111 protein-coding genes, 1 other RNA gene and 2 riboswitches (2 of these 114 cut by a window edge) are annotated in these 112,397 nt (G+C 69.8%); of the genes, 49 read left to right on the top strand and 63 right to left on the bottom strand.

Annotated elements, in window-relative coordinates; all coding sequences use genetic code 11:
- The 3 genes from uvrC to leuB all read left to right on the top strand — a co-directional run.
- Positions 1–1,892: the 3' portion of an excinuclease ABC subunit UvrC gene (uvrC, locus tag BM145_RS14100; RefSeq protein ID WP_093334293.1), read on the top strand. 28 nt of this gene lie to the left of the window's left edge; 1,892 of the gene's 1,920 nt are visible here — the last part of the coding sequence; its start codon lies beyond the left edge, outside the window; its stop codon occupies positions 1,890–1,892.
- Between the two features lie 165 nt (positions 1,893–2,057).
- The gene (gene recO / locus BM145_RS14095) at positions 2,058–2,786 is read left to right on the top strand and encodes a DNA repair protein RecO (RefSeq protein ID WP_093334325.1); all 729 of its coding nucleotides are present in this window, start codon (positions 2,058–2,060) and stop codon (positions 2,784–2,786) included.
- Between the two features lie 28 nt (positions 2,787–2,814).
- Complete coding sequence (gene leuB / locus BM145_RS14090) at positions 2,815–3,861, top strand: 3-isopropylmalate dehydrogenase (protein WP_093334292.1); 1,047 nt, start codon at positions 2,815–2,817, stop codon at positions 3,859–3,861.
- 103 nt (positions 3,862–3,964) lie between these two features.
- On the opposite strand, the gene BM145_RS14085 is transcribed toward leuB, so the two are convergent.
- Complete coding sequence (locus BM145_RS14085) at positions 3,965–5,194, bottom strand: phospholipid carrier-dependent glycosyltransferase (protein WP_425441100.1); 1,230 nt, start codon at positions 5,192–5,194, stop codon at positions 3,965–3,967.
- Between the two features lie 66 nt (positions 5,195–5,260).
- Between BM145_RS14085 and BM145_RS14080 the strand changes: the two genes are divergently transcribed.
- The 3 genes from BM145_RS14080 to BM145_RS14070 all read left to right on the top strand — a co-directional run bounded on the left by BM145_RS14080 (position 5,261) and on the right by BM145_RS14070 (position 7,794).
- Positions 5,261–6,469: a trans-sulfuration enzyme family protein gene (locus BM145_RS14080; protein ID WP_093334291.1), complete on the top strand. Its 1,209-nt coding sequence runs from the start codon at positions 5,261–5,263 to the stop codon at positions 6,467–6,469.
- Between the two features lie 10 nt (positions 6,470–6,479).
- Complete coding sequence (gene apaG, locus BM145_RS14075; protein WP_093334290.1) at positions 6,480–6,878, top strand: Co2+/Mg2+ efflux protein ApaG; 399 nt, start codon at positions 6,480–6,482, stop codon at positions 6,876–6,878.
- A gap of 127 nt (positions 6,879–7,005) precedes the next feature.
- Positions 7,006–7,794 carry a LysR family transcriptional regulator gene (locus BM145_RS14070; RefSeq protein ID WP_093334289.1) on the top strand — a complete coding sequence of 263 codons (789 nt, stop codon included), beginning with the start codon at positions 7,006–7,008 and terminating at the stop codon, positions 7,792–7,794.
- Between the two features lie 10 nt (positions 7,795–7,804).
- Here BM145_RS14070 and BM145_RS14065 read toward each other — a convergent pair whose 3' ends face one another.
- Entirely contained in the window at positions 7,805–8,659 is an 855-nt protein-coding gene (locus BM145_RS14065) for an ABC transporter permease (protein WP_093334288.1), read from the bottom strand.
- 62 nt (positions 8,660–8,721) lie between these two features.
- On the opposite strand from BM145_RS14065, the gene BM145_RS14060 reads away from it, so the two are divergent.
- Entirely contained in the window at positions 8,722–9,369 is a 648-nt protein-coding gene (locus tag BM145_RS14060) for a GcrA family cell cycle regulator (RefSeq protein ID WP_093334287.1), read from the top strand.
- A gap of 412 nt (positions 9,370–9,781) precedes the next feature.
- Here BM145_RS14060 and BM145_RS14055 read toward each other — a convergent pair whose 3' ends face one another.
- Positions 9,782–10,702 (bottom strand): outer membrane protein, encoded by a 921-nt coding sequence (locus tag BM145_RS14055; protein ID WP_093334286.1) that lies wholly within the window; start codon positions 10,700–10,702, stop codon positions 9,782–9,784.
- A 170-nt stretch (positions 10,703–10,872) separates the two neighbouring features.
- On the opposite strand from BM145_RS14055, the gene parE reads away from it, so the two are divergent.
- The 6 genes from parE to queE all read left to right on the top strand — a co-directional run bounded on the left by parE (position 10,873) and on the right by queE (position 17,901).
- On the top strand, positions 10,873–12,852 hold the full coding sequence (gene parE, locus BM145_RS14050; RefSeq protein WP_093334285.1) for a DNA topoisomerase IV subunit B: 1,980 nt from the start codon (positions 10,873–10,875) through the stop codon (positions 12,850–12,852).
- Positions 12,853–12,934: 82 nt separating this feature from the next.
- Positions 12,935–14,125: an aspartate aminotransferase family protein gene (locus tag BM145_RS14045; RefSeq protein WP_093334284.1), complete on the top strand. Its 1,191-nt coding sequence runs from the start codon at positions 12,935–12,937 to the stop codon at positions 14,123–14,125.
- A 148-nt stretch (positions 14,126–14,273) separates the two neighbouring features.
- Positions 14,274–15,191, top strand: a complete 918-nt coding sequence (gene argF, locus BM145_RS14040) for an ornithine carbamoyltransferase (protein ID WP_093334283.1) — start codon at positions 14,274–14,276, stop codon at positions 15,189–15,191.
- Positions 15,192–15,337: 146 nt separating this feature from the next.
- Complete coding sequence (hslO, locus tag BM145_RS14035) at positions 15,338–16,252, top strand: Hsp33 family molecular chaperone HslO (protein ID WP_093334282.1); 915 nt, start codon at positions 15,338–15,340, stop codon at positions 16,250–16,252.
- Between the two features lie 333 nt (positions 16,253–16,585).
- A complete protein-coding gene (gene queC, locus BM145_RS14030; protein WP_093334281.1) occupies positions 16,586–17,272 on the top strand; it encodes a 7-cyano-7-deazaguanine synthase QueC in 687 nt (228 codons plus the stop codon).
- A complete protein-coding gene (gene queE / locus BM145_RS14025) occupies positions 17,269–17,901 on the top strand; it encodes a 7-carboxy-7-deazaguanine synthase (protein WP_093334280.1) in 633 nt (210 codons plus the stop codon). The genes queC and queE overlap by 4 nt, the downstream gene beginning before the upstream one ends.
- 579 nt (positions 17,902–18,480) lie before the next feature.
- On the opposite strand, the gene BM145_RS14020 is transcribed toward queE, so the two are convergent.
- From BM145_RS14020 to lipB, 3 genes are all read right to left on the bottom strand, one after another.
- Positions 18,481–19,227 carry a hypothetical protein gene (locus BM145_RS14020; RefSeq protein WP_245739356.1) on the bottom strand — a complete coding sequence of 249 codons (747 nt, stop codon included), beginning with the start codon at positions 19,225–19,227 and terminating at the stop codon, positions 18,481–18,483.
- A 234-nt stretch (positions 19,228–19,461) separates the two neighbouring features.
- Entirely contained in the window at positions 19,462–19,728 is a 267-nt protein-coding gene (locus tag BM145_RS14015; RefSeq protein WP_093334279.1) for a hypothetical protein, read from the bottom strand.
- A 93-nt stretch (positions 19,729–19,821) separates the two neighbouring features.
- A complete protein-coding gene (gene lipB / locus BM145_RS14010) occupies positions 19,822–20,493 on the bottom strand; it encodes a lipoyl(octanoyl) transferase LipB (RefSeq protein WP_245739354.1) in 672 nt (223 codons plus the stop codon).
- A gap of 75 nt (positions 20,494–20,568) precedes the next feature.
- On the opposite strand from lipB, the gene BM145_RS14005 reads away from it, so the two are divergent.
- Positions 20,569–21,375 (top strand): hypothetical protein, encoded by an 807-nt coding sequence (locus BM145_RS14005; RefSeq protein WP_093334277.1) that lies wholly within the window; start codon positions 20,569–20,571, stop codon positions 21,373–21,375.
- Here the strand turns inward: BM145_RS14005 and BM145_RS14000 are convergent.
- Positions 21,339–21,956, bottom strand: a complete 618-nt coding sequence (locus tag BM145_RS14000; protein WP_093334276.1) for a GNAT family N-acetyltransferase — start codon at positions 21,954–21,956, stop codon at positions 21,339–21,341. The two genes, BM145_RS14005 and BM145_RS14000, sit on opposite strands and share 37 nt — an antisense overlap.
- A 4-nt stretch (positions 21,957–21,960) precedes the next feature.
- A complete protein-coding gene (hemF, locus tag BM145_RS13995) occupies positions 21,961–22,803 on the bottom strand; it encodes an oxygen-dependent coproporphyrinogen oxidase (protein ID WP_093334275.1) in 843 nt (280 codons plus the stop codon).
- Positions 22,804–22,917: 114 nt separating this feature from the next.
- Here hemF and BM145_RS13990 point away from each other — a divergent pair, with 114 nt between their 5' ends.
- Positions 22,918–23,646 (top strand): hypothetical protein, encoded by a 729-nt coding sequence (locus BM145_RS13990; protein WP_093334274.1) that lies wholly within the window; start codon positions 22,918–22,920, stop codon positions 23,644–23,646.
- A gap of 94 nt (positions 23,647–23,740) precedes the next feature.
- Here the strand turns inward: BM145_RS13990 and BM145_RS13985 are convergent, their stop codons facing one another.
- The gene (locus BM145_RS13985; RefSeq protein WP_093334273.1) at positions 23,741–24,181 is read right to left on the bottom strand and encodes a tRNA (cytidine(34)-2'-O)-methyltransferase; all 441 of its coding nucleotides are present in this window, start codon (positions 24,179–24,181) and stop codon (positions 23,741–23,743) included.
- Positions 24,182–24,341: 160 nt separating this feature from the next.
- Here BM145_RS13985 and petA point away from each other — a divergent pair, with 160 nt between their 5' ends.
- The 4 genes from petA (at position 24,342) to BM145_RS13965 (ending at position 27,991) form a co-directional block, all read left to right on the top strand.
- On the top strand, positions 24,342–24,926 hold the full coding sequence (gene petA, locus BM145_RS13980) for a ubiquinol-cytochrome c reductase iron-sulfur subunit (protein WP_093334272.1): 585 nt from the start codon (positions 24,342–24,344) through the stop codon (positions 24,924–24,926).
- Between the two features lie 10 nt (positions 24,927–24,936).
- On the top strand, positions 24,937–26,220 hold the full coding sequence (locus tag BM145_RS13975; protein ID WP_093334271.1) for a cytochrome b: 1,284 nt from the start codon (positions 24,937–24,939) through the stop codon (positions 26,218–26,220).
- 30 nt (positions 26,221–26,250) lie between these two features.
- A complete protein-coding gene (locus BM145_RS13970) occupies positions 26,251–27,093 on the top strand; it encodes a cytochrome c1 (RefSeq protein ID WP_093334270.1) in 843 nt (280 codons plus the stop codon).
- Positions 27,094–27,313: 220 nt separating this feature from the next.
- Positions 27,314–27,991: a hypothetical protein gene (locus BM145_RS13965; RefSeq protein ID WP_093334269.1), complete on the top strand. Its 678-nt coding sequence runs from the start codon at positions 27,314–27,316 to the stop codon at positions 27,989–27,991.
- Here BM145_RS13965 and BM145_RS13960 read toward each other — a convergent pair whose 3' ends face one another.
- The 10 genes from BM145_RS13960 to BM145_RS13915 form a co-directional block, all read right to left on the bottom strand.
- Positions 27,992–28,438: a MaoC family dehydratase gene (locus tag BM145_RS13960; protein WP_177200221.1), complete on the bottom strand. Its 447-nt coding sequence runs from the start codon at positions 28,436–28,438 to the stop codon at positions 27,992–27,994.
- A complete protein-coding gene (locus tag BM145_RS13955; RefSeq protein ID WP_093334267.1) occupies positions 28,435–29,733 on the bottom strand; it encodes an alkaline phosphatase family protein in 1,299 nt (432 codons plus the stop codon). The genes BM145_RS13960 and BM145_RS13955 overlap by 4 nt, the downstream gene beginning before the upstream one ends.
- 56 nt (positions 29,734–29,789) lie before the next feature.
- Positions 29,790–31,271: a hypothetical protein gene (locus tag BM145_RS13950; RefSeq protein ID WP_093334266.1), complete on the bottom strand. Its 1,482-nt coding sequence runs from the start codon at positions 31,269–31,271 to the stop codon at positions 29,790–29,792.
- A 55-nt stretch (positions 31,272–31,326) separates the two neighbouring features.
- Positions 31,327–31,617, bottom strand: a complete 291-nt coding sequence (locus BM145_RS13945) for a hypothetical protein (RefSeq protein WP_093334265.1) — start codon at positions 31,615–31,617, stop codon at positions 31,327–31,329.
- A gap of 52 nt (positions 31,618–31,669) precedes the next feature.
- The gene (locus BM145_RS13940) at positions 31,670–32,146 is read right to left on the bottom strand and encodes a hypothetical protein (protein ID WP_143090193.1); all 477 of its coding nucleotides are present in this window, start codon (positions 32,144–32,146) and stop codon (positions 31,670–31,672) included.
- A gap of 61 nt (positions 32,147–32,207) precedes the next feature.
- On the bottom strand, positions 32,208–32,909 hold the full coding sequence (locus BM145_RS13935) for an HAD family hydrolase (RefSeq protein WP_093334263.1): 702 nt from the start codon (positions 32,907–32,909) through the stop codon (positions 32,208–32,210).
- 104 nt (positions 32,910–33,013) lie between these two features.
- Positions 33,014–34,114 carry a redox-regulated ATPase YchF gene (gene ychF / locus BM145_RS13930; protein WP_093334262.1) on the bottom strand — a complete coding sequence of 367 codons (1,101 nt, stop codon included), beginning with the start codon at positions 34,112–34,114 and terminating at the stop codon, positions 33,014–33,016.
- Positions 34,115–34,198: 84 nt separating this feature from the next.
- The gene (locus BM145_RS13925; protein ID WP_093334261.1) at positions 34,199–34,810 is read right to left on the bottom strand and encodes a TIGR02466 family protein; all 612 of its coding nucleotides are present in this window, start codon (positions 34,808–34,810) and stop codon (positions 34,199–34,201) included.
- A 61-nt stretch (positions 34,811–34,871) separates the two neighbouring features.
- Complete coding sequence (locus BM145_RS13920; RefSeq protein WP_093334260.1) at positions 34,872–35,240, bottom strand: hypothetical protein; 369 nt, start codon at positions 35,238–35,240, stop codon at positions 34,872–34,874.
- Between the two features lie 124 nt (positions 35,241–35,364).
- Entirely contained in the window at positions 35,365–36,123 is a 759-nt protein-coding gene (locus BM145_RS13915) for a PEPxxWA-CTERM sorting domain-containing protein (protein ID WP_245739353.1), read from the bottom strand.
- A gap of 199 nt (positions 36,124–36,322) precedes the next feature.
- On the opposite strand from BM145_RS13915, the gene BM145_RS13910 reads away from it, so the two are divergent.
- Positions 36,323–37,312, top strand: a complete 990-nt coding sequence (locus BM145_RS13910; RefSeq protein ID WP_177200220.1) for an AraC family transcriptional regulator — start codon at positions 36,323–36,325, stop codon at positions 37,310–37,312.
- 125 nt (positions 37,313–37,437) lie between these two features.
- On the opposite strand, the gene BM145_RS13905 is transcribed toward BM145_RS13910, so the two are convergent.
- The 4 genes from BM145_RS13905 to BM145_RS13890 all read right to left on the bottom strand — a co-directional run bounded on the left by BM145_RS13905 (position 37,438) and on the right by BM145_RS13890 (position 40,335).
- A complete protein-coding gene (locus BM145_RS13905; protein ID WP_093334322.1) occupies positions 37,438–37,626 on the bottom strand; it encodes a hypothetical protein in 189 nt (62 codons plus the stop codon).
- 195 nt (positions 37,627–37,821) lie between these two features.
- Entirely contained in the window at positions 37,822–38,388 is a 567-nt protein-coding gene (gene pth / locus BM145_RS13900; protein ID WP_093334258.1) for an aminoacyl-tRNA hydrolase, read from the bottom strand.
- A 179-nt stretch (positions 38,389–38,567) separates the two neighbouring features.
- Entirely contained in the window at positions 38,568–39,227 is a 660-nt protein-coding gene (locus BM145_RS13895) for a 50S ribosomal protein L25/general stress protein Ctc (RefSeq protein ID WP_093334257.1), read from the bottom strand.
- Between the two features lie 193 nt (positions 39,228–39,420).
- The gene (locus BM145_RS13890; RefSeq protein ID WP_093334256.1) at positions 39,421–40,335 is read right to left on the bottom strand and encodes a TraB/GumN family protein; all 915 of its coding nucleotides are present in this window, start codon (positions 40,333–40,335) and stop codon (positions 39,421–39,423) included.
- A gap of 70 nt (positions 40,336–40,405) precedes the next feature.
- On the opposite strand from BM145_RS13890, the gene BM145_RS13885 reads away from it, so the two are divergent.
- From BM145_RS13885 to ppdK, 3 genes are all read left to right on the top strand, one after another.
- Positions 40,406–41,272 (top strand): glycine--tRNA ligase subunit alpha, encoded by an 867-nt coding sequence (locus BM145_RS13885; RefSeq protein WP_177200219.1) that lies wholly within the window; start codon positions 40,406–40,408, stop codon positions 41,270–41,272.
- 283 nt (positions 41,273–41,555) lie between these two features.
- Entirely contained in the window at positions 41,556–43,805 is a 2,250-nt protein-coding gene (glyS, locus tag BM145_RS13875; RefSeq protein ID WP_093334254.1) for a glycine--tRNA ligase subunit beta, read from the top strand.
- A gap of 91 nt (positions 43,806–43,896) precedes the next feature.
- Entirely contained in the window at positions 43,897–46,578 is a 2,682-nt protein-coding gene (gene ppdK / locus BM145_RS13870; RefSeq protein ID WP_245739352.1) for a pyruvate, phosphate dikinase, read from the top strand.
- Positions 46,579–46,709: 131 nt separating this feature from the next.
- Here the strand turns inward: ppdK and BM145_RS13865 are convergent, their stop codons facing one another.
- From BM145_RS13865 to BM145_RS13830, 8 genes are all read right to left on the bottom strand, one after another.
- On the bottom strand, positions 46,710–47,039 hold the full coding sequence (locus tag BM145_RS13865) for a hypothetical protein (RefSeq protein WP_093334253.1): 330 nt from the start codon (positions 47,037–47,039) through the stop codon (positions 46,710–46,712).
- 86 nt (positions 47,040–47,125) lie between these two features.
- Positions 47,126–48,121: a type II secretion system F family protein gene (locus BM145_RS13860; RefSeq protein WP_177200218.1), complete on the bottom strand. Its 996-nt coding sequence runs from the start codon at positions 48,119–48,121 to the stop codon at positions 47,126–47,128.
- 12 nt (positions 48,122–48,133) lie between these two features.
- Positions 48,134–49,099: a type II secretion system F family protein gene (locus tag BM145_RS13855; RefSeq protein WP_093334251.1), complete on the bottom strand. Its 966-nt coding sequence runs from the start codon at positions 49,097–49,099 to the stop codon at positions 48,134–48,136.
- A 4-nt stretch (positions 49,100–49,103) separates the two neighbouring features.
- Positions 49,104–50,372, bottom strand: coding sequence for a CpaE/TadZ family protein (locus BM145_RS13850; protein WP_093334250.1), 1,269 nt, complete (start codon positions 50,370–50,372; stop codon positions 49,104–49,106).
- Position 50,373: 1 nt separating this feature from the next.
- On the bottom strand, positions 50,374–51,024 hold the full coding sequence (locus BM145_RS13845) for a CpaD family pilus assembly protein (protein ID WP_093334249.1): 651 nt from the start codon (positions 51,022–51,024) through the stop codon (positions 50,374–50,376).
- 34 nt (positions 51,025–51,058) lie between these two features.
- The gene (locus BM145_RS13840) at positions 51,059–52,684 is read right to left on the bottom strand and encodes a type II and III secretion system protein family protein (protein WP_093334248.1); all 1,626 of its coding nucleotides are present in this window, start codon (positions 52,682–52,684) and stop codon (positions 51,059–51,061) included.
- Position 52,685: 1 nt separating this feature from the next.
- A complete protein-coding gene (gene cpaB / locus BM145_RS13835) occupies positions 52,686–53,705 on the bottom strand; it encodes a Flp pilus assembly protein CpaB (protein WP_093334247.1) in 1,020 nt (339 codons plus the stop codon).
- A 49-nt stretch (positions 53,706–53,754) separates the two neighbouring features.
- Positions 53,755–54,222, bottom strand: a complete 468-nt coding sequence (locus BM145_RS13830) for an A24 family peptidase (RefSeq protein ID WP_093334319.1) — start codon at positions 54,220–54,222, stop codon at positions 53,755–53,757.
- A gap of 49 nt (positions 54,223–54,271) precedes the next feature.
- Between BM145_RS13830 and BM145_RS13825 the strand changes: the two genes are divergently transcribed.
- The 3 genes from BM145_RS13825 (at position 54,272) to BM145_RS13815 (ending at position 57,411) form a co-directional block, all read left to right on the top strand.
- Entirely contained in the window at positions 54,272–55,186 is a 915-nt protein-coding gene (locus tag BM145_RS13825; RefSeq protein ID WP_093334246.1) for an alpha/beta fold hydrolase, read from the top strand.
- A 10-nt stretch (positions 55,187–55,196) separates the two neighbouring features.
- A complete protein-coding gene (locus BM145_RS13820; RefSeq protein WP_093334245.1) occupies positions 55,197–56,261 on the top strand; it encodes an NAD(P)/FAD-dependent oxidoreductase in 1,065 nt (354 codons plus the stop codon).
- Positions 56,262–56,334: 73 nt separating this feature from the next.
- Positions 56,335–57,411, top strand: coding sequence for a YihY/virulence factor BrkB family protein (locus BM145_RS13815; RefSeq protein WP_093334244.1), 1,077 nt, complete (start codon positions 56,335–56,337; stop codon positions 57,409–57,411).
- Between the two features lie 190 nt (positions 57,412–57,601).
- Here the strand turns inward: BM145_RS13815 and rnhA are convergent, their stop codons facing one another.
- From rnhA to ispH, 3 genes are read right to left on the bottom strand one after another with little or no spacing between them, the layout of a single operon-like run.
- Positions 57,602–58,042 carry a ribonuclease HI gene (gene rnhA / locus BM145_RS13810; protein WP_093334243.1) on the bottom strand — a complete coding sequence of 147 codons (441 nt, stop codon included), beginning with the start codon at positions 58,040–58,042 and terminating at the stop codon, positions 57,602–57,604.
- Positions 58,039–58,986, bottom strand: coding sequence for a homoserine kinase (thrB, locus tag BM145_RS13805; RefSeq protein ID WP_093334242.1), 948 nt, complete (start codon positions 58,984–58,986; stop codon positions 58,039–58,041). Before thrB ends, rnhA begins: the two co-directional genes overlap by 4 nt.
- A gap of 10 nt (positions 58,987–58,996) precedes the next feature.
- Positions 58,997–59,968 (bottom strand): 4-hydroxy-3-methylbut-2-enyl diphosphate reductase, encoded by a 972-nt coding sequence (gene ispH / locus BM145_RS13800; RefSeq protein ID WP_093334318.1) that lies wholly within the window; start codon positions 59,966–59,968, stop codon positions 58,997–58,999.
- Between the two features lie 87 nt (positions 59,969–60,055).
- Here ispH and BM145_RS13795 point away from each other — a divergent pair, with 87 nt between their 5' ends.
- The 5 genes from BM145_RS13795 (at position 60,056) to gcvPB (ending at position 65,856) form a co-directional block, all read left to right on the top strand.
- Positions 60,056–60,691, top strand: a complete 636-nt coding sequence (locus BM145_RS13795) for a hypothetical protein (RefSeq protein ID WP_245739351.1) — start codon at positions 60,056–60,058, stop codon at positions 60,689–60,691.
- 137 nt (positions 60,692–60,828) lie between these two features.
- Positions 60,829–60,918: riboswitch (glycine riboswitch) on the top strand.
- A gap of 1 nt (position 60,919) precedes the next feature.
- Positions 60,920–61,025, top strand: a riboswitch (glycine riboswitch).
- Between the two features lie 99 nt (positions 61,026–61,124).
- Entirely contained in the window at positions 61,125–62,267 is a 1,143-nt protein-coding gene (gene gcvT, locus BM145_RS13790) for a glycine cleavage system aminomethyltransferase GcvT (RefSeq protein ID WP_093334316.1), read from the top strand.
- Positions 62,264–62,635, top strand: coding sequence for a glycine cleavage system protein GcvH (gcvH, locus tag BM145_RS13785; RefSeq protein WP_093334315.1), 372 nt, complete (start codon positions 62,264–62,266; stop codon positions 62,633–62,635). The genes gcvT and gcvH overlap by 4 nt, the downstream gene beginning before the upstream one ends.
- Positions 62,636–62,780: 145 nt before the next feature.
- Positions 62,781–64,139: an aminomethyl-transferring glycine dehydrogenase subunit GcvPA gene (gene gcvPA, locus BM145_RS13780; protein WP_093334241.1), complete on the top strand. Its 1,359-nt coding sequence runs from the start codon at positions 62,781–62,783 to the stop codon at positions 64,137–64,139.
- Between the two features lie 118 nt (positions 64,140–64,257).
- Positions 64,258–65,856: an aminomethyl-transferring glycine dehydrogenase subunit GcvPB gene (gene gcvPB / locus BM145_RS13775; RefSeq protein WP_093334240.1), complete on the top strand. Its 1,599-nt coding sequence runs from the start codon at positions 64,258–64,260 to the stop codon at positions 65,854–65,856.
- Positions 65,857–65,859: 3 nt separating this feature from the next.
- On the opposite strand, the gene BM145_RS13770 is transcribed toward gcvPB, so the two are convergent.
- Genes BM145_RS13770 through BM145_RS13760 form a run of 3 tightly spaced genes read right to left on the bottom strand, consistent with a single transcriptional unit; the run spans position 65,860 to position 68,698 of the window.
- The gene (locus tag BM145_RS13770) at positions 65,860–66,213 is read right to left on the bottom strand and encodes a hypothetical protein (RefSeq protein ID WP_143090192.1); all 354 of its coding nucleotides are present in this window, start codon (positions 66,211–66,213) and stop codon (positions 65,860–65,862) included.
- Positions 66,210–66,968 (bottom strand): FRG domain-containing protein, encoded by a 759-nt coding sequence (locus BM145_RS13765; protein WP_093334238.1) that lies wholly within the window; start codon positions 66,966–66,968, stop codon positions 66,210–66,212. Before BM145_RS13765 ends, BM145_RS13770 begins: the two co-directional genes overlap by 4 nt.
- A complete protein-coding gene (locus tag BM145_RS13760) occupies positions 66,968–68,698 on the bottom strand; it encodes a DUF885 domain-containing protein (RefSeq protein ID WP_093334237.1) in 1,731 nt (576 codons plus the stop codon). Before BM145_RS13760 ends, BM145_RS13765 begins: the two co-directional genes overlap by 1 nt.
- A gap of 120 nt (positions 68,699–68,818) precedes the next feature.
- On the opposite strand from BM145_RS13760, the gene BM145_RS13755 reads away from it, so the two are divergent.
- Entirely contained in the window at positions 68,819–69,118 is a 300-nt protein-coding gene (locus BM145_RS13755; protein WP_093334236.1) for a hypothetical protein, read from the top strand.
- Between the two features lie 97 nt (positions 69,119–69,215).
- A complete protein-coding gene (locus BM145_RS13750; RefSeq protein WP_093334235.1) occupies positions 69,216–71,033 on the top strand; it encodes a DUF885 domain-containing protein in 1,818 nt (605 codons plus the stop codon).
- Positions 71,034–71,148: 115 nt separating this feature from the next.
- On the opposite strand, the gene BM145_RS13745 is transcribed toward BM145_RS13750, so the two are convergent.
- On the bottom strand, positions 71,149–72,039 hold the full coding sequence (locus BM145_RS13745) for a prephenate dehydratase (protein WP_093334234.1): 891 nt from the start codon (positions 72,037–72,039) through the stop codon (positions 71,149–71,151).
- 98 nt (positions 72,040–72,137) lie between these two features.
- Here BM145_RS13745 and BM145_RS13740 point away from each other — a divergent pair, with 98 nt between their 5' ends.
- Positions 72,138–72,845 carry a c-type cytochrome gene (locus BM145_RS13740; protein WP_093334233.1) on the top strand — a complete coding sequence of 236 codons (708 nt, stop codon included), beginning with the start codon at positions 72,138–72,140 and terminating at the stop codon, positions 72,843–72,845.
- A 141-nt stretch (positions 72,846–72,986) separates the two neighbouring features.
- Here BM145_RS13740 and BM145_RS13735 read toward each other — a convergent pair whose 3' ends face one another.
- Entirely contained in the window at positions 72,987–73,862 is an 876-nt protein-coding gene (locus BM145_RS13735; RefSeq protein ID WP_093334232.1) for an LOG family protein, read from the bottom strand.
- A gap of 32 nt (positions 73,863–73,894) precedes the next feature.
- Positions 73,895–74,542 carry an extensin family protein gene (locus BM145_RS13730; protein WP_093334314.1) on the bottom strand — a complete coding sequence of 216 codons (648 nt, stop codon included), beginning with the start codon at positions 74,540–74,542 and terminating at the stop codon, positions 73,895–73,897.
- Positions 74,543–75,065: 523 nt separating this feature from the next.
- Between BM145_RS13730 and BM145_RS13725 the strand changes: the two genes are divergently transcribed.
- The 5 genes from BM145_RS13725 (at position 75,066) to BM145_RS13705 (ending at position 81,581) form a co-directional block, all read left to right on the top strand.
- Positions 75,066–76,217: a phosphoserine transaminase gene (locus BM145_RS13725; protein WP_093334231.1), complete on the top strand. Its 1,152-nt coding sequence runs from the start codon at positions 75,066–75,068 to the stop codon at positions 76,215–76,217.
- A 123-nt stretch (positions 76,218–76,340) separates the two neighbouring features.
- Positions 76,341–77,918 (top strand): phosphoglycerate dehydrogenase, encoded by a 1,578-nt coding sequence (serA, locus tag BM145_RS13720; RefSeq protein WP_093334230.1) that lies wholly within the window; start codon positions 76,341–76,343, stop codon positions 77,916–77,918.
- A 95-nt stretch (positions 77,919–78,013) separates the two neighbouring features.
- Positions 78,014–78,223, top strand: coding sequence for a hypothetical protein (locus BM145_RS13715; protein ID WP_093334229.1), 210 nt, complete (start codon positions 78,014–78,016; stop codon positions 78,221–78,223).
- A gap of 65 nt (positions 78,224–78,288) precedes the next feature.
- Entirely contained in the window at positions 78,289–79,338 is a 1,050-nt protein-coding gene (locus tag BM145_RS13710) for a hypothetical protein (protein ID WP_093334228.1), read from the top strand.
- Between the two features lie 47 nt (positions 79,339–79,385).
- On the top strand, positions 79,386–81,581 hold the full coding sequence (locus BM145_RS13705; RefSeq protein ID WP_093334227.1) for a sensor domain-containing diguanylate cyclase: 2,196 nt from the start codon (positions 79,386–79,388) through the stop codon (positions 81,579–81,581).
- A gap of 23 nt (positions 81,582–81,604) precedes the next feature.
- Here the strand turns inward: BM145_RS13705 and BM145_RS13700 are convergent, their stop codons facing one another.
- Positions 81,605–83,416, bottom strand: coding sequence for a glycoside hydrolase family 15 protein (locus BM145_RS13700; protein WP_093334226.1), 1,812 nt, complete (start codon positions 83,414–83,416; stop codon positions 81,605–81,607).
- A 92-nt stretch (positions 83,417–83,508) separates the two neighbouring features.
- Between BM145_RS13700 and BM145_RS13695 the strand changes: the two genes are divergently transcribed.
- Together BM145_RS13695 and BM145_RS13690 are read left to right on the top strand one after the other, a co-directional pair.
- The gene (locus BM145_RS13695; RefSeq protein ID WP_093334225.1) at positions 83,509–84,642 is read left to right on the top strand and encodes a Gfo/Idh/MocA family protein; all 1,134 of its coding nucleotides are present in this window, start codon (positions 83,509–83,511) and stop codon (positions 84,640–84,642) included.
- Positions 84,643–84,653: 11 nt separating this feature from the next.
- Positions 84,654–85,457 carry an SDR family NAD(P)-dependent oxidoreductase gene (locus BM145_RS13690; RefSeq protein WP_093334224.1) on the top strand — a complete coding sequence of 268 codons (804 nt, stop codon included), beginning with the start codon at positions 84,654–84,656 and terminating at the stop codon, positions 85,455–85,457.
- Positions 85,458–85,856: 399 nt separating this feature from the next.
- Here BM145_RS13690 and BM145_RS13685 read toward each other — a convergent pair whose 3' ends face one another.
- Together BM145_RS13685 and BM145_RS13680 are read right to left on the bottom strand one after the other, a co-directional pair.
- Positions 85,857–86,537: a dTMP kinase gene (locus BM145_RS13685; protein ID WP_245739350.1), complete on the bottom strand. Its 681-nt coding sequence runs from the start codon at positions 86,535–86,537 to the stop codon at positions 85,857–85,859.
- The gene (locus BM145_RS13680; RefSeq protein WP_093334223.1) at positions 86,534–86,824 is read right to left on the bottom strand and encodes a chorismate mutase; all 291 of its coding nucleotides are present in this window, start codon (positions 86,822–86,824) and stop codon (positions 86,534–86,536) included. Before BM145_RS13680 ends, BM145_RS13685 begins: the two co-directional genes overlap by 4 nt.
- Positions 86,825–86,927: 103 nt before the next feature.
- On the opposite strand from BM145_RS13680, the gene BM145_RS13675 reads away from it, so the two are divergent.
- From BM145_RS13675 to BM145_RS13665, 3 genes are all read left to right on the top strand, one after another.
- Positions 86,928–87,938: a polyprenyl synthetase family protein gene (locus BM145_RS13675; RefSeq protein ID WP_093334222.1), complete on the top strand. Its 1,011-nt coding sequence runs from the start codon at positions 86,928–86,930 to the stop codon at positions 87,936–87,938.
- A gap of 400 nt (positions 87,939–88,338) precedes the next feature.
- Positions 88,339–90,789: an ATP-dependent helicase HrpB gene (gene hrpB, locus BM145_RS13670; RefSeq protein WP_093334221.1), complete on the top strand. Its 2,451-nt coding sequence runs from the start codon at positions 88,339–88,341 to the stop codon at positions 90,787–90,789.
- A 9-nt stretch (positions 90,790–90,798) separates the two neighbouring features.
- Positions 90,799–91,080: an ETC complex I subunit gene (locus tag BM145_RS13665; protein WP_093334220.1), complete on the top strand. Its 282-nt coding sequence runs from the start codon at positions 90,799–90,801 to the stop codon at positions 91,078–91,080.
- 173 nt (positions 91,081–91,253) lie between these two features.
- Here the strand turns inward: BM145_RS13665 and BM145_RS13660 are convergent, their stop codons facing one another.
- The 4 genes from BM145_RS13660 to BM145_RS13645 are packed head-to-tail and all read right to left on the bottom strand — an operon-like array spanning position 91,254 to position 93,859.
- A complete protein-coding gene (locus tag BM145_RS13660; RefSeq protein ID WP_093334219.1) occupies positions 91,254–91,748 on the bottom strand; it encodes an NUDIX hydrolase in 495 nt (164 codons plus the stop codon).
- Positions 91,745–92,404, bottom strand: coding sequence for a TPM domain-containing protein (locus tag BM145_RS13655; RefSeq protein WP_093334218.1), 660 nt, complete (start codon positions 92,402–92,404; stop codon positions 91,745–91,747). Before BM145_RS13655 ends, BM145_RS13660 begins: the two co-directional genes overlap by 4 nt.
- Positions 92,404–93,276, bottom strand: a complete 873-nt coding sequence (locus BM145_RS13650; RefSeq protein ID WP_093334217.1) for a TPM domain-containing protein — start codon at positions 93,274–93,276, stop codon at positions 92,404–92,406. The genes BM145_RS13655 and BM145_RS13650 overlap by 1 nt, the downstream gene beginning before the upstream one ends.
- A 1-nt stretch (position 93,277) precedes the next feature.
- Entirely contained in the window at positions 93,278–93,859 is a 582-nt protein-coding gene (locus BM145_RS13645) for a LemA family protein (protein ID WP_093334216.1), read from the bottom strand.
- Positions 93,860–93,962: 103 nt separating this feature from the next.
- Here BM145_RS13645 and mscL point away from each other — a divergent pair, with 103 nt between their 5' ends.
- Positions 93,963–94,442, top strand: coding sequence for a large conductance mechanosensitive channel protein MscL (mscL, locus tag BM145_RS13640; protein WP_093334215.1), 480 nt, complete (start codon positions 93,963–93,965; stop codon positions 94,440–94,442).
- 161 nt (positions 94,443–94,603) lie between these two features.
- On the opposite strand, the gene BM145_RS13635 is transcribed toward mscL, so the two are convergent.
- Positions 94,604–95,035, bottom strand: a complete 432-nt coding sequence (locus BM145_RS13635) for an RrF2 family transcriptional regulator (RefSeq protein ID WP_093334214.1) — start codon at positions 95,033–95,035, stop codon at positions 94,604–94,606.
- A gap of 36 nt (positions 95,036–95,071) precedes the next feature.
- On the opposite strand from BM145_RS13635, the gene ssrA reads away from it, so the two are divergent.
- Positions 95,072–95,416: a transfer-messenger RNA gene (gene ssrA / locus BM145_RS13630) on the top strand.
- 112 nt (positions 95,417–95,528) lie between these two features.
- On the opposite strand, the gene BM145_RS13625 is transcribed toward ssrA, so the two are convergent.
- The 10 genes from BM145_RS13625 to BM145_RS13580 all read right to left on the bottom strand — a co-directional run bounded on the left by BM145_RS13625 (position 95,529) and on the right by BM145_RS13580 (position 106,233).
- A complete protein-coding gene (locus BM145_RS13625) occupies positions 95,529–97,022 on the bottom strand; it encodes a Fic family protein (RefSeq protein WP_093334213.1) in 1,494 nt (497 codons plus the stop codon).
- A gap of 122 nt (positions 97,023–97,144) precedes the next feature.
- Entirely contained in the window at positions 97,145–99,505 is a 2,361-nt protein-coding gene (pnp, locus tag BM145_RS13620) for a polyribonucleotide nucleotidyltransferase (RefSeq protein ID WP_093334212.1), read from the bottom strand.
- Positions 99,506–99,665: 160 nt separating this feature from the next.
- The gene (gene rpsO, locus BM145_RS13615) at positions 99,666–99,935 is read right to left on the bottom strand and encodes a 30S ribosomal protein S15 (protein ID WP_093334211.1); all 270 of its coding nucleotides are present in this window, start codon (positions 99,933–99,935) and stop codon (positions 99,666–99,668) included.
- On the bottom strand, positions 99,932–100,951 hold the full coding sequence (gene truB / locus BM145_RS13610; RefSeq protein ID WP_093334210.1) for a tRNA pseudouridine(55) synthase TruB: 1,020 nt from the start codon (positions 100,949–100,951) through the stop codon (positions 99,932–99,934). Before truB ends, rpsO begins: the two co-directional genes overlap by 4 nt.
- On the bottom strand, positions 100,951–101,526 hold the full coding sequence (locus tag BM145_RS13605) for a thymidine kinase (RefSeq protein WP_093334209.1): 576 nt from the start codon (positions 101,524–101,526) through the stop codon (positions 100,951–100,953). The genes truB and BM145_RS13605 overlap by 1 nt, the downstream gene beginning before the upstream one ends.
- On the bottom strand, positions 101,526–101,918 hold the full coding sequence (locus tag BM145_RS13600) for a type II toxin-antitoxin system VapC family toxin (RefSeq protein WP_093334208.1): 393 nt from the start codon (positions 101,916–101,918) through the stop codon (positions 101,526–101,528). The genes BM145_RS13605 and BM145_RS13600 overlap by 1 nt, the downstream gene beginning before the upstream one ends.
- On the bottom strand, positions 101,915–102,187 hold the full coding sequence (locus BM145_RS13595; protein ID WP_093334207.1) for an AbrB/MazE/SpoVT family DNA-binding domain-containing protein: 273 nt from the start codon (positions 102,185–102,187) through the stop codon (positions 101,915–101,917). Before BM145_RS13595 ends, BM145_RS13600 begins: the two co-directional genes overlap by 4 nt.
- A gap of 21 nt (positions 102,188–102,208) precedes the next feature.
- Positions 102,209–102,595: a 30S ribosome-binding factor RbfA gene (rbfA, locus tag BM145_RS13590; protein ID WP_093334206.1), complete on the bottom strand. Its 387-nt coding sequence runs from the start codon at positions 102,593–102,595 to the stop codon at positions 102,209–102,211.
- Between the two features lie 111 nt (positions 102,596–102,706).
- Complete coding sequence (infB, locus tag BM145_RS13585) at positions 102,707–105,529, bottom strand: translation initiation factor IF-2 (protein ID WP_093334205.1); 2,823 nt, start codon at positions 105,527–105,529, stop codon at positions 102,707–102,709.
- On the bottom strand, positions 105,526–106,233 hold the full coding sequence (locus tag BM145_RS13580) for a DUF448 domain-containing protein (protein ID WP_093334204.1): 708 nt from the start codon (positions 106,231–106,233) through the stop codon (positions 105,526–105,528). The genes infB and BM145_RS13580 overlap by 4 nt, the downstream gene beginning before the upstream one ends.
- Before the next feature lie 139 nt (positions 106,234–106,372).
- Between BM145_RS13580 and BM145_RS13575 the strand changes: the two genes are divergently transcribed.
- Entirely contained in the window at positions 106,373–106,690 is a 318-nt protein-coding gene (locus BM145_RS13575) for a GIY-YIG nuclease family protein (protein WP_093334203.1), read from the top strand.
- A gap of 79 nt (positions 106,691–106,769) precedes the next feature.
- Here the strand turns inward: BM145_RS13575 and BM145_RS13570 are convergent, their stop codons facing one another.
- The 3 genes from BM145_RS13570 to rimP are packed head-to-tail and all read right to left on the bottom strand — an operon-like array spanning position 106,770 to position 109,218.
- Positions 106,770–107,003: a tautomerase family protein gene (locus BM145_RS13570; RefSeq protein ID WP_093334202.1), complete on the bottom strand. Its 234-nt coding sequence runs from the start codon at positions 107,001–107,003 to the stop codon at positions 106,770–106,772.
- A complete protein-coding gene (nusA, locus tag BM145_RS13565; protein ID WP_093334201.1) occupies positions 107,003–108,652 on the bottom strand; it encodes a transcription termination factor NusA in 1,650 nt (549 codons plus the stop codon). The genes BM145_RS13570 and nusA overlap by 1 nt, the downstream gene beginning before the upstream one ends.
- Positions 108,652–109,218 (bottom strand): ribosome maturation protein RimP, encoded by a 567-nt coding sequence (rimP, locus tag BM145_RS13560; protein ID WP_093334200.1) that lies wholly within the window; start codon positions 109,216–109,218, stop codon positions 108,652–108,654. The genes nusA and rimP overlap by 1 nt, the downstream gene beginning before the upstream one ends.
- 201 nt (positions 109,219–109,419) lie before the next feature.
- Between rimP and BM145_RS13555 the strand changes: the two genes are divergently transcribed.
- Together BM145_RS13555 and BM145_RS13550 are read left to right on the top strand one after the other, a co-directional pair.
- Positions 109,420–110,577 (top strand): PQQ-dependent sugar dehydrogenase, encoded by a 1,158-nt coding sequence (locus tag BM145_RS13555; RefSeq protein WP_093334199.1) that lies wholly within the window; start codon positions 109,420–109,422, stop codon positions 110,575–110,577.
- Positions 110,574–111,809: a PQQ-dependent sugar dehydrogenase gene (locus tag BM145_RS13550; protein ID WP_245739349.1), complete on the top strand. Its 1,236-nt coding sequence runs from the start codon at positions 110,574–110,576 to the stop codon at positions 111,807–111,809. Before BM145_RS13555 ends, BM145_RS13550 begins: the two co-directional genes overlap by 4 nt.
- Positions 111,810–111,938: 129 nt before the next feature.
- Here the strand turns inward: BM145_RS13550 and BM145_RS13545 are convergent, their stop codons facing one another.
- Complete coding sequence (locus BM145_RS13545) at positions 111,939–112,349, bottom strand: PaaI family thioesterase (RefSeq protein WP_093334198.1); 411 nt, start codon at positions 112,347–112,349, stop codon at positions 111,939–111,941.
- Positions 112,346–112,397, bottom strand: the 3' portion of a protein-coding gene (locus BM145_RS13540; protein ID WP_093334197.1) for a PaaI family thioesterase. It continues 371 nt past the right edge of the window; 52 of the gene's 423 nt are visible here — the last part of the coding sequence; the start codon falls outside the window, past its right edge; it ends in the stop codon at positions 112,346–112,348. The genes BM145_RS13545 and BM145_RS13540 overlap by 4 nt, the downstream gene beginning before the upstream one ends.

Genomic DNA, 112,397 nt, shown 5'->3' with positions numbered 1-112,397 from the left:
ACGAGGAAAAGAACACCTTCACGATCCGCGGGTCGGAGACGCCGGACCTGGATGCCGGCGTCGCCGCGATCCGCAACGTGCTGAAGACGCTGCCGCAGCGCTCCGGCGTGTACCGGATGCACGATGCCAAGGGCGACATCCTGTACTGCGGCAAGGCGCGCTCGCTGAAGCAGCGCGTCGCCAACTACACGCAGATCAAGCAGCTGCCCAAGCGGCTCCAGCGGATGGTGTCGCAGACGCGGTCGATGACGATCGTCACGACGAACAATGAGGCGGAGGCGCTGCTGCTGGAGGCGCAGCTCATCAAGCGCTACCGCCCCGCCTACAACGTGCTGCTGCGCGACGATAAGAGTTTCCCGTTCATCCTGCTGCGTTCCGACACCGATTTCCCGCGCGTGCAGAAGCATCGCGGCGCACGCCGGGCGGTCGGCAATTACTACGGCCCCTTCGCCAGCGCCGGCAGCGTCAACAACACGCTGAACGCGCTCCAGAAACTGTTCCTGCTCCGCTCGTGCACCGACGGCTTCTTCAAGACGCGCGACCGGCCGTGCCTGCTCTACCAGATCAAGCGCTGCTCGGCGCCGTGCGTCGGGCGCATCGACAAGGACGGCTATGCCGAGCTGGTCGGCGACGCGCGCGATTTCCTGGCGGGCAAGTCGACCAAGGTGCAGGCGAAGCTCGGCGCGCAGATGCAGGCGGCGGCCGAGAACATGGATTTCGAACTGGCCGCGCTGCTCCGCGACCGGTTGAAGGCGCTGACCTTCGTGCAGGGCACGCAGGCGATCAACGCGGAAGGGGTGGGCGACGCCGACGTGTTCGCGCTCGCCTGCAAGGACGGACTGATCGGCATCCAGGCGTTCTTCATCCGCGGCGGCCAGAACTGGGGCCATCGCAGCTTCTTCCCCACGCACACTGCCGACGTGCCCGAGGACGAGGTGATGACGAGCTTCCTCACCCAATTCTACGAGGAGGTGCCGCCCGCGCGCCAGATCCTGCTCGACCGCGAACTGCCCGAAGGCGAGCTGCTCGGCCAGGCGCTGGGCGACGCGGCGGGCTACAAGGTGGTGCTGTCGATCCCGCAGCGCGGCGACCGCCGCCGGCTGATGGACCAAGCGAAGCGCAACGCGATCGAGGCGCTGGAACGCCGCCTCGCCGAATCGACCACGCAGGCCAAGTTGCTGCGCGAGGTGGCGGAACTGTTCGACCTGGCCGAGCCGCCGAACCGGATCGAGGTGTACGACAACAGCCACATCCAGGGCACCAACGCGGTCGGCGCGATGGTGGTCGCGGGGCCGGAGGGGTTCCGCAAGGGCCAGTATCGCAAGTGGAACATCAAGGGGAACGAGGCGCAAACCGACAGCGACGTCGGCATGATGCGCGAGGTCTTCCGCCGCCGCTTCGCCCGCCAGCTGGAGGAGGCGCCCGACCGCGACGCCGACACCTGGCCCGACCTGGTGCTGATTGACGGCGGCAAGCCGCAGCTGGGTGCGGCCAAGGCGGTGCTGGAGGATCTGGGCATCGAGGACGTGTGCCTGGTCGGCGTCGCCAAAGGCGCGTTCCACGGCCGCGAGGGACGCGAGGTGTTCCACCTGCCGGACGGTCAGGAGCGGATGCTGCCGCAGAACTCGCCGGTGCTGTTCTACCTCCAGCGGCTGCGCGACGAGGTCCACCGATTCGTCATCGGCGCGCACCGGGAGAAGCGCGCCAAGGCGATCGGCGCGTCGCCGCTCGACGAGGTGCCCGGCATCGGCCCGGCGCGCAAGAAGGCGCTGCTGATGCACTTCGGCACCGGCCGCGCGGTCCGCAACGCCAGCCTGGACGATCTGAAAAAGGCGCCCGGCGTGTCGGCCGGCGTGGCGCAGCAGGTGTACGACTTCTACCACGCACGGTGATCGGGTGGGCCGAGGCTCATTCCACCCGTTCGTGCTGAGCGAAGTCGAAGCACGGGCCGCAGGCGGCGCGCTCGTAACCGGCCCTTCGACGTCGCTCAGGGCGAACGGAGGGGATATGTGACGCTCCAGCTTGCGACACCCTCCACCATCCCCGACATGGTGGCGATGCACATCGTCGCCGACGCCATCGTCCTCGCGGCCCGCGCGCACGGCGAGCACGGCGTCGTCGCCCGCGCGCTGACCCGCGATCACGGCGTGCAGCCCGGCTACGTCCGGGGCGGTCGCTCGCGCCAGTTGCGGCCCGTGCTGCTGCCCGGCAACGGCGTGCGCGCGGAATGGCGCGCGCGGACGGCGGAGCAGCTGCCCGCGCTGACCGTCGAACTCGTCCACAGCCGTGCCGCGATCCACGGCGAGCCGCTCGCCGCCGCCGCGATCGAGTGGGTCACCGCGCTGGTCGCTTCCGCCTTGCCCGAGGCGCAAGGCTATCCGCGCCTCTTCGACGGGCTCGGCGCGATGCTCGACGCGATCGAGGCGGCACCCGCCGCGCGTGGCTGGGCGCCGGCGCTGGTCCGCTTCGAGCTGCTGGTGCTGGCCGAGATGGGCTTCGGGCTCGACCTGTCCGGCTGCGTCGCGGGTGGCGACGACGAGCTCGCCTTCGTCAGCCCGAAGAGCGGCGGCGCGGTGAGCCGCGCGGGCGCCGCCGGGTACGAGCGGCAGTTGCTGCGCCTGCCGCCGTTCCTGCTCGGCGAACCGGTGTCGGGCGGCGCGGAACTGGTCGACGGATTGCGGCTGACCGGGCATTTCCTCGCCCGCGACGTGCTGGTCGACCGGCGGGTGGAACCGCTCGCCGCGCGCGATCGGCTGGTCGACCGGCTGAAGAGGGCGGTTGCCTGAGCGCGCCGGCGACGGCAGAGGCTCGGGCATGGCTCTTATCGCACTCCTCGCCGGCGACGGCATCGGTCCCGAAGTCACCGCCGCCGCGTGCACCGTGCTGGGCGCGCTCGCGCTCGACCTGCGGTTCGAGGAGGCGCCGGTCGGCGGCGCTGCGTACCGCGTCGCCGGCCACCCGCTGCCGCCCGAGACGCTGGCGCTGGCCGAGCGGGCGGACGCGGTGCTGTTCGGCGCGGTCGGCGATCCCGCCTTCGACGCGCTGGAGCGGACGATGCGGCCCGAACAGGCGATCCTGGGCCTGCGCAAGGAGCTGGGCCTGTTCGCCAATCTGCGTCCGGCGCGGATGTTCGCCGGGCTGGAGGACGCCTCCGCGCTCCGCCCCGAGATCGCGGGCCGCATCGACCTGATGATCGTGCGAGAGCTGACCGGCGACGTCTATTTCGGCGACAAGGGCCGCGGCCTGACCCGCACCGGCCTGCGCGAGGGGCATGACCTGATGCGCTACGACGAGGTGGAGGTGGCGCGGATCGCGCGCACCGGGTTCGAGATCGCGCGCACCCGCTCGCGCCGGCTCACCTCGGTGGACAAGGCCAACGTGCTGGAAACCTCGCAATTGTGGCGCGAAGTGGTGAACGAGGTCGCGCGCGACTTCCGCGACGTGACGCTCTCGCACATGTACTGCGACAACGCCGCGATGCAGCTGGTGCGCGATCCCGGCCAGTTCGACGTGATCGTCACTGGCAACCTGTTCGGCGACATCCTGTCCGACCAGGCGTCGATGTGCGTCGGCTCGATCGGGCTGTTGCCCTCCGCCTCGCTCGACTCGGAGGGGAAGGGGCTGTTCGAGCCGATCCACGGCTCCGCCCCCGACATTGCGGGGCAGGGCAAGGCGAACCCGTGCGCGGCGATCCTGTCGGCGGCGATGATGCTGCGGACCTCGCTCAGGATGCCCGAACCCGCCGGTCGGATCGAGGCGGCGGTGGCCGCGGCGATCGCCGGCGGCGCGCGCACGGCCGACCTGGGTGGGACGCTGTCGACCGGCGCGATGACCGACGCGGTGCTGGCGGCGCTTGGCTGATCGGGCTGTCCGTCATGCCGGGCTCGTCCCGGCATCCAGGGTTGCCCACGGCGACGCTGCTCGGCTCTGGACCCCGGGACAAGCCCGGGGTGACGGCAAGCGTCTATGCCCAGCTATCCAGCCACATCCACCGCTGGAACGCCCCCGGTCGTGACAGCGGCGCGGCGGACAGGATCGGGTAGAAGTGGATGAACAGCGTCGCGGCCAGCACCAGAAACATCTCGTCCCAGTAGCGCAACCGCTCGCGCAAGACTTCGAATGCCACCGCGATGGCGATGCCGAGCCAGATGCTCGATAGATAATAATAATAGAAGAAGCCGAGCGACTTGGGGATCGCCGCCCAGATGGCTAGGCTCGCGATCCACAGCGCCGCCGCGCATCCGGCCGCGACGCTGCGGGTGCGGAGCCACGCCACCGCGCACGCCACCACCGCGACCAGCCCGCCCCACATCACCGCCGGATTGCCGAGCAGCAGGATGCCGCGCTGCGCTCCGTCGACGGGCTCGTACAGATACCAGATCGGGCGCAGCTCCAGCGGCCAGGTCCACCAGCTCGACTGATAGGTGTGGGCGGGCAGCACCTGCACCTGGCGGGCGTACATCTCCGCCTGGAACGGGATCAGCGTAGCCAGTGTCAGCGGCTCGCGCGCATAGAAGAAGGCGGGCAGGAAGGTGAGAGCGTAGGCGAGCACGCTGACTCCGCCCAGCACCGCCAGCGCCGCGATCGGCCGCATCCCTCGCCATCGCCCCGGCCGGCGCAACGCCAGGAACGCCAGCCCGGCAAAGGCCACGTACGGCGCGGCGGTCCACTTGCACGCGGTGGCGAGGCCGAGCAGCACCGCCCCCGCGGTCCAGCGCCGCCACGCCGCGCCGCCGCTCGCCCGCATCGCCCACAACAGGCACGCCGTCCCTGCGACGACGAACGCGGCCATGAAGCCGTCCAGCATCGCGATCCGCGCCAAGACGAACACCGTGAAGTTGAGGAGCACGCACAGCGCCCCCACCAGCGCCGGCCGCGTTCGCCCAAGTCCGAGCCACAGGATCGCGTAGGTGCCGACCACCACCGTCGTGCCCGCCAGCGTCGAGCACGCACGCCAGCCGAGCGGCCCGTCGCCGAACAGCGCGATGCCGGCGGCGATCAGCGCCTTGCCGAGCAGCGGATGTTCCGTATTGGCGGGCCCGCCCAGCGCCAGCAGCGCGCGCGCGGCGGGGACGTAGTGGACCTCGTCGAACACCAGGATCGACGGCGTCGTCAGCCGCCAGGCGAACAGTAGCTCCGCCATCAGGCCGAGCAGCAGGGCGGGGGCGAGCGGGCGGCGGAGGAAAGTCGGCACGCGCCGGACTGTTCCCGCTGCCGCCCTCGCTTGCAAGGGCGCAAGGGGACGGGCAAAGCGGCGGGCATGAAGCGCAGGACAGGCCAGGACCGCTCGATCACGTCGACGTGGAAGCCCGCGACGCAGGCGATCCGCGGCGGCACCGCCCGATCGGAATGGGGGGAGACGTCGGAAGCGTTGTTCCTCACCTCCGGCTACGCCTATGACTGCGCGGGCGACGCGGCGGCGCGGTTCGCGGGCGAGCAGCAGGGCATGACCTACTCGCGCCTCCAGAATCCGACGGTGGAGATGCTGGAACAGCGGATCGCCTTGCTGGAGGGCGCGGAGGCGTGCCGCACCACGGCGTCGGGCATGGCGGCGATGACGGCGGCGCTGCTCTGCCAGTTGCAGGCGGGCGACCATCTGGTCGGCGGGCGCGCCGCCTTCGGCTCGTGCCGCTGGCTCACCGATACGCTGCTGCCCAAGTTCGGTATCGCCACCACCGTGGTCGACGCGCGCGATCCGCAGGCGTTCGTCGACGCGGTACGGCCCGAGACCAAGGTGTTCTTCTTCGAGACACCCGCCAACCCGACGATGGACGTCGTCGACCTCCAGGCGGTGTGCGACATCGCGCGCGAGCGGGGGATCACCACCGTCGTCGACAACGCCTTCGCCACCCCCGCGCTGCAACGGCCGATGGAGTTCGGTGCCGACGTGGTCGCCTATTCCGCCACCAAGATGATGGACGGGCAGGGGCGCGTGCTGGCCGGCGCGATCTGCGGCACGCAGGACTGGATCGACAACACGCTGCTCCCCTTCACCCGCAACACCGGGCCGACGCTGTCGGCGTTCAACGCCTGGGTGGTGCTGAAGGGGCTGGAGACGCTCGACCTGCGCATCCGCCGCCAGTCGGAGAATTCGGTGCGCGTCGGCACTTTCCTCCAGGGCCGCGTGGCGCGCGTGAACCATCCGGGGCTCGCCAGCCATCCGCAGCACGACCTCGCCATGCGCCAGATGGACGCCGCCGGCCCGATCTTCTCGCTGGAAGTGGACGGCGGCCGTGCCCAAGCGCACGCTCTGCTCGACGCGCTGGAGCTGGTCGACATCTCCAACAACATCGGCGATTCGCGCTCGCTGATGACGCATCCCGCCTCCACCACCCACGCCGGCGTGTCGGAGGAGACGCGCGCCGAGATGGGGATTGGCGAGGGGATGCTGCGCCTCAACGTCGGGCTGGAGGATGCCGACGACGTGATCGCCGACCTCGACCAGGCGCTTCGGCGCGCGGGCCTGTGAGGATGCGGCTGTGAAGGCGCTGTTCCCGCACGCGGCGACGACCGGCGGGATCACCGTGCGCGTCTCGGTCAGCTACCTGCCCGAACAGTCGGAGCCCGATCGCGGTCGCTGGTTCTGGGCCTATCACATCCGCATCGAGAACGAGGGCGCGACCCCGGTCCAGCTGCTGACCCGCCACTGGATCATCACCGACGGCCGCGGCGCCCGCCACTCGGTCGAGGGCGAGGGCGTGGTCGGCGAGCAACCGATGATCGAGCCGGGCGCCAGCTTCGACTACGTCTCCGGCTGCCCGCTCGCGACGCCGACCGGCGCGATGCAGGGCACGTACCGGATGGTGGGCGAGGACGGCCGCAGCTTCGACGTGGCCGTCCCCCGTTTTTCGCTGACCGCGCCGGCGGTGACGCAGTGAGGAGCGCCGCCTCGCCACGCTCCGTCATGCCGGGCTCGTCCCGACATCCAGGGTTAGGCGCGGTGTCGCTGCTTGGCTCTGGATGCCGGGACGAGCCCGGCATGACGACGGTGAGGAGCATGTGCCAATGAAGCGCACGCACCTCCCCCTCAACGGCCTGCGCGTGCTCGACGCCGCGGCGCGCCACCTGTCGTTCACCCGCGCCGCCGACGAGCTGGCGGTCACCCCCGCCGCGGTCGGCCAGCAGATCAGGGCGCTGGAGGACACGCTGGGCGTGGTCCTGTTCCGCCGCACGACCCGCGGGCTGGAGCTGACGCCGGAGGCGGAGGCGGGGCTCGGCCCCTTGCGCGACGGCTTCCTCCAGTTCGAGGAGGCGGTCCGCGCCATGCAGGCGGGCCAGTCGTCCAAGTCGCTGACCATCGCCGCCCCGCGCGACCTGACCGACAAATGGCTGCTGCCGCGCCTCGCCGCGCTCGCCGCGGAGGATGCCGACCTGCGCTTCGTGCTGCTGCCGACCGAGGACGGGATCGATTTCACCCAGGCCAATCTCGACCTGGCGATCCGCTGGGGCGAGGGGCCGGGCGAGCACGAGGGCGAGGCGATCGAATCGGACGGGCTGGTGCTGGTCGCCGCGCCTGGCATCGCCACCGTTGCCATGATCGCCTGGACCGGCGGTCCGGTGGAGGACGGCGCGGCGATGCGCGTCGCCGACGCCGGCCTGGCGATCGACGCCGCACTGGCGGGGCTGGGCCGGGCGCTGGTGCCGGCACTGCTCGCCCAGCGCGACCTCGCCGCCGAGCGCCTCGTGGCGCTGGGCGAGCCCAGCCCGTCGCGCCTCGGCTATTGGCTGGTCGCGCCGACGCCGCAATGGCGGCAGAAGAAGGTCCGCGATCTGGTCGACCGGCTCGCCGGCTGATCCCGCCGGGTCAGTTCTTCAGCCGCCAGCCCCGCCGCAGCAGCACGTAGCAGGCGACGCCCAGCGCCACGTCGATCGCCAGCACCACCGCCGAGCCGAAGCCGATCGGCGAGTCCGCCACCCCCAGGAATCCGTAGCGGAAGCCGGAGATGATGTAGAAGAACGGGTTGGCGTGGCTGATCGCGCGGAACACGGGGGCGAGGTTGTCGACCGAGTAGAAGGTGCCCGACAGCAGCGCGAGCGGCGTCACCACGAAGTTGGTCACCGCGGCGGCGTGGTCGAACTTCTCCGCCCAGATTGAGGTGAGCACGCCCAGGAACGCCAGGAACAGCGTGCCGAGCAGCCCGAACCACAGGATGGCGAGTGGCGCGTGCGGCGTCACGTGCACGCCCGGATAGAGCGCCATCGCCAGCCACACGACGAAGCCGACCAGGATCGCCCGCGTCACCGCGCCGCCGACCAGGCCCGCCAGCAGCTCGGTGGTCGACAGCGGCGGCTGGAGATAGTCGACGATCGTCCCCTGGATCTTGCCGACCAGCAGCGAGAAGCTGGCATTGGCGAAGGCCGGGCCCATCATTCCCTGGCTGATGATGAGGCCGGGCGCGATGAAGTCGGCAAAGGCCACCACCTCGCCGCCGACCATGACTGGCCGCCGCGCGCCCGTTGCGACGGTGAACACCACCAGGAACAGCAGGGTGGTGATCGCCGGCGCCCACACCGTCTGGAGCTGCACCTTGAAGAACCGGCGCACCTCCTTCACATAGAGCGTGCGCAGGCCGCCCCAGTTGATGTTCCGGATGACGGGCACGCCGGGGGCGTTCCTCACCCTAGACGCTGTTTGGCCGATGGGGGGCAGGCTGTTCATGGTTCGGCGGGCTACCCGCTGGCGCGCCTGCCCGCAACCGGCACCAAGATTAAGGAAGACGCATGTCCTGGACCGACGAGCGGATCGAGACGCTCAAGACGATGTGGGAGGCCGGGCAGACCGCCAGCCAGATCGCCGACGCGCTCGGCGACGGGGTCAGCCGCAACGCGGTGATCGGCAAGGCGCACCGCCTGGGCCTCCAGGCGCGGCCCTCGCCGGTCCGCTCCAGCGAGGCGCCGGCCGAGCAGGAGGCCCCCTCGCTACAGGCCGCCGAACCGGAGCCGGTGGTGGCCGAGCCCGAGCCGGAGCCGGTTGTCGAGGAGGAGGAGGCCGCGCCGCCCGCGCCAGCTCCCGCATCGGAGCCGCGGCCGGAGATGGTGCTGCGCTCGGTCGGTCCCGGCGGTTTCGTCCGCCAGTCGCCCGGCGAGCAGCAACCGCCCGCCACCCCCGCACCGCCACGCCGGCTGGTGCCGGCCAAGCCGTCGGCCGAGATCGCGGGCAAGACCAGCCTGCTCGACCTCAACGACCGGATCTGCAAGTGGCCGCTCGGTCATCCGGGCGAGCCGGACTTCCATTTCTGCGGCGAGAAGGTGAATCCGGGTTTCCCCTACTGCGTCAATCACTGCGGCCACGCCTATCAGGCGCAGCTGCCGCGGCGCGATCGCCGGCCGCCCCCGCCGATGCCGTTCGGCGGCCCGCGGGTGCGCTGACCGGCAAGACGGGCAGCACCCACGGGCCGCCGGCCGACGCGGCCACGGCCGCGTTCGACGTCATGGGATTCACTCCCATGACGGGCCCACCGCATCGTGCCCGCCCCGAATCCGGGTCGAGGTTCGCGACATCCGCTCCTCTCCCGTCATGCCGGGCTCGTCCCGGCATGACGGCAGGACTGTCGTAGAGGTCAGACCCCGGCGCGGGTGGGTGAGGTGATCGGTCCCGATGCACCGCCAGGCCGCCCGAATAAGAAAAGGCCCGCCGGTCACCTGACCGGCGGGCCTTTTTTCTCGGGCACGGGCCGCGGCGAAGCCGCGTCCTTGACGTCGAACGGGTCGGCAGGGCCGACCCGCCGGCCGATCTTGGGCGAGTCCTGCGTCAGCTACGCTGCAGCAGGCCGCCCTTCGATCAGAACCGGAACCCGGCCGTCACGCGCATCGAGTGCCAGCGGAACATGTCGTCGCTGCGACGGAAGGTCGTGCCTGTCGTGTTGGGGGCCAGGACGAACGGGTTGTTCAACGGCGCGCTGCCGCGCGTCACGTCGATGCGGTAATCGTCGTCCTGATACTGGTGGTACATATACTCCAGGCCGATCGAGAAGTTCTTGCCGATCTTCTGCTCGATACCGCCACCGCCGGTGATGCCCCACTGCTGGCGATCGCCGCGACCGGCAAAGGCGTTGACGAGGTTGCCCGTCTGGAACGAACGGTCGATCTTGGCGTAACCGGGGCCGAACGCACCGTAGAACAGCGTCGTGTCCACCGCGAAGCCGATGCGGCCGCGGATCGAGGCTTCCCAGTCGACGGTACGGTTCATCGTGTAGAAGGCGGGCGTGGTGCTGAACGCGGTCACGCTGTCGCGGATCTCGGGCTTGCCGAACTCGCCGACGACGCCGAACACGATGTTGCCCTGCTGCGAGTCGATGCCGAGACGACCGTAATATTCGATGCCGTCCTTGTCCTTGCGGCAACCGCGACCGCCGATGGCGGGCGAGATGTTGCCGGTCGCGCGGCCGTTGCAGAAGCCGGGCGAGAAGGCGTTGGCGCCGGTGTTCGCCAGGGTCACGGTGTCGCCGAAGCGGCCGTCCAAGTTGCGATCGAACAGGATTGACGAGCCCGCATCGTTGGGCTGCGCGGCGAAGCCGAACGAACCGCCGGCGTAGATGCCCGCGAACGGCGCGTCCGCCGTCGTCTCGGCCATCGTGGTGCTGGTGTCGGCGGTGGTGGCCATGGGCGCGTCGGCGGGGGCCGAGTAGGTGCCGTCCTGCGCGAGGACGGGCGTCGCGACGAGGGTGGCGCCGGCCAAGGCGGCCGCGATGATTGAACGCATTGATATACTCCCGGTGGTGATGATCGGCTCAGGAACGGTAATCCTCGCCCGAAATATCCGGACCTCGTCCGATTGGGACTGATCCGTGTTAAATCGGCAACACTGGCGCGGGCGCCGGCGTTGCCACTCCGTTCCTTGCGTGGCCGGGCTGCTAGCCTATAGTCGTGCTTATGTCCAAGGATCTGTTCGCGGCGCCGCCGGCGTCGTCCACCGCCTACGACGCCTCGTCGATCGAGGTGCTGGAGGGCTTGGAGCCGGTGCGCCGCCGGCCCGGCATGTACGTCGGCGGCACCGACGAGCGCGCGCTCCACCACCTCGCCGCCGAGGTGCTCGACAATGCGATGGACGAGGCGGTGGCGGGTCACGCGACGCGGATCGAGGTGACGCTGGAGCCGGGCAACCGCCTGACCATCACCGACAACGGCCGCGGCATCCCGGTCGATCCGCATCCCAAATTCCCGGACAAGTCGGCGCTGGAGGTGATCCTGTCGACGCTCCACTCGGGCGGCAAGTTCTCCGGCAAGGCCTACGCCACCTCGGGCGGCCTGCACGGCGTCGGCGTGTCGGTGGTCAACGCCTTGTCGTCGGACACGGTGGTGGAGGTCGCGCGCGACCGCCAGCTCTTCCGCCAGTGTTTCGCCAAGGGGCAGACGCTGGGGCCGCTGGAGAGCGTCGGCGCCGCGCCCAATCGCCGCGGCACCTCGATCGCCTTCACGCCTGACGCGGAGATCTTCGGGCCGGAACTCGGCTTCAAGCCCGCCCGGCTCCACCGCCTGGCCCGCTCCAAGGCGTATCTGTTCGCCGGCGTGGAGATCCGCTGGCGCTGCGATCCCTCTCTCGTGGAGGGCGACACGCCTGCGGACGCGGTGTTCCAGTTCCCCGGCGGCCTCTCCGATCACCTGCGCGAGCAGGTGGGCTCCCGCGAGTGCGCCACCGCCGACTTCTTCGCCGGCAGCCAGGACTTTCCGAACGAGCAGGGCCGCGTCGAATGGGCGGTCGCCTGGCCCCTGTGGAGCGACGGCAGCTACAGCTGGTACTGCAACACCATCCCCACACCCGACGGCGGCACGCACGAGCAGGGCTTGCGCCAGGCACTGGTCCGTAGCTTGCGCCAGTTCGCCGACCTGGTCGGCAACAAGCGCGCCAAGGAGCTGACCGCCGACGACGTGATGGTCGGGTCGGAGCTGATGCTGTCCGTCTTCATCCGCGATCCGCAGTTTCAGAGCCAGACCAAGGACCGCCTCACCAGCCCGGAGGCGGCGGGCCTGGTGGAGCGCGCGATACGCGACCATTTCGACCATTGGCTCGGCCACAACATGGACCGCGGCAAGGCGCTGCTCGGCTACGTGCTGGAGCGGATGGACGATCGCCTGCGCCGCAAGCAGGAGCGCGAGATCAAGCGCAAGACCGCCACCTCCGCGCGCAAGCTCCGCCTGCCCGGCAAGCTCACCGACTGTTCCGCCGACGATCCCGCGGGCACCGAGCTGTTCATCGTCGAGGGCGATTCGGCCGGCGGCAGCGCCAAGCAGGCGCGCGACCGCAAGACGCAGGCGATCCTGCCGATCCGCGGCAAGATCCTCAACGTCGCCTCCGCCACCGCGGTGAAGATCGGCGCCAACCAGGAGATCGCCGACCTGGCGCTCGCCCTCGGCTGCGGCACCCGCAAGGAGTGCAACCCCGACGCGCTCCGTTACGAACGCGTCGTCATCATGACCGACGCCGACGTCGACGGCGCGCACATCGCGACGCTGCTGATGACCTTCTTCTTCCAGGAGATGCCCGACCTGGTTCGCCGCGGCCATCTCTATCTGGCGCAACCGCCGCTCTATCGGCTGACCAGCGGCGCCAGGTCGCTCTACGCCCGCGACGACGCCCACCGCGCCGAGCTGGAGCGCACGGCGTTCAAGGGCAAGAAGGTCGAGGTCGCCCGCTTCAAGGGCCTGGGCGAGATGAACCCCCAGCAGCTGCGCGAGACGACGATGGACCCCGGCACCCGCTCGATGATCCGCATCACCCTGCCGCAGGAATATGAGGAGCGCGCCGGCGTGAAGGACCTGGTCGACCGCCTGATGGGCAACAACCCCGCCCACCGCTTCGCCTTTATCCAGGAAAACGCCGCACGGATGGACGAGGAGGCGTTGGACGCGTGAGTGTTGCTCCGGTCGCCGGGTGCCCGTAGAAGGCGGGAGGGCGGCCGGCGGGCCGCCCTTTTCCGTTGAAGGAGTAGCTCCCGTGACCATCACCCCGCTCATGCCCGTCTATCCGCGTTGCGGCGTGCGGCCGGTGCGAGGGGAGGGGGTGTATCTCTACGGCGAGGACGGGACGCAGTATCTCGATTTCGCCGCGGGCATCGCGGTCAACGCGCTGGGGCATGGCCACCCGGCGCTGACCAAGGCCATCGCCGATCAGGCGGCGACGCTGATGCACGTGTCGAACCTCTACGGCTCCCCGCAGGGCGAGGCGCTGGCGCAGCGGCTGGTCGACCTCACCTTCGCCGATACGGTGTTCTTCACCAACTCGGGCGCCGAGGCGGTGGAGTGCGCGATCAAGACCGCGCGCCGCTATCACCATGCCAACGGCAACCCGGAGCGGCACACGCTCATCACCTTCAAGAACGCTTTCCACGGCCGCACCCTGGGCGCGATCTCGGCGACCGACCAGGCCAAGATGCGCGACGGGTTCGAGCCGCTGCTGCCCGGCTTCGCCTACGCGCAGTTCAACGATCTGGAAGGCGCGCTGGCGCTGATCGACGCGAACACCGCCGGCTTCCTGGTCGAGCCGATCCAGGGCGAGGGCGGCCTCGCCACCGCCACGCCCGAGTTCCTGCAAGGCTTGCGCAAGGCGTGCGACGAGCACGGCCTGCTGCTGGTGCTCGACGAGGTGCAGGCGGGCTACGGCCGCACCGGCAAGTTCTTCGCGCACGAGCATTACGGCATCGTGCCGGACGTCATGGCGGTCGCGAAGGGCATCGGCGGCGGCTTCCCGCTCGGCGCGTGCCTCGCGACCGAGGAAGCGGCCAAGGGCATGGTGATCGGCACCCACGGGTCGACCTATGGCGGCAACCCGCTGGCGATGGCGGCGGGGCAGGCGGTGCTCGACGTGATTCAGGGTGAGGGGTTCCTCGATCACGTGACCACGATGGGCGATCGGCTGCGCGCGTCGCTCGAACAGATGATCCCCAACCACGACCACCTGTTCCAGGAAGTCCGCGGCAAGGGGCTGATGCTCGGGCTGAAGCTGAAGACCGACAGCCGCCGCTTCGTCGCCTTCCTGCGCGACGAGCACCAGTTGCTGACCGTGTCGGCCGGCGACAACGTCGTGCGCGTGCTGCCGCCGCTGGTGATCGACGAGAGCCACGTCGCCGAGTTCACGCAGAAACTGTCCGATGCCGCCCGCGTCTACGTGCCGGCGAGCGACGATTGACGACGTAAGATCCTCCCCGTTCACGGGGAGGGGACCATGCGAAGCATGGTGGAGGGGGATCGCCGCGGACGGTGTACCCGGTGGATAACCCCCACCACCACCGGCTTCGCCGACGGTCCCCCTCCCCTTGCAGGGGAGGACTGAGACGATGCGCCATTTCCTAAACCTCACCGACGCCGGGGCACACGGGATCGCCGCGATGCTCGCCGACGCGCACGACCGCAAGGCCGCTCGCGCCGGCTTCCCCAAGGGTCGCGCCGACGCCGATGCGCCGCTCGCGGGCCACGCGCTGGCGATGGTGTTCGAGAAGAACTCCACCCGCACCCGCGTGTCGTTCGACATGGCGATCCGCCAGCTCGGCGGCTCCTCGATCGTGCTCGACGCCGGCACGATGCAGCTCGGCCGCGGCGAGAGCGTCGCGGATACCGCGCGCATCCTATCGGGCTATGCCGACGCGATCATGATCCGCACCGACGATCACGCCAAGCTGGAGGAAATGGCGCATCACGCCACCGTCCCCGTCATCAACGGCCTAACCGACGCCTCGCACCCGTGCCAGATCATGGCCGACCTGCTCACAATCGTGGAGGCCGGCAAGGCGCTGCCCGGCCTCAAGGTCGCGTGGCTGGGCGACGGCAACAACGTCCTCGCCTCGATCGTCGAGGCCGCGGGGCTGATGCACTTCGACGTCGTCGCCGCCTGCCCGCCGGGGTTCGCGCCGGAGGAAGAGGCGATCGTCGCCGCCTCCGGTCGCGCCCGCGTCGTCGCCGACCCGCGCGAGGCGGCGGAGGGCGCCGACATCGTCGTCACCGACACCTGGATCTCGATGGGGCAGGCCCATGCCGACGCGAAGCTCGCCGCGCTCGGCCCCTATCAGGTGACCCCCGACCTGATGGCGCTGGCCAAGCCCGACGCCAAGTTCCTCCACTGCCTGCCCGCGCACCGCGGCGAGGAAGTGACGGCGGACGTGATCGACGGACCGCAGTCGCTGATCTGGGCGGAGGCGGAGAACCGGCTGCACGCGCAGAAGAGCGTGCTGCGCTGGTGTTTCGGCCAGATCGGTTAGCGCGCAGCCGACACGGGGGTGATGGTTGATCGGAACCACCCCCACCACCACATCCGTCCCGTCGGCACCGGCCGGCATCTCCCTCGATGGACCGCACCCTCGCGGCACGAGATCCCGGCCGTCGCCGGGGTGACGGACAGGATTCGATGAACGACACCATCCCCGACCTAGACCGCGCGCTCGGCTTCACCATCCCCGCGCGCCACGCCCGCGGCCGCGTCGTGCGGCTCGGCGCGGCGCTGGAGAGCGTGCTCGCCGCCCACAGTTACCCGCCCGCGATCGAGGCGCTGCTCGCCGAGGCGCTGACCCTCGCCGCGCTGGTCGGCTCGACCCTGAAGGACGAGGGCGGCCAGCTGACCATGCAGACGCGGACGGAAGCGGGCGTGATCCGCCTCCTCGTCTGCGACTATCGCGGTGGCGAGGTGCGCGGCTATATCGAGTACGACGCCGACCGCCTCGCCGAGATGCCGGAGCAGCCGTCGTTGTTCGCGCTGTTCGGCCAGGGGTATCTGGCGATCACTTTCGACCTCGCCACCTCCGGCGAGCGCTACCAGGGCATCGTCCCGCTCGACGGCGACACGCTGGCGCAGGCGGTGGAGAGCTATTTCGTCCAGTCGGAGCAGATCCCCTCGCTGGTCCGCTTCGGCATGCGCCGCGGTGCCGACGGGCGGCTCGCCGCGGGCGGCCTCCTCCTCCAGCACCTGCCCGAGGGCGAGGTCGGGCGCGAGCGGCTGCACACCCGGCTCGACCATCCCGAATGGGAGCACGTCGCCGCGCTGGGGCAAACCACCGGCGCCGACGAGCTCGCCGACCCGGCCTTGCCGCTGGAGACCCTGGTCTGGCGGCTGTTCAACGAGGAGGACGAGGTGCGCGTCCTCGCCTCGACGCCGATGTCGCGCGGCTGCCGCTGCACGCCCGAGCATATCCTGTCGGTGCTGTCGAAGTTCCCCGTCGAGGAACGCCGCGAGATGGCGGACGAGGCCGGCATCATCTCGGTCGACTGCGCCTTCTGCGCGACCAAGTTCCCGGTCGGTGCGGAGGATCTGGTGCCGGTGCGGTAGCTATTGCCGCTGTCCTGTCCTTTAAAAACAACGTCACCCCGGCCTCGTGCCGGGGTCCAGGATCAAGCAGCGCCGCACTCCGCAACTCTGGATGCCGGGACGAGCCCGGCATGACGAGCGAGGCTGGCGAGCATTGGCGCCAAACCGCCCGCACGGACGAAGCGTTGTATCGCGCCAACACCCGCCTCGTTAACCGGCTCTTCACCCCTCCCTGCCACAAGGATCGGGACAGCAGGCTCCGGCATGCTCTCTCCCTCGATAAAGCCTTACGGGGCCGCGACACTGTTGCGGCCCTTTCTTTTTGCGTCGGACAGGCGTAGCGCGCGCCGGATCATGACAGATCAACCTCTTGCGGTCGCGCTCGTCTCGGGCGGCCTCGACTCGATGGTGTCCGCCGCCTCCGCCGTCGAGGCGGGATATCGCCTGCTCGCCTTGTCGGTCGACTACAACCAGCGCCACCGGATCGAGCTCGCCGCCGCCGCGCGTGTCGCGGAGACGCTCGGCGCCGAGCGTCACATCGTCCTGCCGCTCGACCTGTCGGCGTTCGGCGGATCGGCGCTGACCGCCGATATCGCCGTGCCCAAGGACGGGGTGCAGCCCGGCATTCCCGTCACCTACGTGCCCGCGCGCAACACCATCTTCCTGTCGCTCGCGCTCGGCTGGGCGGAGGCGGCGGGCGCGCGCGACCTCTATATCGGCGTCAACGCGCTCGATTATTCCGGCTATCCCGATTGCCGGCCCGAGTTCGTCGCCGGCTTCGAGCATCTGGCCGAACTCGCCACCAAGGCGGGCGCGGAGGGCGAGCGGTTCCGCATCCGCGCGCCGCTCCAGCACATGACCAAGGCCGACATCGTCCGCGAGGGCACGCGCCTCGGCCTCGATCTCGGCATCAGCTGGTCCTGCTACGATCCGGTGATGCAGGGCGACGACGCGCTGCACTGCGGCGCCTGCGACAGCTGCCGTCTGCGCGCGCTGGGCTTCGAGGAAGCGGGCATCGCCGACCCGACCCGATACGCGTGACCTACGCCGTCAAGGAGATGTTCCTGACCCTGCAGGGGGAGGGGGTGAACGCCGGCGCGCGCGCGGTGTTCGTGCGCTTCGCCGGCTGCAACCTGTGGTCGGGGCGCGAGCAGGATCGCGCCACCGCGGTGTGCCGCTTCTGCGATACCGATTTCGTCGGCACCGACGGCCTGGGCGGCGGCAAGTTCGCCGACGCGGCGGCGCTGGTCGCGGCGGTGGAGGGTTTCTGGGGCGAGGGGCGGGACCGCCGCTTCGTCGTGCTGACTGGCGGCGAGCCGATGCTCCAGGTCGACGACGCGCTGGTCGACGAACTCCACGCCGCCGGCTTCCGCATCGCGATCGAGAGCAACGGCACGCTGCCTGTCCATCCGCTGATCGACTGGGTGTGCATCAGCCCCAAGGCGGGCAGCGACGTCGTCCAGCGCCGGGGCGACGAGCTGAAGCTGGTCTGGCCGCAAGTGGGGATCGACCCGGTCGCGCTGGAAGGCTGGAACTTCACCCATCACCTCCTCCAGCCGCTCGACGACGCGCGCGCCGACGCCAACCGCGAGGCCTGCGTCGCCACCGTCCTGGAACGCCCGCGCTGGCGGCTGTCGCTCCAGACGCACAAGCTGCTCGGGCTGAGGTAACGCTTCCTGCCCGCCGCCCCATGGCTTGAGCGGGAGGGGGATAACGAGCGATTGACCGACCACCGTTCGCCCTGAGCGACGTCGAAGGGCAGGCCACGAGCGAGCCGGTCCTAACCCGTGCCTCAACTTCGCCCAGCACGAACGGGTCTGGGTGATGCCATCCCGTTCTACAGCATGATGACATCAGTTTAACCCGTTCGTGCTGAACGAAGTCGAAGCACAGGCCCGAGGCAATGCGCTGGTAACCTGCCCTTCGACTTCGCTCAGGGCGAACGGTAGTGGATCAATCCATCGTCAACCGACTCTTGAGGGTCCAGATCACGATGCTGGGGCCTTCGACTGCGCTCAGGCCGAACGGAAGGCATTCGGGCACGACGCACCAACAGGCCCTCCGTCACCCCGGACCTGATCCGGGGTCCATGGTTCCGCGAGCACACGGACGGCGGCTCCTGCGGTGAGATGGACCCCGGATCAAGTCCGGGGTGACGAAGGGGGGGACCTGTTTGCCCCAGGCTCCCACATCGCCTGCGCCCCGAATGCCGGAACGAGCCCGGCATCGCGAAGGAAAGGCGCCGCTCCTTACTGCGCCGACGCGACCTTCGCCGTCACCGCCGCGGCGGCCGGTGCCGGGATCAGCGCGACCGGCGGCCAGTTGGGCGTGCCGCACTTCTTGATCTGCCACTCGCCCTTCTTGTTCCAGCAGATCGGGTCCATCCGCGGCACATTGGCGTTCTCGTAGGTCAGGCCGCGCGGCGCGAACCGCTCGTCCCCGTACGGCTTCAGGCTGTTGCGCAGCTCGCGCATCCGCGTGCTCGCGAGCGTCGCCAGGCTGCCGCGCGGCTGGAACAGCGCGTCGCGGCCGATCGCGTTGGCGGTCTGGCAGAAGCCGAACTGCGACACCACCGTCGCGAAGCTGGAATAGGTGCGCGTGCCGAACTGGTCGAGCGCGTTCTGCGCCTCGCGCGGCGTCTTGTTGGTGCGCTTGAAATACTTGCCCAGCGTGTCCCACGCCTTCTTCAACTCGTCGCGATGATCGAGCAGGATGGCGTTGTAGTTGCCGACCGTCAGCAGCGTCGGCTCGAACTGGCATTGCAGCGCCGCGACGTTGAGCGCGGAGCGCAGCGTCCACACCAGGCCCGCCTGCATTTCCTCCGGCGTCGCGCCGGGCAGCGGCTGGGTGATCCCCGGCTCGTCGCCGCGCACCGCCTCGCCGGCATAGCTGTGGCTCTGGTAATAGAATTGCGCGGCGGCGGGCGTCGCCGTCGCCCCGGCGGCCAACGCCGCCGCCACTGTCGCCAGCGCCCCTGCGCGAACCCGACCCCTCATCACCCTTGCACTCCCAACACCCTGCTTGTGCGCGGGAATCTACCGCATTTCGGCGATCGCGACAGCAGGAATTAACCGTGATCGCCGGTCAGTCGTGGCGCCGACGCGATCAACCGCCGGTCGCAGCCGGAACGATCCCGTCCGTCGCACGTGGCGATGCACCAGGCCCGCAACGACAAAGGGCCGCCCGGTCGCCCGGACGGCCCTTCGCATGGTGAATTCCCGTAAGGGGAATTACATCATGTTGTTGGTCATGGTCATGTCGTTCGACATCATGGTGTCGTTCGCCATCATGGTGTCGTTGGCCATCATGCCACCGTTCATGCTGCCGTCGACGGCGGTCATGTTGTCGGTCATGGTGTCCATGCCCTCGGTGGTGTTCATGTCGGTGACCATGGTGTTGTCGGTCGTGGTCTCGGTCTTCGGACCGCAGGCCGACACGGCCAGCGCGGCGCCGGCGATCATCGAGCCGGTCAGAACCTTGGAAAAGATCGAACGCATGTGGAAGCTCCCTAGATAGAGGATTTGGCGGGCTATCGATCGCCCTTTTAAGCCCAAATCGACGTGGACGTGTAAACGCTAACCCGCGCGCCCTCAAGTCTCGTTTTGCGACGGGCAAGAAAGAGTTTGCAGGAACGCCGGCGCGCACGACGCCAGCGCCTCGTCGAACGTCGCCATGTCCGTCGGCCTTCCCAGCGCGGCGAGGCTGGTGACCGGGTGGTCGGGCAGCCCGCACGGCACGATGCCGCCGAAATGCGACAGGTCCGGCGCGACGTTGACGGAGAAGCCGTGCAGCGTCACCCAGCGCCGCACCCGCACCCCGATCGCGCCCACCTTGGCCTCGCGACCGGCCGCGTCCAGCGTCCAGATGCCGACCCGCCCCGGCGCCCGGAACGCCTCTACACCGAGGCGGCCGAGCGCGGCGATCACCCATCCCTCCACCGCGTGGACGAAGCAGCGCACGTCGCGCCCGCGCGCGTTGAGGTCGAGCACCAGATAGCCGACCCGCTGCCCCGGACCGTGATAGGTGTATTTGCCGCCGCGCCCGGCCGACACGACCGGGAAGCGCGGATCGACCAGGTCGGCAGGGTCGGCGCTGGTCCCCGCGGTGTAGACCGGCGGATGCTCCAGCAGCCAGATCAGCTCGTGCGCGTGCGACCCCGCCACCGCCGCCGCGCGCGCCTCCATCTCGGCCAGCGCCGCCGGATAGGGGGTCAGGCCGGGCGAGACGCGCCACTCGGGCGGGGGAAGAAGCGGCGATGTCACCCGCGGCATCTGGCCGCGCGCGCCCGCTCATGCAAGATAGCGCCCGGCAAGGGTCGACAACGGGGAACGACGGACATGGTGAGCGTGGGACAGGTGTGGGACCGCACGGTGGACGTGCTGCGCGGGCGGACGGCGATCATCGCGCCGATCGCGGCGCTGGCGATCTTCCTGCCCAGCGTCGTCAACGCCGCGCTCGCCAGCTACGGCCCGCGCGCCGTACCCGCTGCCGGCTTGCTGGTCCTGGCGGTGGCGCTCGCCGTGGTCGTCGCCACCGTGTGGGGAACGCTGGCGATCATCGCCGTCGCCACCGACCCCGCGACCACCCGCGCCGACGCGCAGGCGCAGGCCAGCGCGCGCGTGCTGCCCGCGATCGGCATCGTCGTGGCATTGGGCGTGGCGCTGTCGCTCGCCTTCGTGCCGATCTTCGTGGCGCTGGTCCGGGGCGGCGTGAACGTCACCCTGCCCAGCACGGCGGTCAAGCTGTCCGGCGGCGCGGCGACGTTCGTGACGCTGTACACGCTGGTGCTGATCGTCGCGGGTCTGTGGCTGTCGGCGCGGCTGATGCTGCTCAACCCCGTGATCCTGAACGAGCGGCTCGGCCTGCGCTCGGTGCTGCGCTCGGTGGAGCTGACGCGCGGGCTCACCTGGCGGCTGATCGGCGTGCTGGTCCTGTTCGCCCTGGTCGTGCTGGTGCCGACGCTGGCGGCGCGATCGGTGGTCGGCCTCGTCGTGCGGCTGCTGCTCGGCGCGGACGGCATCCCCACCGCCGCGTTCCTGGCGGGCGTCGCCGCCGCGGCGGTCAGCACCGTCTTCTCGGCCGTCGCCGCGGTGTTCCAGGCGCAGCTCTACGTCGCGGCGCGCGCCGCCCGCGATCCGCTCTGATCCAGCAGCGGCACCTGCGGCGCGGCGTCGCGCGGCAGGATGCCGGCGATCCGCGGGTCGGCGAAGGTCTCGATCGTCCGCCCGGTCGCGACGAAGCCGTGCCGCCGGTAGAAGCCGAGCGCCGCCGGATGGTCGAGCGTGCAGGTGTTGACGTCGACCCGCGCCACCCCCGGCCGCCACGCCCGCGCCAGCGTCTCCGCCATCATCCACCCGCCGATCCCACGCCCCGCCAGCTCCGGCACCAGCCCGAAATAGGCGAGCGTGCACGCCACACCGCCCCGGAAATCCAACTCCACCATCCCCACTTCCACGCCCGCGCGGTCGACCGCGGCATGGACCTCGACCAGCGGATCGCCGACGATCGCCGTCAGCCCCGCATCGTCGAGCACCAGTCGCGAGAACCACAGCCACGGCCCGCCGACGCGCGCGAACAGCGCCCGGTAGCGCGCCGGCGACGGCGCCGCCCACCGCTCCAGCCTGAGCGGCGAGGGGGGCAGGGGCCTCGGTCGCGGCCGCTCGTACAGGGAGAGCGAGGTCACCACCGTCGCCAACTGCCCCGGCTCGACCGGGATCAGGGCCACCCGATCACTCCCACGTGGCGACCGGCGGCAGGCTCATCAGGATCGCGTCGATGTTGCCGCCCGTCTTCAGGCCGAACAGCGTGCCCCGGTCGTACACCAGGTTGAACTCGGCATAGCGTCCGCGCCACGCCCGCATCGCCGCCACGTCGGCCTCGGTGAAGCCATCGTCCATCCGCCGCCGCACGATCGCCGGATAGATGGCCAGGAACGCTTCTCCCACGTCGCGCACGAAGGCGAAGTCCGCGTCGAACCCGCCCTCCAGATGATCGAAGAAGATGCCGCCGGCGCCGCGATGCACCTGCCGGTGCGGGATGTAGAAATACTCGTCCGCCCATTCCTTGAAGCGGGGGTAATAGGTCGCGTCGTGCGCGTCGCACGCCGCCTTCATCGCGGCGTGGAAGTCGGCCGTATCGCCCTCCACCGGCAGCGGTGGGTTGAGATCGGCGCCGCCGCCGAACCATTGCGTCGTGGTGCGCAGGAAGCGGCAGTTCATGTGCACCGCGGGCGCGTGCGGGTTGGCCATGTGCGCGACCAGGCTGATGCCAGTGGCGAAGAAGCGCGGATCGTCCCCCGCCCCGCGAATCGACCGCGCGAAATCCCCCTCGAACGTGCCGCCGACGGTGGAGACGTTGACGCCCACCTTCTCGAACACGCGCCCCTTCATCACGCCGCGCACGCCGCCGCCGCCGGGCTCGCCGGACGGATCGACGCGGTCCCACGGCGCATAGGTGAACGCCGCATCCGACCCCGCCTCGCGCTCGATCGCCTCGAAGCTCGTGCAGATGCGCGTGCGGAGCGCTTCGAACCACGCGCGGGCGGCGGCTTGCTGGTCATCCATCTCGATCATCGCGCCGCTCTAGCAAGCAACGGCGCAACGGGGGAGGGCGAAGCGGCGCCGGCGAAACTTGCCGGCCGAGCGGCGCGTTCCGTAGCGTCCCTCTCGCGGTTCCAGGAGTTGCTCATGATCGACGTTCGCCTGCCGGTTTCGCTCGGCGCCGTGGCGTTGCTCGCCGCCTGCACTTCCCCGCCGCAGGGCAACGATGCCGCTGCCGCGGCATCCCCTCGGCCGTCGTCGGGATCGACGAACCCGGTCGTCGAGAAGGCCTCGTTGTCGCCGAAACCGGTCGCCGGCTTTCCCGACATCTCGATTCCCGAGGTCGGCGGGATCGATGCCGCCGCCGCCTCCCGGATCAATGCCGCGCTCGCCACCGTCCGCGATCAGGCCGCCGTGTCCGCCAGGGAGTGCAGTCAGATCGCCGAGGGCAGACCCTTCTCGTACGGATATGCGGCGCAGCCGACCTATAACGACAAGGGCGTCCTCAGCCTGCGGATCACCGGCGAGGCCGGTTGCGGCGGCGCACGCGGCACCATGCTGACGGCCGCGCATACCTTTGATCTTTCGTCGGGCGCGGAGATCGACGTGGTCGAGGCGAGCGGCCGTACCCCCGCCGCCCTCGCCACGCTGGCCGCGCAGGAATATGAGGGTGGGGCCGACTGCAAGACCTTCGTGGCCGGCGATGGCGCGACGCTCGCCTCCGCCTTCGTCACGCCGCGCGGTGTCGGCGTGAACTATTCGGTGGATGCCGGTGCGGCCGAAGGTTGCACCGCCGAACCCGGCCTCGCCTCTTGGACGGCGCTGGCGACCGGCGGCAAGCTGAAGGAGCCGCTCGCGACTCTCGCCCGATCCTGACGCGGGACCATCCGCACCGGGGCCTATCGACGAACGTCTGCTGACGGGCGAACGCGGGTTCCGCGGCAAAGGACCGAGAGCCGCGCGGCGTCCATCACGTCCTCACCTGCCGCAGCGCCTCCGCCAGCGCAATCCCGCCCGTCACCGCCACGTTGAGCGAGCGCATGCCCGGCTGCATCGGGATTACCACGCGCACGTCGGCGCGCGCGTGGACATGGGCCGGCACGCCCGCGCCCTCCGCGCCGAGCAGCAATACGTCCTCGGCGCGGAAGGCGGTATCCCATAGCGGTACGGCGCCCGTGGTGGTCAGCAGCACGATCCGGCCCGAGACCTGCGCCTCGAACGCCGCCCAGTCGCGGTGGCGGGTGACGACGGCACGTTCGGCATAGTCCATCCCCGCCCGCGCCATCGCCCGATCGCCGAAGGGAAAGCCCAGCGGTTCGATCAGGTCGAGCCCCGCGCCCAAGCAGGCGGCGGTGCGGATCAGCGTGCCGACGTTGCCGGCGATGTCGGGTTGGTGGAGGGCGAGGCGCATGACACCCGGTAACGCAGGTCTGCGCCGGCCCAAAATGCTGTTGGCAAAGCGCGCCCGCGGCGGCTAGGAGGCCGAGAGGGGTTGCCGTGTGGACGGCCACGAGCCCCAATGGGCTCGCGTCACGTCGGGCCCGTGACCAGGATCAAGGGCCCGCACGCGAATGGCGATTGTCAACGACCAGCTTCCTCCCGGTGAAGACCCGGCCCTGCTGACCGAAGAGGTGCATGACCCGCGCCGTCGCGACTTCATCAACATCGCCGCCGTGTCCTTCGCGGGCGTCGGCGCGGTCGCGATCGTGCTGCCGCTCATCAATCAGATGAATCCCTCGGCCGACGTACTGGCGCAGTCGACCACCGAGCTCGATGTGTCCAAGATCGCGCCCGGCCAGGCGATCAAGTCTTCCTTCCGCAAGCAGCCGCTGTTCGTGCGCAACCTGACGCCGGCCGAGATCGCGGAGGCGAACGCCGTTCCCCTCAGCGAGCTGCGTGACCCGCAGACGCTGGCCGAGCGGACCAAGGCGGGCAAGGAGAACTGGCTCATCACGCTGGGCGTCTGCACCCATCTCGGCTGCGTGCCGCTGGGCGCGGGCGAGGGCGAGAACAAGGGGCCGTTCGGCGGCTATTTCTGTCCGTGCCACGGGTCGGCGTACGATACCGCGGCGCGCATCCGCCAGGGACCGGCGCCGACCAACCTCCAGGTGCCCGAATACGCTTTCACCAACGACACGACCGTGCTGGTCGGCTGAGGACGAACCCATGAGCTTTCCCTGGGCCAAGCAGTACGAGCCGAAGCAGCCGCTGATGCGCTGGCTCGATGAGAAGCTGCCGTTGCCGCGTCTCGTCTACAACGCGGTCGGCGCGGGCTATCCGGTGCCGCGCAACCTCAATTATTTCTGGAATTTCGGCGTCCTCGCCGGGCTCGCGCTGACGTTGCAGATCGTCACCGGCATCGTGCTGGCGATGCATTACGCCGCCAATGCCGGCGTTGCGTTCGAATCGGTCGAGCAGATCATGCGCGACGTCAACGCGGGCTGGTTCCTGCGCTACGCGCACGCCAACGGCGCGTCGATGTTCCTGCTGGTCGTCTACATCCACATCGCCCGCGGCCTTTATTACGGGTCGTACAAGGCGCCGCGCGAGATGGTGTGGCTCTTGGGCGTCGTCATCTTCCTGCTGATGATGGCCACCGCCTTCATGGGCTACGTCCTGCCCTGGGGTCAGATGAGCTTCTGGGGGGCGCAGGTCATCACCGGCTTCTTCTCGGCCATTCCGCTGGTCGGTGAGAGCATCCGCATCTGGCTGCTCGGCGGCTACGCGCCGGACAATGCCGCGCTCAACCGCTTCTTCTCGCTCCACTATCTGCTGCCGTTCGTGACGGCGGGCGTCATCATCCTGCACATCTGGGCGTTGCACATCCCCGGCTCGAACAACCCGACCGGCGTCGACGTGAAGGGCGAGCAGGACACGGTGCCGTTCCATCCCTATTACACTGCTAAGGACGGCTTCGGCGTCGGCGTGTTCATGCTGGTATTCGCGGCGCTGATCTTCTTCTCGCCCAACCTGCTCGGCCACCCGGACAATTATATCGAGGCGAACCCGCTCTCCACGCCCGCGCACATCGTGCCGGAATGGTACTTCCTGCCCTTCTACGCGATCCTGAAGAGCTTCACCGCCGACTTCATCATCCCGGCGAAGCTGTGGGGCGTGCTGGCGATGTTCGGCTCGATCCTGCTGCTGTTCTTCCTGCCCTGGCTCGATTCGTCGCCGGTGCGCTCGGCCAACTACCGGCCCAAGTACCGCGCCTTCCTGATCGTGCTGCTCTTCGACGTGCTGCTGCTGGGCTATGTCGGCGGGGCGGAGGCGAACGCGCGCAACGTGATACTCGGGCAGATCGCCTCGGCCTATTATTTCGCGCACTTCCTCATCATCCTGCCGATGGTGGCGCGCTCCGAGCGTCCCCGCCCGCTGCCCAACTCGATCACCGAAGCGGTGCTGGAGAAGCACGGCGGCACGAGCCCGGCCAAGACGGCGCTGGCCTGAGACGAACCGAACAGGGACGGATAACAACACATGGTTCGCTTGATCTCTTACTTGGTCGGTCTCGCCTTCGTCGGCGTGCTCGCGATCGCGCTGTTCGGCACTGTGTCGAGCGCGATCTCCAACCCCGCGGCGGAGACCGCCGAGGAGGAATTCCACCTCCACCCGCACGACATCGGGCTGTCGTCGAACGGCTTCTTCGGCCGCTTCGACAATCGCCAGGTGCAGCGCGGCTTCCAGGTCTACAAGGAGGTCTGCGCGGCCTGCCACAGCCTGAAGTACGTGGCGTTCCGCGACCTGGCGGAGATCGGCTATTCCGAGGCCGAGGTGAAGGCGATCGCCAACCAGTGGGTGATCGAGCAGCCGACGATCAATCCGGAGACGGGTGAGGCCGCGACGCGCAAGAACGTGCCGAGCGATCGTTTCCCCTCGCCCTTCCCCAACGAGATCGCCGCGCGCGCCGCCAACAACAACGCGCTGCCGCCCGATCTGTCGCTGATGACCAAGGCGCGTCACGACGGCGTCAACTACGTCCACGCGCTGCTCACCGGCTATCGTCCGCAGCCCGCCGCGCTGGTGCGCGAGTTCCCCGGCGCCAAGACGCCGGCGGGGCTGCACTACAACCCCTATTTCGCCAACCTCAACATCGCCATGCCACCGCCGCTGACGTCGAACGGGCAGGTCGCCTATGCCGACGGCACCAACGCCACCATCGACCAGATGGCTCGCGACGTGTCCGCCTTCCTGACCTGGACCGCCGAACCCAAGCTCGGCGCCCGTCACGCCGCCGGCATCGCCACCCTGGTCTTTCTCCTGATCTTCACCTTCCTGTGCTGGGGCGCCTACCAGAACGTCTGGCGTGACGTGAAACATTGATCGGCTGCCCTGTCGGGTATCGCTGATAGACGAAGGGCGGGGCTGCGGCTCCGCCCTTTTCGCGTCGGGTCGAGGCCGATCCCCGCACGTATGCGTCGGCCCGACATGTCGATGCGGCGCTTCCCGAGACCCGCGTGGGAACCGGCGACGAACTGCCCTCGTTGAGCGATTACTGGCGGCGCGTTCTCGCCGCGAGCCTCATTGTACGGGAGGTTCCTTCATGGTCACGCAGCAACTGCTCAAACGCCTCGGTCTCGCCAGCCTGCTTGTCGGCTTCGGCCTCTCCACGGCCGCTTGTACCGACGGCTACGGCTATTCCGGCGTCGGGGTCGGTGTCGCCGGCGGCTACGCGGATCCTTATTACGGCGGCTACGGCAACGGCCTCTACGGCGATCCCTATTATGCCGGCGGCCTGAGCTATGGTGGCGTGGGCAGCTATTACGGCTGGTACAACAACTTCTACTATCCGGGGACCGGCGCCTACGTGTACGACCGCTACCGCCGTCCGCACCGGTGGAACGCCGGTCAGCGCCGCTATTGGGAAGGGCGCCGAGGCGGTATCCGGAACGACCAGGTCCGCGACAACTGGGCTGATTTCCGCCGCGATTACCGCAACGAGCGGCGCGACTATCGTGGCGACCTGCGCGACAACCGGCGGGCGTTTCGCGACGGCACGATCAATCGCGACCAGTTCCGCCAAGGCCGTCAAGAAGCGCGCCGAGAGTTTCGCCGCGACGTGCGCGAGGACTACCGCCAGACCAGGCAAGAGAATCGGGCGATCAGCGGCAATACCGGCACGGGTGGCCCACGTGCCGGTGGATGGCGTGGCGGGGGACCGCGTGCGGGAGGCGTCCGTGGTGGCGGTCTGCGCGGTGGTGCCCGTCCGAATGTTCCTTGATTAGACGGGGCGGGTTCGAATCAGGCCGTTCGACACGAAGCTCAGCACGGCGACGTCATCCTGGTTGAACACGGTCATCCGGTTGCGGGTGATCCCCATTTCCGGGCGGCTGGCGGAGCGGCGCTTCTCCAGCACCTCGGTCTCGCAACGTAGCGTGTCGCCAGGGTAGACCGGCTTCAGCCAGCGCAGCTCGTCGATCCCCGGCGAACCCAGACTGGCTTGATCGGTCCCTTTGAGATGTTCGACCAGCATCGCCATGGTCATTGCGCAGCTATGCCAGCCGCTCGCCGACAAGCGGCCGAAATGCGTCTCCGCCGCCTCGTCGGACAGGTGGAAGGGTTGGGGATCATATTTCTCGGCAAAGGCGATCACCTCGGCGCGGGTGACCACGTAATGGCCGAACGACGCGCGCGCGCCGACCTGCACGTCCTCGAACCACATCGTCATCGCAGTACCTTTCGGAAAGGGGCGTCACTACCGTCGAGCCGTGGGTTCGCGGGAAGTCCGATCAAGTCGCGCAGCAGCGGCGCAACGTCGACGTTGTCGAACGCTGGTAGCCGCTTGCCCTCGGCGAAGGCGGGCCCGTGCGCGATGAACAACGCGCGCATCTCGGGCGCCTGGTTGTCATAGCCGTGATTGCCACCGGCGAACGGCTCGGTCGGTGCGGTCTTGAGGATCGACCAGCCGGTTTCCGCCAAGCATAGCCAGGCCGGCACGCGAGGGTTGCTGCCGTAGCGGAAACGGGCGGGGATGCGATCCTTGCGCCAGCACTGCATGTGCGGGTGCCGGGCCGAGAGTGCACGCTCGACCGCGGCCTCGTGGCCCGGGACCGGCATGATACCGGCATAGGGGCCAGTCTCGCCGATCGTCGCGTCGCCGGGCGCGAGGATGCGGTCGAGCAGCACCGTGCGCGTGCTGGAGGTCGCCGCCATGCCGTGGTCGGCGACGATCACCAGGTTGGCGCGGAGGCCGAGTTCCGCCAGCCCCGTAATCAGCCGACCGATGGATCGGTCGACGTCCGCCACCGCCGCCGTGACGCCGGGCGAGTCCGGACCGTCCTGGTGCCCCGCGGTGTCGACCGTGTCGAAATAGAGCGTCACGAGCCGTGGTCGGGTGGCCGCCGGTCGTCGCAGCCAGTCGATGACCGCGTCGACGCGCTGGTCGCCGGTCACCGCTTGGTTGAACTGCTGCCAATCCTTCGGCCGGGTGCCGCCGGCCACCCGATGGTGACCGCCCTCCTCGCGTACGCTCCCCCAGGCGACGGTGGACCCAGGCCAGAACATGGTCGCGGTGCGGATGCCGGCCTTCTCCGCCGTCACCCAGATCGGCTCGGCCGCGTTCCACCACCAGGGATCGTCGGTCGCCATGGTGAAGGAGGGATGGGTGGCGGTGGGGTCGTCGATGTTGTTGGCGACGATGCCGTGATGGTCGGGGACCAGGCCGGTGACCAGGGTCCAATGATTGGGGAAGGTCTTGGAGGGAAAGGACGGACGCATCGAGGCGGTCACACCGTCACGGGCCAGCCGCGACAGATGGGGCGTGACGCCGCGATCGAGATAGTCGGGGCGGAATCCATCGATGGAGATCAGGATGGTCACCGGCGCCTCAGCAGCGACCGGATCGGCCACGGCGACCGGCGGGGCGGGCCGCGTGACCGGTGCGAGCGCGGGCGGCGTATAGGGGTAGGCGGTGCATCCGCCGAGCGCGAGCGCGGCGGCGAGAGGGGCGAACAGGCTCTTCATCGGCGGGTCCCCGACCGGTCAGGAGAGCTTCCCCTAACCGGTCGGTCGGGCCCGCGCTACAGCCCCAGTGCCAGCTTGGCGAACAGCGTCCAGCTGACCGGATAGCGGCCGTAGGCGGGCGCCAGCGCGCGCGGCTTGTCGTAAGCGGCGACCGTGCCGCCGAGCGCGAGGCCGAGCGGGCCGACCAGCGGCAGTCGGTACGCGTAACCCGCCTCCGCCTTGGTGACGCGGAACGGCCGGTCGTGCAGCGGCGAATCATGATCGGGGAAGAGTTCGTCGTTGCGGACGTTCTCGACCCGGCCGAACACCGCGTGGCGGCGGGTGATCTCCCACGTCACCTCGCCCAGCAATGCGGGCAGCTTCTCGCCGGGCGACCGGTCCTTGAGGCTGTAGGCGAGTGTGGCCGCGACGCCGGCCCTGGCATATTGGACGCTGACGGTGGTGCGATGCTCGTTCTCGTCGGGGTGTTGTTCCTCCGGCGTCTTGAGGAAGCCGTGGCTCGCCTGCACCGCGACGAAGGGCGAGGGCGTCCAAGTGCCGCGCACGCTCCACGAATCGAGCCGCGGACGCTCGATGTTCCAGCGATGCTCGTCCGGCTCGCGGCCCTTGAACGCCGACGCCTCCAACTGGAAGAGCGGCGCCGAGTAGCCGGCGGTGACGACGCCGTAGGTGATGTGCGTCGAATCGAACCAGTGATGGGTGATCGGCGACAGCGGCAAGTAGCGGGCCGAGCCGCGGTGCATGAACGCCGAGGGGCCCAGCGCCGGTTCGCCGACCGGGCCGCCGTAGAGGAACAGCGTCGCGTCGCCGTCCAGCCGGTAATCGATCTTGGCGGCGAGCTCCATGAACAGGTCGTGCGGATGTTGCCGGTCGACCAGCGGGCGGCCGTTCGCGACCTCGCCGGTGGCGAACAGGTTGGTGTAGCCGCGCGGGCCCATCAGCGGCTCGAGCGAGCCCATCGCGCGCAGCTGCAGGTGCAGCCGATCGCCCAGGTCGCGGTCGCCCATCACCATCGCCATCGACTGGACGAACGCTTCGTTACGGCCCCGCGGCCCCCCCTGCGCGGTGGCGACCCCCCAGGCATAGCCATGCGCCATCACCATCCACTCGCCCGCATGGGTCATGTAGCCCCGCATCGGGCCCTCGGCGGCGGGCAGCCGCGCGGTGCCCGACCCCTGCTGCCACCAACCGCCGCTGGTGCCCATCGCCATGCCAGCCATCGCGGTGCCGACCGGTGCCCGGGCGAGGGCCGCGTCGGAGGCGGCGCGGTAGGTGGCGGGGGCGGTGAACCCCATGTCATGGGCCATGCTGCCATGGGCCATGCCGTCATGTTGGGGCGGTGCGTGGCCAGCGGGTGGCATGATGTGGCCCGCATGGTCATCGGATGGCGTAGGCAGAAGAGCGGGTGTCGGCGTCGATTCGGATGCGGGCGATTGGGCCATAGGCATAGCCTGGCCCGAGTGATGCTCGTGCTGCGCCGCCGCCGACACGGGCAGCAGCGCCGCCGCGGCGGTCGCCGCGAGCAGGATGGTCTTCATGGTGGAACTCCGGGAAAATCGCGTGATCGCGGCGGACGATCGTCCGCCGGCGGTGTCACGCGTGTCGCGGAGGGCGCAGGGTGGGCGCGACGATGCCGCCCAGGTCGAGCCGAATCACGCGGCTGGCGGGCCGGCGATCGGGGGGCAAGATGCGCGGGGCCACCCTGGCGCCGAGCCAGTCGGCGAGCGGCACGCAGCCGACGCAGACATGGTCCGGCGCCTGCTGCTCCGGCGCAGGGTGGTCCGCCATGCCGGCCATCGCGCCGTCGTGGCACGCCGGCACCGCCGCGGCGGCGGGCACCGCGAAGGAGGCGAGCAGCAGCGCGAGGAGCAGGCGGACCAGCATGGTCCCGCGAAATAGGCCGCCGCGCCCCGTCGGGCAAGCGGCGGCCGATCGCTCAGGCGGCGGCGAGCGGCGTGCCGGCCGACCGGCAGACATAGGTGGCGAGTTCCTGGCGCAGCGGCAATCCGGCGATCGGGCGGAGCGGGCCGTCATATGCCTGCTCGGTCTCCGCCAGCGCGCGGTTAGGCGCAACGCCGAGGACGTGGAACAGCCGCCGCGCGCAATCCACTTCCGTCCGGGCATAGGCGACGCGGCCGGCATGTTCCTGGCGGATGATGGCGATCGTCGTGCCGCCCACCGCCGTCCGGTCGCGCAGCAGATAGTAGCGCGAGCTTGCATCCGATGGCGTCGGGATCAGGCGCCCCTGCACCGTGAACCGCTGGGGTGCTGGGGCGGCGACGTCTGTTTCGCCCAGATTGCGCAGCGACACGCCATTGCCTTCCAGTGCTGCCGCGTCGTCCGTCGCCGGGCCGCCGCACGCGGCCAGCGCCGCGGCCGCGAGCAGCGGCAGCATCCTCGTCCATCCGTTCATCAAATCAATCTCCCGGTCGATCCGCCCCGGGACGACGCACCGCCGGCGCGGGCCGACACGATCAGCCGGCGGCGATCACGTCGACCAGCGCGGGCAGTTCCGCCAGCGAGGCGAGCGTACGATAGCGCGGATGATCGTCCGGCGCACGGCCGCGTTCGTGCGCCCATCCGCCGTCCTGCGGGATAAAGACGCCCCAGGCGCCGGCGGCGAGCGCGGGCAGCACGTCCGACCGCATCGAATCGCCGGCCATCAGCGCGGCCTCGGGCGCGACGCCGTGTCGGTCGAACAGGCGGCGGAACACGCCCTCGTCCTTCTCGCTGACGATCTCGACCCCCGCGAAGTGCGCGCCCAGGCCGGAGGCGGCGAGCTTGCCTTCCTGGTGGAGGAGGTCGCCCTTGGTGACGAGAACCAGCCGCGCGCGCCGGGCGAGCGCGGCCAGCGTGTCGGCGATGCCGTCGAACAGTTCCACCGGGTGCGATAGCAGCGTGCGGCCCGCCGCCAGGATGTCGCGCACCACTGCGGCGGGCAGGTCGTCGTCGCCCAGTTCCACCGCGGTCTCGATCATCGACAGGGTGAAGCTCTTTGCGCCGTAGCCGTAGAGCGCGAGGTTGCGCACCTCGCAGCGCTCCAGCGTCTCGGTCGCGATGCCGGCATCGACGAAGGGCGCGACGATGCCGGCGAAGGCGGCCTGCGCCTCTCCGAAGAAGCGCATGTTGTGCCACAAGGTGTCGTCGGCATCGAGGCAGATCAGGTCGATCGGCATGGGTGTTTCCTCGGCGTCGTCGTGTCGAGCCGGTTCCGGCATTTGAAGCCTCGAAGCACGACGCTCTTGGCTGGATGCCGGGACGGGCCCCGCATGACGGCGGCTCACACGTTGAAGCGGAACAGCATCACGTCGCCGTCGTGGACGACATATTCCTTGCCCTCCTGGCGCAGCTTGCCCGCGTCGCGGGCACCGGTCTCGCCGCCGAGCGCGACATAGTCGTCGAAGGCGATCGTCTCGGCGCGGATGAAGCCGCGTTCGAAGTCGGTGTGGATCTCGCCGGCGGCCTGCGGCGCCTTGGCGCCGGCGTGGACGGTCCAGGCGCGCGCTTCCTTCGGCCCGACGGTGAAGAAGGTGAGCAGGCGGAGCAGCTTGTAGCCGGCGCGGATCACGCGGGCGAGGCCGGTCTCGTCTAGCCCGAGTTCGGACAGGAACTCGCCGCGATCCTCCGCGGGCATGGTCGCGATCTCCGCCTCGATCGCGGCGGAGACGACGACCGCCTCGGCACCCTCGGCCGCCGCCTTCTCGAACACGCGGGCCGAGTGCGCGTTGCCGGCGGCGGCGCTGCCCTCCTCCACGTTGCAGACGTAGAGCACGGGCTTGGCGGTGATGAGCTGCGCCTGGGCGAAGACGCGGGCTTCCTCGGCGTCCTTCGGCTCGGTCAGCCGGGCAGGCTTGCCCTCGCGTAGGAGGTCCAGCGCCTGGCCGAGCACGGCGGCGCCGATCTTGGCTTCCTTGTCGCCCTGCTGCCCCTTCTTGACGAGTGCGGGGACGCGTTTCTCCAGGCTCTCCAGGTCGGAGAGCATCAGCTCGGTCTCGACCGTCTCGGCATCGGCGATGGGATCGACCTTGCCCTCGACGTGCGTCACGTCGCCGTCCTCGAAGCAGCGCAGCACGTGGACGATGGCGTCGACTTCACGGATGTTACCGAGGAACTGGTTGCCGAGGCCCTCGCCCTTGGACGCGCCGCGGACCAGGCCGGCGATGTCGACGAAGGCGAGCTGCGTCTCGATCACCTTGGCCGACCTGGCGATGCCGGCTAGCGTCTGGAGGCGCGGATCGGGGACACCGACATTTCCGACGTTCGGCTCGATCGTGCAGAAGGGATAGTTGGCCGCCTGCGCCGCGGCGGTCTCGGTCAGCGCGTTGAAGAGGGTGGACTTGCCGACGTTCGGCAGGCCCACGATGCCGCAGCGGAAGCCCATGGTGATCGTGTCCGGATAAGGGGAAAGCGGCCAGATAGGCCGGGGCGCGCCGCGACGCCACCCCGGCGTCCGATCCGCGACGCGTCAGGCGTAGTTGAAGCTGACGCTGATCCGCTCGCCCGCCGGTCCCTTGGCGCCCGCGTTGGGCGTGACCTCGTGGCGGAGCCAGCTCTCCCACAGCAGCAGCGTGCCGGGCGCGGGCTGGACGGTCTCGAACGTGCGCAGGCCCTCGGGCGCGTCGGAGCGTCGGGGCGGGGCGGCCATCAGCATGGGCAGGCGCGGGTCCTCCAGCTTCAGGCCGCCCGCACCCGGCGGCACCGCGACGTAGACGGTGCCCGACACGACGCTGTGCGGGTGGAGATGCGCCGAGTGGTGGCCGCCCGATTTCAGCAGGTTGACCCACAGGCTGTCGAGCTTCAGCCGGCGGCGGCCGAGGTCGAAGGCGCACGCCTCCGCGAAGCGGGCGACGTGGCGGTCGAGCAGGCGGCGCAGGTCGTCGAACACGGGATCGCGGCGCGGCAGATCGTCGAGCGAGGCGTAGGAGGTGTAGCCGCGATAGCCGTGCTCGCGCGACCAGCGGCGACCGGCGGTGTCGTCCTCCGCCAGGGCGCGCACCGAATGGTCGAGTTCGGCGACCAGCGCGGGCGGGATCGCTTCCTCGTAGAGGAGGGTGGGGAAGAGCTGGCGAACCGTCATGCGTTCGCCAGAGGGCTGCGGCGGCAGCTTGTCAATCGCGCGTGAGGACGAGCAGGGAGCGTCAGCCCTTGGCGGCCACCGCGCGGACCATCGCGGCGACCAGCGGTGCGGCCTCGACCGGGGCGATCAGCGCGGCGGCGGCGGCGCGGGCGGCGGCGATCCGGTCGGCGCGCACCAGTCGCCACAGGCCGAGCAACACCGCCTCCGTCTCCTCCACGGTGGCGTGGCAGGGACGCTGAAAAACCAGTGTGTCGGTCGACCCGCGATCGAGCGCGCGCATCGCCGCGTCGAACGGCTCCTCGGCGGCGCAGGCGGGCGCGGGGGCAGTGCCGGCCAGCGTCAGCGCGTGCACCCACGCCCTCGTCCGGTCGAGCAGCCCGCGTTCGAAGACGGGGAGGTCGGCGACGGGGCGATCGAGAAGGTCGTACATGGGGTCACGCACTCGCTAATGAGAATGCCTCTCACTACGCGATCACAGCTGATGGGTCAACTCGGTTGGTGGCGCGGAAGCGCCGTTTCGTCGTGGGCAAGCGTCGGTCGCGGTCGGTCGCTGTTCAGGCGAGGCTGACGGCCGCCGATGCCCTGCGGCGGCGCATGGCGGTGCCGATGCCGGCGAAGCCGAGGAGCATCAGCGACCAGGTGGCGGGTTCGGGCACTGCGGCAGTCATCGGCGTTGGCGATATGTGGACGGTCGAGATGAAGAGCGAGGCGCTGCTCGTCAGCGCGATGTCGAGGGGGCCGTCGCCCGAGAAGCCGATGAAGCCGAACCGGTTGAACGAGATTTGGCCTTTTTCGCCGTTGACGGTGTAGGCGATGGTCACATCGCCATGGCTGTGAAAGGCGGACACGTTCAGTCCCACGCTGGACCCGGCCACCGTGATGCCGGTGGGCGTCGGCTTCTCCTCGAACAGGATATCCTGCAAGCAGGCAGAGTAGAGCGGATCACCGGGCAAGATGTAGGCGTCGGCGCAAGCGGCGGCCGCTCCCGCGTCCGTCAAGGTGTTCGACATCAGGCAGGTTCCTGGCTGCAACTCGCACGGGTGCAGGCGCAGCTTGAACGGGCTGGTGATCGTCGCCGCCCCGATGGTCGTGCTGTAGGCGTCGTCGGGCCCGACCGTCAGAACCGCATCGGCGAGGTTGGTGAACTTCGGCACGCCCGGATGAGCGGCCGTGAATTGATCCTCGCCCGTATAGACGATCGTCGCCGTCTGTCCCGGCGACGCCATCGTTGCCGCCGCCATGGCGGCCAACATGCCGAATATTATCCTGCGCATTATGTTCCATTCCCCCTCGCGGCCGATGGGCTCGGCCATGCACCCAATCGGCGGACTCATCGTTAACGAAGAGTTAATCCAACGAGCGCGTGCTGTAATCAGGCCATTCGTCCAGCGTGGCAGGCATTTTGTCCGAAAGTCTCCATTCGGCACGACGAGGACGCGTGACGAGCGGCGTTCTGGACAAAATGCCTGCTCCCCCGGACACAATCCCTCATGCCTGCGCGATGGGGGCGCTATGCAGGGCGGCGATGGAGCCGCCCAAGACAAATCGGTACCGACCCTGGCGGGCGAAGCGTTCGAGGCGGCGGAGGTCGACAGCATCAAGGCGCCGCCGGGCGTCGAGGATTATCTGGAAAATGCCTTTCTCTACCGCCGCATCCCGCCCGTCAGTTTCAACGGCGAGCCGGTGGACACGACGATGCGGTGGTTTGCGGGCTCCAGTGCGGCGTTCCTCCACGCGATCTCGCGCAATCCCGGCATGACCGGGCGGCGCAAGGAGGATGACGACGCGGACAGCATGGACGGGCTGCTCGCCTGTTTGGTCACCCACGGCCGGATGGAGGTGGAGACCGACGGCAAGCTGCTGTGCCTGCAAGAGGGTGACGCGTTCACGCTCGACACCGCGGTGCCGCACATCATGCGCAACTATCCCGGGCACGTGGTGGCGATCTTCGTGCCGCGGTCGGCGGTGGCGGCGGCGGTGGACGCTGCGCGCCTGGAGGGGGTGGCGGGACGCGTGTTCACGGGCAGCGAGCTGGCCGACCTGTTCGCGCTCCAGGTCCGCTACATGGTTGACGCGTTGGGCGAGGTGTCGGCGCGAGCGTTCGACGTCGCGCTGACGAACACCGCCGACGTGGCGCTGGCGATGATCCGGCAGAGCGAGCCCAACGCGGCGGACGCCAAGTCCAATCTCGTCGCCCGCGTGAAGACGCTGATCGACGCGGCGGGCACCAATCCCGAGTTGAACACGGGCAAGATCGCGTCGATGCTGAACGTATCGCGCAGCGGCCTCTACGAGGCGTTTGCGAGCCAAGGGCTGACGGTGGCGGCGTATCTGCGCGATCACCGGCTGCGCCAGTTCCTGCAATCGCTGCGCGGCACGCCCGACGCCTCGATCCAAGAGCTCGCCTTGAAGGCCGGGTTCGGCGGCGATGCGTCGGACTTCACCAAGCTGTTCCGGCGAGTCTACGGCATCTCGCCGTCGGATATTGCACCACGATCCTGAACGGGATGGCCGCAACGCCGGACTGAGTGTCGGTAGGGCCCGAGGCATCAAGCTCCTGATACGACGACGCCGGCCGCGACCTGGCGTCGCGACCGGCGTCATGGCGTCCGATTAAGGAGGGTGGCTTAGGCGGCTACCGCCTCGAAATGGCCGCACCAGTCGTTCGCCTCGACCTTGGGCCAGACGCCGGCGGTGTCGCCGCTGGGCTGGCTGATCGGCGGGTTGTAGCGGCACAGGCCGAGATCGGCCGACTGCTCGCTGTCGAAAAACTTGCACTTGGCGCAAGCGGCGGTGCCGGCGGTGGTGAGAGCCATGATTGCCTCCATCTGTTCGAGTTGTTGTTCGCTGAAACGGCCATTACGTCCGAGAAGTTCCCGAAACAACAATAAACAACAGTTGCAATACACTCTCACTCAAGCTGCAATTCAGTCGCAATCAAGTATTCAGTAGTTGCGATCAACTATCATTGTCGATCTATACTTGTTGCGACCGACTATCAGTCGCGTAGGTTAGGCCAGCCGTAGCGCCACGTCGTTCATGAAACGGACGTCGTCGCCGGCGGCGAGCAGCGTCGCCTCGGCCGCGACGGCGCCGAGCATGTCGGCGAGCGGGTCGAGTTCGGCCTTGGCGTAGTTGCCGAGGACGTAGCCGGTGACGCGGTCCTTGTGGCCGGGATGGCCGATGCCCAAGCGGACGCGGCGATAGTCGGGGCCGAGATGCTGGTCGGTCGAGCGCAGGCCATTGTGCCCGGCCGCGCCGCCGCCGGTCTTCACCTTGACTTTGAAGGGGGCAAGGTCGAGCTCGTCGTGGAAGACGGTGAGCGCGTCGGGGCCGAGCTTGTAGAAGCGAAGCGCCTCGCCGATCGCGCGGCCGCTGTCGTTCATGAAGGTGGCGGGTTTGAGGAGGAGGACCTTGGCGGTGCCGATCCGGCCCTCCTGCGTCCATCCCTGAAACTGCTTCCTGACCGGGCCGAAGCCGTGGACGTCCGCGATCGTGTCGACGGCCATGAAGCCGACATTGTGGCGCTGCATCGCATGGTTCGCGCCCGGATTGCCGAGGCCTACCCAGAGTTGCATTGCTGATTTCTCCGAACAGTCGTCATGCCGAGCTTGTCCCGGCATCCAGGATTACGAACGACGGCGCTGCTTGGCCCTGGATGCCGGGACGAGCCCGCCACGGGGGAAGCGGAGCGCCAACGAAAAGGGGCAGGGGGCGTCGCCGCCACCTGCCCCTGGTCGCATCGCCGGAAGGCGGATCAGCCCTCGGCGGTGTTCTCGTCGCCTTCGGCGGCGTCATCGGCCGACTCGGCGGCCTGCGTCTCGGCGATCTCGGCATCAGCGGCCTCGTCGGTCGCGGTCGGGACGGTCGGCGGCACGATCGTGGCGATCGCGAAGTCGCGATCGGTGATCGCCGGCTCGGCGCCCTTGGGCAGCGTCACGTCGGAGATGTGGATCGAGGCACCGACTTCCAGGCCCTTCAACGAGATGGTGATCTCGCTCGGGATCTCGGCGGCGTCGACGACCAGCTCGACCTCGTGACGGGTGATGTTGAGCACGCCGCCCTGCTTGATGCCGCGGCACTCGTCCTCGTCCGTGAAGACGACGGGTACGGCGACGGTCACCGTCGAGTGCTCGCCGATGCGCAGGAAGTCGACGTGGAGCGGCTGGTCGGTCACCGGGTGGAAGGCGACGTCCTTGGGCAGCGTCCGCTGGCCGGCGACCATCACCACCGAGTTCATGAAGTGGCCGGTGCCGAGCGCCTTGTTGAGCGCCTTCAGCTCGAGGTGGATCGCGGTCGGCTCCTGGCCGGCGCCGTAGATCACGGCGGGGACGCGGCCGTCACGACGCAGTGCCCGGGAGGCTCCCTTGCCAACCCGGTCGCGCGTCTCGGCCGCGAGCGTCACGGTGTCGCTCATGTTGATTCTCCGAAACTTGGTTCTTTCCGCAGCCGCGCCTCCAGGGATGGTGACGGCCGGAAGCGGGCGCGCGTAGCGGATGGGGGGTGGAAATGCAACGCTTCGTCATGCCGGGCTCGTCCCGGCATCCAGGATTCAGGCGTGATGCTGCTTGGCTCTGGATGCCGCGTCGAGCCCGGCATGACGGATGATGTCAGTATTTTACCCGCTGCGTCTTCACGCCGAGCTTCCTGAGCTGCACCTGCACCGACTCGGGGCCCGCCAGGTGCCCGGCCCCGACCGCCACGAACACCGTGCCCGGCTTCTCCAGTCGCGTCTTGATCCATTCGGCCCAGCGCTGGTTGCGCTCGGTGAGGAGGACCTTCGCCACCTCCGGCGTGTCCTTCAGGCTGTCGTTCATCTCGCGCGCCAGGCCTTTGGGATTTCCCCTGGCCCAATCGGCGACCATCTCGCCCATCTGCGTGCCGACCGTGGGCAGTTCGTCCACCGTGCTCTCCAGGAACTTCATCTGCGCCGCATCGGACAGCTTGGCGAAATAGCCGAGCTGCTGTTCCGCCGTTTCCAGCCCGACGAGCGACTTGTTCGCCGCCTTGGCAGCGGCGGTCAGCACCTGCTCGGGGCCATTCTCCGACGCATAGCCCATCTTGGTGACCGGGCCGATCGACAGCCGCGTCGCCGCCAGCCAGGGGCGATAACGGTCGAGCGCGTCGGCGGGCAGGCCCAGATCGGTGACGGCGGCGGTGAAGGCGGCGCGCTTGGCGACGGGCAGCCGCTCGGTCAGCGGCGGAGTGCCGGCGGGCGCGACGCCGAGCGAGGTGACCAAGCCCGTCATCGCGGCGGGATCGGGCATCACCAGCTCCAGCGCCACGGTATCCGACCGATCGAAGGCGGTCTTCACCGCCTCGTCGAACCAGGTCATGCCGGGTTTGAGCACATGGATGGTGCCGAACAGGTAGATCGTCGTGTCGGCGTCCTTCACCACCCACAAGGCCGGGTCCGCGTCGGTGGCGGCCGCGGGTGCTTCCTGCGCGCAGGCGGGCAGCGGCAGCGCCAGGAGCGCGAGCGGGGCGGCGAGCAGGCGGCGGGCGTGACGGGGGAGGCTCTTCATCGCGGGCGCAGATAGGGCAGGGGGCGCCCCCTTGCTAGAGCGGCGGCCTTTCGCCAGAGGCTGGTGCCCGATGACCCAACCGCTCTCTTTCCAGCGCATGATCCTGGCACTCCACGATTACTGGAGCGACCGTGGCTGCCTGATCCTCCAGCCCTACGACATGGAGATGGGGGCGGGGACGTTCCACCCCGCCACCACGCTGCGCGCGCTGGGGCCGAACCCGTGGAACGCGGCGTTCGTCCAGCCGTGCCGGCGACCGACCGACGGGCGCTACGGCGAGAATCCCAACCGGTTGCAGCATTATTACCAGTATCAGGTGATCCTGAAGCCGAGCCCGGCGGACTTGCAGGAACTGTACCTGGGATCGCTGGCGGCGATCGGCATCGATCCGCTGCTCCACGACATCCGCTTCGTCGAGGACGATTGGGAATCGCCGACGCTGGGCGCCTGGGGGCTGGGCTGGGAAGTGTGGTGCGACGGCATGGAGGTGACGCAGTTCACCTATTTCCAGCAGATGGGCGGGTTCGACTGCAAGCCGGTGGCGGGCGAGCTGACCTACGGGCTCGAGCGGCTGGCGATGTACATTCAGGACGTCGACAATGTGTACGACCTCGCGTTCAACGACCAGGGCGTGAGCTACGGCGAGGTGTTCCTGGAGAATGAGCGGCAGATGTCGACCTGGAACTTCGAAGTCGCCGACACCGACACGCTGTTCGACCAGTTCCGGAAGAGCGTGGCGGAGTGCGAGCGGACGCTGGCGGCGAAGCTGCCGATCCCGGCGTACGAGCAGGCGATCAAGGCGAGCCACACCTTCAACCTGCTCCAGGCGCGCGGCGTGATCTCGGTGGCGGAGCGGCAGGCGTATATGGGGCGCGTGCGCGACCTCGCGAAGGGCGCCTGCGCGGCGTGGATGGACAAGAACGGATGGGCGGCGTGAGGCCAGCTTCCGATCCTCCCCGTTCACGGGGAGGTAGCGGCCGCGCAGCGGTCGACGGAGGGGGCAGGCCACGCACGCTGCGCCAGCCGGCGGTCTACGACGCGCGCCACGCACGGCGGGAGATGAGCCTGCCGGAAGTGCTGTTGTGGCAGCGCCTGAAGGGTAGCCCCGACGGAACCGCCTTTCGAAAGCAGCACCCGATCGTCGCGTATGCGGCCCGCCCCCTCCACCACGCCTCCGGCGCGGTCCCCCTCCCCGTGAACGGGGAGGATTGAGAGAGTTTATGACCGACTTCCTCTTGGAACTCCGTTCCGAAGAAATTCCCGCGCGGATGCAGGATCGCGCGCGCGAGGATCTGGCCAAGCTGTTCGCGGCCGAGATCGGCAAGGCCGGATTGTCTGCGACCGCGATCGAGACGTTCGCGACGCCGCGGCGGCTGGCGCTGAGCGCGCGCGGGTTGCCCGACGCAACCGAGGCGGTGTCGGAGGAGGTGAAGGGCCCCAAGGCGTCGGCGCCGCCGCAGGCGCTGGAGGGATTTCTGCGCAAGACGGGGCTGACGCGCGAGCAACTGGTCGAGCGGGACGGCGTGTTCTTCGCGGTGACCGAGCGGCCCGGGCGTGCCACGGCCGACGTGCTGGCCGAGGCGATACCGGCGATCGTGCGCGCATTCCCCTGGCCCAAGTCGATGCGCTGGGGCGCGGCGTCCGCGTCCACCGAGTCGATCCGCTGGGTGCGGCCGCTGCACGGCATCGTCGCGCTGTTCGGGACCGACATCGTCGCGTGCGAGGTCGCGGGCGTGGTGTCCGGCGCGACGACCTACGGCCATCGCTTCCACCATCCCGGCGCGATCACGATCGGCTCGGCGGCGGATTACGCCGAGAAGCTCGCCGCGTGCCACGTGATCGTCGACCAGGGCGAGCGGCGCGCGCTGATCCGGGCGCGCGCCACCGCGCTCGCCGCCGACGCGGGGCTGACTCTGGTCGAGGATGAGGGGTTGGTGGGCGAGAATGCCGGGCTGACCGAGTGGCCGGTGCCGTTGCTGGGCTGTTTCGACGCGGGCTTTCTCCAGGTACCGCCCGAGGTGATCCAGCTGACCGCGCGGGTGAACCAGAAATACTTCGTCTGTCGCGACGTTGATGGTGCGCTGGCGAACGCGTTCGTGTGCACCGCCAATATCGACGCGGTCGACGGGGGCGCGAAGATCGTCGAGGGGAATCGCAAGGTGCTCGCGGCACGGCTGGCGGACGCGCGGTTCTTCTACGACACCGACCTAAAGGTGCCGCTGGCGGACCAGGCGGGCAAGCTGGACAAGATCGTGTTCCACGAGAAGCTGGGCACGGTGGCGGACAAGGTCGACCGCGTGGCGAAGCTGGCGCGGTGGCTGGTGCACGAAGGGATCGTGAAATCGTCCGCGCTGCGTGGGGAGGAACTGGCCGATCTTGCCGAGCGGGCGGCGCGGCTGGCCAAGGCGGATCTCGTCACCGGCATGGTCGGCGAATTCCCGGAATTGCAGGGATTGATGGGCGGCTACTACGCCGCCCTCCAAGGCGAGCACCCGGCGGTCGCCGCCGCGATCCGCGACCATTACAAGCCGGTCGGGCAGGGCGACGAGGTGCCGACCGATGCGGTGACGGTAGCGGTGTCGCTGGCGGACAAGCTGGATACACTGGCGGCGTTCTTCGCCATCGGCGAGCTGCCGACCGGCTCGAAAGACCCGTTCGCGTTGCGCCGGGCCGCGCTCGGCGTGATCCTGCTGATCGAGCGTGCGGGCCTACGCGTGCGTCTGACGCAGGCGTTCGAGTTCGCGGTGGGGGAGGTCGCGCAGGCGTTCGGCTACGCGATCGCCATGCGCTTCGGCGGCGAACTGCTCGCGGCGTTCGACAAGGCCGGCGGCGAGGTTCCCGTGACGCGATCGGTCCTGCACCGGTTGTTGCAGGACGAGCGGCTGCGCGCACACCAGGGCAATCCGGCGGTGGCCGCGTTCCTCGACACGTCCGAGCGGGCGACGCCGGCGCTGCTGGCCTTCTTCGCCGATCGCCTCAAGGTGCAGCAGCGCGAGGCGGGGGTGCGGCACGACCTGATCGACGCGGTGTTCGCGCTGGGCGGCGAGGACGATCTCGTCCGGCTGCTCGCGCGGGTCCGGGCGCTCCAGGCGTTCGTCGGGACGGAGGACGGGGCCAACCTGCTCGCCGGGTACAAGCGGGCGGCGAACATCCTGAAGAAGGAGGGCGTTGCGTTGGGCGGCGCGGACGATGGCGGGAAGACGCCGGCTTACGCGGCGGAACCCGCCGAGGCGGCGTTGCAGGCGGCGCTCGACGCGGCGGAGCCGGCGGCCGCGGCGGCGGTAGAGGCGGAGGATTTCGAGGGAGCGATGGCGGCGCTCGCGTCGCTCAGGGCGCCGATCGACGCCTTCTTCGACGGCGTGACCGTCAACGATCCCGACGCCGGCAAGCGGGCGGCGCGGCTGGCGCTGCTCGACCGGGTGCGCGCGGCGGTGCACCGAGTGGCCGACTTCTTGCGGATCGAGGGCTAACGATCGGGTGAGCCGGCCGGCGGAACCCGGCTCGCAGTCGCCCATTGTGCAGCGCACAACATACGAATGCATATGAGAGGATGATCCAGTGGTGACCGCGGTGAAGCAGCAGGGCGACGAGCAATACGTGTATCGGTTCGGCGGCGGCACCGCGGACGCGGGGCGCGACAAGAATCTGCTCGGCGGCAAGGGCGCGAACCTGGCGGAGATGGCGTCGATCGGGCTGCCGGTGCCGCCGGGCTTCACCATCTCGACCGCCATGTGCACGCGCTATTACGAGGAGGGGGAGGCGTTTCCCGACTCGCTGCGCACCGAGGTGGCCGAGGGGATCGCGCATATCGAGGGGATCACCGGCAAGGCGTTCGGCGACGCGGGCAATCCGCTTCTCGTCTCCGTCCGGAGCGGCGCACGCGTGTCGATGCCGGGGATGATGGACACGGTGCTGAACCTCGGCCTCAACGACGAGACGGTGGAGGGGCTGGCCACCGCGGCGGGCGACGATCGCTTCGCCTGGGACAGCTATCGCCGTTTCATCCAGATGTACGCCGACGTGGTGCTGGAGCTTGACCACGACGCGTTCGAGGAAGCGCTGGAGATCGCCAAGGAGGATCGCGGGTTCACGCTCGACACGGAGCTGTCGGCGGACGACCTGCGCGGGCTCGTCGCCGAGTACAAGGCGCTGGTCGAGAAGGAATGGGGCAAACCGTTCCCGCAGGACGTGCACGACCAGTTGTGGGGCGCGGTGGGCGCGGTGTTCGGGTCGTGGCAGTCGGAGCGGGCCAAGGTCTATCGCCGGCTGAACGACATTCCCGCCAGCTGGGGCACGGCGGTCAACGTGCAGGCGATGGTGTTCGGCAACATGGGCGACACCTCGGCCACCGGCGTCGCCTTCACGCGCGATCCCGCCAAGGGCGACCGCGCCTATTACGGCGAGTTCCTCATCAACGCGCAGGGCGAGGACGTGGTCGCGGGCATCCGCACGCCGCAGTACCTGACCCGCGCGGCGCGCGAGGAGGCGGGCGCCAAGCCGCTGTCGATGGAAGAGGCGATGCCCGAAGTCTACGGGCAGCTGGCGAAGGTCTTCGACACGCTCGAGAACCATTACCGCGACATGCAGGACATCGAGTTCACGGTCGAGCAAGCCAAGCTCTGGATGCTCCAGACCCGCTCGGGGAAACGGACCGCCAAGGCGGCGCTGAAGATCGCGGTGGAGATGGCGGAAGAGGGGCTCATCACCCGCGACGAGGCGGTGTGCCGGGTCGACGCCGCCGCGCTCGATCAGTTGCTCCACCCGACGCTCGACCCGAAGGCGACCCGCGACGTGATCGCCAAGGGGCTGCCCGCCTCGCCCGGCGCGGCGTCCGGCAAGGCGGTGTTCGACGCCGACACCGCCGAGAAGCGCGCGGCGGCCGGCGAGGCGGTGATCCTGGTGCGGACCGAGACCTCGCCGGAGGATATCCACGGCATGCACGCGGCCAAGGGCATCCTGACCGCGCGCGGCGGCATGACCAGCCACGCGGCGGTGGTGGCACGGGGCATGGGGCGGCCGTGCGTGTCGGGGGCGGGTGGCCTCTCCATCTCGGCGCGCGACAAGGTGATGCGCGTCGGCGGGCGCGAGGTGCGCGAGGGCGATCTGCTGACGCTCGACGGCGCCACCGGCGAGGTGATGGCGGGCGAAGTCGCGACCGTGCAGCCCGAACTGTCCGGCGACTTCGGCACGCTGATGGAGTGGGCGGACGCGGCGCGGCGCATGAAGGTGCGCGCCAATGCCGAGACGCCCGCCGACTGCCGCACCGCGCGCGAGTTCGGCGCGGAGGGCGTGGGACTGTGCCGGACCGAGCACATGTTCTTCGATGCCGCGCGCATTACCGCGGTGCGGCAGATGATCCTGGCGTCCGACGAGGCGGGGCGGCGCGTCGCGCTCGACCGGCTGCTGCCCGAGCAGCGCGCCGATTTTGCCGCGATCTTCGAGGTGATGGCGGGGCTTCCGGTGACGGTGCGGCTGCTTGACCCGCCACTCCATGAATTCCTGCCGCACGAGGAGGCCGAGTTTGCCGAGGTCGCGACCGCGGCGGGCGTCGAGGTCGAGGTGCTGAAACGCCGCGCGGCCGAACTGCACGAGTTCAACCCGATGCTGGGGCATCGCGGCTGCCGCCTCGGCGTGACATATCCCGAAATCTACGAGATGCAGGCCCGCGCGATCTTCGAGGCGGCGATCGACGTGGCGGAGAAGTCCGGGGCAGCGCCAATCCCCGAGGTGATGATCCCCCTGGTCGCGACGCGGCGCGAGGTGGACCTGATGAAGGCGGTGGTCGATCGCGCGGCAAAGGCGGTGTTCGCTGAGCGTGGACGCGAGGTGGAGTATCTGGTCGGCACGATGATCGAGTTGCCGCGCGCGGCGCTGAAGGCGGGGGAGATCGCGGAAAGCGCGCAGTTCTTCTCCTTCGGGACCAACGACCTGACGCAGACGACGCTGGGCGTCAGCCGCGACGACGCGGCGCGCTTCCTGGGTGCGTATGTGGAGCAGGGGGTCTATTCCAAGGACCCGTTCGTCAGCCTGGATATCGAGGGCGTCGGCGAGCTGGTCGAGATCGCGGCCGAGCGCGGTCGCGCGACGCGGCCCGACATCAAGCTGGGCATCTGCGGCGAGCATGGCGGCGACCCGGCCTCCATCGCGTTCTGCGAGCGGATCGGGCTCGATTACGTCAGCGCGTCGCCGTACCGCGTGCCGATCGCACGGCTGGCTGCGGCGCAGGCGGCGTTGCGCGGCTGACCTGATCTTTCCCGTTCAGGGAAGGAAACCTTGCGACGGGTAGGAAGGGGGGCTTTCCGTTGGCACTGTGCTTCGCCACGCCCCCTTCCGTAAGCTCTTGCGCTGCCGCCTCCCCGTAAACGGCAGGAGTCTCAGCGGCGGTTGAACTCGAACCAGCCGCGCCGCTCGCCGACGGGGTAGGCGGGGCGAGCCGCGGCGGCCGCGGCCGTCGCGCGTGGGGCGGTGGTGGAGGCGGTCACCGGTGCCGCTTGGGCGAGGCGCGCGTGCTCGCGCTCCAGCTCCGCGGTGCGGGCATCGGCGGCGGTGATCCGCGCGTCGGCGTCGCGGCGATAGGTGGCATGCGCCGCGCGCTCGGCGGCGTAGCGTTCCTTCCACTTGCGTCCGCCCGAACTGCTGGCCAGTCCCAGCAACCAACCGCCGATCAGCACCAATATCAGCACCGCCGCGAGAGTGATCGTCATGTCCCTGCCTCCTGTTACGGGGGCTCAACGACGGGCGGCGAGCCTGGTTGCGACGACCCGACGCGAGGCGGCGGAGAGGGGCGTTCTCAGTTGCCCGACATCATCGTGTCCTTGATCGAGCAGGCGGCGGGACCCAGGATGACGACGAACAGCGGCGGCAGGATGAACAGGATCAGCGGCACCGTCATGATTGCCGGCAGCCGCGCCGCCTTCTCCTCGGCGCGCATCATCCGCTCGTTGCGGAACTCGGCGGAGAGCACGCGCAGCGCCGATGCCAGCGGCGTGCCGTATTTCTCCGTCTGGATCATGGTGGTGACCACGCCCCGGACGGCTTCGAGGGCGACGCGGGAGGCGAGGTTGTCGAAGGCGTGGCGTCGGTCGGTAAGGAAGCCGAGTTCGATCGCGGTCAGCGAAAACTCCTCGCCCAGCTCCGGATAGGCGCGGCCCAGCTCGCGCGCGACGCGGCCGAAGGCGGCGTCGACGGTGAGGCCGGCTTCCGCGCAGATCACCAGCAGGTCGAGGGCATCGGGCAGCCCCTTGCGGATCGCGTCGGCGCGCTTGGTGATCTTGTTCTTCAGGAAGATGTCTGGCGCCTTGTACGACAGCAGGAACGTCGCCGCGACGGCGGCGTAGCGCTGGAGCGGCGACCAGTCGGCCAGCTCGTCGGTGCCGTAGACATAGAAGAGCGCGATGCCGCCGAACACGATCGGCAGCACCAGCCGGCCGAAGATCACCGCCACCGCCCAATCCTTGGAGCGGATGCCGGCCTGCGCCAGCTTGACCTGCGCGGCCTTGACCTGGCTGTCCTGCAGCATCTTGGCCGACGACAGGAAGTCGCGCATCCGGTCGGTCGCGTCGCTGCGCTGGACCAGCTTGGCACGGCGCTTGGTCGACGCGCTGATGCCCGCCTTCAGCTGCTCACGCCGGTCGTTGAGCGCCTTGACGCGCTTGGTCATGGGGTCGCGGACGCTGGTCGCGGCGTAGATCGCGACCATCACCGCGAAGGCGGCGACGCCCGACAGGATCGTCGCGGCCCAGGTCACGTCGACGCCCATCAGCGTCGGTCCGGGGGTGGGAGCCATGCCGTTGGTCCTTTAGATCTCGAAGCTGACCATCTTGGCCATTACGAAGCCGCCGATCGACATCCAGATCAGGCCGCCGCCCCCCGCGATCATCAGGCGCTGGTCGGTGAGGAAATTGCCGACGTAATCGGGCGCGGTCAGGTAGATCAGCATCGTCACCGCGAAGGGCAGCGCGCCCAGGATGTAGGCGGATGCCTTGGCCTCCGACGACATGGCCTTGATCTTGAGCTTCATCTGCGCGCGTTTGCGCAGCACGTCGGCCAGGTTGGATAGCGTTTCCGCCAGGTTGCCGCCGGTCTCGCGCTGGATGGCGATGGTGATGACGAAGAACTGGAACTCGGGCGTGCCCAGCCGGTCGGCGGTTTCCTGCAGCGCGGCGTCCATGGTGCGGCCAATCTTCATCTTGTCGGCGACGCCGCGGAATTCCTCGCCGACCGGGCCGTTCATCTCGGCGCCGACCACGCCCATCGTCTCGCTGATCGGCAGGCCGGAGCGCAGGCCCCGGACCAGCAGCTCGATCGCCTCCGGAAAACGGACGGTGAAGGCGTTGATGCGCTTGCCGATCAGCCGGCCGACATAGAGGTGCGGCAGGCCGAGCCCCGCGATCAGCGCCAGGAACAGCGTCAACAGCAGCGGCGCGCCGCGCAGCATCAGCAGCAGCGCCACGCCCACCGCCAGCCCGGCGGAGGCGAGGCCGTAATTGCCGACCGTCCAGCTCTTGCCGGTCATCGCCAGCCGCTTGGCGAGCTGCGCGCGATTGGGCAGCACCTTGCCAAAGGCGAGGTCCATGCGCGTCGCCTGCACCGCGGCGATGCGGCGTGCCTGCGCGTCGGCGATCACGTCGGCGGGACCGTGGCGATCGCGCAGCGCCGCGACGCGGCGAGCGCCGGCGCGCTCGGCGGACGGACCCATCAGCGCGAGCACGACCATGGCCAGCACGGTCGCGGCGCCGAGCATCAGGACGAGCATCGACAGCATGGTGCTACTTCTTCGCCGGCCGCTTGGTCATCAGCCCTTTCAGGCCGCCGATCAGCGACGCCTTGCCCGCCGTCTTGCCGGCGTCGCCGCCCGCGCTCTCGTCCGCCGCGCCGGTGACGGCGGTCAGCAGGTCGACCAGCGGGGTCACCGTCTTCGAGTTCTTGCCGACCTCCGCCACCGGCTTGCCGAGCTTGGCGGCTTGGGCGGCGAGTTTCTGGTCGAACGGCACCAGATGGTCGATCCTGCGCTCGATCGAGCCTTCGAAATCCTTGCGGCTGATCTCCGGCTGGCCGCTGGTGTAGACGCCGTTGGCGACCACCAGCAGCTGTGTCTGCGGCGCGTTGGTCTTCATCCAGGAGAGCAGGCGGATGGTGTCGCGCGCCGCCGCCAGCGTCAGCTGCGTGACGATCACCGCCACCTGCACGTCGCCCATCAGATGCGGGTGCTGGACCAGCATGCCGCGCGGCAGATCGACCACCGTGCACTCGAACGCGGCGCGCATCTCGCCCTGCAACTGGTGAAAGGCGGCACCGTCGGTGACCAGCGGCTGGTTGATCGGGGCCTCCGCCGACAGCACGGCGAGCTTCTCCGACGCCTTCACCATCGCGCGCTCGATGAACAGGCCGTCGATGCGGCCGGGGTTCTCGATCGCGTCGGTGAGGCCGCGTCCCGGCTCCAGGTCGAGCGCGAGGGCGCCGGTGCCGAAATGCACGTCGAGGTCGAGGAGCGCGGTGGACCGGCCCTCGCGCGCCGCCAGCAGCCACGACAGCGACGTCGCGACCGTGGACGCGCCGACGCCGCCGCGCGTGCCAATCACCGCGACCGCGCAGTGCGGCCGCTCCGACACGGCCTCGACGGGCTTGGGCGCGTTCAGCATCGCCTGCGCATGGGCCAGCGCCTCGCGCACCATGTCGGGATGGAGGGGCTTGAGCAGGTAATCCTGGATGCCGCTGGCGACTAGGTCGCGGTACAGGCGCACGTCGTTGACCTGCCCGGCGGCGATCACCACCGTGCCGGGCTCGCACACCTCGGCCAGCGCGTTGATGTCATTGAGCGGGTCGCCCGATTCGGCGAGGTCGACGAACAGGATGTGCGGGCTGGCCGCGATCGACAGCGACTGGATCGCGTTGCGCAGACCGCCCTTGTGCACCTTGTCGGTCGACCAGCCGAGCTCGGCGGCGATCGGCCGGATCGTGTCGCCGGTGGTCTCGTCGCAGACATAGGCGACGAACGGATCGCGCAGCGCGGCGCCGGGCTTCCAGGGAGCGTTCATCTTACCTTCCTCCCGACGTTGACTCGGTTTTGGTGATGGCGCCGCCCTGGCCGCTCGGCACCGCTTTGCGATACAGGTCGATCGCCTTGAACGAGGTCGCGGCATCGTTGCCGTAGCCGTCGGCGCCCTGGATCAGGTCGCCCGGATTGGCGACCATCGCGGCGAGATTGGTGTTGGTGGCGCAGCCGTAGTTGGACGACGCGTCCGCGGTGACGTACGAGCCCGCGGCGCGCGACCAGTCCGGGCAGCCCGGTACCGAGGCGCTCATCCGGCTGACCACGACGCGCAGCGTGCCCGGCGCGACGGTGCCCGGCGTGACCGGCGCGGCTGTCGCCAGCAGCAGCCCGCGACCGGCGACGATCGCCGCGACGCGGTTCTGCGCCGACGCGTCGTGGGCGGGATCGTCCACCGAGATGCGATCGCCGTAGCGAAGGCGCAGGCCGTCGAGCCAGCCCGACAGGCGTGCCTGCTCGCCCGCGGCGACGTCGCCGCCGGCAGTGGCGAGATCGATCGTGTAGTCGGCGCGGCTGACCACGGGCTGGTGAACCGACTCGACCCCGCGATTGATGGCGCCGGTGCAGCCGGCGGCGGCGAGCGCCGGCGCGATCGCGGCGATCGGCAGCAGCGCCCGGCGACGCGTGGTTCTGGTCATGGTGTCTCGCCCCTTCGTGTCTGCGTGGGTCATGTCAGTTGGAGAAGCCCGGCGCGGCGGCGCCCCGACGACCCCCGGTCGGTGCGATCGCCGGCTCGCGGCGCAGCGCGGACGCGCCTGCGGGCGCCGCCGCCGGAGTGCCTGGGCCGTGTGCGGGAACGGGGGCGAGTGGCGTCGTCGGCGGTGCCATGGTCGGCACCGGTCGCCGCTCGGCCGCGTTGCCCGAGGAGAGCTTGCCGAGCAGCACCCGCTCGATGTCGGTCGGGCTCTGATAGCCGTCGGTCGGCAGCGCGATCTGGTCCGGCCGGTCGGCGGGCTTCACCAGATACGGGGTGATGACGATGACCAGCTCGGTCTCGTTGCGCTGCCATCCGTTGGAACGGAAGAGCGAGCCGAGCACGGGCAGGTCGCCCAGGCCGGGTGCCTTCTGGATCTGGTTCTGCGTGTTGTTCGACAACAGGCCGCCGATCATCAGGCTCTGCCCGGAGCCGAGCTCCACCGTGGTCTCCGCGCGCCGGGTGGTGAAGGCGGGGACCTGGAAGTTGTTGAGCGTGACCGCGCCGGCGCTGGTGAGCTGAGACACCTCCGGCCGGACGCGCAGCGAGATGCGCCCGTCGGCCAGCACCGTGGGGGTGTAAGCGAGGCTGACGCCGTACTGCTTGTACTCGATGGTGACGGTGCCGAGCGTCTGGGCGATCGGGATCGGGATCTCGCCGCCGGCCAGGAAGGTCGCCGTCTCGCCCGACAACGAGGTGAGGTTCGGATTGGCGAGCGTCGTCACCTGGCCGATGGTCTCGCCGAGGTCGAGCGAGCCGAGCAGGTCGACGCCGAGCAGGCGCCCGGCTGCACCGATCAGGGTGGCACCGTTGTTCTGAGCGGGAAATTGGAAGGCGGTCTGACCGGGCAAGAGCCCGTTGGCTCCAATCGCAATGGGTGCGCCGTTGGCGTCGACGGGAGCACCGTTGATGAAGCCCGCCGGCGGCGTACCCGGCGTCCTGGCGATGGAGCCCTGGCGACCTTGCGAGAGTCCGAAAAGAAAATTGCCATTGTCGCGGGTGGTCAGGTTCACCCCGATGTTCTTGACGAACGAGCGGCTGACCTCGGCGATGCGGACCTGGAGGTTGACCTGGAGCGGGGTGGCGGTGCGCAGACGCGACAGCACCTTGGTATTCTCGCCGACGAACGCCTGGACCAGCCGCTCGGCCTCCGCCGCGTCGGCCGGCGCCGCCACGGTGCCGGTGAGCAGGACGAAGCCGTTCATCGGGGTCGCGACGATCTTCGCGTCGGGCATGGCGAGGCCCAGCATGCCGCCGATCGAGTCGAGGTTGTTGCCGACCCGGACGGTGGAGGCGAACACCACCTGGCCGCCCTTGGCGGTGGCGGAGATCGTCGTCTCGCCCGCCTTCTTGCCGAAGATGTAGAGTTGGGTGGGCGAGCGGACCTGGACGTCGGCGATCGAATCGTCGGCGACGAACAGGTCGCTCATCGGCCGCGCCAGCGTCACCAGCCGGCCGCGACCGGTGTTGATCTGGACCAGCGATCCCCCCGTACCCGGCTGACTGGAAGATTGGGCGGTGGCGGGCGCCACCGGCATCGCACCGGCGGCGGCCAGCGCCAGCGCGAGGCCGGCGGTGGCGGCGAGCGGGCTGAACATGCGCATCTTACTTCCCCCCGACGGGCACGGCCGTCACGTTGTTGCCCCGCGCGACGCGGACCACCGGGCCGAGCGGCGCCGCCGCGGGCGCGCCGGTGGTCGGTCCCATGGGGCTGCCGATGCTGGACGCCGGTGCCGCCGTGCGGGTCACCGGCACGGTGCGGCGCTGGAAGCGCGACACGTCGGCCCCGGTCACGAAGGTGGGAGCGCCCGCCACCGGTCGCCCGGCGACCTGGAGCAGCATCTCGCGCTCGCCCTTGGCGTCGCCCGGCACCTTGATCGCGCCCGACGCGATCGCCTCTTCCAGGTCGCCGGCATTGTCGGCGATGGAGCGGAGCGACAGCGACAGCGTACCCACCGTCTGCGCGACGGCGATCTGCTCGGCCATCTTGGGCGTTGCCTCCAACGTGACGGTGGAGAAGGTCTTGACCTCCGACTTGCCGTCCTCGCCGTCCATGGTGTTGGTGCGCTGGTCGGTGGCGAGCACGCGGACGTTGCGCAGGAACGTTTCCGACGTGCGCAGCGGCGGGCCCTCGCCCCCCTCGATGCTCTGCGTCAGCACTAGGTCGATGCGGTCGCCCGGGAACACGAAGCCGCCGACCGCCGCCTGCGCGGTGACCGGAACGGTGACGGCGCGCATGCCGGGGCCGAGCGCCGCCGCCAGGAAGCCGCGATCGCCCGGCCGCACCAGCGCGCCCTGCGTGACCGGCTGGCCGGCGGTGATCGCGTTGCGCACCACCGTGCCCTGCAGTGCCTGGAGGTCGGTCGACTGTTTCAGATAATAGGCGCCGTCGACCAGCTCCTTGGGCCAGGGCTGAAATCGCAGCGCCGACGCGTCGAGGATGGTGCCGACCGGCAGCGGGCGGGTGGCGACCAGCACCTCGGGCCCGTCGATTACCGGCTGGGCCGCGGCCACCGCCATCGCCTCGGGCGCGGCGCTGCCTGCGACCAGCGTGCGGGCGAAAAAGGCGGTAACGGCGGCTACCACCAGCGCCCCTACCAGCAGAATGAGCTTGCGACTGTCCATCTTCTTGCAGTGCCTTTCGAGGCCGCCGGGGTTGATCCGGCGTTAATCATCACGCAAATTGGTTAAGAACCGGTTCGCGAAGGGCGAGCAGGCCCGCGATGGCGATGGCGACGCCGTACGGCACCTCCACCTCGCCGCCCTTCCAGCGCCGCTCGACCAGCATCGCCGCGGTCACCACGCCGCCCGCCAGCGACATCGCCACCAGCATCGACGCCCAGCCGCCCAGCGGCAGCCACAGCGACAGCGCGGCGAGCAGCTTGACGTCACCGCCGCCCATCATCCCGACGTGAAAGGCGAGCGCGAAGACCGCGAAGGTGCCGGCGCCGATCAGCAGCTGCACTGGCACGCCCGGCCACCAGCTGATCCCGTTCGCCCACCACCAGAGTGGCGCGGCGAGCGCGATGGCGATGCTCTTGCCGTCGGCGATCTCGCGCGTGCGTGCGTCCTCGATCCCTGCCGAGACCAGAAGGCCGCCGAGCGTGAGCGCCAGTGCGGCGCGAAGGATTTCCCCGTCCATGGTGAACGGCATGTAGACGGACAGGCTTTCGAAACCGTAACCGGGGCGCGTGCCGCGCCGTTCCTTTCCCGCCGATGCCGCCCTGTCGACCTGGACCGCCCCCGACGGCTGGGCGCATCGCCGCTTTGAGCGGGCCGGTGCGGGGCGGGGGCGGCTGCTGTTCCTGGGTGGCCGCGCCGATTCGATCGAGAAATATCTGGAGGCGCTGGACGAATGGCACGATCGCGGCTGGACGGTGGCGGCGTTCGACTGGCGCGGGCAGGGCGGATCGGGGCGGACGGGGACGGGCGATGTCGGCCATCTCGACGATTTCGCGGTGCTGGTCCGCGACCTTGCCGCCTTCTGGGCGCAGTGGCGGCGGGACGGCGAGCCGTGCGTGGTCGTCGCGCACTCGACGGGCGGGTATCTGGCGCTGGCGGCGCTCGTCGGCGGAGCGATCGACCCGGCCGCGCTGGTGCTGGTGGCGCCGATGCTGGGCCTGCGCAACCCGTTGGGCGCGTGGATCGGCGGCGGCGTCGCGCGGCTGATCGCCGGGCGCGGCGACCTCGCCCGCGCGGCGTGGCGGGAGCGGACGGTGGCGCGGGCGGTGCGCGCCCGCCAGCGCCGCCTGACCCACGACCCGTCGCGCTTCGACGACGAGCGCTGGTGGTACGAGCACTGCTCGGCCCTGCGACTCGGCCCGCCGAGCTGGGCGTGGATCGTCGAGGCGTTCGCCGCCACCGCGGCGTTGCGCGCCGATCCGCGGCTCGCCGCCGTCGCCACGCCGGTGCAGCTGCTGGTCGCCGACCACGACCGGTTGGTCGACTCGCGCGCCGCCCGCGCCGTCGCGGCGCGGCTGCCGCACGGCGAGCTGCACCGATTCGGCCGCGACACCGCGCACGAGATTCTGCGCGAAGCCGACCCCGTGCGGAACCACGCACTGGCGCTGATCGACGCGTTCCTAGACCGGCACGCGCCGGCGTGAGGGTGGCGGCGTGAGGGTGGACGTCGCCATCGTCGGCGCGGGCATCGCCGGAGCAATGCTCGCCGCCGAATTGGCTCCCCATGCCAGCGTCGCGCTGCTGGAGGCGGAGGACGCGCCCGGCCGCCACGCCACCGGCCGCTCCGCCGCCTTCTGGTCGGAAACCTATGGTGGCCCCGGCGTGCAGCCACTCACCACCGCGTCCCACGCGGGCCTCGCGCCCTGGTTGCAGCCGCTCGGCTCGCTGCACATCGGCCGTGCGGGCGACCGGCCGCTCGCCGACGCGTTGCTAGCCGAGTTCGCGGGCAGCCCGGTCGACCTGCGCGAGGTCGATCCCGCGGCGATCGTGCTCGGCCTGCGCCCCGACTGGATGATCGGGGTGATGGAGCCGAGCTGCGCCTATATCGACGTGGCCGGCCTCCACGCCGACGCGCTGGCGCGCGCACGGGCGGGCGGGGCGGTGTTGCTCGTCGACGCGCGCCTGCGCGCAGCCGAGCGGCGGGACGGGCGGTGGCGGATCGATACGCCCGCGGGGGCGGTTGAGGCGGCGGTGATCGTCGACGCGGCGGGCGCCTGGGCGGACGAGGTGGCGCGGGCGTGCGGCGTCTCGGGGGTCGGCATCCGCCCCTATCGCCGCACGGTGGTGCAGCTGCGCGTCGACCCGCCGGTGCCCGCCGACCTGCCGCACGTCATCGACCTGGCCGGCCGTTTCTATTGTAAGCCGGAGGCGGGCGGGCGGCTGTGGCTGTCGCCGCACGACGAGACGCCGAGCGATCCGTGCGACGCCGCGCCGGAGGAGTTGGACGTCGCCGTCGCGATCGACCGGCTGGAGCAGGCGGTCGACTGGCGGGTCGAGGCGGTGGAGCGGCGCTGGGCGGGGCTGCGCAGCTTCGCGCCCGACCGGCTGCCGGTGTACGGCTGGGGCGCGCCCGGTTTCTTCTGGTGCGCGGGGCAGGGCGGCTTCGGCATCCAGACCGCACCCGCCGCCGCCAGGCTGGCCGCCGCGCTGCTGCTCGGCCGCATGCCCGACCTGCCCGGCGTCGACCCGGCGCGGTACGCGGCCTCGCGACTTCGCTGATCGGGGGCAAGTTGGGCCGGAACCATCGCGCGCCGCCGCCGCTTGGGAGGGCGAGACGACAAAGGGGAAGTGCGTGTTCGACGAGTGGCGGCGAAGCGGCCGGGAATGGGTCGCGGTGCTGCGGCGGACCTGGGCGGCGGCGGGGGACAACAATGTCGGCCTGGTCGCGGCGGGCGTCGCCTTCTACGCCTTTGCCTCCATCGTGCCGATGCTGGCGGCGACGGTGCTGCTGTACGGCCTGATCGCGACGCCGGAAACGGTGACCGCCAACATCCGCGCGCTGTTCGCGGTGCTGCCCGCCGACGCGGCGGCGTCGGTCGGCGACCAGCTGGAGACGGTGGTTTCCACCTCCGACGGCAAGAAGGGCGTCGGCCTGCTGGTGGCGATCGGCATTGCGCTGTACGGCGCGACCAAGGGGGCGGGGGCGATGGTGACCGCCCTCGGCATCGCCTACGGCCAGCGCGAGGAGCGCGGTTTCGTGCGGCTGACGCTGCTGTCGCTGGCGATGGTCGCGGCGGCGGTGGTGCTGGTGTTCGCCGCGGTCAGCGTGGTCACCGCCACCGCGACGGTGGAGCGATGGCTGGCCGGCGCGCCCGGCGCCGTGCTGGCGCTGGTCCGCGTCGCCAGCTTCGCTGCGCTGTGGCTGGTGGTGGTGACGGCGGTGGCGGCGCTCTACCGCTTCGCGCCGCCGCAGGAGGCGCACCGCTTCCGCTGGTTGGCGCCCGCGCCGGTGTTGGCGAGCAGCCTGTGGCTGGGGGGCACGGCGGGGTTCGGCGTCTACGCCAGCAATTTCGGCAGCTACGGCGCGACCTATGGCGCACTCAGCGCGGTGATCGTGCTGCTGACCTGGCTGTGGCTGTCGGCCTACGCGTTCCTGCTGGGCGGCGAGCTGGATGCCTGCCTGACCTTGCCGAGCCGGCCGAGCTGGGGGCCGGCGCCGCTGCCCGGCACGCCGCCGGCCGATCCGGGCGCGATGGCGGCGGCGATGCCGGTGAAGGCGGGTGCGCGATTGGGCGGGGCACCGGTCGGCTGGGGCGTCGCGGCACTCGCCGGCAGCGGCCTCGCGCGGCTGCGCCGACGCTCGCCGTTGGGCGTGGCGCTGCTGGCAGGGGCGGGGGCGCTGGCGTGGCTGGGGGGACGGCGGCGGTAGCGTTCGGCCACCTCTGCGAGGGATCGTTGCGAAACTCCCTTCCCCTTCCCCGGCGAAGGCCGGGGCCCAGGTGGGGAAAGTTCGCAACTAGCCCAAATTGTCGCCCAACTGGGCCCCGGCCTTCGCCGGGGAGCTGGACGGGAGCAAAGGTTTTGCTTCCATCCCCTTGCACGGAAGGACCGGAAGGTCGCTACCCCCGCCCCGCCGCCAGCGCGGCGTCGCTCGCCAGTTTGTCGGCGCGCTCGTTGTCGGGGTGGCCGGCATGGCCCTTGACCCATTTCCACTGGACCTGGTGCCGGTCGGCGGCGGCGACCAGCGCCTGCCACAGTTCGGCGTTCTTCACGGGCTTGCGATCGGCGGTCTTCCAGCCGTTCTTGCGCCAGCCGTGGATCCACTTGGTCAGGCCGTCCATCACGTAGCGGCTGTCGGTCGACAGCGTCACCGCGCAGGGGCGGGTGAGGGCGTTCAGCGCCTCGATCGCGGCGGTCAGTTCCATGCGGTTGTTGGTGGTCTGGCGCTCGCCGCCGGATAGTTCCTTCTCCGCCTCGCCGAAGCGGATCAGCGCGCCCCATCCGCCGGGGCCCGGATTGCCCTTGCACGCGCCGTCGGTGGCGATTTCAACGGTGTTCAAAACAGGTTCTCGCGTTCGTAATGATGGAGCCGCCGGACATAGGCGAGCGGGTCCTTGCGCGTCACCAGCGCGTCGGCGGGCGTGTTGAGCCAGTCCCAGCCGCGGGTCAGCGCGAAGCGGATGCAGGCGCCGCGCGCCAGCACGGGCAGGGCGGCGCGGTCGTCGTCGGTGAGCCCGTACGATTCGGCATAGCCGGCCAGTAGCGCGTCGCCGACGCCCGTGTCGAACCGCTCTCCATGTGCGTCGAAGCACCAGGCGGTGTGGGTGACCGCCAGGTCGTACAGGCGCAGGTCGGTGCAGGCGAAGTAGAAGTCGATCAGCCCCGTCACCCGGTCGCCGAGCATCAGCACGTTGTCGGGGAACAGGTCCGCGTGGATCACGCCGCGATCGCCGCCCTGCGGCCATGCCGCCGTCACCGCGGCCAGCGCGCGGCCGAGTTCCGCGTGCAGGCCCGGCTCGATCCCGTCGAGCGCGTCGCCGCACCGGGCGAGTAGCGGCGCCCAGGCGTCCAGCCCAAGATCGTTCGGCCGGGCGCCGGCGAAATCGGCGAGCGCGCGGTGCAACCCGCCCAGCGCCGCGCCGGCCGCGCGCGCCTGGGCAGGGGTCGGGTGGCTGACCGACACGCCGGGCAGGAAGCGGATCAGGCAGGCGGGGCGGCCCTCCAGCTCGTGGATCACGCGGCCCTCGCGATCGGCCACCGCCGGCGGCGCCGCCACGCCGCGCGCGGCGACATGGTCGAGCAGGTCGAGGAAGAAGGGCAGGTCGCCCGCCGCCACCCGCTTCTCGTACAGCGTCAGCACGAAGCGCGCGGCCGTGGTCTCGACGAAATAGTTGGAGTTCTCGACCCCCTCGGCGATGCCCTTGACCGACACCAGCTCGCCGACGTCGAAGCGCAACAGGAAGGCGGCGAGCGCCTCGGCCGAGACGTGGGTGTAGACCGCCATCGGCCCGGCCTCAGGCGACGGCGTCGAGGCCGCGCGGCAGCTTGAACGCGATCGTCTCGCGCGTGGTCTCCTCCTCGCGCTCGGTGACGGCGAAGCGGGTGGCGAGCAGGGTGACCAGTTCGCGCACCAGCAGCTCGGGCGCGGAGGCGCCGGCGGTGATGCCCAGCGTCGCCACGCCGTCGAGGAACGTCCAGTCGAGGTCGGCCGCGCGCTGGATCAGCATCGCGCGCCTGCCCTCGCGCTCGGCCACCTCGACCAGGCGGACCGAATTGGACGAGTTGGGCGCGCCGATCACCAGCATCGCGTCGCATTGCGCGGCGATCGCCTTCACCGCCGCCTGTCGGTTGGAGGTGGCGTAGCAGATGTCCTCGCCGCGCGGCGCCTGCATCAGCGGGAAGCGGCGCTGCAACACCGCGACGATCGCGGCGGTGTCGTCCACCGACAGCGTCGTCTGCGTCAGGAAGGCGAGGTTGGCGGGATCGGCGGGCTGGAAGACTTCCGCGTCCGCCTCCGTCTCGATCAGCGTCATCGCGCCCGCGGGTACCTGGCCAAAGGTGCCGATCACCTCCGGATGGCCGGCGTGGCCGACGAAGATGATGTGCCGCCCCGCCGCCACCAGCCGTTCCGCCTGGCGGTGGACCTTGGAGACGAGCGGACAGGTGGCGTCGAGATAGTCGAGCCCGCGACCTCTCGCCGCGGCCGGCACCGACTTGGGTACGCCGTGCGCGGAGAAGACGACCGGCTTGCCGTCGGGCACTTGGTCCAGCTCCTCGACGAACACCGCGCCCTGCGCCTTCAGCGTGTCGACCACGAACTTGTTGTGGACGATCTCGTGCCGGACGTAGACGGGCGCGCCGTGCTTCTCGATCGCCAGCTCGACGATGCGGATGGCGCGGTCGACGCCCGCGCAGAAGCCGCGCGGCGCGGCGATCAGGAGGTTGAGCGGCGGCTTCGCCGAAGACGGGGACGCGGAAGCGGACATGGGCGGCATCTCTACGCGATTGCTTGCACGGCTCCAACCCGGTTCCTATGGCGGCGAATGCGTCCCCGGATCGAAGGTCCCCGCCCCGTGAAGCTTGTTCTGCCCCTCCTCGCCGCCGCCCTGACGCTCGCCGCCTGCGCGAAGACCGGCGAACTCGACGCCACCGGCGGCGTCAGCGCGGTCCGCTCCGCCTGCCCGATCGTCGGCGTGCCCGCGGGTACCGGCGACATGACGCTGTTCGATCCGCCGACCAGCCAGGCGGAGACCGCGATCGACCTGGTCGCCAACATGACGCAGGTGCGCGGCACCTGCGACGACACCGGCGCCGATATCGGCACCACCGTCACCTTCGTCGTGCAGGCGCGCCGGGTCCGCTACGAGGCGGCGCGCGACGTGCAGTTGCCGTATTTCATCGCGGTGGTCCGCGGCGGCAGCACCGTGGCCGCCAAGCAGGTCGGCACCGTATCGCTCCACTTCGACGCGGGGCAACCGCGCGCGCAGACGACCGCCACCGCCACGACCACCGTGTCGCGCGCCGAGGCGACGCTGCCGCCGGAGATCCGCGACCGCCTGACCCGCCGCCGCAAGGCCGGCGACGAGGACGCCGCGGTCGACCCGCTGAGCCAGCCCGAGGTCCGCGCGGCGGTGGCCAAGGCGAGCTTCGAGGCGCTGGTCGGCTTCCAGCTCAACGACGCGCAGCTGCGGTACAACGCGACGCGGTGACACCCGTCATGCCGGGCCCGTCCCGGCATCCAGAGCCAAGCAGCGTCGCACTTGGTAACCCTGGATGCCGGGACAGGCCCGGCACGACGAAGAGGCGATTGACTTCGCTCCGCCCGTTGGCCAGAGCGCCCCTGTCGATGCCCCGTGCGGGAGAGCGCTGCTTTCAGCAGCCGCCGAAGGAGCAACCGCCCCGGAATCTCTCAGGCACCAGGGACCGCGCGGGGATGCACGACACTCTGGAAAGCGTTCGTCTTGCAAAGGGCGAGCCACCGAAGGGGTAAGCGCGGGGTTCCCCCGCGTGAAAGCTCTCAGGTTCCGTGACAGAGGGGGTCCGGTCGAACGCGGGTGTTTGCCCGCCGCCGACGCCCTTTGTGCGGAGTGCCCCTGCTTGAGCGACCTTGCCATCACCGATCCGCAGACCGGCCAGTCCGAGATCCTCAACGTCGAGGATGCGCCGGAAGAACTGCCGCCGCAGCTGCTGCCGCTCGACGCCTGGCACCGCGCGCGCGGCGGCCGGATGGTACCGTTCGCCGGCTACGAGATGCCCGTCCAGTATGAAGGCATCATGGCCGAGCATCTGTGGGTGCGCAAATCGGCCGGGCTGTTCGACGTCAGCCATATGGGGCAGGTCGTCCTGACGAGCGATGACGGCGCGGACGCGGTCGCCCTGGCCCTGGAGGCGGTGCTGCCCGGCGACGTGACCGGCCTCGGCGACGGGCGGATGCGCTACTCGCTGCTGCTCGCCGAGGACGGCGGCGTGCTCGACGACCTGATGGTGACGAGGCGCGGCGACGAGCTCTACATGGTCGTCAACGGCGCGACCAAATATGACGACATCGGCTATCTGCTCGACACGCTGCCCGACGACGTGACGATGAACCTGGGCGAGGAGCAGGCGCTGCTCGCGGTGCAGGGGCCCAAGGCGGTCGACGCGCTGGCGCGGTTGGTGCCGGGTGTTGAAGCCCTCGTGTTCATGACCGCCGGCGCGTTCGACTGGAACGGCGCCGACCTGTGGATCAGCCGCTCGGGCTATACCGGCGAGGACGGGTTCGAGGTGTCGATCTCCGCCGAACACGCCGCCGCCTTCGCCGATGCGCTGCTGGAACAGCCCGAGGTGAAGCCGATCGGCCTCGGCGCGCGCGACTCGCTGCGGCTGGAGGCGGGCCTGCCGCTCTACGGCCACGACCTAGATCCCGAGACGACGCCGGTGATGGCCGATCTCGGCTTCGCCCTGTCGAAGCGTCGCCGCGAGGCCGCCGATTTCGCGGGGGCGGAGCGCATCCTCGCCGAGCGCGAGGCCGGCCCCGCGAGCAAGCGCGTCGGCCTGATCGTCGCCGGGCGCCAGCCGGTGCGCGAGGGCGCGACCGTGGTCGACGCGGACGGTGCCGAGATCGGCCGCGTCACCTCCGGCGGCTTCGCGCCGTCGCTCGGCAGCCCGATCGCGATGGCGTACGTTCCCGCCGCGCTCGCCGCGCCGGGCACCGCCGTCCGCCTCGTCCAGCGCGGCAAGACGCACGACGCCACCGTCGCGGCGATGCCGTTCGTTCCCCATCGTTACGTCAGAAAGGCAGCCTGATGCGTTATTTCACCGAAGAGCATGAGTGGGTCGAGATCGACGGCGCGATCGGCACCGTCGGCATCACCGAGTACGCGCAGGGCCAGTTGGGCGACATCGTGTTCGTCGACGTGCCCGCCGACGGGCGCACCCTCGCCAAGGGCGACGAGGCGGCGGTGGTCGAGTCGGTCAAGGCCGCCTCCGACGTGTACAGCCCGGTGTCGGGCACCGTGCTGGAGGGCAATTCCGCGCTCGCCGACTCGCCCGACCTGGTCAATTCGGATGCGGAAGGCGAGGGCTGGTTCTTCCGCATCACTTTGTCCGACGAGGACGAACTGGGCGAACTGATGGACGAAGCCGGCTACGAGGCGTTCGTCGCCAAGCTGTAAGTAACTCCCCTCCCCGCAAGGGAGGGGGCGGGGGTGGGTGCGAGCGGAACGAGTTCCGACGCCCGCCTCAAGCGTTGCAGCCGATGCTGGCGCATCGGCACCCACCCCCAGCCCCTCCCTTGCAGGGAGGGGAGAGAGTTGCCCCATGCGCTACCTGCCGCTGACCCCCGCCGACCGGACCGAGATGCTGCGCGTGATCGGCGCCGAGTCGATCGACGCGCTGTTCGACGACGTGCCCGAGGCCGCACGGCTGTCGGGCACGATCGAGGGCCTGCCGGACCACGCCACCGAACTCTCGGTCGAGCGGCACATGACCGCGCTTGCCCGGCAGAACACCGTGGCGGGCGAGGTGCCGTTCTTCCTCGGCGCCGGCGCGTACCGGCACCACGTGCCCGCCTCCGTCGACCATCTGATCCAGCGCGGCGAGTTCCTGACCGCCTACACGCCTTATCAGCCGGAGATCGCGCAGGGCACGCTGCAGATGCTGTTCGAGTTCCAGACGCAGGTGGCGCGGCTGCTCGGCACCGACGTGGCAAATGCGTCGATGTACGACGGCTCGACCGCCTGCTGGGAGGCGATCGGCATGGCGCGGCGGATCACCCGGCGCGGCAAGGCGATCCTGTCGTCGGGCCTCCACCCGCACTACGTCTCCGTCGCCAAGACGATGGCGAAATACACCGGCGACGTGCTGGAGACGGGCACGCCGACGCTGTCCGCCGACACCGATCTCGACGCGCTGATCGCCGCCATCGACGACGACACGTCGTGCGTGGTGGTGCAGTATCCCGACATCCTCGGCCGCATCGCCGACCTCCAGCCGCTCGCTGACGCGTGCCACGCGAAGAAGGCGCTGCTGATCGCCGTCGTCACCGAGCCTGTCGCAATGGGCGCGCTGAAATCGCCCGGCGAGATGGATGCGGACATCGTCGTGGGCGAGGGCCAGTCGCTGGGCGTCGGCCTCCAGTTCGGTGGGCCCTATGTCGGCCTATTCGGCTGCAAGGACAAATATGTCCGCCAGATGCCCGGCCGCCTGTGCGGCGAGACAGTGGACGCCGACGGTCGCCGCGGCTTCGTGCTGACGCTCTCCACCCGCGAGCAGCATATCCGGCGCGAGAAGGCGACGTCGAACATCTGCACCAATTCAGGGCTCTGCGCGCTCGCCTTCTCGATCCACATGACGCTGCTGGGCGAGGCGGGCCTCAGGCGGCTGGCAGGGCTCAACCATGCCGGCGCGTGCCACGCGGCCGACCGGTTGGCGCAGGTGCCGGGCGTCCGCTTGGTCACGCCCCGCTTCTTCAACGAATTCACGCTTGATCTGGGCCAGGAAGCGCGGCCCGTCGTCCGCGCGCTCGCCGATCGCGGCGTGCTGGCGGGCGTGTCGCTCGGCCGGCTCTACCCGGGCGAGGATTCGCTTGCCAACGGCTTGGTCGTCGCGGTGACCGAGACCACCACGCCCGAGGATGTCGAGGCGCTGGCGACCGCGCTGGAGGAGGTACTGGCATGACCATCCGCACCCCGTCATGCCGGGCCCGTCCCGGCATCCAGGGCCACGAGCGTGGCGCTGCTTGGTCCTGGACCCCGGAACAAGTCCGGGGTGACGTAGCTTTCGTGGAGTTCGCGGCATGACCATCAACCAGAGCGGCTGGAAGCCCGAGATGGCCGTCAAGGGCGCGGATGCCGCCGCCCCCACCTTCACCGGCAACAAGGCGTTGATGCTGGAAGAGCCGCTGATCTTCGAGATCGGATCGACGGAGACGACCGGCGTCGACTTCGCGGAAGGCGACGTGAAGCATGACCGTCTCGGCGACCTGACGCGCAAGGCGCCGATCGGGTTGCCGGGCCTGTCCGAACCGGAGACGGTGCGCCACTATACGCGGCTGTCGCGCCAGAACTACGCCATCGACCTGGGGCTCTTCCCGCTCGGCTCGTGCACCATGAAGCACAATCCGCGGCTGAACGAGCGGATGGCGCGACTGCCCGGCTTCGCCGATGTCCACCCCTTGCAGCCGGTCGATACCGTGCAGGGCGCGCTCGGCGTCATCAACGAACTCGCGCACTGGCTCATCACGCTGACCGGGATGCACGGCGTGGCGATGAGCCCCAAGGCGGGCGCGCACGGCGAGCTGTGCGGCATCCTGTGCATCAAAGCGGCGCTGGAGGCCCGGGGCGAAGGGCACCGCAAGGTCGTCCTCGTCCCCGAGTCGGCGCACGGCACCAACCCTGCCACCGCCGCCTTCGCCGGCTTCACGGTGGAGGACATTCCCGCCACCGCCGATGGCCGCGTCGATACCGCGGCGCTGAAGGCCCGGCTGGGGCCGGACGTCGCCGCGGTGATGATTACCAATCCCAACACCTGCGGACTGTTCGAGCGCGACCTGAAGGACATCTCCGACGCGGTCCACGCGGCGGGCGCCTATGTCTACTGCGACGGCGCCAACTTCAACGCCATCGTCGGCCGCGTGCGACCCGGCGACCTGGGCGTCGACGCGATGCACATCAACCTGCACAAGACCTTCTCCACCCCGCACGGCGGCGGCGGACCGGGGTCGGGGCCGGTGGTGCTGTCGGAGGCGCTGAGCCCGTTCGCGCCGTTGCCCTACACGGCACGAACGGCGGACGGGCACGTCCACCTGATCGAAGAGGAGCGAACCGAGGAGTTCTCGAACGAGCATTTCGGCGGCAAGCTCGACAGCTTCGGCCGGATGACCGCCTTTCACGGCCAGATGGGCATGTTCACCCGCGCGCTGACCTATATCCTCAGCCACGGCGCGGACGGCCTGAAGCAGGTCGCCGAGGACGCGGTGCTCAACGCCAATTACGTGCTGCGCTCGCTGGAGGACGTGCTCGACGCGCCGTTCGGGTCGGCGGGGCCGTGCATGCACGAGGCGCTGTTCTCCGATTCCAACCTGGCGGAGGGCTTCTCGACGCTCGACGTGGCCAAGGGGCTGATCGACGAGGGCTTCCACCCGATGACGGTGTATTTCCCGCTCGTCGTCCACGGCGCGATGCTGGTCGAGCCGACCGAGACCGAGTCGAAGGCGGCGCTGGACCAGTTCATCGGCGCGCTGCGCTCGGTGGCGGAGCGGGCCAAGGCGGGCGATGCGAGCCTCAAGTCCGCGCCGCACTTCGCCCCCCGCGCCCGCCTCGACGAGACGCGCGCGGCGAGGAAGCCGGTGCTGGTGTGGAAGGATGCCGAGCCGCAGGCGCAGGCGGCGGAGTAGGCGCTATTCGTAGAACGGCGTCGTATCGACCTCGATTGAGTCGATCACAATGCCGCCGGCGTCACGATGACCCTGGATGGTGGCGACGTACTCGTCGCTCATCGTGTCCTCGTCGTTGCCTGAGCCATAGACCAGAATGACGTACACGGTGGCGATCGCCTGAAAGCGGTTTTCGTCCACGAATACGACGCTATCGGGGTCACCATCGATGGCCTCGAACTGAGTACGCCCCGACAGGTCTGCCAACGGCTGCCAGCCGCCCATCTCGTCCAGTCGTTTTTGGTCAAACTCGTTAATGGTCGCTACCACGTCGTTGGCCAGTCGGTGACGTCCGGACGTTGTCTGCACTGCCGTCATGATATCACTCCCACGCGGACGCCCTTGGATGCCTGCCATGCCGCCCGCGCGCCTAGTCCGTCCAATCCACCCATGATATGAAGAGGGTCGATACCCAGGTAGAACAAGCGACGGAGGAAGAAGTCCCGAAATTCGCCGGCGACGTCAAACAGGTGTTCCTCTTTCTGCAGTGGCGTATCCCAGCTCTGATCGGGTTTCGGGTGTAGACTGAAAAGTCCGGCTTGCGAGCCGATGCGACTTGATATCGCACGTGGTTGTAAGAATCGCACCTCGTCTTGATTAAAGGGATCCACGTGCTGTTCGATGTCGAGCATCTGCGCTTGTCGCACGCGCGTGGCGACGATCCTGCAGGCGATCGCCGTCCGATCGGGTACCGCCTTCACGTTGGCTCCGTTCAGGTCGATCGATACGGCGCCTGCGGGGCTGACCGCAGCAAAATAAGCAGCGACGAGCGGATTGGTTGACCAATCTAGCAATCGAGTCGGTACGCCGTGATGCTGTGCTAAGGCCAGATACTCCCACTCGCGAAAGCCGCTGTCCTGATGATGGAGCGGCACCGCGCGGCGAAACCCGGCGAGCACCGATCGTTCACGCGCGAGCGTGTATTTCGGTATGCGGCCAATCGACGGGACCAAAAGAAAGGCGACATCGCCCATACCGCGAAAGACCCAAGCAGACGTGCTATGGGCGTCGACCCAGTCGATGAACTCCTGCCATCGCCGACGACGGCGCTCATCCTTTGTTCGATCGATCATCAGTCCTCCTCCTGATAGGGGCTCGGCCCGCCTTCCGCCACGAACCGGTCGATCCGCGCGTCGAGTACCGGCAGCGGCACCGACCCGAGGCTCAGCACCGTGTCGTGGAAGGCGCGGATGTCGAACTTCGGCCCCAGCGCCTTCTCCGCCTTGGCGCGGGCGCGCTGGATGGCGAGCTGGCCGAGATAGTAGCTGAGCGCCTGCCCCGGCCAGCCGATATAACGGTCGACCTCGGTCGTCACTTCCCGCTCCGATAGGGCGGTGTTGTTGCGCAGAAAGGCGAGCGCCTGCGGCCGGGTCCAGCCTTTCGCATGGACGCCGGTGTCGACCACCAGCCTGACCGCGCGCCACATCTGATAGCTGAGCATCCCGAACCGCTCGTAGGGCGTCTGGTAGAAGCCCATCTCGTCACCCAGCCGCTCGCAGTAGAGCGCCCAGCCCTCGCCATAGGCGGAGATGTAGCTCTGCCGCCGGAACACGGGCAGGTCCTTGTTCTCGCTCGCCAGGCTGATCTGCATCGCGTGGCCGGGCGCGCTCTCGTGCAGCGTCAGCGGCGGCAGCTGGAACAGCGGCCGCGACGGCAGGTCGTAGGTGTTGACGAGGTAGCCGCCGGGACCACCGCGGCCGGCGGTGTAGAAGGGGGCGATGGCGGCGGGCACGGGTTTGATCGCGAACCGCGCGCGCGGCAGCCGGCCGAACCACTTGGCGGCCATGCCGTCGAACCGCTTCGCCTCCCACGCCGCTTCCTGGAGCAGCGCCTCGGGCGTCTTGGCGTAGAAGCGCGGATCGGTGCGCAGGAACGTCAGGAACGCGGGCAGGTCGCCGGTGAAGCCCGCATCGGCCTTGGCGCGCTCCATCTCGGCGCGGATCTTGGCGACCTCGGCGAGGCCGATCGCGTGGACCTGGTCCGGCGACAGGTCGAGGGTGGTGAAGGCGCGGATGCGGCTGCGGTAATAAGCGGCGCCGTCGGGGTAGCTCGACGCGCCCAGCTCCTGCCGCATGCCCGGGAAATAGGTGGTGCGCAGGAAGGCGAGGAGCTGCCGGTGCGCGGGGATGACGCCATCCGCGATGACCTTGCGCGCGGCCGCCTGAAGAGCGGCGCGGTCGGGCACGGAGGCGGGTATCTTCGCGAACGGCTCGTAATAGACCGTCGCCTCGGGGTTCGCGGCCTCGGCGATCGCGGCGACCGGCGCGTCGCGGCCCTGCATCACCACCGCGGGCGGCGTGAAGCCGCGGGCCAGGCCGGCGCGCATGTTGGCGGTCTGCTGATCCAGGTAACGGGGGATGTCGGCGAGCTGCGACAGATAGGCGCGGTAGTCCTTCTCGCCGTTGGCGAAGTTGCCGCGCGCGGCGAATTGCAAATCGCCCCAGAAGGCGCTGTCGCCGTTCAGCGGCTTTTCCCACTCGCGGAACCGCTCGTCGTCGAGCAGGGCGGCGATCTGCGCGCGGTAGACCTGGTAATTGGTCCGCTGCTCGGGCGAGAGCGCCGTCGCGTCGAGGCGGTCGAGCTGCGCCATCACGCCGCGCCACTTGGCCGCGCGGCGCGCGTGGGCGGCGGCGGACACGTCGGGCAGGTGGGGCGACACCGCGCGCGGATCGTCGTCGGCCAGCCGCTCGGCCGTGCGCCACGCCCATTCCGCCTGCCAGATGCGGGTAAAGGCGGCGTCGGCCGTGGAGGGGGCGGGCGCGGCCATCTGCGCGACGGCGATCAGCGGGGCGAGGAATATCATGGGGATAGCCTGTGCGATCGGGCGCCGCCTCGCAAGCGCCCTGCTTGACTTGCGGGCGATGGCCGTGGAGGTGGAGCGTCGTCGCGGCCGGGCGAACCGGCCGTTCGAAGGAGAGTTCAGATGGCCGACGTGGACGGAACCTACGACTGCACCGTGAAGTCGCCGCTGGGCGACCAGAAGATGACGCTGACCGTGAACAGCACCGGCACCGACTTCACCGGCGCGGTGTCGGGCGCGATGGGATCGATGGACGTGCAGGGCTCGGTCGACGGCAACACCATCGCCTGGAAGCAGAGCATGACCGTGCCGATGCCGATGACGCTGGACTGCGAGGCGACGGTGAACGGCGACACGCTGGCCGGCAGCGTCGGCGCGGGGGCGTTCGGCAGCTTCCCGCTGTCGGGCACGCGCACGGCGTAAGCCGAGCGATCAACGTCGTCACCCCGGATCAAGTCCGGGGTGACGAGAGGGGGCGTGAAGACGGTGCGGAAACAATGAACACGGCGGAGAATCCCCGATGACCACCGATCGCCGCACCCTGCTCCTGGGTGGTGCCGCCGCCGCCGCGCTCGCGGGACTGCCCCGCGGCGTCGTCGCGCAGGGCGCACCGACGCCCGGTCCGCTCGACCCCCTGTTCGACCGGCTCGTGCAGGCGCAGCTGCGCCGCAGCCCGGAGGGGGCGACCAGCCTGGGCCTCGACAAGGGCGCCAATGCCGACCTGCGCGCCAAGCTGTCCGACCAGTCGTTCGCCGGCATCGCCGCCGCCAAGGCGCAGAACCTCGCCGAGCTGAGGGAGCTGGAGGCAGTCCCGCGCGCGTCGCTGACGCCCGACCAGCGGATCGATCTCGACTGCGTGCTCTACACGCGCCGCTCCGCGGCGCGGATCGGGCAGTTCGATTTCGGCGGATCGTCCTACGGCCCCAGCCCCTATGTCGTGTCGCAGCTGTCGGGCGCCTACCAGTCGGTGCCCGACTTCCTCGACACCAAGCACAAGATCGACACCGCCGCCGACGCGGAAGCGTATCTGTCGCGCGTCCGCGCCTTCGCGCGCCAGGTCGCCGACCAGACCGCGCGGATGCGCCACGACGCCGGCGTCGGCGTGGTGCCGCCCGACTTCATCCTCGACCTCGCGCTGACGCAGATGGACAAGACGGCGACGCCGTCGGCGGACGCGCTGGTCGTCACCTCGCTCAGGACGCGCGCGGCGGCCAAGGGGCTCGACCCGCGCTACGGTCGCGACGTGGGCCGGCTGTGGGACGCGGAGGTGCTGCCCGCCCTCACCGCGCAAGCGGCCTACGCGCGCGAACTGCGCCGCACCGCCAGCCATGACGCGGGCGTGTGGAAGATCCCCAAGGGTGCGGACTTCTACCCCGCCGCGCTCCAGGCGACGACCACCACCAGCCTCAGCCCCGAGGAGGTCCACCGCTTCGGCCTGGACCAGGCCCGTGCCCTCAATGCCCGGCTCGATGCCGAGCTCAAGAAGCTCGGTTATGCCAAGGGCGGCGTCGGCCAGCGCATGGACGCGCTCGGCCGCGAGGCGAAATACCTCTATCCCAATACCGACGAGGGCAAGCGGCAGGCGATCGCCTATTGCAACGAGCGGCTGGCGGCGATCCGCACCAGGCTGCCCGCGGTGTTCGAGCGGATGCCGCCCTACACATTCGAGGTGCGGCGCGTGCCGGTCCAGACCGAGGCGGGATCGGCCGGTGCCTTCGCGCAGGCGCCCGCGATCGACGGATCGCGCCCGGGCCTGGTCTATTTCAACCTGAAGGATTCGGCCGACTGGCCTAAATTCGCGCTGGCGACGACGACCTATCACGAGGGGCTGCCCGGCCATCAGATGGAGAGCGGCCTGGCGCTGTCGAACACGGGCCTGCCGCTGATTCGCAAGCTTGGCGGCTTCTCCGGCTACGGCGAGGGCTGGGCGCTCTATTCCGAGCAGCTCGCCGACGAGATCGGCATGTACGACGACGATCCGGTCGGGCGTTGCGGCTATCTGGTCGCTCAGCTGTTCCGCGCCAACCGCTGCGTGGTCGACACCGGACTGCACCATTACCGCTGGAGCCGCGAGAAGGCGGTGCGGTATTTCGTCGACGCGCAAGGCGACACCGAAGGCGATGCCGCGCGCGAGATCGAGCGTTACTGCGTCAATCCGGGGCAGGCGGCGAGCTACAAGCTGGGCCATTCGGTGTTCGTCGACATCCGCGACAAGGCCAAGGCCAAGCAGGGCGCGGCGTTCGACCTGAAGCGGTATCACGCCGCGGTGCTGCGCTACGGTCGCGTGCCCTTGGATGTGCTGCGACAGATCGGCGATACGTGGGTGGCGAGCGTGTGACGATCCGTCACGTTGGGCTCGTCCCGGCGTCCAGAGCCAAGCAGTGTCATGCTTCGTGGCTCTGGATGCCGGGACGAGGCTCTCCTGAGCTTCGCCGAAGGGCCCGGCATGACGGCTACCCCCGCACCCGCGCCTGGCGATACGTGCCCAGCAGCCGCACCCATTTCGAGTGGAACCCCAGTTCCTCCAGCGCGCGGTCGACCGCCGTCTCCCCCGGCTTGCCGACAATGTCGGCGTAGAACTCGCTCGCCGCGAAGCTGCCGCCGCGCTGGTAACTCTCCAGCTTGGTCATGTTGACGCCGTTGGTCGCGAACCCGCCCATCGCCTTGTAGAGCGCGGCGGGCACGTTCCTTACCTCGAAGATCAGCGTGGTCATCCACGGGCCGTCCCCCGCCGGCGGGCGGCTGCCGCGTGCCAGCGTGACGAAGCGGGTGGTGTTATGCTCCGCATCGGCGATGTCGGTGGCGAGCAGGTCCAGCCCGTACAGCGCCGCGGCGCCCGGCGGGGCGAGCGCCGCCACCGCAGGGTCGGCCAGCTCCGCCGCCGCCGCCGCCGCGCCCGCCGTGTCGGGATAGGCGACCGGCTGGATACCGCGCGCGCGCAGCCAGTGGCGGCATTGGCCCAGCGCCTGCGGGTGGCTCATCGCCTGCCGCACGCCGTCGATTGGCCCCGTGCCCATCAGCGCGTGACGGATGGGGAGGAAATGCTCGCCGGTGATCGCCAGCCCCGATTCGGGCAGCAGGAAATGCATGTCGGCGACGCGGCCGTGCAGCGAATTCTCGATCGGGATCACCGCGCAGTCGGCACGCCCTTCCTTTACCGCATCGATCGCGTCGGCGAAGTCGAAGCAGGGCAGGGGCAGCCCGTCGGGGAACGCCTGCTCGGCCGCGACGTGGCTGTTGGCGCCGGGCGCGCCCTGGAAGGCGACGGTGCGGGCGGGATCGGCGCTCGCCGCCGCGGTCATCGCGGCGACCAGCGCCTGGGCGGGGGCGGGAAAGGACTGCATGGCCGGCCGGTTATCACGCGATGGCCGACGATCAAGCGCCGCTTGCGGTCGCCCTTTGGCTTTCCTAAGAGCGGAGGCAATTCATACTGGGGCAAAGCATGGACCTGAAGACCAACACGATCGCCGGCTGGGCGCTGGGCGCGGGCGTCGTCGCGCTGGGGTCCGCGATCGTCGGCAACATGATCTTCGAGAGCCACCGGCCCGAGAAGATGGGCTACGCGATCGAGGGTGTCGAGGAGGAGGGCGCCGGCGGCGGTGCCGCCGAGGTCGACATCGCGACGCTGCTGCCCACCGCCGACGCCGCCAAGGGCGCCGAGGTCTTCAAGAAGTGCGCCGCCTGCCACACGATCAACCAGGGCGGCGCCAACGGCGTCGGCCCGAACCTGTACGGCACGATGGGCGAGGCGATCGCGCAGGGCAAGGGCGGCTTCGCCTTCTCCGACGCGCTGAAATCGGTCGGCGGCTCGTGGAATTTCGAGAACATGAACGCGTGGCTGACTAGCCCGCGCAAGTTCGCCCCCGGCACCAAGATGACCTTCGCCGGCCTGTCCAACCCGCAGGACCGCGCCAACGTGATGGTCTACATCAACCAGCAGGGCAGCAACATCGCGCTGCCCGCACCCAAGGCGGATGCCGCCGACAAGGACGCGGCGGCCGATACCGGCGGCAACACCGCGGAGGCGACCAACGCGGTCGACACCGACGTCCGCGGCGAGACGGGCGACATCGCCAACACCGGCACGCCCGCCTCCGGCGCCCCGTCGATCGATCCGGAAGCCGCGCGCAAGGGTGCGCGGACGGAGTGAACCTTGTGGTCCTCCCCGGAACGGGGAGGGGGACCAGCCACAGGCTGGTGGAGGGGCAGTTGCCAGGCGCGACACTCGCGACTGCCCCTCCACCGCTTCGCGGGGGTCCCCCTCCCCGTCCCGGGGAGGTACAATACGGCCTCACCCCTCCTTCTTCGCGCGCTCCTCGTAGAAGCGGCGCACCACGTCCCATGCCTCGTCGGCGGTCTCGACATAGGTGAAGATGCCGAGGTCGCGCTCGGACACCACGCCTTCCTCGACCAGCGCGTCGAAGTTGACGACCCGCTCCCAGAAGGCGCGGCCGAACAGCAGCACGGGGATCGGCTCGATCTTGCCCGTCTGGATCAGCGTAAGGAGTTCGAACAGCTCGTCGAACGTCCCGAAGCCGCCCGGAAAGGCCGCCAGCGCGCGGGCGTGGAGCAGGAAGTGCATCTTGCGCAGCGCGAAATAGTGGAACTGGAGCGAGAGCGACGGGGTGACGTAGGGGTTGGGCGCCTGCTCGTGCGGCAGGACGATGTTGAGCCCGATCGATTCCGCGCCCACGTCGTGCGCGCCGCGGTTCGCCGCCTCCATGATCGACGGGCCGCCGCCCGAGCAGACCACGAAGTGACGCCGCCCGTTCTCGTCGCGCGGAATGCGGCTGACCAGCCGGGCAAGGTCGCGCGCCACGTCGTAATATTTGCTCTTCTCGACCAGCCGCTCGGCGATGCGACGGCTCTTGTCGTCGGCCGCCATCTCCAGCAGCGCGTGCGCCTTTTCCGGCTCCGGGATGCGGGCGGAGCCGTACATCACGAAGGTGGAGGCGATATTGGCCTCGTCCAGCGTCAGCTGTGCCTTGAGCAGTTCCAGCTGGAACCGCACGGGGCGCAGATCCTCGCGCAGCAGGAAGTCCATGTCCTGGAAGGCGAGCTTGTAGGCGGGACTCTCGGTCTGCGGCGTCGAGACGACGGTCTTGGCGCTCTCGGCGTCCTGGCTGGCGTTGGGGAAGACGCGCGCGGGTACTCGGGTATCGGTCATCCGAGGCTGGTACGGCAAAGCAGGCGTGCTGGCTAGCGGCAGAACCGGGCGCCGTCGTCCTCCAGGTGCAGGTGGTTGGCGTGCGCGGCGTTGTAGTCGGGCGACAGCACCGTGCCGAAGCGGCGGCAGGCCGAGCGGCGCATGGTGCGCAGGAACTCGCGGGCGCGCTCGTCGGGGCCGTTCCAGTCGCCCAGCACGCTCACCCTCCGCCCGTCCTTCAGCACGAAGCCGCCGACGTCCACCGCGTTGGCGAGCGCATGGCCCGATCGCCGGCCGGCGTTGCGGGTCGAGCCGACGACGTTGCGGCAGGCGTAGCTGCCCATGCCCTCGATCCGCGCCAGTTCCGATCCCAGCATCTGGTACGCGCCGGGCACCGCGGCGTTGCGGACCCAGCCGGCAAAGGCGCGGGCGGTGCCGCAGCGCATGGCGGTGATGCCGGTCACCGGCACGCCGATGTCGGTCAGCTGCACCGCGCCGAACACGCCGCAGCCGTTGCCGAAATCCCGGTCTGGCAGCACGCGGAAGTCGACCCCTTCGGCGCGCAGGTCGGCATGGCATTGGGCCGTCTCGCGCGCGGGAGGGCGCGCCGGTTCGGCGCGTGTCCCGCGCGTCGGCGGCGTCCGCCCGCAGGCGGCGAGCGCGAGCAGCAGCAGGACGAGGAGGAGCGAGCGAGCCGGCATGATCGCCACTCCTTGCGGGAGGAGCGCGTCGCGGCAAGCCCGATCGGCTCGACCGCCCGCGCCGGACGGCCGTCCGCATCGGTCCGCGGGCGCGCTCGCCGCCTAGGGTATGCGCCTCGATGGTCGGTACGCCATCGTCGGGCAGCTATCGGTTAAACTCGAAGTCGATCAGCTGTATTCACTTCCGTTCGCCCCGAGCGACGTCGAAGGGCACGCTCCCACAAGGTGCTTCCACTGCGCTCAGCACGAACGGTGACGAAAGCTGGTAAAGCCAGCTCTAGCAGCAGCGCGGCGTATCCGTCGCGGCGGCGGAAGGGTCATGATCGTGGACCGTGGACGTTTCGTACGGGAGTTGCCGGCTTTCCATCGGTTTATGTCGTCTCCGCAGCCCGTGGCGTCATAAAATCATGAAGCCGCTCACGGATTCGCAACAAGTTCCTTGTCGGTTCGGCTCGTCTCCTCTAGGGCCGTCGACGGGCCACGCCGTCCCAACGCGGCGCGCGCTCTCTGTGAGGAGAGAACATTGACGGACACTGCCACCGCGCCCCACATCACGGGCGCGTCGAAGCCGGATACGACGCCGGCCCGCCCCTTCTTCAGCTCCGGTCCCTGCGCCAAGCCGCCCGGCTGGGACGCGTCGGCGCTCGCCACCGACAGCCTCGGCCGCTCGCACCGCTCGAAGCTCGGCAAGCAGCGGCTGCAACATTGCATCGACCTGATGCGCGAGCTCCTGAAGCTTCCCGACACCCACCGCATCGGCATCGTCCCCGGCTCCGACACCGGCGCGTTCGAGATGGCGATGTGGACGATGCTGGGCGCGCGCGACGTCACCACGCTGGCGTGGGAGAGCTTTGGCGAGGGCTGGGTGACCGACGCGGTCAAGCAGCTCCAACTCGATCCCACCGTGATCCGCGCCGATTACGGCCAGCTGCCCGACCTTGGCGTCGTAGACTGGTCGACCGACGTGCTGTTCACCTGGAACGGCACCACGTCGGGCGTCCGCGTTCCCGACGCGGACTGGATTCCGGCGGATCGCGGGGGGTTGAGCTTCGCCGATGCCACGTCGGGCGTGTTCGCCTATCCGATCGACTGGGCGAAGATCGATGTCGCCACCTTCTCCTGGCAGAAGGTGATGGGCGGGGAGGGCGCGCACGGCGTCCTGATCCTCGGTCCCCGCGCGGTCGAGCGGCTGGAGAGCTACACGCCGTCCTGGCCGCTCCCCAAGGTGTTCCGCCTGACGAGCAAGGGGAAGCTCAGCGAGGGCATCTTCAAGGGCGAGACGATCAACACCCCCTCGATGCTCGCGGTCGAGGACGCGATCTGGACGCTGGAGTGGATGAAGGGGCTCGGCCCCGACGGCGTGATCGCGCGCTCGGACGCCAACGCCGCCGCGCTCGACCGCATCGTGGAGGCGCGCGACTGGCTCGGCCACCTCGCCCCCGATCCGGCGACCCGGTCGAAGACCAGCGTCTGCCTGACGGTCGAGGGCGCGGACGAGGCGCTCATCAAGAAGATGGCGTCGCTCCTCGAAGCCGAAGGCGCGGCCTACGACGTCGCCGGCTACCGCGACGCGCCGCCGGGCCTGCGCATCTGGTGCGGCGCCACCGTCGACACCGCCGATATCGAGGCGCTCGGCCCCTGGCTCGACTGGGCCTACGCGACGGCGCGCGCCTGACCCTTCTCGTACCCCGGCGAAGGCCGGGGCCCAGCGGCGGAACGATCGAGACGAGCGTCCGCGCGCTGTTACGTCAACCTTCCCAACTGGGCCCCGGCCTCCACCGGGGAACGGAGTAGAACAATGCCCAAAGTCCTTATCAGCGACAAGATGGACCCCAAGGCCGCCCAGATCTTCCGCGAGCGCGGGGTCGAGGTGGACGAGATCACCGGCAAGACGCCGCAGGAACTCGCCGCGATGATCGGCGAGTACGACGGCCTCGCCATCCGCTCCTCGACCAAGGTGACCAAGGCGATCCTCGACGCCGCCACCAACCTGAAGGTCGTCGGCCGCGCCGGCATCGGCGTCGACAACGTCGACATCCCGGCCGCCTCGGCCAAGGGCGTGGTGGTGATGAACACGCCGTTCGGCAACTCGATCACCACCGCCGAGCACGCCGTCGCGCTGATGTTCGCGCTCGCCCGCCAGCTGCCCGAGGCGGATGCGAGCACGCAGGCCGGCAAGTGGGAGAAGAACCGCTTCATGGGCGTGGAACTCACGTCCAAGACGCTGGGCCTGATCGGCGCGGGCAACATCGGCTCGATCGTCGCCGACCGCGCCCGCGGCCTCAAGATGAAGGTCGTCGCCTTCGATCCCTTCCTGACGCCCGAGCGCGCGGTGGAGATGGGCGTCGAGAAGGTCACGCTCGACGAACTGCTCGCCCGCGCCGACTTCATCACGCTGCACACGCCGCTGACCGATTCGACGCGCAACATCCTGTCGGCGGAAGCGCTGGCCAAGACCAAGCGCGGCGTGCGGATCATCAACTGCGCGCGCGGCGGCCTGATCGACGAGGCGGCGCTGAAGGACGCGCTCGATTCGGGCCAGGTCGGCGGCGCCGCGCTCGACGTGTTCGTCGAGGAGCCGGCCAAGGCATCGCCGCTGTTCGGCACGCCCAACTTCATCTCCACGCCGCACCTCGGCGCCTCGACGACGGAGGCGCAGGTCAACGTCGCCATCCAGGTCGCCGAGCAGATGGCCGATTTCCTGGTCTCGGGCGGCGTCACCAACGCGCTCAACATGCCCTCGCTGTCCGCGGAGGAGGCGCCCAAGCTCAAGCCCTATATGGCGCTGGCGGAGAAGCTCGGCAGCCTCGTCGGCCAGCTCGCCACGGGTGCGCTCACCGGCATCGCCGTCGAGGTCGAGGGCGCGGCGGCGACGCTCAACCAGAAGCCGGTGACCGGCGCGGTGCTGGCGGGGCTTATGCGCGTCCATTCGGACACGGTGAACATGGTCAATGCGCCGTTCCTGGCCAAGGAACGCGGCCTCGACGTGCGCGAGGTGCGATCGAGCCACGAGGGCGATTACCACACGCTGGTCCGCGTCACCGTCGCCACCGCCGACGGCGACCGCTCGGTCGCGGGTACGTTGTTCGGCGACCAGGCCCCGCGCCTCGTCGAGCTGTTCGGCATCAAGGTGGAGGCCGACCTCGCCGGCCCGATGCTCTACGTCGTCAACGACGACGCGCCCGGCTTCATCGGCCGCCTCGGCACGCTGCTCGGTGAGGCGGGGGTGAACATCGGCACCTTCCACCTCGGTCGTCGCCAGGCGGGCGGCGAGGCGGTGCTGCTGCTGTCGGTCGACGAGCCGGTGACGGCGGAGCTGCTCGCGAAGGTCAAGGCGCTGGCCGGCGTCCGCACCGCGATGGGGCTGTCGTTCTGAGCGGCGGCGACAAGGAGCCGCTGCATAACCGCGCCAAGGTCTGGCTCGCCAACACCTCCGGGCTCGACCATGCCACGCTGCACGTCCATGTCGGCATGGTCATCTGGGTCGCCGGCGTCGCCGTGGCGGGCGACGTCGGCGCGGCGTGGCCGCTGGCGCTGGCCGCCCTGGCGGAGCTGGTCAACGAGGTGTTCGACCGGCTCCGCGTCGGATCGTGGCGGATCGCCGACACGGTGCAGGACATCGTCAATTCGGTGCTGTGGCCGGTGGTGCTGTTCACGCTCGCCAGGATGGGCGTGATCTGAGGATTGCACCCGTTCCGGGTGGGAAACACTCTCTTAACGGGGGGAGCGACACGCTGGCGGCCGTGATGATCCGCCCGCCTTTTCCCGCCGTCGGCGTCGCGCGCTGGTTGCTGCTCGTCGTCGGTCTGGGCACTGCGTCGCCGGCGATGGCTGCCTGCGACGTGACCACGCCGACCACCGTGTCGGCGGGCAGCTACTCCTCGGCCGGGTTGCAGGCGTACACCGCCGCCGTCCGCACCGACGGATCGTTCGGCTGCACCACCGCGTCGCTCTTGACGCTGCTCAACGGCGACTATCTGCGCGCGACGCTCGCCGCCGACAGCGTGCTGGTGCTGAGCGGCCCCGGCGGCACCGTGCCCGTGGCGCTATCGGCCGACGCGGCGGGGGCCCGGCCGCTGACGCCGGGCGCGACCGTCGCCTATCAGGACGGGGCGCTGCTGACGCTGCTCGACAACAGCAACATGCGGCCCGCCATCTTCGTGCGCGCGCGAAGCACGGGCGACCTGCCGGCAGGCACCTATAGCGGCACGGTCACGGTCCGCTGGGACTGGTCCTTCTGCACGCAGTTGGGCGTGCTCGGCCTGCTCGGCGGCTGCGCGGTCGGCAAGACGGACCGGGGCAGCCGCGACGCCGTCGTCACGATCACCCTGGTGGTCACACCCAAGCCCGCCGCCGTCACGATCACCACCACCACCACGTGGAGCCCGACCTCCAGCACCAGCAATCCCAAGGCGGTGCCCGGGGCCAAGGTGCGGATCGCCGCCACCATCACCAATCCGGACGCAGTCGCCCTGGACGCCGACACGGTGTCGGTGACACTGGCGACGCCGCCCACCGTCCGCCTCGCGCTGGAAGGGGACGGCACCCTTGCCAACGGATCGGTGGAAAGCCGGCAGGGTGCCCGCGCCTCCGGGTTGACGCTCCGCTACGTCTCGCCCGCCAGCACCACCGACGATATCGATTTCTCGGCGGACAACGGCGCCACCTGGACCTACGTGCCGGTGCCGGGCGACGCGGCCAGCCAGGCGGCGGTCACCACCGTCCGCTTCCGCCCGCGCGGAACGATGCCGGCGGGATCGTCCTTCGCGATCTCACTCCCCTACGTCGTTCGATAGGCTCCGGTCTTTAGCCCGCCTTAACCCGGCCGGACTAGCCCGAGGGCGTGGGTAACGCTGTGTCGATCTTCCGTTCCGTCATCGCGCCGACCGGCATCGCCGTCGGTTACGGCGTCACGGCGGCGCTGTCGCTGTGGCTGACGCGCGGGCCCGACGGGATCGTCGCCATGTGGCCGGCGAGCGGCATCCTCCTCGCCGGCCTGGCGCAGCTTTCCGGGTACCGGCTGCTGATCTGCCTGCTGCTCGCCGCCGCGGCCAGCGTCGCCGTCAACCTGCAGGCGGGGGTGCCCCTGCCGGTCAGTCTCGGCTTCACCGTCGCCAACATGGTCGAGGCCGCGGTCGGCGCCGCGCTGCTGCGGCGCTGGCGGGTGGCGCGTCCCCGTTTCGGCCGCGCGCGCGACGTATCCCGCTTCTGCGGTGCGGTGCTGATCGCCGCGCTGGCCGGCACCGGGGCGATGACGGTGGCCGTCGGGGGCGGCGCGCTCGCCGCGCTCAACTGGTTCGCGACGGTGTTGCTCGGCATGTTCATCGTCGCGCCGCTGGTGCTGATGAGCATCAGGATCGCCGATCCGGGTCCGCGGTCGATCCACGACGACACGGCGCGGCTGACGGTGATGACGCACCTGCTGATGGTCGCGGCGGTGACGTTGATCGTGTTCGTGCAGCAGCGGTTCCAGATCATGTTCCTGCCGCTCGTCGCGCTCCTGGCGGCGACCTGGCGGCTGGGGCCGTTGGGCGCAGTGGCGGGGGTCGGCATCGTCGCGGTGATCGCGCCGGTGATGACCGTGATGGGTCATGGGCCGCTGTGGATGACGCGGCAGAGCGCGGTCGAGCAGAGCTTCTTTCTGCAATTCTACCTGTTGACGCTGTTCGCCACCGCGCTGCCGTTCGGCGCGCTGCTGGCGCAGCAGCGCCGCCTCGCCGCCGACCGCGCGGACAGCGAGCGCATGCACCGGTTGCTCGCCGACAGCAGCACCGACGTGATCCTGCGCCTGTCGCTGGACGGGGTGGCGCGCTACTGCTCGCCCGCGGTCACCGCCGTGCTCGGCTTCACGCCGGAACAGACGGTCGGCCAGACGCCGATCCTGATGGTGCATCCCGACGACCGCGCGCTGGTCGACGCGGCATGGCAGCGGGCCATTACGTCGCCTGCGCCGGAGACGGTGACCTTTCGTCACCTGCGCGCCGACGGCAGCCATGCCTGGCTGGAAGTCGCCTATCGCCGCGTCGCCACCGACATGGGCGAGGAGGTGGTCGCGCGCGCCCGCGACATCAGCAACCGTCGCGCCGCCGAACTGGCCGTGCAGGCGTCCGAGCGGCAGATGCGGGAGGCCAATCGCCTGCTCGGCATGGCGGAGCGGGCGGCGCAGCTCGGCCACTGGCGGATCGACCTGACCACCGCCACGCTCTTCTGGTCGCCCGAGGTGCACCGCATGCACGGCCTCGCCGTCGACGCGACCCCCGACCTGGCCGGCGCGATCGACTTCTACCATCCCGACGATCGCGCGCGGGTGGCGGCGATAGTCGCCAAGGCGATCGAGAAGGGCGAACCGTTCGACTTCGAGGCGCGGATCGTGCGGACGGACGGCGAGCAGCGCCACGTCCTGTCGCGCGGCCAGCCCGAGATCGCCTATGACGGCACCACCACCGCGATGTTCGGCATCGTCCAGAACATCTCGCAGCGGATCGAGGCGGAACAGGCGCTGGAAGCGGCGCGCGCCGCGGCCGAAGCGGCGGCGGCCCACGCGATGCAGCTTGCCGACACCGACGCGCTGACCGGTCTGGCGAGCAGGCGCCGCTCGCTGGCGCAGCTCGACGAGGCGGTGGCGGCGGCGGCGAGGGGGGGCGAGCCGCTGGCGCTGGCGATCTTCGACATCGATCATTTCAAGTCGGTCAACGACCGGTTCGGCCATCCCGCCGGCGACGCGGTGCTGCGGCGGGTCGCCCGCGCCGCCAGCCATGCCGTCCGCCCCACCGACTTGGTCGGCCGGCTGGGGGGCGAGGAGTTCGTGGTGGTTCTGCCCGGTGCCAACGCGGCGACGGCGCTGACCGTGGCGGAGGCGCTGCGCCGCGCGATCGCCGCGTCGGCGGACGGGGTGGAGGCGGGGCCGCCGGTCACCGCCAGCATCGGCATCGCGACGCTGGTGCCCGGCGGATCGGCGGCGAGCCTGCTGGGCGAGGCCGACCGCGCGCTGTACGAGGCCAAGAACGCCGGCCGCAACGCCGCCCGGCTCGCCGCGTAGGTCCGATCGGCCCGGGCCGCCCGCTACAACTCCCGCCCGGTCAGCGTCGCGATCGCCTGGATCACCGCCAGGTGGGTCAGGCCCTGCGGCAGGTTGCCGAGGTACGCGCCGCTGTCCGGGTCGATCATCTCGGCATAGGTGCCGACGCCGCGTGCGCCCAGCGTCGCCATCGCCGCGGCGAACTGCGCCTCCGCCCGCTCCCGCTGGCCGAGCAGCATGCGCGCCTCCACCATCCAGAAGGTGCAGGCGAGGAAACACCCTTCCTCCTTCGACGCGCCCGAGTAGCGGTAGTGGAAGCCTTTCCGCCCCAACTCCGCGTCGATCGCGTCGAGGGTCGAGGCCAGCCGATCCTGCCCGTCGAAGCGGAAGCGCACCGCCAGCGCGAGCGACGCGTCGAGCCGGTCGCTGCCGGGATGCATCAGATAGGCGGCCCGCTTCTCCGACCAGCAATGCTCCTCGATCCAGGCGGCGATGCGGTCGCGCTCGCGCTCCCAGCGATCGCGGCAGGTGGAGGGCATCTGCCCGGCCTCGACCAGCTCCACCGCGCGTTGCAGCGCCTGCCAGCAGCTGATCTTGGACATGGTATAGTGCTGCGGGTCCTCCAGCTCCCAGATGCCGGCGTCCTTCTGGCGCCATCGGTCGGCGCACTCGTCGGCCAGGTGCGACAGCGTCTCCGCACTTCTCGCATCCAGCACGTTGCCGCAGGCGACGAAGCGGCCCGCGGTCTCGAAGATGTCGCCGTAGATGCCGTGCTGGTGCTGGTCGCCGGCCAGATTGCCCATCACCACCGGCTGCGACCGTTTGTAGCCGGGTACGTCGACGATGCGCGGCGGCGACACCGGATCGCCGTTCAGCGTGTAGCAGACCTGCGGCTGCGTGCCGTCACCCAGCCGGTGGAGCAGCCAGGTCAGCCCGGCCTTGGCCTCGGCAAAGGCGCCGATGCGCAGGAACGCCTTGATCGAATAGCCCGCGTCGCGGATCCAGGCGTAGCGATAATCCCAGTTCTTGGGCCCGCCGATCTTCTCCGGCAGCGACGTCGTCGCCGCCGCGGTGATCGCACCGGTGGGCGCGTAGAGCAGCAGCTTTAGGGCCAGCGCGCTGCGGACCAGCAGGTCGTGGTGGGCGCCGTCACCGTGCAGCTGCGCCGACCATTGCCGCCACTCCGCGTCGGACAGGTCGATACGCGCGTCGATGTCGTCGATCGGCGGCACCACCAGCGGTTCGTCCTCGCCGGCGACGATCGCCACGGTGGCGCGCTCGCCGGGGCCGACGGTGGCGGTCGCGACGGTGGCGAGGTCGTCGGCCCGCTCGATCCGCACATTGTCGCTGCGGCGGAACAGGCCCGACACGCGGTCGACGGTGAACATGTCGTGATGCCCCATCCGCGTCCAATAAGGGTTCACCGTGTCGGCCCGGCGCCCGATCCGCAGCTCGATGCGGAAGGTGACGCTGCCCTCCACCCCCTCCACCCGCCGCGCGAGCTCGGCCCAGGGCAGCCGCCCGGCCGAACTGCTGTTGAGCGACTCGACCAGCACCGCCTTGCCCGACGCGGTGGTGAACACCGTCTCCAGCACGTTGGACGCCTCGCGGTAGCGGCGCTCGACCGTGAACGGCTCGGTCGGCGCGACGACGAAGCGGCCGCCCTCGTCCGCGCTCAGCAGCCGGTCGAACAACGGTGCGGAGTCCATGTTGGGCACGCACCACCAGTCGATCGAGCCGTCCGCGCCGCTCAGCGCCACCGCCCGGCCGTCGCCCAGCGCGCCATATTGTTCGAGCGGCAGATACCCGTCGGCGTCGCGCGCGGCGGAACAGGTCTGGGCGGGGGAGGTGGTCATGCGGGGACAAACTCGCCGGGCGAGGCACGGTGCCATCGGGAGAGATCGCGTTCGACGCGCGTTTCCCCGCCCGAACCGCAGGAGTACCCCCAATGAGCATCGCATCCGCCCTGGGACTGACCGAGAGCCGGAAGGTCCGCTACGCCGTCGTCGGGCTCGGCGACATCGCCCAGGCGTCGATGATGCCCGGCATCGCGCATACCGGCAATTCGGAACTGGTCGCGCTCGTCACCGGCGATCCGGAAAAGGCGGAGAAGGTCGGCAAGCAGTACGGCATCGCCGACACCTATTCCTACGAGCGGTTCGGCGAGATGCTGGCATCGGGCAAGGTGGACGCGATCTATCTCGCCACGCCCAACTGGCGCCACGCGGAATTCGCCGTGCCTGCGCTGGAGGCGGGCATCCACGTGCTGTGCGAGAAGCCGCTGGAGATCTCGGTCGAGAAGAGCGAGGCGATCGCCGCCGCCGCGAAGAAGTCGGGCGCCAAGCTGATGGTCGCGTACCGCCTCCACTTCGAGCCGGCAACGCTGGACGCGATCACCCGCATCCGCGACGGGGAATTGGGCGAGCTGATCGCCTTCACCTCCTGCTTCGGCCAGATGGTCGATCCGGCGAACCACCGCGCCAGGAACGGTATCGAGGCGGGGCCGCTGTTCGACATGGGGCCGTATCCGATCAACGCCACCCGCTACCTGTTCGGCGCGGAGCCGGAGGGGGTCGTGTCGGCGGTCGCGACGCGGCAGCCCGATTCGGGGCTGGACGTCGACGACACGTTCGCGGTGACGCTGCGCTTCCCGGGCAACCGGCTGGCGCAGTTCACCATCTCCTACTTCGTCAACAACGTGAACAGCCTCATCATCGCCGGCGCCAAGGGTTCGATCCACATGAGCCCGGCCTACGGCTTCGGCGACCCGCTGGAGCAGAACCGCACGGTGGGCGACAAGAAGACGCACGAGAGCTTCAAGGCGACCGACCAGTTCGGCGGCGAGATGAAGTATTTCTCCGACTGCATCCTCCACGACCGCGAGGTCGAGCCGGACGGCGAGGAAGGGATCGCCGACCTGCGCGTGATCGAGGGCATCGTCGAGGCGCTGAAGACGGGCAAGGCGGTGACGCTGCCGGCCTTCACCCGCTCGCGCCGCATCGATCCGGAAGGGCAGGTGCAGACGCTGTCGTACAAGCGCCCCCCCCGCAACGAGGTCAACGCGTCGAGCCCCACCCGCTGAGGAGACCCGCCATGGATTTCGGTATCAAGGGCAAGGTCGCGCTGGTCACCGGCGCGGATTCGGGCATCGGCAAGCACACCGCGCGGCTGCTGCTGGAGGAGGGCTGTGTCGTCGCGATCAGCGACCGGCCGGGTGGCCAGATCGAGCAGAGCGCGAAGGAACTGTCCTCGCTGGGACAGGTGATCGCGATCGAGGCCGACGTCACCGACCTGGCGGCGGTGGAGGCGATGGTGGCGGAGGCGGCGGAGCGGCTCGGCCCGGCCGACATCCTGGTCAACTGCGCGGGCGTCACCGGCGCGACCGGCGATTTCCTAGAGGTCGACGATGCGGGCTGGCAGCGCACGCTCGACATCAACCTGATGGGGGCGGTGCGCGTCTGCCGCGCGGCGATCCCGGCGATGCGGGAGCGACAATGGGGCCGCGTGGTCCTGATCGCGTCGGAGGATGCGGTGCAGCCCTATGTCGACGAGCTCGCTTATTGCGCGTCCAAGGCGGGCCTCCTCAATCTCGCCAAGGGCCTGTCCAAGGCGTACGGACCCGACAACGTGCTGGTGAACAGCGTCAGCCCGGCCTTTATCGCGACGCCGATGACCGACAAGATGATGGAGAAGCGCGCCGACGAGCAGGACACGAGCGTCGATCAGGCGATCGACAGCTTCCTGGCCGAGGAGCGGCCCGGCATGGTGCTGGAACGCCGCGGCCGGGCCGAGGAGGTGGCGGCGGCGATCGTCTTCCTGTGCTCGGAACGGGCAAGCTTCGTCAACGGCGCCAACCTGCGCGTCGACTCGGGCTCGGTGCAGACGATGGCGGGGTAGGGCCTCAGGATCATCATCCCGGCGAGCGTCGCGTCCGCCATTGCAAGCTGACCCCGTCTCGTCTCCGTCATGCCGGGCTGGTCCCGGCACCCATCGTGCCGTTAGAGCATGATGGCGACGGATTGACCCAGCACCGTTCGCCCTGAGCGAAGTCGAAGGGCAAGCCCCAAGTGGACCGTTCGCGGCCCGTGCTTCGACTTCGGCGCCATGCGCCGAAGTTTATCCTGAGCTTGTCGAAGGGCTCAGCACGAACGGGTGAGATTGATGTCATCCCGCTCTAATGCTGCCGCTCGTTGACTCGCGGCACGGTGGACCCCGGAACAGGTCCGGGGTGAGGGAATGATGGATGCCGACCGCGACGTTCGCAGAAGCTTCGGATGATAATTGAGGCGATGACGTTCAGGCCGCCCTGTCGATCGCCCCAACGATCGCCGCGGCGATCTCGCGCGGCGGGCGGAGCGCACCGTCGACGACGGTCGGTACTCGCGCCCAGTGGCCGAGCAGCCCTTCCGCCACCATCGCCTCGTATCGCTCGCGCACGCGACGTTGCAGCCCGTCATCGGCCTCGTAGGCGTCGAGCGGGTCGTCGGTGTAGCTGCGCTTGCGTTTGCGCAGGATCAGCCCGCGCGCGATGTCCGCCGGCGTGTCGAGATAAACGTTGAGGTCAGGCAGCGGCAGGCCGAACTGGTCGATCTCCAGCCGGCCGATCCAGCGCATCAGCGCGTCCGATCCGCCGGGGTCCTCCTGTGCCGCCTGATAGGCCATGTTGGAGGCGATGTAGCGGTCGAACACCACCACGTCGTGGTTCGCCGCCGCGTTGGCGATGGCGCCCGCCGACTCCATCCGGTCGAGCGCGTAGAGCACCGCCGCGGCGCGGGGCGAGGCGATGTGCGGCAGGCGCCCGCCGAGATACTCGCCCAGCACATGGCCGCCGAGCGTCTCGGCGTAGCGGGGGAAGGACAGCACGGTGGCGCTGCGCCCCGCGGCGACCAGCTGCGCGGCCACCTCCGCCGCGGCGGTCGCCTTGCCCGCCCCGTCGCCGCCCTCGATCGCGACCAGCATTCCCCGTGCCGACGTCACGCCGCCGTCCCGCCCTGCTGGCGCTGATGGTGGCGGATCACCTCGTCGATGATGAAACGCAGGAACTTCTCCGAGAATTCGGGATCGAGCTGCGCGTCCTCCGCCAATCGGCGCAGCCGCGCGATCTGGTGTTCCTCACGGCCTGGATCGGCGGCGGGCAGGCCGGTCGTCGCCTTGTGCCGGCCGACCGCCTGCGTCACCTTGAACCGCTCGGCGAGCAGGTGGACCAGCGCCGCGTCGATATTGTCGATCGACTGGCGATATCCTTGCAGCACGTCGTCGCCCATCGCTCGCCTCCTTGGTCGATCGTCCTTTGCGGGTACGGCGCCCACGGAGCAAGACCGGTGCAGGGGTTGCGTTCGCCCGCCCGCTCCGCCACGTGCACGCCCGATGACCGCGACCGTCCACCGCCTGGCGCCCCGCAGCCCCTCGCTCGAGCCGATGCTGGCGCTGGTGGCGAGCGACATGAATGCCGTCAACGCGGTGATCCTCGACCGGATGCAGTCGCAGATCCCGCTGATCCCGGAACTCGCCGGTCACCTGATCGCGGGCGGCGGCAAGCGGATGCGGCCGATGCTGACGCTCGCCAGCGCGCGGCTGATCGGCTATTCCGGCACGCGCCACCACCGGCTGGCCGCGGCGGTGGAGTTCATCCACACCGCCACGCTGCTCCACGACGACGTGGTCGACGGCAGCGACCTGCGCCGCGGCAAGCGCACCGCCAACATCATCTGGGGCAATCCCGCCAGCGTGCTGGTCGGCGATTTCCTGTTCTCCCGCAGTTTCGAACTGATGGTGGAGGACGGCAGCAACAAGGTGCTGAAGATCCTCTCCAACGCCTCGGCCGTGATCGCGGAGGGCGAGGTCAACCAGCTGACCGCCGCCCGCCGCGTCGACCTGGGCGAGGATCGCTACCTCGACATCATCGGTGCCAAAACGGCCGCGCTGTTCGCTGCCGCCTGCCGCATCGCCGCCGTCGTCGCCGAGCGGCCGGAGGAGGAGGAGGCCGCGCTCGACGCCTATGGCCGCAACCTCGGCATCGCCTTTCAGCTGGTCGACGACGCGATCGACTACGTGTCCGACGCGGGCACGATGGGCAAGGACGCGGGCGACGATTTCCGCGAGGGCAAGATGACGCTGCCCGTCATCCTCGCCTACGCGCGTGGCGGTCCGGACGAGCGCCGCTTCTGGAAGGACGCGGTGGAGGGTCGCCGCTCGTCCGACGATGATTTCGCCCACGCCGTCGCCCTGGTCCGCGACAGCCGAGCGGTGGACGACACGCTCGCCCGCGCCCGCCACTACGGCCAGCGCGCGATCGACGCCATCGCCGGGTTCGCGGGCGGCAAGGCCAAGGACGCGATGGTGGAGGCGGTCGAGTTCGCGGTGGCGCGGGCGTACTGACGGGCGCAGGTGCGGCCACGTCCGCGCCGATGCGAGCAGCGCGAGCAGCGCCCGGCACGGCCGACGGGTCGGCGCAGCCGAGCCCGTTCGACGTCGCAGCGGCGGCTTTGCCGTCGCCCGGAATCGATCGCCCCCGACAGCCCTAAAGCAGCCCAGCACCCCGGCGAAGGCCGGGGCCCAGGTGGAATAGCCGTCGTAACTTGATACGACCCTTGCCCAACTGGGCCCCGGCCTTCGCCGGGGTGCTTACTAAGCTGGGTAAGCGCCGACTCTGTCGGGATAACAGCGGTCGAGTAAGGACGCCCTGCGTTTCCCGCTGTTCCACAAACCGCCAACCATGGCAAAGGACCGCGTGACCAACCCGGCGCCTCCCCCGTTATCCCACCCCGGAAAGCAGGGCATGACCCCGCTCCCCATCGACGCGGTCCTCCCCGACCTTCTCGCCACCCTCCGCGAGCGACCCAACGCCGTGCTCGTCGCCCCGCCCGGCGCCGGCAAGACCACCGCCGTCGCCCCCGCGCTCCTCGCCGAGGCGTGGTGCATCGGCGAGGTGCTGCTCCTCTCGCCCCGCCGCCTCGCCGCACGCGCCGCGGCCGAGCGGATGGCGGCGCTGGCGGGGGAGGAGGTCGGCCGCACCTTCGGCTACGCGACCCGCATGGACAGCCGCCGCTCCGCCGCGACGCGTGTCACCGTGGTGACGGAGGGCATCTTCGTCGCCCGCATCCAGGCCGATCCCGAACTGGCGGGCGTGTCGGCGGTGCTGTTCGACGAGGTGCACGAGCGCAGCCTCGACGGTGATTTCGGCCTGGCGATGGCGCTGGACGCGCAAGCCGCCTTCCGGCCCGACCTGCGGCTGGTCGCGATGTCGGCGACGCTCGACGGTGCCCGCTTCGCCGCGCTGATGGGCGGGGCGCCGGTGATCGAGAGCGAAGGCCGCAGCCACCCGCTGACGCTCCGCCATCTCGGCCGCAACGGTGCGCTGAAGGTGGAGGACGAGGTCGCCGCCGCGATCCGCCGCGCGCTCGCCGAGGAGCAGGGCGGCGTGCTCGCCTTCCTGCCCGGCGTCGCCGAGATCGAGCGGGTCGCCGACCGGCTGGCTGATCGCCTGCCCGCGGACGTGCGGCTCCACCACCTCCACGGCCAGGTCGATCCGCCGCTCCAGCGCGCGGCGATCCGCGCCGAGCCTGACGGCGCGCGGAAACTGGTGCTCGCCACCTCGATCGCGGAGACCAGCCTGACGCTCGACGGTATCCGCGTGGTGGTCGATTCGGGGCTCGCCCGCCGCCCCCGCTACGATCGCGCGGCGGGGATGACCCGCCTGGTCACCGAGCGCGCGAGCCAGGCGGCCGCGACGCAGCGCGCCGGCCGCGCCGCGCGGCAGGGGCCGGGCGTCGCCTATCGCCTGTGGGAGGAGGCGGGCTTCGCCGGCCTGCCGCGCTTCGACCCGCCCGAGATCGTGGAGGCCGACCTGTCCGGCCTCGTCCTCGCCACCGCGATCTGGGGCGCGCCCGATCCGCGCGCGCTCGCCTGGCTCGATCCGCCGCCGGTCGCCGCGGTGGAGGAGGCGCGCGCCCGCCTGCGGTCGATCGAGGCGCTGGATGAGGATCACCGCCCGACGCCGCACGGCCGCCGCATCGCCGCGCTGCCGATGCCGCCGAGGCTCGCGCACATGCTGATCCGCGGAGGCGAGCGCGGGCTGGGGCGCACGGCCGCCGAGGTGGCGGTGCTGCTGCAGGAGCGCGGGCTGGGCGGCAACGACGTCGATCTGGAAGGGCGGCTCGCCCGCTGGCGGAGCGATCGCGGCATCAAGGCGAAGGCGGCGCGGGGACTGGCGGAGCGCTGGGCAAATCTTTCTCCCGTCCACTCCCTTGCAGGGAGGGGAGAAGAAGTCGCCACCTGCGTCGCGCTCGCCTTCCCCGATCGCGTCGCGCGCCGCCGCAACGGCAGTGGCGAGGCGTGGGCTTCCGCGGGCGGTCGCGGCTTCCGGCTCGACCCCGCATCGCCGCTCGCCGCGGCCGAGTGGCTCGCCGTCGCCGATACGCAAGGGGCGGCGTCGGGCGCGCGCATCCTCGCCGCGGCGAGGATCGACCTCGTCACGATCGAGTCGCTGTTCGCCGACCGCGTCGAGACGGTGTGCGAGGTGGTGTTCGACCCCGCGACCGGCGGCGTCGCCGCGACGCGCGAGCGGCGACTAGGCGCGCTACGCCTCTCCTCCGGTCCCGACCCCACCGCCGACCCTGTGGCGATCGCCGCCGCGCTGGTGGCGGGGGTCCGCCGCCACGGCCTCGGCCTGCTCCCCTGGAACGAGGCATCCGCCGCGTACCGGGCCCGTGCCGCCTATGCCGGCGTGCCGCTCGACGACGCGACGCTGGTCGAGCGGCTGGACGAGTGGCTGCCGCCGTTGGTCGAGGGCCGCCGCCGCCTCGACGCTATCCCGCCGCGCGCACTCGGCGATGCGCTGCGCCAGCTGATCGGCTGGGCGGGCACCGCGACGATCGACCGTGTCGCGCCGTCCCACTTCACCAGCCCCGCCGGCTCCACCCACGCCATCGACTATGCCGCGGAGGGCGGCCCGCGCGTCGAGCTTCGCCCGCAGGCGCTGTTCGGCCTCGCCACGCATCCGGTAGTCGGGGAGGGCAGGGTGCCGCTGGTCCTGTCGCTCACCAGCCCCGCCGGACGCCCGATTCAGACGACGCGCGACCTGCCCGGCTTCTGGGCGGGCAGCTGGGCGGCGGTCGCCAAGGAGATGCGTGGCCGCTACCCGCGCCATCCTTGGCCGGACGATCCCGCCGCCGCCTCCGCGACGCTACGCACGAAGAAGGCGGATGCGAAAGCCGGCGGCGCGCGTTAAGGGAGGGTCATGCCTATCGCCCGCATCTTCCAGCGCCCGAAGAACTCGATGCAGTCCGGCCGCGCCCGCACCGACCAGTGGCAGCTCGAGTTCGAGCCGGCCGAGGCCAAGCAGCCCGATCCCCTGACCGGCTGGGCCGGCAGCGGCGACACGCGCGACCAGATCCGCCTGTTGTTCCCGACCGCGGAGGCGGCGGTGGCGCACTGCGAGCGGCAGGGCTGGGACTATAACCTGGTGCCGGCGCCCGAGAAGAAGCTGAAGCTCCAGGCCTACGCGGATAATTTCCGGTAGATTTGATCCATTCAGGTTGAAGCGCTTCCCCGGCGAAGGCCGGGGCCCAGCTGGGGAACGGCAATGGAAAGCGTTGCGCTTCGTTACCGCGACCTTCCCGACTGGACCCCGGCCTGCGCCGGGGAGGCAGTTCTGTTCCAAATAGGGCGAATCAGAATCTAAGCCCTCGGCCGCTACAGCTCGCCGAGGCCGAGCAGGATCAGCAGCTTGGCGTCCATTCCGATCCCCGCCGCGCGCCGCCGGCGGACGAAAGCGGCGACCTCGCCGCGCGCGACGCGGTGGACGGTGATGCCGTCCTCCGCCTCGCCGACCATGGTCAGGCCGGTCGCACGCACCGCGGTGAACCGTTCGGAGGTCATGCCCGGCGACGAGTAGAACTCGCCCAGCTCCTCCACGGTGTCGGCGCGGTAGCCGGTCTCCTCCTCCAGCTCGCGCCGGGCGGCGTCGGCCACCGTCTCGTCCTCGCCCTCGTCGCCGACCAGCCCGGCGGGCAGTTCCAGGCAGACGCGGCCGGCGGGGATGCGGTGCTGCTCGACCAGCAGCACGTCCTCGCCGTCGAGCGCGACGATCACCGCCGCGTCGATGTCGCCCCGGCGGACGGCATATTCCCAGCTGCCGTCCTTGACGACGGAGAGGAACCGGCCCTCCCAGACGGTCTCGGCACTCACAGCTCGATCAGCCGGTCGGGAAGTTCGTTCACGTCGTTCTCCGTTCTGGGGAAATGCTCGGCCAGCACCGCGCCGATCCTCGCCACCGCCGCGGCCATGCCGGCGCCGGGGCGGCGGGCGCGCAGCTCGGGGATCATCGCCGCCATCGCCTCGCCCCAAACGTCCGCGGAGACGCGGCCGTGGATCGCGGCGTCGGCGATGATCTCGGCCCGGCGCTCCTCCATCGACAGGTAGAGCAGCACGCCGGTGCGGCCAGCGGTGCGGTGCTCGGCGGCGGCGGCGAACAGGGCGAGCGCCCGCGCGCGCACCCGCCGCGCCTTGGTGGCGCGAGGCGTCAGAGCCAGCCGCCATGGGCGATAGGACAGCGCCGCCCGGACGAGGATGAAGGCGACGCCCTGCATCACCAGCATCGACGTCAGCAGCGCGGCCGTCGACGGCGCGATCTTTCCGTCATCGAAGGCGACGTGGACGAGGGCGGGGGAGAAGGCGAGCAGCGCCGGCACCAGCAGCATCGCCAGGATCGTCCAGTGCAGGGCGGCGTCGTGATACGCGTCCGACGAGCGCGATACGATCGTCACGATCTCGCCGTTCGTCCCTCGTTCCGCGGCGGCGACCGCGGCGGTGACGAGCGTGTGATCCTCGGCCGTCAGGCGCATCACCAATCCCCCGACGCGCCGCCGCCACCGAAGTCGCCGCCACCCCCGCCGGAGAAGCCGCCGTCGGTCCAGCCGCCCGCGCTGCCGCCGCCGGAACCGCCCGATCCGCCGGCCCAGCCGCCGCCACCACCGCGCCCACGGCCGATCTCGTTGGCGATGCTCCACAGCACGATCGGCAGGGCCGGATCGACACCGCCGCCGCGGAAACGCCGGCCGCCTCGCCGCCCGCCGCGCCGTCCGAACGCCATCGCGACGAACACGCCGCCCATGACGACCGCCCAGAAGATCAGCGCCGTGGCATCGCCATCGTCGCCCGACGGGGTGCGACGATGCTCGCGGTCGAACGTGGCGGCCGCGGCGTCGGTGCGGGCCTGCATCTCGTCCGGCGCGGCGCGAAGCTGCGCGATCACTGCGTCGGCACCCGCGGTCAGCGCGCCCGGCAGGTCGCCGGCGCGGAGTGGGGGCATCATCCGTTCGCGGATCATCACGCTCGACCACGCGTCGGTCAGCACCGGCTCCAGCCCGCGCCCGACCTCCAGCCGTGGGCCGCGCTGCCCGGCGGGATTGTTCGGCGCGACGAACAGGATCGCGCCATTGTCGACGTCGCCCAGACCGACGCCCCAGGCCCGACCCAGCCGATAGCCATATTCCTCGAGCGGGTAGCCCTGCGTGTCGCGGATCGTCGCCACGACCAGCTGACGCTTGGTGTCGCGCTGCAGCGCTTCCAGCTTGGCGGTGAGCGCCGCCTCCACTTGAGGAGGCAGCACGTCGGCGTCGTCGACGACGAGGCCGGTGAACGGGGGAAAGGTCTGCGCCTGCACCCCCACCGCGGCGAACAGGAGCAGCAGCAGGCAGGCGAGGCGGCCGATCACCTCAGCCCGCGTTGCCGAAGTTCACCGTCGGCGCGGTCTCCGCACCGGGCGTCGCCTGGAACGGGACGAGCGGCTTGGCGCCGTAGAAGATGCGTGCACCGACCGCGTCGGGGAAGGTGCGGATACGCGTGTTGTACGCCTGCACCGCCTGGTTGTAATCGTTGCGCGCGACCGAGATACGGTTCTCCGTACCCTCAAGCTGGCTCATCAGCGTGGTGTAGTTGCCCTGGCTGCGCAGCTCCGGATAGGCTTCCTGCAACCGCTGGAGCGACAGGCCGAGCGCACCCTGCGTACGCTCGAACTGCTGGACCTTGGCGGGATCGGACAGGTCGTCACCGGACACGCGCACGGTGTTGGCGGCGGCGCGCGCCTGCGTCACCTGGACCAGCACGTCCTTCTCCTGCGCGCCCGCGGCCTTCACGGTGGCGACGAGATTGGGGATCAGGTCGGCGCGGCGCTGATACTGGTTCTGGACGTCGGCCCAGCGCGCCTTGGCATTCTCCTCGGCGGTCGGGACGCTGTTGATCCCGCACGCGGCGAGTGGGACGGTGAGGGCGAGCGTGACGGCGATACGGCGCGACATGGATGCTCCTGGATGATCTGTCCTACTCATATAGGACACGTCTCCGGCTTGGCGAAACCCCCATCCGCGCCTAGCATCACGGTTTCCAACGAGGGGAGCGGCGATGCTCAAGGAATTTCGCGCCTTTATCATGCGCGGCAACGTGCTCGACCTGGCGGTGGCGGTCATCATCGGCGCCGCGTTCAGCAAGATCGTCACCTCGCTGACCGACGACATCATCATGCCGGTGATCGGCAGGATCTTCGGCGGGCTGGATTTCTCCAGCTATTTCGTGGTGCTGGGCGAAGTGCCCGCGGGCTTGCGCGGGTCGACCGACTATGCCGCGTTGAAGAAGGCGGGGGTGCCGCTGCTCGGCTACGGCGAGTTCATCACCCAGGTGGTCAATTTCGTGATCGTCGCGTTCATCATCTTCACCATGGTGCGGAGCGTCAACAAGCTCGCGGCGCTGGCCGAGCGCGAGGCGGCCAGGCTGCGCCACCAGCAGGCGGCCGAGGAAGCCGCCGCGCCGCCGCCGCCCGAGCCGGTCGAGATCGCGTTGCTGCGGGAGATCAGGAACGAGTTGAAGGCGAGGCCCGCGGCGTAAGCCGGCGGAAGTTCACGATTGCTTGACTCGATTGACCCCTGGAACGAAACATTCCGGGGCGATCGTTTTCGATTGCAGCACTGACAAAGAGCGTGAGCAGCAATGCTCGACGCCTTTATCCCACAACGCCGGCTTGTAGGACAGCGATTCGGGTCGATCGGTCAGGCGACGGCGAGTTCCTCCGCCGTGGCGTCGGCTAGGCTCGTCCCGTCCAAGATGCGCGCGGTCTCGTCGCGCACGCGCATCATCGCGTGGCGGATCGCGCAGTCGGCCTCGCTCACGCAATCTTCGCACCGGCGATAGGCGGTGCGACTGACGCAGGGAACGAGCGCGAGCGGCCCCTCGATCACGCGGATCACGTCGCCGAGCGAGACGAGGTGGGTCGGCTTCGCCAGCCGGTAGCCGCCGTGTTTGCCCCGGTGGCTGTGGAGTAGGCCGGCGTCGCGCAGGTCGGCGAGGATCAGTTCCAAGAACTTGCGCGGCACGTTCGCCTCCGCCGCGATCCGCGTCATCGGCACGGGCGCGCCGCCGACCGGCGCCTTGGCGAGGAGCAGCATCGCGCGCATCGCGTAGCGGGACCGCTGGGTAAGCATGCCCCTCCTATGCCGCCGCAATGTGGCAAGCGAAAGGCGTTTGCGCTCCGCCCCGCCGCCACCTATATCGGCAATGTCGGGTTTTACCCGGCTATGGCGATAAACTGCGGCGTACAATAGGCGCAGCGGACCCGGGGGCAGTACCCGGCGGCTCCACCATAAGGTGGTGTTTCTGGACACCGTTTCTGACGGGGCCGAACTAGGATCGACGTGTGTTGAAAAGCGCTGTTTTCGCTCGGAATGGGACCACCGCAACGGCCCATTACACAAGTGCCAACGATAACGAAGCACTCGCGATTGCGGCGTAACTGAGGGCCTCACGGCCTAAGGTTACTCCAAAATAGCGCGGTCGGACCCCACCGGGCAACAGAAGGGGATTCCAGCGGTACGGGGAGCACCGGGCAACAGAAGCTCCCCACCATCCAAAATCGATTTGCCATCGTAGGCCGCTTTCTAAAGCGATTTCCCACGTGCAAAATCGATCTGCCATCAATCATTCGCTCCGCATCGCCGTTTGGACCACGCCTTCCATCAGGGCGATTTCAGCATCTGAAAGCTCTTGGAACCGATCTCGCTTCGCTTGTGACAGGCGACCGCCGTTCTGGAATATCAGGCGGACGAGCAGGCTGGCGCGACGATCGGGCATGTCGACGATTCGGCGTACGCCGTCGAAGGCTCGATCGAATGCGGCCAGGAAGCCCAGTTCCTCGCCCAGATCGGTCCGAACCGTATCGACCACGCGATCGTACAGATATTCCGCGAACAATGTGGCATCGAAGAACCGATAGAAGTGCGCTGTCGGAGGCGTTACCGAAATCGTCCGTTCGGACGTCCACCGCCAATCGATCGCTTCGAGCAGAGGTTGCGAGAAGCTTTCGAGTACCTCGTCGTATCGGCGTTGGTCGCGGACAATGGCGGCGGACACCGGCAAGATCAGGCTGTCGGGGCTGAAGCCCAAACGGCTCAGCACGTTATGGATCAGGAAGCGGTGGATGCGTCCGTTGCCGTCCTCGAACGGGTGGATGAAGACGAACGCGAATGCCGTGATCGCGGCCGCGATCACCGGCTCCACCCCACCCGCTAGCAGTCGATGCGCCATTCGCATCCAGCCGTTCATCAAATCCCCGACGTCGTCCGGCCGCGGGCAGATGAAATGAACTTCTTCCCGAAAATCTATCGTCGTCTCACCGACGAAGTTCTGGAAGTCTCGCCAGCCGGTGGCCGCGTAGCGCGGGTCGACGATCGCATTCTGGAGTCGGATAAGCGCATCGCGACCGGGGGAAAAGGTTGCGGCCGACCGTAGCGCGGAGACGAAACGCTCCGTCTTGTCGGGGCTCGGGTTCTCTCCCTCGATCGCGAACGACGATCGCGTCTCCTTGGTAAAGAGGTAGCGGACAGCACGCGCGAGAATGGCGGGATCGTAGCGCTCGATGATCGTCCGAGCCTCGGCATCGATATGGGTGCCGATCTGCGCTTCGAGCCGATCGGTTCGACGCACCATGGGACACATGCCGCTGTCGCCCAGCAGATTGTCGATCACGCGCTGACGGGGAACATTGCGGCGCGGGGCGACGAAATGGCGGCGGGGATCGAGTGCCTGGACGTAATTGCTGGTGGGTGCATCGGGCAAATCCAGCCGTTTCCCGGTGAAATGCTCGTAGAAGAACCAGGCGCGACGCGCGTAGCTGCCGGTCGGTTCGGCACGGACCCATGTCGCCAGCACATCGGGAGAGCGTTCGAGCGCGTCGACCAGGGTGCCCAGATCGATCGGTTCGTAGCGAAGGGCGAAACGCAGGTTCGCCACGATGTCGTCGCCGGTCGCATATCGCAGCGGGTAGAGTTCAACCGTTCGGGCGCCAGTCACCTCGATGCGGCGCGCGCCCTGCACTACGTAGCTTTCGGTATAGGGGCGTGGACCGGCGAGCGAGAAATGCTCGCGCAGCCACATATGGCCGATGGGCGTACGTGTGGAAAATGCCTCGGCCATGGCGAAACGATTACCGAAGTGGCAAATCGATTTCCAGCGGCGGCTTCGGTGGCAAATCGATTATGTGACAAGGGGGCCGGCATTGCTGCCGAGCCCCCGATCGTGGCCGAGATGGCCGGAGATCAGTCGCGATCACCGGTCAGGAATGCCGGTGCGAACTCGGGCGCGTTGCCGCCGTCGTTGCCGCCGTCACCGTCGCGGCGGGGGCGCTCGCCGCCCTCACCGCGCGGGCCCCGGTCGCCGCGGTCGCGGCGCGGGCCGCCCTCGCGACGGGGGCCGCGTCCCTCGTCCCGGCTGCCGCCCCGGTCGCCGCCGTCGCGGCGGGGGCCGCGATCGGGACGGTCACCGCGCGGCTCGCGGGCGGGGCGGGTGTCCTCCAGCTCGGCGCCGGTCTCCTGGTCGACGACGCGCATCGACAGGCGGACCTTGCCGCGCGGGTCGATCTCCAGGACCTTGACCTTCACGGCCTGGCCCTCCGACAGGACGTCGGAGACCTTCTCGACGCGCTCGTTCTTGATCTCCGAGACGTGGACGAGACCGTCCTTGCCGCCCATGAAGTTTACGAAGGCGCCGAAATCGACCAGGTTGACGACCTTGCCGTCGTAGATCTTGCCGACCTCGGCCTCCTCGACCAGGCCCTTGATCCACGCCACCGCCGCGTCGATCTGCGCCGGATCGGACGACGACACCTTGATGACGCCCTCGTCGTCGATGTCGACCTTGGCGCCGGTCTGCGCGACGATCTCGCGGATCACCTTGCCGCCGGTGCCGATCACTTCGCGGATCTTGGACTTGTCGATCGAGAAGGTCTCGATACGCGGCGCGTGCGCCGACAGCTCGGTGCGGGTCTCGCCCAGCGCCTTGGCCATCTCGCCCAGGATGTGCGCGCGGCCTTCCTTCGCCTGCGCCAGCGCGACCTTCATGATCTCCTCGGTGATGCCGGCGATCTTGATGTCCATCTGGAGGCTCGTGATGCCCTCGCTGGTGCCGGCCACCTTGAAGTCCATGTCGCCGAGGTGATCCTCGTCGCCCAGGATGTCGGACAGGACCGCATAGTCCTTGCCCTCCAGGATCAGGCCCATGGCGATGCCGGACACGGGGCGCTTCAGCGGCACGCCCGCGTCCATCATCGACAGCGAGCCGCCGCAGACCGTCGCCATCGACGACGAGCCGTTCGACTCGGTGATGTCGGACAGGACGCGGATCGTGTAGGGAAACTCCTCCTTCGACGGCAGCACCGGGTGCAGCGCGCGCCACGCCAGCTTGCCGTGGCCGACCTCGCGACGACCCGGCGCGCCGAAGCGGCCGACTTCACCGACCGAATAGGGCGGGAAGTTGTAGTGGAGCATGAAATGCTCGTAGTTGAGCCCGGTCAGCCCGTCGATCATCTGCTCCGCATCGCGGGTACCCAGCGTGGTGGTGCAGATCGACTGCGTCTCGCCGCGGGTGAACAGCGCCGAGCCGTGCGCGCGCGGCAGGAAGTGGACCATCGCCTCGATCGGGCGGATCTGCTTCGTGTTGCGGCCGTCGATACGGATGCCGTCCTTGAGGATGGCGCCGCGGACGATATCGGCCTCCAGCTTCTTCACCAGCTTCAGCGACGCGAGATACTCGGCCGGGTTCTCGTGCTTGATCCCCTCCATCTCGGTGCGGGCCTTGGCGCGCGCCTCGTTGATGGCGGTCTGGCGCTGCTGCTTGTCGCGAAGCTTGTAGGCGGCGGCGAGATCGTCGCCGATGATGCCCTTGAGCTTGGCCTTCACGGCCTTGGCATCGACGCCGGCCTTCAGCTCCCACGGCTCCTTGGCCGCCTGCTCGGCCAGGTCGATGATCGCGTCGATGACCTGCTGCGACGCCTTGTGCGCGAACATGACGGCGCCGAGCATCGTCTCCTCGGACAGCTCCTTGGCCTCCGACTCGACCATCATCACCGCGTCGTGCGTGGCGGCGACGACCAGATCGAGGTCGCCCGCCTTCACCTGCTCGTTGGTCGGATTGAGGACGAACTCACCGTCGACGTAGCCGACGCGCGCGGCGCCGATCGGGCCCATGAAGGGCACGCCGGAGATGGTGAGCGCGGCGGAGGCGGCGACCATCGCGAGGATATCGGGCTCGTTCTCGCCGTCATAGGAGAGGACCTGGCAGATCACGTTGATCTCGTTCAGGAACTCTTCCGGAAAGAGCGGGCGGATCGGGCGGTCGATCAGGCGGCTGGTCAGCGTCTCCTTCTCGGTCGCACCGCGCTCGCGCTTGAAGAAGCCGCCGGGGATGCGGCCGGCGGCCGAATATTTCTCCTGGTAGTGGACGGTGAGGGGGAAGAAATCCTGCCCCTCCTTCACCGACTTGGCGGCGGTCACCGCACACAGCACCACCGTCTCGCCCAGCGTGGCGAGCACCGCGCCATCGGCCTGGCGAGCGACGCGGCCCGTCTCCAGCGTCAGCGTCTTGCCACCCCACTCGGTGGTCACGGTCTTGGTATCGAACATTGTCATTCCTTCACCTCCACGCCGGATGCGAGGAGGACCTATGGTGCGGACTTAGCCGGTCCGCGGCGGTGTGGGGCGAGTTGTCGCCCCGTAGCCTTCCCCGCCGGATTGCGGAGACGGCACATGCGAGAAGGGCGACCCCGCGGGGCCGCCCTTGCCGTTACTTGCGAAGGCCGAGCTTCGCGATCAGATCGAGATAACGCTGGCCGTCCGACTTGCGGAGATAGTCGAGCAGCGAGCGCCGCTTGTTGACCATCATCAGCAGGCCGCGACGCGAGTGGTTGTCCTTCTTGTGACCCTTGAAATGCTCGGTCAGGTTGCGGATGCGCTCGGTCAGGATCGCGACCTGCACTTCCGGAGAACCGGTGTCGCCTTCCTGGCGGGCGTGTTCGCGGACGAGTTCGGTCTTGCGCTCGGCAGTGATCGTCATGATTCTTCCTTCGACATCGGGAGGTTGAAGCCCCGGACCACGCGGACTTCTCCGCCGAGCACGTCGACCAGCGCCACGGGCGTGTCGTCGAGCATCGCGAAGGCCGCCCCGTCGGGGCTGGCGATCCCGGCCAGAACGCGCCCCTGGCGGAGCGCCCCTGCCTGGTCGGGGTCGAGGATCAGAGCCGGGATGTCGTCCAGCCCCGCCCTCAGTGGCAGGAGTGCCTGTTCAAGGGCGCGCGCCTGCCCGAGTTCGGCCAGTTTGTCCAGCGATATCGCCCGCGTCAGGTCGAACGGACCGGCTTTCACACGGCGCAGCATCGTGACGTGACCGACCGTGCCGAGCGCGGCGGCGATGTCACGCGCGAGGCTGCGAATATAGGTGCCCTTTGACACGTGAGCGACGAGGGTGGTTTCTTCTAGATCCTCCCCGGCACGGGGAGGGGGACCGCTCGCGTCAGCAAGGGGTGGAGGGGCAGCCACGAGCGGCGCGCCTGGAACTACCCCTCCACCATCGGCTCGCGCCGATGGTTCCCCTCCCCGTTCCGGGGAGGTACGGAGCGAGTGGATCGTCACTTTCCGCGTCGCCAGCACCACCTCCTCGCCGGCGCGGGCGAGGTCGTAGGCGCGCTGGCCGTCCACCTTCAGCGCGGAATAGGCGGGGGGAAGCTGATCGATGGGGCCGGTGAACTGGGAAAGGACCGCCTCCAGCGCGGCCCCTGTCGGGCGCACGTCGCTGGTCGCGATCACCGACCCTTCGGCGTCAAGCGTCGCGGTCGTCTCGCCGAAGCGGATCGTGAAGGCGTACACCTTGTCGCCGTCGAGCAGCCGCCCGGCGAGCTTCGTCGCCTCGCCCACCGCGATCGGCAGCACGCCGGTCGCGAGCGGGTCGAGCGTGCCGCCGTGGCCGACCTTGGCCTTGCCGTAGCCGCCTTGGCGCAGCGCCCGCTTCACGGCGGACACCCCTTGCGTCGAGCCGAGGCCGAGCGGTTTGTCGAGGATGATCCAGCCGTGCATCAGGCGAGTGCTTCGCGGTGGTGGCGACGGCAGAGCGCGACGTAGCGGTCGTTGCCGCCGATCTCGGTCTGGCGGCCCTCGGCGATGGCGCGACCTTGCGAATCGACGCGCAGGTTCATCGTCGCCTTGCGCCCGCACTGGCAGACCGACTTGATCTCGATCAGCGCGTCGGCGAGCGCGAGCAGGCGCGCCGAGCCGGGGAAGAGTTCTCCCTGGAAATCGGTGCGCAGGCCGTAGGCGAGGACAGGGATGCCGTGATCGTCGGCGATCGCGGCGAGCTGATCCACCTGTCCGGGCGTGAGGAACTGCGCCTCGTCGACCAGCACGCAACTCAATGTCTCCCGCGCCTGTCTGTCGAGCGTGCAGGCTGCCAGGTCGGTACTCGCATCGAACGCGGTCGCGGGGGCGGACAGGCCGATGCGCGAGGCGATCGTGCCGTGCTCGAACCGATCGTCGATCGCGGCGGTGAACAACATCGTCGCCATGCCGCGCTCGCGATAGTTGAAGTCGGCCTGGAGCAGGTTGGTCGACTTCCCGGCGTTCATGGATGCGTAGTAGAAATAGAGCTTGGCCATCAGGAAAGAGTCTCGATCGGCACCGGAGCCTTGTATCCAGCGTCACGGACGAGTCGCTTGTCGAACGTCAGGAAGCCATCGAACTTGCTGGAGGCGACCAGGTGAATCATGTCCGCCCAGTCGGCACCTTCGCGAAAACGGTCGATGGCCCATCCGACGAGGTCGGTGCGGGCAATCTCCAGCCCGTCGAGCGCCATCAGCGTTTCGAGCGTATCCGCGAGCAGCGCGCGCGGCATCTGATAGCGGCTGGCGAGAACCCAACCGACTTCGAGCATGACCGTCGTGGGCACCACGAGCCGCTTCTCGGCCATGATCCGCCGGGCGGCGTCCACTTGTCGGTCGTCATCGTCCAACACCAACCGCAGCACGATGTTGGTATCGGCCCCGATCATCCGCCGTTCTGTTCACGCCATCGGACGAGCCCGGCGAAATCGACCGTCATGTCCTCCACCGCGACGGGCGGCCCCTCGTATTTGGGCACGCGCCGGCGAAATTCCTCGTAGCTGATCCGCTCGCGCGGGGGTTGCGGGGCTTGCAGGACGATGCGGTTGCCGAGCCGTTCCAGGCTCAGCCGTCCGCCGGGCTTTAGGCCGAGCGCGTCGCGGACGTCCTTGGGGATGACGATCTGCCCCTTGGACGACATGGTGATTTCGATGCCCATGGCGGTAAGATGCGTCTTACTTCACGCCTCGTCAAGGTCGCGGGCGACCTCCGGCTTGCGGAGAAGGCTGTCGATATGGCTGCCCTCGTCGAAGCTCTCGTCCGCCAGGAACTTGAGCTTGGCGGCGTATTTGTTCTGCACGCGGTGCGCGACCTCGCGCTGGAGGTAGGCGGTATTCTGGCGCAACGCCTTCAGCACCGCCGCCTCATCCCGGCCGAGCAGCGGCTTCACGAACACGGTGGCATGGCGCAGATCGGGAGACATGCGTACTTCGGTAATGGAGACCATGTGCCTGGCCAGCGTCTCGTCGTGCACGTCGCCGCGCTGGAGAATTTCCGAGAGGACATGGCGGACCTGCTCGCCGACGCGCAGCGTGCGGACGGATTTTTCCTGTGGTTCTTTGTTCATGACGCCGCCTCAGCTGCGTCACCCCAGCGGAGGCTGGGGTCTCGTGCCCGGGAGCGACGGTGAGGTCACTCCCGGGAGGGAGATGCCAGCCTGCGCTGGCATGACGGGTTGTTACAGGGTCCGCTCGCGCAGTTCGACCTCGAAGGTTTCGAGATAGTCGCCCGCCTTGATGTCGGTGAAGTTCTGCGTGAACGTCACGCCGCACTCCAGACCGGCGCGGACCTCGGGCACGTCGTCCTTGAACCGGCGGAGCGAGGCGATCTCGCCCTGGTAGATGATGACGTCGTTGCGCGTGATGCGCGCCTTGAGCGACTTGCGGATGACGCCCTCGGTGACGAGCAGACCGGCGGCGCGACCCGTCTTGCCGGCCGAGAAGACCTCGCGGATCTCGGCGCGGCCGACCACCGTCTCGAACGCCTCAGGGCCGAGCTCGCCTGCCATGCCGGCGCGGATCTCGTCGGTCAGGTCGTAGATGACGTCGTAATATTTGAACGCCACCTTCTGCCGATCGGCGATCTCGCGCGCCTTGGCGTTGGGCCGCACGTTGAAGCCGATGATCGGCGCGCCGGAAGCCCCGGCGAGCGTCACGTCGGATTCGGTGATGCCGCCGACGCCCGAGTGCAGGATGCGCGCGCGGATCAGGTCGGTCGAGATCTTGTTGATCGACGCGACGATCGCCTCGACGGTCCCTTGCGTATCCGCCTTCACGACCAGCGGATATTCCTTGGCCTGGTTCGAGCGCAGCGCGGAGAACATCGTCTCCAGGCTGGCCGGGGCCGAGGTGGTGCGCTTCTGCGTCAGCACGCCCTGGCGGTACTCGGCGACCTCGCGTGCACGCGCCTCGCTCTCGACCACCTGGAGCGGATCGCCTGCCTGCGGAACGCCCGACAGGCCCAGCACCTCGACCGGCATCGACGGACCGGCTTCCTTCAACTGGCGACCCTTGTCGTCGACCAGCGCGCGGACCTTGCCGCTCTCCGCGCCGACGACGAAGATGTCACCGACCTTGAGCGTGCCACGATTGACGAGCACCGTGGCGACGGGCCCGCGACCCTTGTCGAGCTTCGCCTCGATCACCGTGCACTCGGCCGAGCGATCGGGATTGGCGCGCAGTTCGAGCAGTTCGGCCTGGAGCTGGATCTTCTCGATCAGCGTGTCGAGGCCGGTCTTCTTGAGCGCGGACACCTCGACGTCCTGCGTCTCGCCGCCCATCTCCTCGACGATCACCTCATGCTCGAGCAGGCGCTCGCGGACGCGCTGGGCGTTCGCCTCGTGCTTGTCCATCTTGTTGATGGCCACGATCATCGGCACGCCGGCCGCTTTGGTGTGGTTGATGGCCTCGATCGTCTGCGGCATCAGCCCGTCGTCCGCCGCCACCGTCAGCACGACGATGTCGGTGATGTCGGCGCCGCGCGCGCGCATCTGGGTGAACGCCTCGTGGCCGGGCGTGTCGAGGAAGGTGACCTTCGACTTGTCCTTCAGCGTCACCTGATAGGCACCGATGTGCTGGGTAATGCCGCCGGCCTCGCCGCGCACCACGTCGGTGCCGCGCAGCGCGTCGAGCAGCGAGGTCTTGCCGTGGTCGACATGGCCCATGATCGTCACCACCGGCGGGCGCGGCTTCAGCGATTCGACCGCGTCCTCGGTGGTGTCGAGCGCCAGGTCGATGTCGCTGTCGGACACGCGGACAATGTTGTGGCCGAACTCGGTCACCAGCAGCTCGGCCGTGTCCTGGTCGATCGTCTGCGTCATGGTGACGGGCATGCCCATCTTGAACAGCGTCTTGACCAAGTCGGCGCCCTTCTCCGCCATGCGGTTGGCGAGCTCCTGCACGGTGATCGCGTCGGGCACCTGCACGTCGCGGACCTGCTTGGCCTGCGCCTCGCGCGGGCCGCCGAAGCCGCGCTTTTCCTTCTCGCGGGCACGCTTCAGCGCCGCAAGGCTGCGCGAGCGGGCACCGTCGTCGAGCGCGCGGTTGACCGTCAGCTTGCCGCCGCGACGCTCGTCACCCTTGCGGTCGCGCTGCTGCGGACGGCTGGGCGGCGCGTTGCGCGGCGTGGCCGAGCCGGAGGTGAAGCTGCGCGGCGCGGACGAGGCGCCGCCGGCGGCGGCAGGCGTCGGTGCGGCCGCCGCGGGGGCGGGCGCCGGCGCGGGCTTGGGCTGCGGCTTCGGGATCTCGGGCCGGGCGACCGGCGAGAAGCGGCGCGGCGCCGGCATCGACGGATCGCGGGCGAGTTCCACCGTAGGCGCCGGCGCCGCCGGCGGTGCGGCGCGCACGGGGGCGGGCGTCGGCGTCGGCGCAGGGGCCGGCGCGGCGGCGACCGGTGCGGGTGTCGGTTCCGGGGCGGGTACCTCGGCGACCGGCTCGGGCGCGGCGGGGATCTCGGGGCGCGCGACGGGGCGGAAGCCGCGACCGGCGGGCGTCGCCACGGTGATCGTGGGAGCAGGCGTCGGCTCGGGTGCCGCCTCGACCGGCGGCGGCGCAGGCTCGGGCTCCGGGGCGGGCGGCGGCGCGGCGGCGATCCGCGCGCGCTCGGCAGCGCGGGCACGCTCCTCCTCGGCGGCACGGGCGCGGTCGGCCTCCTCGCGACGACGCGCATCTTCCAGCGCGTGCATGCGCTGGTCCTCGGCCTCGCGCAGCATGCGGGCCTGGCGCTCCTGCGGGGTCTCGTTCGACGGCGCGGGGCGCGGGGCGGGAGCAGCCGGAGCGGGCGCCGCCGGTGCGGGCACGGGCGCCGGGGCGGCGGGCGCCTCGGCAGCGGGCGCGGGATCGCCCGGGCGACGGAACGTCCGCGCCTTCTTGGTCTCGACGATCACCGTGTTCGAGCGGCCATGGCTGAAGCTCTGCTTCACCTGCCCCGTCTCGACCGTGCGGCGCAGGCCCAATGGCGCGCGCGTGCCCAGCTTCGGCTTGTCGTTGTCGGTGTCGCTCACTCAAATTCCTCGTGCGTCGTCACGGCCTCGGGCTCCCCGCCGGAACGGGGCGCCGATGCGCCTTGCGAGGCCGTGTCGCAAGGTGCGGGAGAAGATTCTGGTCCGATGAAGTGCAGCCACCGGTCGAGCGCATCGCTCACCCGCTTGGCCGCAGCGCGGTCGGTCAGCGCGATGTGTACCACATTCTCGCGGCCCAGCGCCAACGACAATATGGGGCGGTCCACCGGCAGTGCCAAGCCCTTGAGGTCGCTGCCCTCGCGATCCGATCCGACGCGCCAGGCCTGGGCGAGCTTGCGGCAGCCGTCGTCGCTGGCGTCGGCGGCGTGATAGAGCGCGGCGACCTGGCCGGAACGTGCGGCGGTGACGATCTTGTCGGTGCCGGTCAGCAGCGTGCCGGAGCGCGCCTCCAGCCCGAGCCGGTCGAGCGCGTTACGCTCCAGCGCGGCGGCGATCAGCGCGCCCAAATCGGGGGAGAGGGTGAACTCGCCCGTCTTGAACGCGCGGGCGAGCGCGCCCCGGAGCTTGCCCTTGGCGAGCGCCTGTTCGAGCTCGGCACGGGTGACGCCGATCCACGCGCCGCGGCCGGGGGCCTTGGCGCGCACGTCGGGCAGGACCTGGCCGTCGGGGGCGAGCGCGAGGCGGACGAGATGGTCGCGTGCGGCGCGCTCGCGGGTGAGGATGCAGGAGCGGGCGGGGTCAGTCATGGGACCCTCCTGCGTCACGTCCGCGGACGGATGGACCCCGGGTCAAGCCCGGGGTGACGTTGCTTGGTAAGGGCTGCTCTCTATCAGGTTCGTCACCCCGGCCTTGAGCCGGGGTCCATGGTGCGGCAGTCTCTGCGGCATGAGGGAGCGGCAACCGTGCGTCTATATGCTGGCGAGCGGTTTCTACGGCACCTTGTACGTCGGCGTGACCTCGAACCTGATCGGCCGGCTGATCCAACATCGGGAGGAGTGGATGCGCGGCTTCACCAGCGAGCACGCGGTCAAACGGCTGGTCTGGTACGAGGTGGCCGACACCATGGACGCCGTCATCGCCCACGAGAAGCGCCTGAAGCGGTGGCTGCGCGACTGGAAGATCGCGCTGATCGAGCGCGACAATCCGCGCTGGGACGATCTGGCGATCGGGTTCGGATTGCCGCCGTTGCCACCTCCTCGCTGATGTTCGGGCGCGCGGAGCCATGGACCCCGGCTCAAGGCCGGGGTGACGGTGGGTGCTGGACTGGCGGAGTGCTAGCGAATCATTGCGAGGGTTCCGCATGTGCGTCCTCCCTCGTGGGGGCCGGCGCATCGCGGTCGGCGATCAGGATGCCGCCGGCACCGTAGTTTTCCAACCGCACCTCCTCGATCACGATCTGGACGGCGGCCGGGTTCTTGCCCAGCCGTTCGACCAGCGAGCGGGTGACATCCGCGACGATCGCGGACTTTTGGTCCTTGGTCGCGGTGCCGGAGATGCGGATGGAGACGAAGGGCATCAGGCCTGCTCGCCCTCTGCCGCGGCGTCGGCGGCGGGCGCCTCCTCGTCCTCGAACCCCGAAGAGCCGGTGGCAACCGGCTCGTCTTCGAACCAATGCGCGCGGGCGGCCATGATGATCTCGTTGCCCTGCTCGTCGGACAGGCCGTACTGCGACAGGATGCCGCCCTTGGGCTCCGGCCGCTTGGGGGCGTCGTCGTTGCGGCGGCGCGGCTCGACGCGCTTCTTCTCGACCAACTCGTCGGTCGCGAGATCGGCGAGGTCGTCGAGCGTCTTGATGCCCGCCTTGCCGAGCGTGACCAGCATCGCCTCGGTCAGGTGGGGCAGGTCGGCGAGCGCGTCCTCGACGCCCAGGCCCTGACGCTCCTCGCGGTTGGCCTGCTCGCGCCGCTCCAGCGCTTCCTGCGCGCGGCTCTGCAACTCGGCGCCCAGATCCTCGTCGAAGCCCTCGATCTGCGCGATCTCGTCGAGCTCGACATAGGCGACCTCCTCCAGGCTGGAGAAGCCCTCGGCGACCAGCAGCTGCGCCAGCGTCTCGTCGACGTCCAGCTCGTTCTGGAACGTCTCGGAATTCTGCACGAACTCCTTCTGGCGCTTCTCGGAGGCGTCGGCCTCGGTCAGGATGTCGATCGCCTTGCCGGTCAGCTGGCTGGCGAGGCGCACGTTCTGGCCGCGGCGGCCGATGGCGAGCGACAGCTGGTCGTCGGGTACGACGACCTCGATCCGCTCCTCCTCCTCGTCGATGACGACGCGGCTGACGCTGGCGGGCTGGAGCGCGTTGACGACGAAGGTGGCGATGTCGGGCGACCAGGGAATGATGTCGATCTTCTCGCCCTGCATCTCCTGCACCACCGCCTGCACGCGGCTGCCCTTCATGCCGACGCAGGCGCCGACCGGGTCGATCGACGAATCGCGGCTGATGACGCCGATCTTGGCGCGGCTGCCCGGATCGCGCGCGGCGGCCTGGATGGTGATGATGCCGTCGTAGATCTCGGGCACTTCCTGCGCGAACAACTTCTTCATGAAGTCGGGATGCGCGCGGCTGAGGAAGATCTGCGGCCCGCGATTCTCGCGGACGACCTTCAGGATCAGCGACCGGATGCGGTCGTTGACGCGCACCACCTCGCGCGGGATCTGCGCGTCGCGGCGGATGACGCCCTCGGCGCGGCCGAGATCGACGACGATGTGGCCGAACTCGACGCGCTTGACGACGCCGGTGATGATCTCGCCCTGGCGGTCCTTGAACTCCTCGAACTGGCGCTCGCGCTCGGCGTCGCGGACCTTCTGGAAGATGACCTGCTTGGACGCCTGCGCCTGAATGCGGCCGAACTCGATCGGCGGCAGCGGATCGACCAGGAAGTCGCCGACCTTTGCGCCTTCCTGCAGCTTCTGCGCGCCCGCCACGTCGACCTGCTTGTAGAGGTCGTCGACCAGCTCGACCACCTCGACGACCCGCCACAGGCGCAGGTCGCCGGAATTAGCGTCGAGCTTGGCGCGGATGTCCATCTCCTGGCCGTAGCGGGTGCGCGCCGCGCGCTGGATCGCGTCCTCCATCGCCTCGATCACGATCGCGCGGTCGATCATCTTCTCGGTCGCGACCGAATTGGCGATCGCGATCAGCTCCGCGCGGTTGGCGGTGGCGGTGGCCATCAGTGATTATCCTCTGCTTGTGCGTCTTCGGGCAATTCTTCGAATTCGTCGGCGCCCTCGGTGGACAGGGGCGCGGTGGCGGCGATCAGCCGGTCGGTCATCGTCAGCTTGGCATGGTCGATCTGGTCGAAGCCGATCGTGACCTGGCCATGGCTCCCGAGATCGACGGTGATCCGGTCGTTCTCGACCCCCGCCAGATCGCCGGTCAGCTGCTTGCGGCCGTCCTGCGGCTCGTGGAGGCGGATGCGCGCCTCATGGCCCTGCCAATCGGCATAGTCCCGCAACCGGGTCAGCGGACGGTCGATGCCGGGGGAGGAGACCTCCAGCCGGTACGCCTCGGGAATGGGGTCGCGGCCGGCGGCCTCCTCCTCGTCCAGCCGGTCGGAGATGCGGTGCGACAGCGCGGAACAGTCGTCGATGGTCAGCTGGCGCGTGTCCGGTCGCTCGGCCATCACCTGGAGCGTCGGGTCCGACTTGCCGCCGGTCATCTTGACGCGCACCAGGTCGAAGCCGAGCGCCTTTGCTTCGGGTTCAATCAGGGCGGTCAGAAGAGCGGTGTCGGTCAAACGGAAACTCCAAGCCGGCTCGGCGCCGCGGAGCCCGGCCCCGCAGCCTCTTCATCCGGCGATGTAGAGAAAGCATGGGCGATATAGGCCAAGTCGGGGATGGCGACAAGCCTCCCATGCGCCTCCCATGCGCGCCTCCCTGCCCCGTGCATCCTCCGGCCGTTCCGGACGTTCAACGATCCGCTGTACCGGGAGATACGCATGAACACCTTTCTGCTGGCGGCGCTGCCGCTCGCCCTGCTCGCCTGTTCGGGCAACGCGCCCGCGGAAGAGGTCGCCGCGCAGGCGTCGCCGGCCGCCCCGGCGGGCGCGAAGCCGTTTGCCGAGACGGTGGTCGCCGACTTCGATTCGCCCTGGGCGATGACGTTCCTGCCCGACGGGCGAATGCTGGTGACCGAGAAGCAGGGAACGATGCTGCTGGTGTCGAAGGACGGCCGGCAGCGGCGGACGGTGGCGACGATCCCGGTCGACGCGGCGGGACAGGGCGGGCTGATGGACGTGGTCCTGGCGCCCGACTTCGCGACCTCCAAACGGGTATATTTCAGCTATTCGGCGAGCGGACAGGGCGGCAAGGGCGTGATCCTGTCGCGCGGGCTGCTCGACCTGGCGCCCGGCGGCGAGCGGCTGCGCGAGATCGAGGAAATCTACCGCGCGACGCCGTTCGTGGAGGGCAACGGCCATTATTCGGGGCGCATCGCCTTCTCGCCCGACGGCCGCTACCTGTTCTTCACCAACGGCGAGCGGCAGAAGTTCACGCCCGCGCAGGCCAAGGACCAGTCACTGGGCAAGGTGCTGCGCCTGACGCCGGACGGCAAGCCGGCGGCGGGCAACCCGCTGGTCGCGCGAGGCTTCCGGCCGGAGGTGTGGAGCTACGGGCACCGCAACCTGCTGGGCATCGCGTTCGATGCCCAGGGCAATCTGTGGGAGCAGGAGATGGGGCCGAAGGGCGGCGACGAGGTCAACCTCATCCTGCCGGGGCGCAATTATGGCTGGCCGAACGCCTCCAACGGTTCGCACTATGACGGCCGCGACATTCCCGATCACCAGCGGGGCGACGGCTACGAGGCGCCCAAAGTGTCCTGGAACCCGGTGATCTCGCCGGGCGGGCTGATGATCTATCAGGGCGCCCTGTTCCCGCAGTGGAAGGGCGACGCCTTTATCGGCGGACTGTCGAGCAAGGCGCTGATCCGCGTCGACCTGAACGGGACCACGGCAACGAAGGGCGACCAGTGGGGCATGGGCGCGCGCATCCGGGAAGTGGAGCAGGGGCCGGACGGCGCCATCTACGTGCTGGAGGACGGCGGCGAATCGCAGGGCCGGCTGATCCGCCTGAGCCCGCGCGGTGGAACCGCGTCGTGAGCCGGGCCGTGAGCCGCGGCGCCCGCACGCGGATGACCGGGCGTGCGATCCTGCGCGCCGGCATCGCCGCGCTGGCGCTGGCCGTGGTCGCGTGCGGTGGCGGCGACGATGACGACGGCGTCGTGACGGTGCCGGGGCCGACGCCGTCCGCCACGCCGACGCCTGCTCCCACGCCGACCGCCACGCCGAGCCCAACTGCCACCACGACCGCGGTGACGCGGACGCCGGTGGCGACGTTCGACAATCCCTGGGCGATGGCGTTCCTGCCCGACGGTCGGCTGCTCGTTACCGAGCGGCCCGGCCGGCTGCGGCTGGTGACGATCAATGGCCAGGTGTCGGCGGCGATCGCCGGCGTTCCCGCCGTGGCGTACGGGGGGCAGGGCGGGCTGTTCGACGTGGCGCTGGACCCCGCCTTCGCCACCAACGCGCGGATTTACCTGAGCTATGCCGAGGCGAGTAGCGGCGGACCCGCTCTGGCGGTCGCGCGCGGCACGCTGGCGAACGACGGCGCGGGCAGCGTGCGGCTGGACAACGTATCGGTGATCTGGCGCGCGACGCCGCGATCCACCGACACGCGGCACTTCGGCGCGCGCATGGCCTTCGCGCGCGACGGCACGCTGTTCGTCACCTCCGGCGAGAGACACCAGGGCGCCCCGGCGCAGGACTTGAGCGGGACGCTGGGCAAGATCATCCGGATCAACACCGACGGCACGATCCCGGCGGACAATCCCTTCGTCGGCACCGCAGGCGTGCGGAGCGAGATCTGGTCGTACGGACATCGCAATCCGTACGGGCTCGTCTTCGCCAGCGACGGCCGCCTGTTCGAGAGCGAGATGGGACCGGAGGGCGGCGACGAGTTCAACCTGATCGCCGCCGGTGGCAATTACGGCTGGCGACTGGTGTCGGAGGGCAATGACGGCGAGGTGCTACCGCGCCACTCGACCCGGCCCGATCTGGTCGCGCCGCTGTTCAGCTGGACGCCGGTGATCGCGCCGGGCGGCATGATCCAGTATCGCGGCAGCCGCTTCGCCAACTGGAACGACGATTTCCTGCTCGCGGGGCTCGTTTCGCAAGGCCTGGTGCGCGTCCGCGTGTCGGGCACCACCGCGACGGAGGTGGCGCGCATCCCGCTGCATGCCCGCATCCGCGAGGTGGAGCAGGGACCGGCCGACACGTTGTGGGTGCTGGAGGACGGCGGTACCGGGCGGCTGGTGCGGCTCGACCCGGCGTGATCGGGTAAGAGGGCGCGGCGCGTGACGGCCCGAGCGGCGGCTACACGCCGTCGCGGGGGCCGGGGTGGTGAGGGCCCTTGACGACACCGTCGAGCAGCGCCGCGGGGAAGCGTCGCCGCGGGGGTGGCGTCAGCCTGGTCGATGTCGCTGGAGCAGGCAGTTCATCCGGGCGGAGGCGACGGGGCGGGTGCGATCGTCTTGCCAGGCAACGGCCTCGACATTGGCGACGCGGGTGCCGAGGCGGGTGACGGCGCCGGCGGCGCGCGTATCCTTGTCGCGGCCGCCGCGCTGGAAATCGGTGGTGAAGGTGACGGGCTTGATCCCGACCTCGCCCCCATCCTCGCCGGCGCCTTCCGCCGCCAGCGCGTGGCGGAGCGCGGCCAGGGCGGCGAGTTCGAGCAGCCCGGCGATGGCGCCGCCGTGGAGGAAACCGGGCCGGCCGACGACGTGGTCGCCGAACGGCAGCAGCAGCACGGGGGCGCCGTGCTCGTCGAACTCCGGCGTGACGCCGAGCAGGGTGGCGTAGGGCGGCAGCGTCATGCCGCGTCCATCAGCATGAAGGTGCCGGCGACGTGGGCGACCGGATCG

The sequence above is a fragment of the Sphingomonas rubra genome, from assembly GCF_900115745.1.
Lineage (GTDB): Bacteria > Pseudomonadota > Alphaproteobacteria > Sphingomonadales > Sphingomonadaceae > Sphingomonas > Sphingomonas rubra.
This window is presented reverse-complemented; position numbering and strand designations above follow the sequence as displayed.

Bases quoted from the DNA above. Each gene is read 5' to 3' on its own strand.
- BM145_RS13730 (WP_093334314.1), bottom strand. From the start codon at position 74,542: ATGCCGGCTCGCTCGCTCCTCCTCGTCCTGCTGCTGCTCGCGCTCGCC.
- ychF (WP_093334262.1), bottom strand. From the start codon at position 34,114: ATGGGCTTCCGCTGCGGCATCGTGGGCCTGCCGAACGTCGGCAAGTCC.
- BM145_RS14080 (WP_093334291.1), top strand. From the start codon at position 5,261: ATGAAGCGCAGGACAGGCCAGGACCGCTCGATCACGTCGACGTGGAAG.
- hemF (WP_093334275.1), bottom strand. From the start codon at position 22,803: ATGATCGAGATGGATGACCAGCAAGCCGCCGCCCGCGCGTGGTTCGAA.
- BM145_RS13645 (WP_093334216.1), bottom strand. From the start codon at position 93,859: ATGTCGCGCCGTATCGCCGTCACGCTCGCCCTCACCGTCCCACTCGCC.
- truB (WP_093334210.1), bottom strand. From the start codon at position 100,951: ATGCACGGCTGGATCATCCTCGACAAACCGCTCGGCCTCGGCTCGACG.
- pnp (WP_093334212.1), bottom strand. From the start codon at position 99,505: ATGTTCGATACCAAGACCGTGACCACCGAGTGGGGTGGCAAGACGCTG.
- BM145_RS13770 (WP_143090192.1), bottom strand. From the start codon at position 66,213: ATGACGGCAGTGCAGACAACGTCCGGACGTCACCGACTGGCCAACGAC.
- BM145_RS13745 (WP_093334234.1), bottom strand. From the start codon at position 72,039: ATGCAGTCCTTTCCCGCCCCCGCCCAGGCGCTGGTCGCCGCGATGACC.
- BM145_RS13605 (WP_093334209.1), bottom strand. From the start codon at position 101,526: ATGGCCAAGCTCTATTTCTACTACGCATCCATGAACGCCGGGAAGTCG.
- BM145_RS13945 (WP_093334265.1), bottom strand. From the start codon at position 31,617: ATGCTGGTCCGCCTGCTCCTCGCGCTGCTGCTCGCCTCCTTCGCGGTG.
- BM145_RS13735 (WP_093334232.1), bottom strand. From the start codon at position 73,862: ATGACCGATACCCGAGTACCCGCGCGCGTCTTCCCCAACGCCAGCCAG.
- BM145_RS13975 (WP_093334271.1), top strand. From the start codon at position 24,937: ATGAGCTTTCCCTGGGCCAAGCAGTACGAGCCGAAGCAGCCGCTGATG.
- gcvPA (WP_093334241.1), top strand. From the start codon at position 62,781: ATGCGCTACCTGCCGCTGACCCCCGCCGACCGGACCGAGATGCTGCGC.
- BM145_RS14070 (WP_093334289.1), top strand. From the start codon at position 7,006: ATGAAGCGCACGCACCTCCCCCTCAACGGCCTGCGCGTGCTCGACGCC.
- glyS (WP_093334254.1), top strand. From the start codon at position 41,556: ATGACCGACTTCCTCTTGGAACTCCGTTCCGAAGAAATTCCCGCGCGG.
- BM145_RS13865 (WP_093334253.1), bottom strand. From the start codon at position 47,039: ATGACGATCACTCTCGCGGCGGTGCTGATATTGGTGCTGATCGGCGGT.
- BM145_RS13845 (WP_093334249.1), bottom strand. From the start codon at position 51,024: ATGACCAGAACCACGCGTCGCCGGGCGCTGCTGCCGATCGCCGCGATC.
- BM145_RS13700 (WP_093334226.1), bottom strand. From the start codon at position 83,416: ATGACCACCTCCCCCGCCCAGACCTGTTCCGCCGCGCGCGACGCCGAC.
- nusA (WP_093334201.1), bottom strand. From the start codon at position 108,652: ATGGCCACCGCCACCGCCAACCGCGCGGAGCTGATCGCGATCGCCAAT.
- BM145_RS14020 (WP_245739356.1), bottom strand. From the start codon at position 19,227: ATGAGGGGTCGGGTTCGCGCAGGGGCGCTGGCGACAGTGGCGGCGGCG.
- BM145_RS13925 (WP_093334261.1), bottom strand. From the start codon at position 34,810: ATGACGGTTCGCCAGCTCTTCCCCACCCTCCTCTACGAGGAAGCGATC.
- BM145_RS13855 (WP_093334251.1), bottom strand. From the start codon at position 49,099: ATGCTGTCGATGCTCGTCCTGATGCTCGGCGCCGCGACCGTGCTGGCC.
- ispH (WP_093334318.1), bottom strand. From the start codon at position 59,968: ATGTCCGCTTCCGCGTCCCCGTCTTCGGCGAAGCCGCCGCTCAACCTC.
- gcvPB (WP_093334240.1), top strand. From the start codon at position 64,258: ATGACCATCAACCAGAGCGGCTGGAAGCCCGAGATGGCCGTCAAGGGC.
- BM145_RS13740 (WP_093334233.1), top strand. From the start codon at position 72,138: ATGGACCTGAAGACCAACACGATCGCCGGCTGGGCGCTGGGCGCGGGC.
- BM145_RS13750 (WP_093334235.1), top strand. From the start codon at position 69,216: ATGACCACCGATCGCCGCACCCTGCTCCTGGGTGGTGCCGCCGCCGCC.
- BM145_RS13710 (WP_093334228.1), top strand. From the start codon at position 78,289: ATGATCCGCCCGCCTTTTCCCGCCGTCGGCGTCGCGCGCTGGTTGCTG.
- BM145_RS13715 (WP_093334229.1), top strand. From the start codon at position 78,014: ATGGTCATCTGGGTCGCCGGCGTCGCCGTGGCGGGCGACGTCGGCGCG.
- BM145_RS13910 (WP_177200220.1), top strand. From the start codon at position 36,323: ATGCAGGGCGGCGATGGAGCCGCCCAAGACAAATCGGTACCGACCCTG.
- cpaB (WP_093334247.1), bottom strand. From the start codon at position 53,705: ATGGACAGTCGCAAGCTCATTCTGCTGGTAGGGGCGCTGGTGGTAGCC.
- hslO (WP_093334282.1), top strand. From the start codon at position 15,338: ATGAACGACACCATCCCCGACCTAGACCGCGCGCTCGGCTTCACCATC.
- BM145_RS13570 (WP_093334202.1), bottom strand. From the start codon at position 107,003: ATGCCCTTCGTCTCCATCCGCATCTCCGGCACCGCGACCAAGGACCAA.
- BM145_RS13580 (WP_093334204.1), bottom strand. From the start codon at position 106,233: ATGACTGACCCCGCCCGCTCCTGCATCCTCACCCGCGAGCGCGCCGCA.
- BM145_RS14055 (WP_093334286.1), bottom strand. From the start codon at position 10,702: ATGCGTTCAATCATCGCGGCCGCCTTGGCCGGCGCCACCCTCGTCGCG.
- rpsO (WP_093334211.1), bottom strand. From the start codon at position 99,935: ATGACGATCACTGCCGAGCGCAAGACCGAACTCGTCCGCGAACACGCC.
- queC (WP_093334281.1), top strand. From the start codon at position 16,586: ATGACAGATCAACCTCTTGCGGTCGCGCTCGTCTCGGGCGGCCTCGAC.
- BM145_RS13960 (WP_177200221.1), bottom strand. From the start codon at position 28,438: ATGACGATGTGGTTCGAGGACGTGCAGGTCGGCGCGCGCGCGTCGTTC.
- BM145_RS13575 (WP_093334203.1), top strand. From the start codon at position 106,373: ATGAGGGAGCGGCAACCGTGCGTCTATATGCTGGCGAGCGGTTTCTAC.
- parE (WP_093334285.1), top strand. From the start codon at position 10,873: ATGTCCAAGGATCTGTTCGCGGCGCCGCCGGCGTCGTCCACCGCCTAC.
- BM145_RS13655 (WP_093334218.1), bottom strand. From the start codon at position 92,404: ATGCGCCTGACGGCCGAGGATCACACGCTCGTCACCGCCGCGGTCGCC.
- BM145_RS13755 (WP_093334236.1), top strand. From the start codon at position 68,819: ATGGCCGACGTGGACGGAACCTACGACTGCACCGTGAAGTCGCCGCTG.
- BM145_RS13935 (WP_093334263.1), bottom strand. From the start codon at position 32,909: ATGCCGATCGACCTGATCTGCCTCGATGCCGACGACACCTTGTGGCAC.
- BM145_RS13555 (WP_093334199.1), top strand. From the start codon at position 109,420: ATGAACACCTTTCTGCTGGCGGCGCTGCCGCTCGCCCTGCTCGCCTGT.
- BM145_RS14065 (WP_093334288.1), bottom strand. From the start codon at position 8,659: ATGAACAGCCTGCCCCCCATCGGCCAAACAGCGTCTAGGGTGAGGAAC.
- BM145_RS13760 (WP_093334237.1), bottom strand. From the start codon at position 68,698: ATGATATTCCTCGCCCCGCTGATCGCCGTCGCGCAGATGGCCGCGCCC.
- BM145_RS13850 (WP_093334250.1), bottom strand. From the start codon at position 50,372: ATGAACGCTCCCTGGAAGCCCGGCGCCGCGCTGCGCGATCCGTTCGTC.
- BM145_RS13665 (WP_093334220.1), top strand. From the start codon at position 90,799: ATGCCTATCGCCCGCATCTTCCAGCGCCCGAAGAACTCGATGCAGTCC.
- thrB (WP_093334242.1), bottom strand. From the start codon at position 58,986: ATGGCGGTCTACACCCACGTCTCGGCCGAGGCGCTCGCCGCCTTCCTG.
- BM145_RS13680 (WP_093334223.1), bottom strand. From the start codon at position 86,824: ATGGGCGACGACGTGCTGCAAGGATATCGCCAGTCGATCGACAATATC.
- BM145_RS13950 (WP_093334266.1), bottom strand. From the start codon at position 31,271: ATGAAGACCATCCTGCTCGCGGCGACCGCCGCGGCGGCGCTGCTGCCC.
- BM145_RS13675 (WP_093334222.1), top strand. From the start codon at position 86,928: ATGACCGCGACCGTCCACCGCCTGGCGCCCCGCAGCCCCTCGCTCGAG.
- BM145_RS13990 (WP_093334274.1), top strand. From the start codon at position 22,918: ATGATCGACGTTCGCCTGCCGGTTTCGCTCGGCGCCGTGGCGTTGCTC.
- BM145_RS14060 (WP_093334287.1), top strand. From the start codon at position 8,722: ATGTCCTGGACCGACGAGCGGATCGAGACGCTCAAGACGATGTGGGAG.
- petA (WP_093334272.1), top strand. From the start codon at position 24,342: ATGGCGATTGTCAACGACCAGCTTCCTCCCGGTGAAGACCCGGCCCTG.
- BM145_RS13955 (WP_093334267.1), bottom strand. From the start codon at position 29,733: ATGAAGAGCCTGTTCGCCCCTCTCGCCGCCGCGCTCGCGCTCGGCGGA.
- BM145_RS13840 (WP_093334248.1), bottom strand. From the start codon at position 52,684: ATGCGCATGTTCAGCCCGCTCGCCGCCACCGCCGGCCTCGCGCTGGCG.
- BM145_RS13890 (WP_093334256.1), bottom strand. From the start codon at position 40,335: ATGAAGAGCCTCCCCCGTCACGCCCGCCGCCTGCTCGCCGCCCCGCTC.
- hrpB (WP_093334221.1), top strand. From the start codon at position 88,339: ATGACCCCGCTCCCCATCGACGCGGTCCTCCCCGACCTTCTCGCCACC.
- BM145_RS14015 (WP_093334279.1), bottom strand. From the start codon at position 19,728: ATGCGTTCGATCTTTTCCAAGGTTCTGACCGGCTCGATGATCGCCGGC.
- BM145_RS13595 (WP_093334207.1), bottom strand. From the start codon at position 102,187: ATGGGCATCGAAATCACCATGTCGTCCAAGGGGCAGATCGTCATCCCC.
- mscL (WP_093334215.1), top strand. From the start codon at position 93,963: ATGCTCAAGGAATTTCGCGCCTTTATCATGCGCGGCAACGTGCTCGAC.
- leuB (WP_093334292.1), top strand. From the start codon at position 2,815: ATGGCTCTTATCGCACTCCTCGCCGGCGACGGCATCGGTCCCGAAGTC.
- BM145_RS13545 (WP_093334198.1), bottom strand. From the start codon at position 112,349: ATGACGCTGCCGCCCTACGCCACCCTGCTCGGCGTCACGCCGGAGTTC.
- BM145_RS13600 (WP_093334208.1), bottom strand. From the start codon at position 101,918: ATGATCGGGGCCGATACCAACATCGTGCTGCGGTTGGTGTTGGACGAT.
- BM145_RS13940 (WP_143090193.1), bottom strand. From the start codon at position 32,146: ATGAACGGATGGACGAGGATGCTGCCGCTGCTCGCGGCCGCGGCGCTG.
- recO (WP_093334325.1), top strand. From the start codon at position 2,058: ATGCACATCGTCGCCGACGCCATCGTCCTCGCGGCCCGCGCGCACGGC.
- rbfA (WP_093334206.1), bottom strand. From the start codon at position 102,595: ATGAACAAAGAACCACAGGAAAAATCCGTCCGCACGCTGCGCGTCGGC.
- BM145_RS13635 (WP_093334214.1), bottom strand. From the start codon at position 95,035: ATGCTTACCCAGCGGTCCCGCTACGCGATGCGCGCGATGCTGCTCCTC.
- BM145_RS13905 (WP_093334322.1), bottom strand. From the start codon at position 37,626: ATGGCTCTCACCACCGCCGGCACCGCCGCTTGCGCCAAGTGCAAGTTT.
- BM145_RS13970 (WP_093334270.1), top strand. From the start codon at position 26,251: ATGGTTCGCTTGATCTCTTACTTGGTCGGTCTCGCCTTCGTCGGCGTG.
- serA (WP_093334230.1), top strand. From the start codon at position 76,341: ATGCCCAAAGTCCTTATCAGCGACAAGATGGACCCCAAGGCCGCCCAG.
- BM145_RS13765 (WP_093334238.1), bottom strand. From the start codon at position 66,968: ATGATCGATCGAACAAAGGATGAGCGCCGTCGTCGGCGATGGCAGGAG.
- BM145_RS13625 (WP_093334213.1), bottom strand. From the start codon at position 97,022: ATGGCCGAGGCATTTTCCACACGTACGCCCATCGGCCATATGTGGCTG.
- BM145_RS13860 (WP_177200218.1), bottom strand. From the start codon at position 48,121: ATGGCTCCCACCCCCGGACCGACGCTGATGGGCGTCGACGTGACCTGG.
- BM145_RS13830 (WP_093334319.1), bottom strand. From the start codon at position 54,222: ATGGACGGGGAAATCCTTCGCGCCGCACTGGCGCTCACGCTCGGCGGC.
- pth (WP_093334258.1), bottom strand. From the start codon at position 38,388: ATGCAACTCTGGGTAGGCCTCGGCAATCCGGGCGCGAACCATGCGATG.
- BM145_RS13695 (WP_093334225.1), top strand. From the start codon at position 83,509: ATGAGCATCGCATCCGCCCTGGGACTGACCGAGAGCCGGAAGGTCCGC.
- BM145_RS13985 (WP_093334273.1), bottom strand. From the start codon at position 24,181: ATGCGCCTCGCCCTCCACCAACCCGACATCGCCGGCAACGTCGGCACG.
- BM145_RS13920 (WP_093334260.1), bottom strand. From the start codon at position 35,240: ATGTACGACCTTCTCGATCGCCCCGTCGCCGACCTCCCCGTCTTCGAA.
- argF (WP_093334283.1), top strand. From the start codon at position 14,274: ATGCGCCATTTCCTAAACCTCACCGACGCCGGGGCACACGGGATCGCC.
- BM145_RS13895 (WP_093334257.1), bottom strand. From the start codon at position 39,227: ATGAGCGACACCGTGACGCTCGCGGCCGAGACGCGCGACCGGGTTGGC.
- BM145_RS13965 (WP_093334269.1), top strand. From the start codon at position 27,314: ATGGTCACGCAGCAACTGCTCAAACGCCTCGGTCTCGCCAGCCTGCTT.
- BM145_RS13690 (WP_093334224.1), top strand. From the start codon at position 84,654: ATGGATTTCGGTATCAAGGGCAAGGTCGCGCTGGTCACCGGCGCGGAT.
- BM145_RS14005 (WP_093334277.1), top strand. From the start codon at position 20,569: ATGGTGAGCGTGGGACAGGTGTGGGACCGCACGGTGGACGTGCTGCGC.
- BM145_RS13915 (WP_245739353.1), bottom strand. From the start codon at position 36,123: ATGGCCGAGCCCATCGGCCGCGAGGGGGAATGGAACATAATGCGCAGG.
- BM145_RS13885 (WP_177200219.1), top strand. From the start codon at position 40,406: ATGACCCAACCGCTCTCTTTCCAGCGCATGATCCTGGCACTCCACGAT.